Source organism: Wohlfahrtiimonas chitiniclastica, from assembly GCF_002252325.1.
Classification (GTDB): domain Bacteria; phylum Pseudomonadota; class Gammaproteobacteria; order Cardiobacteriales; family Wohlfahrtiimonadaceae; genus Wohlfahrtiimonas; species Wohlfahrtiimonas chitiniclastica.
The window spans coordinates 1-115343 of sequence record NZ_NEFL01000003.1; the positions used below are offsets into that span (position 1 = coordinate 1).

Here is a 115343-nt window from a genome sequence, read left to right on the forward strand (position 1 = left end):
CTGGAGACAATAGCGCTATGGAACCACCTGATCCCATTCCGAACTCAGAAGTGAAACGTAGCTGCGCCGATGATAGTGTGGGGCCTCCCCATGTGAAAGTAGGTCATCTCCAGGGCCTAACATGAATAGCCCTCTTCAAGCGAAGAGGGCTTTTTCATTTGTCTGAAAAAAAATAGCATCATCATATGTATCTATTTGAAGTACGCAAGATTAGATTACCTTGAAGTTAATAAATAGCAGGCGATAACTCGCTCGGCTATACTATAATAATTAAATCAAACGATTAAATATAACTTTAGGAAAATACTATGCAGAAAATGACGCGTACATTATTAGGTTTAGGTGCACTGTTTATTGCCCTTGTTGTGGTGCTTTATTTAGTGGCCCATCAACAAAAAGAGTTTGTGCTTCAAGGTGAAGTTGAGGCAAATCGTGTGGATATTTCAGTGCGTGTGCAAGGCCGTGCGAAAGAGGTTTTTTATGATCTTGGGGATAATGTTAAAGAAGGCGATACGCTTGTCATTTTAGAAAATCCTGCAATGATTGCCCAGCAAATTACAGCCGAAGCACAATATAATGTGGCCAAAGCGAATCGTGATGTGGCATACAGTACGCGCCCTGAACAAATTGAAATCCAAAAAGCATTGTTAGCTTCTGCAGAAGATGGCGTGACGTTGGCTAAACAGAGTTTTGATCGTGTGCAAAAAGCGATTCAAAAGGGCGGGGTTTCTCAACAAGTGTTTGATGAGGCAAAAACCTCTTATGAAGTGGCATTGAAAGATAAATTGGCGGCTGAAGCGAGTTTACAATTGGCAGAAAATGGCGCGAGCATTGAAACCAAGCATTTAGCTGATGCGCAAGTTGCCCAAGCAAAAGCTGCATTGAACCAAGTCAATACAGATGTGGATACTTTAATTGTTAAAGCCACTGCCAATGGTCAAGTGACGGCTAAAGTTGCAGAAGTGGGTCAGTTATATAATCCAGGCACGCCACTGTATTCATTGATTGATTTAACGGATATGTGGGTGACGTTTAACATTCGTGAAGATTTTTTACGTGCTGCGAAAATTGGTGATGTGTTTGAAGTGGAAATTCCTGCCCTTAAAGAAACTGTGGAAGTGAAAATCACAGCACTCAATGCCTTGGGGCAATATGCCAACTGGCGCGCAACGAAAGCAACTGGTGAATTTGACCTACGCACCTTTGAAGTGCGTGCGAAACCCATTAAAAATATTGAGGCATTGCGTCCTGGTATGAGTGTGATTGCGAAGTGGAACACACGCAAAGCTCAATAGGGCGGATATTATGAAAACTCCAATCACTAAAACACAGGCTCAAAATAGCTTTTTCTTTGGCTTTTGGCGCGAATGGAAGATCATTGGTCGCTCAAAGCCCCTGTTTGCCTCTGTGTTTCTTTATCCGCTGATTGTTATTTTTGGCATGATGTACATGTTCAATGCCGAGGTCATTAATCGGGTGCCCATTACGGTGGTGGATCTTGACAATACATCAACCTCACGCAGTCTCATTCAACATGTGTCCGCATCTCCATCGATTTCGGTTGCGATGCGCAATGACAATTTAAGCGATGCAAAAACGGCACTTCTTAAAGGTGATATTTTTGGGATTTTGTTGATCCCGAATGATTTTGAAAAACGCATGCTCGGCAACCTTCAGCCAGAGATTACGGGCTTTTCGAATCTGCAATATATGGCACTTGGCAATGTGTTAAAAGTGGGTTTTACGCAAGCTTTTGGTTCAAGTTTAATGACGATGCAGGCTGAGCGCTTGACCACGCAAGGGGTGACAGCTCAATTGGCGATGAAGGAATTGTCGCCGGTTGCAGCAGATTTGCACCCTGTGTTTAATCCAACGCTCAACTATGTTTATACATTGGTCAATGGTATTGTGCCCACGATTTTACAAATCATTGTGATGCTCTCCATTGCTTATACCACGGTGCAAGATAAATATGGGCAGCTTGGCGTGCTGGGTATTTTGCGCATGAATAACAACAGTGTCTTTCAATTTGTGGTCAATAAAATTGCGCCGTATACGTTGGTCTTTTTGATGTCGCTCTTTACGTTAGACATTGGGCTGATGTTCTTTTTTGAACTGCCGCTACGGGGTTCATTATTGTGGGAGATGTTGGCATCATTCACCTTCATCACCAGTGCATCATTGTGCGCGATTGTGCTGACGTTATGGCTGCCACAGCGTTCATTAAACTATGGCTCGGTGAGTATTTTTGCATCCCCAGCCTTCGGGTTTACGGGACTCTTTTATCCTCGTATGTCGATGGATCTCTTTGCCCAAATTTGGGGCGCGATTTTACCGATCACTTGGTACATTGAGGCGCGTTTAGATCAAACTTTACGAGATGCAGGATTGCTCACCTCTTTAAAATCCATCATTGCGATGATGCTCATTGGCATTGTGGCCTATGGTTTGATTGTGCTGCGCGTTGCATTATTGAAAAAAGCGGAGGCAAAACATGCTTAAGTTGATATTTGCTGTCATGATCAATGAGCTCAAGCGGTTGCTGCGCGTTAAAGAGGTCTCCTCTGTTTTGATCATTGGCTTGGTGACTTACTTTTTCTTCTATCCATTGCCTTACAACAACGAAGAGGTGCGCGATGTGCCGATTGCTGTGATGGATCAGAACAAAACCACCATGAGCCGTGAATTATTGCGCATGCTAGATGCCACTGATTCATTGAAAATTGTGGATCATGTGGAGAATTTAGGCGAAGCAAAAGAGCTCCTCAAACAACGTAAAATCTATGGCATTGTGGTGATTCCCTTTGAATTTGAGCAAAATATTCTCAAAGGGCGCCGTGATGCTGTGGTGTTTTATGGGGATGCCAGCTACGTGATGATTTACAATGGTGCGGCAAATGCGGTCTCTTCTGTGGTGATGGCAACGAATAAAAAGATTCTCGTGGATAAGCAAATTGCCATGGGTGTTGATCCTGCCATTGCCCAAGGCAACAGTGCGCCTTTTAATCCTGTGACGGTGGATTTATTTAACCCACAATCAGGTTATGCCACATACATCATTCCGCCGGCGTATGTATTGATTTTGAATCAAAGCATGTGGATTGGCATTATGTTGGCGTGCATTTTGAGCCGCCGTTCTAAATTTGATTTGGCGTTTGTCAGCACACCGCAGCGCTCGACGGCACAATTGGCATTTGCAGCGCTGGCCGGCCGCTATTTAGCGTATCTATTTTACGCTTATTTTGGTTATTGGATCTTTATGCTCTTTGCGCCATATTGGTATCAATTGCCACGTTTGAGCGACATTTTCTCACTGGCGATTTTTGGCATGTTTTTCTTAAGTGCCATCATTTTCTTAGCGCTTGCGATGTCGAGCATTTTTAAGAAAATGGACAATGTATTTCTATTGATGCTGCCATTTAGTATGATTTTCTTCTTCTTTTCAGGGATTTCATGGCCACAATATTTAATGCCAGATCTCTTTTTAGGCATTGCGCGCATCTTGCCCTCAACATCTGCAATTGAAGGCTTAGTGCACATGAATCAGATGGGCGCATCTTTACAAGAAGTGGAATTTCAGCTCATGAACTTAGCCATTTTGATTGTGATTTATGGCTTATTGGCATATGGCGTCTTTTATCGCTATGTGTTGAAATTAAAAGCACAGCCATCGGCATAAGATTGTTAAAATTAAGAAAATATTGCGCTCTTGGTGGATCATCAAGAGCGTTTTTTATTTTTTCAGGTATAATATTTGCCCTTTGGCTATAAGCCGTGATCCCCTGTAAGGATGAGACACATGACACAAAGACAAGTTGAATTATTAGCGCCTGCGGGCACCTTTGAAAACCTACGTTACGCCTTTGCCTATGGTGCAGATGCTGTGTACGCAGGTTTGCCACGTTATAGTTTACGTGTGCGCAACAATGACTTTAAAAACGAAGAACGCATGAAAATGGGGATCGATTATGCCCATGAACATGGTAAAAAATTGTTTGTGGCATTAAATACCATGCCCCATGGCGCAAAGCTCAAAACATTCGTGGATGATTTAGCCCCCATCATTGATTTAGGTCCTGATGCGTTGATCATGGCGGATCCAGGTTTAATCATGATGGTGCGTGAACGCTGGCCTGACATGGACATTCACTTGTCTGTACAATCAAATGCTGTGAACAGCGCAACAGTGAAATTCTGGCAAAAACAGGGTTTAACGCGCGTGATTTTATCTCGTGAACTCTCTTTAAATGAGATTCATGAAATCCGCCAAGAATGCCCAGACATGGAATTAGAAGTGTTTGTGCATGGCGCATTGTGTATTGCGTACTCTGGCCGCTGCTTATTGTCGGGTTACTTTAACCATCGTGATGCCAACCAAGGCACCTGCACGAATGCTTGTCGCTGGAATTATGGTTTAACGGATGCAAAAGAGACACCTGAAGGTGAACTCATTCCAAAAAATGCAGATTTGGTGAACATTTACACCTCCGCCAGTGGCCATGTGCAACCAAAAACGGATGATCCAATGAAATATCTTCAAGATGAATTGAACCGCTCTGCGTTTGATGCGCCAGAAGGTTACAATCCTCATCCAGAAGCGGATCGCTCTTATCTCATTCAAGAGAACAATCAGCGTAAAGGCGAATGGATGGAGATCAGCGAAGATGAAAATGGCACATACATTATGAACTCCCGTGATTTACGTGCGATTCATCATGTACAGCGTTTGATTGAAATTGGCGTGGATTCTTTGAAAATCGAAGGGCGCACAAAATCTCATTATTATGTGGCACGTACTGCACAGTTGTATCGTCAAGCCATTAATGATGCGATTGCTGGCCGTGAATTTAACCCAGAATTGTATGGCAAATTAGATGGCTTAGCGAACCGTGGTTATACCGAAGGTTTCTTACAACGTCACATGCCGCACGCTTACCAAAACTACTTAACCGGCAACAGTATTCACTCGCGTCAGCAATATGTGGCAGAAGTGAAATCCTATGATCCTGAAACAGGCATTGCGGTGTTAGAAGCGAAGAACAAATTTGGTACAGGCGATCGCGTTGAGATCATCAATCAACATGGCAACCGTGAAGTGGTGATCGGTGAGATGAAAAATGATAAAGGCGAAGTGATCGAAGTGGCCAAAGGTTCTGGTTACATTGTGCATGTGAACATTGGCCCTGTGGATGACATGACGATGATTGCCCGTTATCTTTATGAATAATCCATCCGATTGATGCAATAGAGATGCAAAAACCTTGGTGAAAACCAAGGTTTTTTTATGTGCGACGCAATAATGTATCTAATTTGTAGCTTAAGTGTTGCATGCAACATATCACTGTGCTATAAATTATTGAAGAGAAAGCATGGGCGGTTAAATGACTTATTTATGAATCCATGAAAACTGACTCAAAAGATCAGGATCTAACCAATCATCTCTCTTTTTCGCTTCTTGTGTGATTAACATATTAGCGGTGTTGATAATGTGACGTTTCATCGCCCGTTCTGCGGCATCGGCATCTTGATTTAAGATCGCTTGATGAATCTCTTCATGGTCAGCTAATGCTTCCATACAAGTTCGAGAATGAGGAATGGTGCTAGGGCCAGTCAAAAGAACAGAGTTGCGAGTATTTTCAATAATCATTAAAGCACGATCAATGTGCGCAGCTTCTAATAAGGCAGAGTGATAATCCTTATCTGCTTTCAATGTCTCTTTGGCATCATCTTTTTGAGCAGCAGCGGCAAAATTATCATACGCGGCGATGATCTTTTTAAGATCTTCATCTGTGCGTGATAACGCAGCTTTACGAATGAGGGGAACTTCAAGCATCAAACGGATCTGGAATGATTCAATGAGCTCTTGAAGGGAGGTTGGCAAAATGCGAATCCCACGATTGCGTTCAACGCGCACAAGGCCAATGGCGGCCAATTGTTGTGCAGCTTCACGCACAGGGGTTCGAGAAGCGCCAATCCATTCTCCAATTTCTGTTGCTGAATACAGTTTTCCGGGCTCAAGAACGCCATTGAGAATGGCGTCACGAAGAAGATCAAATGCTTGGTCAGAAAGATTCTCTATTTTTTTTAGTTTTTTCATGTTGTATAACGCATAGTAAAAAGGAGATTGATGTGTCTGTTGTCAAGTATACAGTAATTGGGGGGGGAATTAATGGATTGGCCGTTGCAAGACAATTATTGCTCGATCATCCGGATGCCAAAGTGACACTGTTTGAAAAAGAAGCGAGCGTAGCTCAGCATCAAACCAGCCATAATTCCGGTGTGGTACACGCAGGATTATACTATGCAAAGGGCAGTTTGAAGGCAAGATTATGCCGCCGCGGTGTGCATTTAATTCGCGAATACTGCAAAACACACAATTTACCTTACGATGAGTGCGGCAAAGTTGTGGTTGCCCTCAATGCTGTCGAAGAAGAGCGTTTACAGCGTTTATACAAAATTGCGTTAGACAACGAAGTGCCCGATGTGCGCATGCTTTATGGGGATGAAATTAAAGAAGTTGAGCCAAACTGTATTGGCGTTGCGGCGCTGCATTCCCCAACCACCGCCATTGTGAGTTATGAAGCCATCGCTAAAAAAATCGCCGAAGAGATTGAATCTTTAGGGGGCACCATTCATTTAAGCTCAGAAGTGGAAGCCCTTAAAAATGAAGCTGGCGGCATTCGCGTCATTTTAAAAGGCGGTAAAGTTTATGATGACACCTTTGATTATGCAGTGAGCTGCTCAGGTCTACAATCAGATCGCTTAGCGATCAATTCAGGTGATGAAGCCTCACCTAAAATCGTGCCATTTTTTGGGCAATACTTTGTGCTAGATGATGAATTTACCCATGATGTGAAAGGGTTAATTTATCCTGTGCCAGATCCGAAATATCCATTCTTAGGGGTGCATTTTACTAAACGCATCGATGGCAAAATGACCATTGGCCCGAATGCCTTTTTATCCTTTGGCCGTGAAAATTACACCGGTAAAAACTTCAATGCGAAAGACATTTTTGATTATTTAACTTATCCAGGTTTCTGGAAATTCTCCCTTCGCAATTTACCTGCGGCGGTGCGTGAGTCAAAAACGGTGCTCAGCAAACAAAGCTTCATTGATGAAGCCACAAAATATGTGCCATCTCTTTCTAAAATGACTGTACAGCCTGCAACGCGTGGCATTCGTGCCCAAGCCATGAATAAAGATGGCAGCTTAGTGGATGACTTTGTGGTGCGTAAAGAGGGTAACATTACGCACATTCGCAATGCGCCTTCACCGGGTGCAACGTCATCAATGGCGATTGCTGAATACATCGTCCGTGAAGTGATGCCACAGCCACAAGCTTAACTGATTTGATAGCATTAAGGTTACACAAGAATCCATAGTCGTCGTGTTGCTGAATGCAGGATTGGCACAATACAATCCTCATTCAGCTTTTTTTTGTGCGTATTTTTTTATCCCCCTCATCAATCAAACATGCATAAAAAAAGAGCGGCTTTGCCGCTCTTTGAATCATGTCATCAATTATAGCTGACCGATGGAGAGATATTTTGTTTCCAAATAAGGCTCAATCCCTTCAATGCCGCCTTCACGACCAAGGCCGCTCTCTTTAAAGCCGCCAAATGGCACTTGTGCCAATGTGGGTAAGCCATCGTTCCAGCCTACAATACCGAAATCTAAATGATCTTGTAGATAGATGCCGCGTTTGTAGTTGTCAGTAAAGAAGTAAGCCGCTAAACCAAAAGGCGTACCATTGGCGATCTTAATGGCTTCATCAAGATCATTGTAAGCAATGATGGGCGCAACAGGGCCAAAGGTTTCTTCAGACATGATGTCCATATCAAGCGTAACATTGCCAAGGACGGTTGGCGTGACAAAGTATGTGCCTTTTGCCTCATCGGCTAAACCTTCACCGCCCGCGAGGATGGTGGCGCCTTTTGCTTTGGCATCGTTGATCTGTTCGATCACTTTGTCATAGCCCTTTTTATTGATGAGCGGACCAACATCCGTTGTTTCATCCATACCGTTGCCCACTTTAAGGGCTTTGGCGGCAGCTGTGAATTTCTCAGTAAATTCATCAATCACTGCTTCATGCACGATGAAACGGTTGGCACAAATACAGGTTTGCCCTGCATTACGGAATTTAGAGGCAATCGCTTGGGTGATCACAAAATCGATGTCCGCATCTTCACACACGATGAAAGGTGCATGGCCCCCTAATTCCATTGACATGTGTTTCACTGTCGCGGCGCTTTCACTGATGAGGCGTTTGCCCACAGGCGTTGAACCTGTGAATGTGATTTTGCGCACATATTCACTGGCGGTAAACACAGGACCCACCGCAGAACCTGTGCCAATCACACACTGCACCACATCTTGTGGGAAGCCTGCTTCATGGGCCAGTTCCACCAAGCGGATCATGGTTAATGGCGTGTCTTCAGCAGGCTTTACGATGAACGTACAGCCTGCCGCGAGCGCTGGACCTGCTTTACGTGTCATCATGGCTGCAGGGAAGTTCCAAGGCGTAATGGCTGCCACTTGGCCAATCGCTTGGCGCGTCACCAATAAGCGCTTATTGGTGGTGGAGGCTGGAATGGTGCGGCCATAAATGCGTTTAGCCTCTTCTGCATACCAAGTTAAGTAGCTCACCGCATTGACCAACTCACCAATCGATTCACGTAAGGGCTTACCATTTTCTTCAGTCATGATTTTTGCCACGTCTTCCTTATTGGCTAAAATCAATTCTGCCCAACGATTTAAAAGTGCCGCGCGCTCATACACAGACGTGCTTTTCCATGTTTGAAATGCCGCATGCCCTGCTTTTAATTTTGCTTCAATGTCTGATGTTGTATCCATTGGCAAGGTGGCCAATAGATCACCCGTTGCTGGGTTAAAAACTTTTAATTCACTCATGAATCCCGATCCTTTTATTGATTGGCAGCTTTTAAAGCATCGCTTAAAATCGCTAAACCTTTCGTTAATTCTTCATCTGTAATGGTCAAAGGTGCTAAGAAACGCACAACGTTGCTGTTGATGCCCGCAGAAATCAACAATAAACCGTTGCTGTTGGCATAATCTGTGATGGCAGAAGTTCTTGCTGCATCTGGTTCACGTGTTGTAGGATCTTTCACGATTTCAGCCGCAACCATTGCACCTAAGCGGCGAATGTCACCGATGAATGGATATTGTTTTTGCTGTTCTGTTAAATATGCTTCTAATTTTGCTCCCATGATTTCAGCTTTTTCGTTGAGGTTTTCTTCTTCCACAACATCCATCACAGCAAGCGCTGCCGCACATGCCAATGGGCTGCCTGAGAATGTACCGCCTAATTCACCTGGGCTTGGCGCATTGACAATTTCTGCACGGCCAACCACCGCACTTAAAGGCACGCCAGCGGCTAAGGATTTTGATGTGGTCATCAAATCAGGCACGATGCCAAAATGTTCCATGGCAAAAAGTTTACCGGTACGAGAGAAACCTGCTTGGATTTCATCGGCCACAAATACGATGCCATATTTTTGACAGAAGTTATACACGTGCTCAACAAAGCGTTGTGGTGGAACAATGAAGCCACCTTCACCTTGAACCGGTTCCATCACTAAACAAGCAATGGTTTCTGGCGCTGCGGTTGCTTTAAAGAACTCATCAAAACGGCCAATGGTGTAATCGATGTATTCATCTTCTGTCATGTGTGCAGGGCGCTGATAAGCATATGGATACGGCGCTTGATAGATGTCAGAGGCAAAAGGACCAAAACCCACTTTATAAGGTTTAACTTTACTCGTCATGCCCATCGTTAAGTTTGTGCGGCCATGGAATGCACGGTAGAAAGAGACAACGCCCGGACGACCTGTGAATTTACGCGCGATTTTAACGGCATTTTCAACAGCTTCTGCCCCTGTGTTGAATAAGATGGCTTTTTTCTCATGATCACCATCAGTGATTTCACACAAACGCTTACACACTTGTAAATAGCTTTCATACATGATGACGTTAAAGCCAGGATGTGTGAAGTTATCTAATTGTGCTTTGATGGCTGCAACCACTTTCGGGTGGCTATGACCCACGTTCATCACACCAATGGCGCCTGCAAAATCGATGAACTCTTCACCTTTCTCTGTGGTGATTGTTGCGTTCACAGCTTTTGTTGCAATGTTTAAGTTACCGTTACCTACGCCACGCGCCACATATTTTTGACGCATTGCTTGAAGTTGTTCAGTAGTGTATGACATGTCAATTCCTCTTTTCAGTGACTATTATTTTGATGATTCGTAATACGTTTGTATTATCGCCGTTTGCCCATCGCTCATTTAAATTTGGCGATGGGCGTTTAAAATTATTTTGTTTCTAAGCTAGCATTGTTTAACTCAAATGTCTTCACTGGGCTTTTGCTTTTGTGCATGAACAAGAAGTAAGCACCGATGAAGTACCAGCCAAACACTAAGCTCCATTCAATTGGGAAGCTCAATTCTGCTGGCATGCCTGGTAAATAGAGTGATAAGAAGCCGATGCTGAACAATACTGCCAACCAACCAATGGTTTTTGGCCATTTCACAGCATATGGGCGCTCTAAATCTGGCTCAATTTTGCGAAGTTGTAAGAATGCTAACGTCACAATGAGATAACCCAATACAACGCCGATGCTGCCTGCGTTCACTAACCAGTTCAATGCTTGGCGACCCAATAATGGTGCCAAAAATGCCAATGCCGTTAAGAAAATGATCGCGTTTGCGGGCGTGTGATATTTTGGATGTAATTTTGCAAACCATGCAGGCAACATGCCACGAAGCGCCATTGCATACATAATGCGGCTGCCACCAATCACGAATGCGTTCCAGCTTGTGATGATCCCTGCAATACCGCCAACGACCAATACTTGACCCAATACTTTGCTGTTAAATAAGTTGGTCATCGCATCAGCAGTTGCCAATTTTGAGGTCAATAATTCTGAATGTGGCAAACCAATTGATACGCCATAGATGATCAATACATAAAAGAGAAGGGCAGATAAAATGGAGATCACCAACATTTTACCGATGGATTTTGTGGCTTTTACTTCAGATGCGATTTGTGGAATCACGTCAAAGCCAACAAACATAAAGGGCACCATGATGAGCACTTGCATCATGCCATCAAAACCACCGCTGAAATAAGGTTTTAAGTTTTCGCTGTCGCCGTAGTAGCCTGCGCCAAAGATCAATAAAATGCCAACGCTCACAATGGCAATCGTGAACACTGTTTGGAAAATGGTGGCAGAACGAATGCCGCGATAGTTCAATGCACCCAAGAAAAGTGCGCCCACTGAACCAATCAATGCCCAGGTTAAGTAAACATCAGAGCCTGCAATGTTCCATAAATGCACTTGGTGTTTAAGGGGAGAGATGTAGTCAATCACCGTTGGCAATGCAACGGCTTCAAACGCGATTACAGACATGTAACCAAACAATACAGACCAACCTGCTAAGAAGGCTAATGGTGTGTTATAAGCGCGTTGAACGAAGGCAACGCCGCCGCCTGTTTCTGGAATGGCAGTGGCCAATTCAGCATAGGTTAAGCCGATGAGGATGATCAATAAGCCGCCGCCTGCGAAGGCGATTGTTGCCCCTAGGAAACCTGCGGTTGCCACCCATTCGCCGGAGAGAATCACCCAGCCCCAGCCAAGCATCGCCCCCATTGCTAAAAACAGCACATCCATCGATGATATCTTTTTATTCATAATTCCTCCTATACGGTTTGTAGTCATTGGCAAATTCATTGCGGTGTTTGCTACAAAGTGGTGATTAGGTTGTTCTGTGTTATATGAAGCCATTTCTATGAATGGCTAACATGTTGCATGCAACATAGCTCACCATATTTATACATAAGTAAAATGAATTTGCAACAAATTGACTACTTTATTGTGCGTAATTTTTGGGAGGAAAGGCCATTTTTCGGGCATAGATGCGGCATAAAATTTTATGGCATGTATGATTTTTGTAATTTTTCCGGGCATAAAAAAACCTTGGTCAAGTGACCAAGGCTTTGTCGTTGAAATGGTTAGGGGTGCATTACATCATGCCCATGCCGCCCATACCACCCATGCCGCCCATGTCAGGCATTGCAGGTTCTGCTTTAGGAATTTCAGCAACCATGCATTCAGTGGTGATGATTAAAGAAGAAACAGATGCAGCGTGTTGCAAGGCTGAACGTGTCACTTTAGTTGGATCTAAGATACCCATTTCAACCATGTCACCATATTCACCAGTGGCAGCGTTGTAACCAAATGCGCCTTGGCCTTCACGCACTGCGTTCAATACAACGTCAGCAGGTTCGCCAGCATTTGTTACGATTTGACGTAATGGCTCTTCCATTGCGCGTAATGCCACACGGATACCTGCTTCTTGTTCTGCGTTGTCACCTTTCAAATCTTTGATGGATGCCAATACGCGAACTAAAGCCACACCACCGCCAGGGACAACGCCTTCTTCAACGGCTGCGCGTGTTGCGTGCAATGCATCTTCTACGCGTGCTTTTTTCTCTTTCATTTCAACTTCAGTGGCTGCACCAACTTTGATCACAGCAACACCGCCAGCGAGTTTTGCAACGCGCTCTTGTAATTTTTCACGATCATAATCTGACGTTGCTTCGTCCATTTGGATGCGAATTTGATCAACGCGTGCTTTGATCGCATCAACAGCGCCAGCGCCATCGATGATGGTTGTGTCTTCTTTAGAAACCACAACGCGTTTTGCACTGCCTAAATCTTCTAAAGATGCTTTTTCAAGTGACATGCCGATTTCTTCAGAAATCACAGTACCACCTGTTAAGATTGCGATGTCTTGTAACATTGCTTTACGACGATCACCAAAGCCAGGCGCTTTAACCGCTGCAACTTTTACGATGCCGCGCATATTGTTGATCACCAATGTTGCCAATGCTTCGCCTTCAACATCTTCAGCCACGATCAATAAAGGACGACCCGTTTTAGCCACAGCTTCTAATACGCCCAACATTTCACGGATGTTAGAGATTTTTTTATCACACAACAAAATTAATGGGTTGTCTAATTCAGCCGCCATTGATTGTTGGTTGTTGATGAAGTAAGGCGATAAGTAACCACGGTCAAACTGCATACCATCAACCGTTGTTAAGTCGTTTTCTAAACCTGAACCTTCTTCAACAGTGATCACGCCTTCTTTGCCCACTTTTGCCATCGCGTCTGCGATGATGCGGCCGATGTCTTCATCAGAGTTTGCAGAGATTGTGCCCACTTGTGCGATGGATTTGTCATCAGAACAAGGTTTAGAGATGTTTTTGAGTTCAGCCACAGCTGCTGCAACGGCTTTATCAATACCACGTTTGATGTCCATAGGGTTCATGCCGGCAGAAACAGCTTTCATGCCTTCGCGAACGATGGCTTGAGCCAATACAGTTGCCGTTGTTGTACCGTCACCTGCGATGTCAGAAGTTTTAGAAGAAACTTCTTTCACCATTTGTGCGCCCATGTTTTCGAATTTGTCTTCTAAGATGATCTCTTTAGCCACAGACACACCATCTTTAGTGATGGTTGGCGCGCCAAAGCTTTTTTCTAAAACAACGTTACGACCTTTAGGACCTAATGTCACTTTCACAGCGTTTGCTAATGTGTTAACGCCTTTTACCATGCGTGAACGTGCATCATCGCCAAAACGTACTTCTTTTGCTGACATACTTAAATACCTCTAAAAGTTAAAATTCTGAATATTAATGAAGGGTGATTGATTATGCTTCAATCACAGCCATGATTTCGTCTTCGCGCATTACGATGAAATCTTCATCACCGAATTTGACTTCAGAACCGGAATATTTACCGAATAAGACTTCGTCGCCAACTTTAACATCAACCGCTTTCACTTGGCCGTTGTCTAAAGTTTTGCCTGTACCGACAGCAATCACTTTACCGCGAGAAGGTTTTTCAGTGGCAGAACCAGGTAATACGATACCGCCCGCAGATGTTGTCTCTTCTTCAACACGTTTGATGATTACGCGATCGTGTAATGGACGTAATTTCATAATGATTCCCTCTAAAAAATAAATTAACAATACGATTTCGATTCGCAAAGATGCAATATCTCAGAAAATGAATCGCACTAAAATCTTTGCAGCTTCAACTATGGGGATCGAGAATGTCATTTCAAGAGCCCGTGATGAATTTTTACACAAAAAAGTGCGATGCATCATAATTTATTGAATTTCTTTTACTTTCAGCAATCTCAATGCATTGAGTACCACTAAAAATGTGGTGCCCACATCGGCAATGACCGCCATCCACATTTCTGCTAAGCCAAAGAGGGCTAGAAGGAAGAAAAAGAGTTTGACCACAATGGCAAAGGTGATGTTCTGACGAATGATGCCGATGGTACGCTCAGAGATGTGAAAGAAATTGGGCACTTTCATTAAATCATCATCCATGATGGCAACATCGGCCGTTTCAATCGCGGTATCACTGCCCATGCCGCCCATGGCAAAGCCAATGTCTGCTTTAGCAAGTGCAGGGGCATCATTGATGCCATCGCCAATCATGGCAATTGCCCCGTGATTTTTCTGAAAATCATCAATGAAGGCGAGTTTATCTTCTGGCAATTGCTCACCGCGCGCTGCATCTAAATGGAGGGCAGCCGCCACATTTTTGACGGTGCGTTCACGATCCCCCGATAATATGGTTAAAGAGAGCCCGAGGCGATGCAGGGCATCAATCGCTTTACGAGTGGTGGGTTTAATGGCATCTTCTAGCACAAAGATTGCCAAGAGTTTGGCATCATCGGCTAAAAAGAGCAGGGAGCCTGTGTGATCATTTAAGCGTGCTAAATGTGTATCGGCACCGCTGACATCAATGTGATATGCATGCATCAATTTAAGATTGCCAAGATAGTAATGTGCGCCCTCAATGCTTGCACAAGTGCCTTGGCCTAAAATGGCGGTGAACGCATGAAGGGTCAGCGGTGCATTCAATGCAGATTGATAGTGTGCAGCCACTGCTTTTGACATCGGATGATCAGAGCGCGCCGCTAAATGCGCTGCAATGCTTGGAATGTGTGTGGAATGAACCAAGGTGATCACCTCTGTCACCGTCGGTTGTCCTTCTGTGAGCGTGCCTGTTTTATCTAAGGCTAAACCTTTAATGTGGCGTGCAGTCTCTAAATAGCTGCCACCTTTAATCAGAATCCCTTGGCGTGCAGCGGTCGTTAATCCACTGACAATGGCAACAGGTGTGGAGATCACAAGGGCACACGGACAAGCAATGATGAGCATCACCAATGCATTATAAATGCTTTGAATGACAGGTACGCCAAAGAGCGGCGAGATCAGCGCCACTAAAATGGCAATCGCAAACACAATGGGCGTATAAATGGCTGCAAATTGATCCACAAAACGCTCCACAGGTGCACGCTGACTTTGAGCTTCTTCAATGGTGCGGGCAATTTTGCTCAATGTAGAATTGTCTGAAGTCGTGGTGGTGAAAAACTCAATTTCGCGTTCAAAGTTGATGCTGCCAGCATAAACAGCATCGCCCACGGTTTTATCAATCGGTAAGCTTTCCCCTGTGATGGGTGACTCATCAATGCTTGAGCTGCCTTTTGTGATGGTGCCATCTAACGGAATGCGTGCACCCGGCATCACGCGGATGGTGCTGCCTTTAGCAATGGTTTCAACAGGGCGCATGCTGGCTGTACCATGATCTAGCACCAGGGCTTCATCAGGCGTTAGGCTCATTAAGCCAGCGATGGCATTGCGTGCACGGTCTAAAGAACGCGCTTCTAACATTTCAGAGAGATTAAAGAGCACCATCACCATGGCGGCTTCAGGTAATTCGCCAATGAGGACAGCGCCCGTCACCGCTACGCTCATGAGTGCATTGATGTTGAGTTTACGATTTTTAAGGGAGATCCAACCTTTGATGTAGGTCTCTTTGCCACATAAAACAATGGCAAGGATCGCAAAGAAGCCAACGATGATGAAATGCACATCAAATAAACTCAAAATCTCAGCAGCCGCGGCTGATAACGCTGCGATGATGAATGATCCCGTGAAAGCTTTTTTAGGTGGCGTTGGCGCACTTGCTGCCATCTCAGAGATGGCTTCCATGCCAAGCTCTGCAATGGCATCGATGATGTATTGCGTGGTTGTGTTGTGCACCACCGTCAATTTACGCTGAATGAGGTTAAAGGAGAGTTGATCAATCAGTGGATCATTGGCAAAGTGACGGCGAATGAGCCCTTCTTCAGTGGGGCAATCCATCGCTTCAATGATAAAAACATCACGATGATGTCCTTTAGGGATGTCCGTAATCGGCGTTTCTTTCGGTGCTGAATCATGGCTGCATGAACAGGTGCTGCAAGATTCTAAATGGTGTGCGCTCATAAAAACCCCTTTGAATGAAAATCATATGGATATGCTATAGTAAACACCTTAAAGCTACTATAAGGTCAAGCCCTAGGAGGTGAAGATGAAGATCGGGCAACTGTCTGAATTAACAGGTGTATCCACAGAAACCATCCGCTATTATGAGAAACAGAAATTATTGCCCATGCCAACGCGCCTTGCCAATAATTATCGCTCGTATGATCAATCCCATGTTGAGCGTTTAACATTTATTAAAAATTGTCGCGCCTTTGACATGACGCATGAAGAGATTCATCAAATTTTAGATGAGGTCAATGCGCCATCAACATCCGATTGCCGCCCCATTAATCACATCATTCAGCAGCATTTATTGCATTTAGAGGCGCGCATTGAGGAGTTGATGGATCTTAAAGACCGTTTGACGGCGATTGAGCAGCGTTGCCGGCGTGTCCATACGGCGGATCAATGCACCATCATTGAGGACATTTCTAAACTCGATGCCATGCCAACACGCACCACGCACGTGGGTTAAGGCAGATAAAAAAAGGAGCCGAAGCTCCTTCCTTAATTCTTTAGATGAGTTAGTGATAAAAGCGACCACGTTGGCGGAGCAACTCACGATTTAACTCAGGGTGTTTTTCAAAAGGTGCACGGCCATGGAGCCAGAACTCATTGTTCAACACCACTAAACTGCCCACTGGCAATGCCAATTCGATCACGTGTTTGTCACTTTCCATGGATTGCGACAGCGCTTTTAAGAATTTAGCCTCTTCAATGCTTTCAGGATACGCAAACTGATCAATGAAGCAGATGCATGGGCGATTGTTTTTCAAGAAGAACAATTGACGATGGACGATTTCTTGCACATTTTTGCTCGGTGGCGCGATGTATTGGAATTTATGTTGGCCTAAAGAGTTTGCGCTGAATTTTTCTAACTCTTCCCAATCATCTAAGTGCAATAAACGACTTTCGCCGCCTTTGGCATTCTCTTCCACCATTTTCATCATGAGCAACCAATCTGTGGCTTCGCTCACGAATGTACCATCGGTGTGAAGTGTGAATAAGCGATACGCTTGGCGTAAGTAAGAGTCGCTGCTGTCGGTGTCTTTAACTGTAAAGCGCGCATAGTATTTGCCCGTCATGGAGTCAAAGTTAGAGATGCCCACTAAATGCGCGATGGCGGTGGAGAAAATTACATATTCATCAGTGCATTTAGACACGCCTTCTAAGCCAATTGTAAAACCACCGGTTGCTCGATCATTAACGATGTCACGTAAAATGTTGCCAAAGTTGTGCCCTGCGATCTCTTCTAAATATGCGGCGATCACTTGGCGCTCATATGGCGTGTATTCTAAATGCTGAATATTGATGCCTTCATCTTTGATTTTCTGTAAAAACTGCTCGATCACAGCTTTAGATAAAGTAATGTTTAAGATGCGTTTAGATTGAGCATTTTCTTCAATGGAAAATTGATCATTTTTTTGAATGAATTGTGACATGGTATCCTCCAGGATCAAGCTTTGAGTGGTAATAAAAATTTTTCAAAAAAAAACCAGCAACACCCTCTACACTCTAAAATAAAGCGCAAAAAGCATTACTGGTGTCATCTGTTCTCTTACGTCATCATGGGGGATGATCTCAAACAGATGGGCAGTTCATTAACGTGACTCATGAGAAAGAAAGGGGATCAATCATGTAGGTTGATTGTAGGCTCTCTTTTCTGGTTGAGTTTTGTAGAATGTAGCATGCAACTTTTAGAAAGGCAACTTTTTTATCATCCTTTGTGCATCGAATGATATTGATGATCTAAATCCCTTAATGCGGCGATTAAAGCGCTTGTGGCCTTACCTTTATAACTTTGATGAACCGCGTCAATCAGCCCTTCAATGCCATCATTGAGGCTGTAGCCTCTGAGTAATTGGCGAATGAAATTTTTCCCCAATTCTGTAATCAATGTGCAATCTGCCGCTAAAATGACGCCATATTTTGGCTCAATTTCAGCCGTGATGGTCATTGATTCAAACATATGTTTTGCCGCCATGCCTTGAGGCAAACGTGCATAACCTGCAATAAAAACTGTTTTTGTGACACCCATATTCTCTCCATACGCGATGATGCAAGCCTGCATCTTGCTTATCAAAAGCCATTCTACCAATATTGTCAAGCGCCTGACTGTCGTCACAGTGTCACAATGGATGATTAAGATGAGCAACAAAAAAGCTATTTTTAGTGGAGAGAGCATGAAAATTGTGACACGCGTTGTCCTCACCTTGATCTTCATCAGCGCAGCAGTGATGGGGCTCATCTATTTTTATTTAAACACTCAGAAAGTGGATGTGCGGGCGAGCGCTAAAATCATTGATGAGGTCAATGGCATTGTGCATGAATCTTCTCGTTGGGATGTTGCCATTTTGCAGATGAATGCTGGCATGTTGCTAGAGGATGCGGCGATGACAGCGCCAGAAGATGCCATCACAACTTTGATCGCACGCTTAAGTCATGAGCCGATCATACATACATCATTAGCTGCATTGGCGAAAACCATTGATGAGAAGCGCGAATGGGTGATGCAATTTCAGGCAGAGATTCCCGTGCTTGAAAGCGCTTTGCAAGCGTTGCCTAAATTGTATGAGCAGATTTTAGCGAATGATGACATTGTCGCCTCTGAATTTGATGAACTCTTTTTGAGATTGTTTACAACTGTAGTCAAATATAATCTCAACAGCTCAGACACATCAAAAAATGCCATTCGTGCTCAAATGCGAGTGATTGAAACTTTGCTTGTGACTACGGATTTACCTTTTACCACGCAAGATATTTTGTATGATTTTCTCGGGCAAGTGGGCATTGTGATGGAAACGCGCCCAGACATTGATCATATTTTGCAGTCGATTGCCGCGCTGCCGGTGGTTCAGGATGCTGATGTTATTAAAGCAGATATTCGCCATTCAGTCAGTGAAGCATTGGCAGCACAGGCGCGCCATCAAACAGAGTTGATGATTTATGCTGCGGGATTGCTTGGTATTTTGACGCTGCTGGCCATTCGTTTATTCATTAACTATGTGCGGTTAGAACAGCGCGTTGCTGAGCGCACGGCAGATTTGCAAAAAGCGCTGCATGATTTACAAGAATCAGAAATGATTTTGGTGCAAACCGAGAAAATGAGCGCCCTTGGGCAGATGGTTGCCGGCGTAGTGCATGAGGTCAATACGCCCTTGGCTTATACGAAAAACGCATTGGAATTAACGGCGAATCATTTTACGGCATTTAATTTACCGCGCCTTGTGGGATTGGCGGAATCAGTGATTGCATTGGTCAATCAACCGAAAGCATTAGACCTTGCAAATCGTAAAGCGCACATTGTGTATGAAGTCAAAGCCATCACGACAAATTTACAAGTGGAAGGCGTGGATGATGTGCCTTTAAGCGAAGTGATAGCAGAGATTCAAGCCCTCATTGAGGATGGTTTAACAGGCATCGAGCAGATCAGTGGTTTAATTCACAATTTGCGTAATTTTAGCCGCTTAGATCGTGGGCACATTGCGCGCCAATCGTTAAAAGATGCAGTGGATAGCACCTTAATGCTCCTGAAATATGAGCTTAAAAATAAGCGCGTGGTGGTGACGATTGAGGAAGATTGCATCGTTGAGTGCATGCCATCACAAATCAATCAGGTGCTGCTGAACATCATTGGCAATGCCAATCAAGCCACAGATGCAGAAGGCGTAATAGAAATCACAGTGGCACGAGCTGATGAGCACTTTGCCAAAATCACCATCGCAGACAATGGCTCGGGCATTGAGGAAAGCGCCTTACAACAAATTTTCAATCCCTTTTTCACCACGAAAAAAGTGGGGCAAGGCACCGGCCTTGGCCTATCCATCAGTCATAAAATCATCAAAGAGCATGGCGGCACGATTGAAGTCACGTCCATTGTGGGTGAAGGCACAATATTTACGCTGTTATTGCCATTTTTGATTGAGTTGCAATCTTAAGGAGTCTGTATGTTAAAGTCTAAAATGACGGTGTTGTGTGTGGATGATGAAGTCTTGATTTTAAATGCGCTCAAAGCATTGCTGCGCCTTCGATATCATGTGATCACCACGACTGATCCCTTTGAAGCCATCGAGATTTTAAAAACCACTAAAGTTGCCGTCATCATCAGCGATCAACGGATGCCGGAGATGCTTGGCACTGAGTTATTGAGCCAAGCCAAAATATTATCGCCCCGTACCACGCGTATTTTATTGACAGGCTTTTCTGACCTCAGCGCCATCATCAGCACGGTGAATGACAGCGAAGTGTACCGATTTTTAACCAAGCCGTGGAGCAATCAAGAAGTGCTAGAGATTGTGGCCGATGCCGTCAATGTTTCTAAGGCCATTGCCGCAGCGCCAGTTAAAGTGCCCGAAAAAACTTATGCACAACCGCAAACACCTGCCTATGTCATTTATAAGAGCAGCGCGGCAGGTTTGCGAGAGTTGGACATTCATGCAGAATTGCCTGAACACACGCATGCCTTAGTCGCCCACAGCAACGAGGAAGTCATCGCATTATTGCAGCAATATCCTGTGACATTGATCATTGTCTATTTTCAATTGGCCAATGAAGCGGACATTGAGCTGTTGAAATATCTCAAGCGAGAATTGCCAGAATTGTTGAGCATTGGGCTTGTGAAACATGCGGATTATCAGGACATCATTATGCTCATTAATGAAGCTAAATTGTATCGTTATGTGATGATGCCATCGCGCCCGCGGCAGATTGCTTTTTTTGTCAAGTCCGCCATTGAGATGTTTGAGCAATTTAAAGCATCGCCAAGTTTATTGACGCAGCAGCAAGTGATGAGCAAAACGCCCATTAAATCATCATTGCTTGGGCTTCTAAGTGGCGTGAAGCGCTTTTTTACCAAATGATTCATTGCACTGTATAATAAAGCCTCAATTGTAGGAGGCGGTATGTTAAAAACAGTGAGTCTATGGTCGATTTTAACGGCATCTTTAGTGGTGCCAAGCTTGGCAAATGAAGCTTTTGTGGTGAGGTATTTCAATGATCTGACATCATTGCAGGCGGATTTTGAACAGACGGTGACGCAACAAAAAAATAAAGAGATCTCCGATGGTATTTTGCAAATTCGTAAAAAAAATGGCCGCGATGCCACGGCAGGTTTTTATTTTAATTACACATCGCCTTTTGAACAAAAGATCATCAGCAATGGGCAAAAGCTTTGGCATTATGATGTGGATTTAGAGCAAGTGGTGATTAAAAACTTGGCCATTTTTGAGCAAGATTCCCCAATGTTCATGATCTTTAATGATCAACCGTTAAATGCACAATTTGCCATTAAAACCCTTAAAAATGAGCAAAAATACCGCCTAACGCCTAAGAAAAAAGGTGATGTTGAATTCATCGAAATTGAATTTAAGCGCGGCAATATCAGCAATGTGTATGCAAAACAAGCCAACGGTACATTGAGTTTGACGCTCTCTGATGTGGTGATCAATCAAACCATCAATCCGAATGTGTTCACATTAAAGGTGCCAAAAGGCGTGGATGTGATCGATGAGACAAAATGATCTTTTCAGTGCACAAGGTGATGATTTTGCGCCTTTAGCCGATCGCTTACGTCCGCAATCTTTAGAAGATGTGGTGGGGCAGCGCCATTTGATTGGGAAAGATAAACCGCTGACTTTAGCCCTCAATGCCACAAAACCCCATTCCATGATCTTTTGGGGGCCGCCCGGCGTTGGCAAAACCACATTGGCGCGCTTATTGGCGCATGCTTATGATTGCCAATTCATTGCATTATCTGCGGTGTTTTCAGGCGTCAAAGAGATTCGGGAAGCCATCGAAACGGCGAAAAATTATCAGTTGCAAGGCAAACAAACGATTTTATTCATCGATGAGATTCATCGCTTTAATAAAAGTCAGCAGGATGCCTTATTGCCTTACATTGAATCTGGTTTGGTGGTGTTTGTGGGGGCAACCACAGAAAACCCCTCCTTTGAGATCAATCGTGCCTTATTATCACGCGCCACGGTTTATCCCTTAAAACCGATCGATGCAGAGGCATTAACTTTACTCGTTGAGCGCGTATTAACGCAGCATTATCCACACATTCAATTGGCAGAAGATGCTGCGGTGCAGCTTGTCACCTATGCAGATGGAGATGCACGCCGTTTACTCAATCGTTTAGAGCAGGTGCTCAATATCGCCGAATCAGAAGGCGTTCATCAGGTGACGACAGCGTTTTTGGGTAAAGTGCTCACCGTACAGCCAAAAGCTATGGATAAAGGCGGCGATCAGTTTTATGATTTGATTTCAGCGCTCCATAAATCGGTGCGTGGCTCTGATCCGGATGCCGCATTGTATTGGTTCATGCGCATGTTAGAAGGTGGCGCAGATCCTCGTTATTTAGCGCGCAGGATTGTGCGCATCGCTTGGGAAGACATCGGCATTGCCGATCCACGGGCGATGCAAATTGCCAATGATGCAGCCACAACATATGAGCGCTTAGGTTCGCCAGAAGGGGAGCTCGCCCTTGGCACGGCGCTTGTGTATTTAGCCTGTGCCGCTAAGTCAAATGCTGCTTACAATGCCTTTAATCAAGCGCGCGCCTTTGTGCGTCAAGATCAATCCCGTGAAGTGCCGCTGCATTTACGCAATGCACCCACACAATTGATGGCGGATATGGATTATGGCAAAGCGTATCGTTATGCGCACAATGAGCCTTATGCCTATGCAGCGGGGGAGAAATATTTCCCAGATGATCTACCAGATCAACAATGGTATCAACCCACAGATCGCGGCTTAGAGCGAAAAATCCAAGAGAAATTGGCATTTTTAGCAGAGCTTGATCAATCCGCACGGACTGAATAAACTAAATTTGCCAATTCAATGGGCATTCTCTATACTTTCTCCATTCCACTAGAGGTGCTGTTGTGAACAGCTGAGATTGAAGTAAACTTCGGGACTCTTATGACCTGATCTAGTTAATACTAGCGGAGGCAAGTGATTTGGGCACAGCACAACTCCGCAATGGAGAAATATGTTTCAAATTCATGCTGTGACAGCGAATCAAGCGCAATCCATTGAGCAATTAAGCGAGCACATTGTGGCGCTCTTGCCCTATGTGGATTATGTACAGATTCGTGAAAAATCTCGATCCCCCAAAGCGATTGTCGCTTTGATCGATCGGATTGCTCAGCATGCGTCAACGCATCAACTCATCCTCAATGATCGCACAGACATTGCTTTGGCAATGGGCATCGAACGCGTGCATTTAACAGAATCTAGCTTACCGTTAGCGGTGTTAAAAAATGCATTTCCGTCGGTGCAATTTGGGCGATCCTTTCACAATGGCGCGCAAATTCGTGCGCAATTGCCTGAGTATGCGTATGGATACATTGGACACATTTTTCAAACGCGCTTAAAAACAGATCCGCCCCTTGGCTTAGCAGGCTTAACCGCCATCGCAAAAGAAAAGCGGGCAGGCACATTGATCGCCATTGGCGGCATTGATGAGGCAAACATTGCAAGCATCGCACCGATTGTGGATGGCGTTGCTGTGATGTCAGGATTGTTTGAGCGTTCCATTGCACAAAGCATTGCCCATGCAAAATCCCTCAAATTGTTGGCAGAGCAGGCCATTATTGACGCAAGGAGAACCTGTGGAAATTAGTGTGAATGGTGAAGTGATGACAGTGCCCGCGGACGTGACAACAGTGGCTACGTTGATCGATCGATTGGACATTGCACATCGTAAATATTTTATTATAGAAAAAAATCGCGAAGTGGTGATGAAAGAGGACTATGCCACAGAACCCGTCCGCGCGAATGACTGCTTTGAGATTGTCCATTTTGTTGGTGGAGGCTAACGATGACATTAAAAATTGGGGATTTTGAATTCCAATCACGCCTATTTTTAGGCACAGGGAAATATCGCACATTTGAAGAACAAAAAGGTGCAGTTGAAGCGAGTGACACAGAAGTCTTAACCTTTGCGGTGCGCCGCATGGATATTTTTGATGCCAATCAGCCCAATTTATTGGAGCAATTGGATTTAACCAAATATAAATTATTGCCAAATACGGCAGGTGCAAGCACCGCAGAAGAGGCAGTGCGCACCGCTAAATTGGCAAAAGCCTCTGGCTTATGCGACATGATTAAAGTTGAGATCATCGGTTGCCCAAAAACATTGTTGCCTGATCCTGTGGAAACCCTCAAAGCCACAGAAATGTTGTTAGAAGAGGGCATGACGGTGTTGGTGTATACATCGGATGATGTGGTGCTTGCCCGTAAACTTCAGGAACTGGGTTGCCATGCCATCATGCCGGGTGCATCCCCCATTGGCACAGGTTTAGGCATTGTGAACCCATATAATTTAAGTTACATCATTGAGGATGCCAAAGTGCCCGTGATTGTGGATGCAGGCTTAGGCTCACCGCGTGATGTGGCAATGGCGATGGAATTGGGCGCAGATGGTGTATTACTCAACAGCGCCGTTGCTTATGCCCAAGATCCGATTAAAATGAGCCGCGCGATGAGCATGGCATGTGTGGCAGGTCGCTTAGGTTTTGAAGCAAAACGCATGCCGAAAAAACTCACCGCGACAGCGAGTAGCCCATTGACAGGATTGATCGGCTAATGAGCATTGATCCCCGATATCACCGCCTTGCACGCTTTGCGCGCATTCAAACAGCGGGCGTTGAGCGCCTCAATCAAGCAACGGTTGTCATCATCGGTTGCGGTGCTTTAGGTGCGCAGCATGCTGAAACATTAACGCGAAGCGGCATCGGGCATGTGATATTGGTGGATCGCGACTTTGTCGAATTGAGCAATTTGCAGCGTCAAACCCTCTTTACAGAGGCGGACGCTGCAGCTGCTTTACCGAAAGTGGTGGCATTAAAACAGCATTTGACGGCCATTAACCACACAACACGCATCACCACGCATTTGGTGGATGTGTCGAGCGACAATATTGTTGATCTGATTAAAGGCGCGGATTTGGTGCTTGATGGCACGGACAATTTGGCGCTTCGCATGATCATCAATGATGCGTGTTATCAGCAAAACATTCCGTGGATTTTTGGTTCAGCACTCGAAAGCTATGGCATGAGCCACAATTTTAATGTGCCTCATCGACAGGATTTACCATGCCTTCGCTGCATTTTAGGCGCGATTCCTTTAGAAAGTGGCGATACATGTAGCTCTGTGGGCGTCATTCAGCCGATTTTACAATTGATTTCCAGCATTCAAACCACAGAAGCCATTAAATTCTTTGTCGAGCCTAGCGCCATGCGTGAAACTTTATGGACGATGGATCTATGGTCATCACATTCTCAAGCAATTAATCTTACAAAATTCAAACAAAAACAGTGCCCAACCTGTGGTGAAAACCCAACCTATCCAGCTTTAATGCATGTTCAACGTGAGGCGCAGCGCTTGTGTGGTGATGGCTCTGTGATGATCCGTGAAATGCAGCCCTTAGATTTAGCTGCCCTAGAAAAAATATTAATCAAGCAGGGCATTGCTCATCGATTTAACGAGTATTTTTTAAACATCGAAGGGGACAATCGCATCATTCTTTTTAAGGATGGGCGCGCAATTGTCTATGGTACGCATGATGTGGATGAAGCTTTAGCGCGATATCAAAATCTCATCAATTTAATCTAGTCATTGATTGATTTCATCAACCCTTTACAAGCTGAGTGTATCTGTTATGGTGATGCCTAATCAGGCAGCATTTGGCCCTTTTTTGAGGCGGATCATTCGATGAGTGATCCCATTTGTCAGAGAGGGCTGAGCCATGATATGAATAATTCTATCATCAAAAAAAGAAGGGATGACTATGAAGAATACTCAGCTAGCCCCCATAAAACCGATACCAGCTCTGGTTGCGGTTGCTTTAACATTAATCATTTGGTTCATCATTCCAACGCCTGAAGGCGTCAGTGAGAATGCATGGCAATTGTTGGCGCTCTTTGTGGGGACGATTGCAGCCATCATTGGCAAAGCATTGCCCATTGGTGCGATCTCCATCATCTCCATCAGTTTGGTGGCGATTACAGGTGTCACCAATCCCGGCAACCCCAAAGCTGCGCTTGGCGATGCGTTAAGCGGCTTTTCTAATGAGCTGATCTGGTTGATCGGGATCTCCATCATGATCTCTATGAGCTTAACGAAAACGGGCTTAGGTGCACGCATTGGTTACTTCTTAATTTCGTTATTTGGTAAGCGCACCGTGGGGATTGCGTATGCCCTTGCGTTTGCAGAGACGATTTTAGCACCAGTGACACCAAGTAATACAGCGCGAGGCGGTGGCATTATTCACCCCATCATGCGCTCGATTGCCACAAGCTTTGGCTCAAAGCCTGAGCGTGGTTCTACTGAAAAAATTGGGCGTTATTTAGCACTTGTGAACTATAACACCAACCCGATTACATCCGCGATGTTCATCACGGCAACGGCGCCAAACCCCTTAATTGTGGCGTTGATTTATGAAGGCACTGATCCTAGTTTTCATTTAACGTGGGGCATGTGGGCGGTGGCTGCATTTGTACCGGGCATTATTTCCCTTTTGGTGATGCCGTGGGTGGTGTATCTCATCTGTCCGCCAGAAATTAAGAAAACGCCTGATGCGCCAAACTTTGCGAAAGAACAATTGAAAGAGTTGGGGCCATTATCATTGCCTGAAAAAATTACGTTGGGCGTGTTTGGTCTTTTACTTTTCATGTGGGCAGGCGTGCCAGCCATGATCTTTGGGGCAGCATTTACCATCAGCCCAACAACTGCGGCATTCATCGGCTTATCCATTTTATTGATCACGGGCGTATTAGAGTGGAATGAAGTGCTCGGCAATAAAGGTGCATGGGATACGGTTGTGTGGTTCTCTGCTTTGGTGATGATGGCAGGCTTCTTAGGTAAATTGGGCTTAGTCTCGTGGTTAGCGGTGACGGTTGGTAATGGCATTGATGACTTTGGCTTTAACTGGATTCTTGGCATGCTGATTTTAGTGTTGGTGTATGTTTACTCACACTACTTCTTTGCGAGCACAACCGCGCACATCACTGCGATGTTTGCAGCTTTCTTAGCAGCAGGGATTGCCCTTGGCGCGCCACAAATGTTATTGGCATTAACTTTGGCATTCTCATCATCTTTAATGATGTCTTTAACTCACTATGGTACAGGCACCGCACCCATCATTTATGGTTCAGGTTATACAACCTTGGGCGAATGGTGGAAAGTGGGCTTTGCCACCAGTGTGGTGAACTTAGCGATTTGGTTCTACATTGGTGGGCTTTGGTGGAAAATGTTGGGTTATTGGTAATCGAGCGAATCAAAAAGCAGCCTCTGGGCTGCTTTTTTATGCATGATTGTTAAGGGCTTTCATCTTACGCCATAAGGTGGTGCGGCTGATGCCAAGGTAATTGGCCACGGCCTGTTTATCGCCTTTAAAGTATTTTAATAAGGCGGCAAGATCCGGCTCTTCGCTGATTAAGGGTGGATCTGTGAGAATACTTGGCTCATCATAATGAATGTGGCGCTCATCTGAGAGATCAAGAATCATGCGATTGTTCGGCACTTGATTGGGGTTGGCTTTTAGGTAGAGGGCAATGCGCTCGGTGATGTTGCGCAGCTCGCGGATATTGCCCGGCCAATGATAATTGAGGAGCGCTTCGTCACACTTTGGCAATGCGGCCAAATATTCATGACGAATGGGTAAATTCAACGAAGTGAGCGCCTGTTTTAATAGAGTTTCTGCCAATAAAATGATGTCGCGCCCACGTTTACGAAGGGGTGGATTGAAGATTCTGAGCACACTTAAACGATAAAAGAGATCTAGCCTAAATTTCCCTGCTTTAACCCATTCATCGAGCTTAGCGTGCGTGGCGGCGATGATTTTGACATCCACAGGAATCGGGTGATAACCGCCGACGCGCACAATGCTCTTTTCTTCCAATACGCGCAACAGGCGATTTTGTAGCGATAATGGCATTTCTCCAATTTCATCTAAAAAGAGTGTGCCATTGTTGGCCACTTCAAATACACCGGCTTTTCCACCGCGAAGTGAGCCCGTAAAAGCGCCTTCCTCATAACCAAAGAGCTCGGACTCTAAAAGGGATTCAGGAATGGCGCTACAGTTAATCGCCACAAAGGGGCGCTTTTGCTGCCCAGTTTTATGCTGAAAGTGCGCGGTATATTCATGGTGAATGGCATGGGCAATGAGCTCTTTACCTGTGCCGCTTTCACCTTGAATGAGGGTGGGGGCTTTGGTTTTTGAGTAGAGCAAAACCGCTGCGCGCACGCGCTCAATCTCGGGAGAAAATCCTTTGATGTCTCCCACATGATATTTGGCATCTAACGATAATTTCGTTTCATTGAGTCTGTTTTTGCGTAGATGAATCGACTGCTTGGCAATTTTGATGGCATGGCGAAAGGCTTCGCGGATGGTTTCTGTGGAATAGAGAAAAACGGAGGGAATGCCAGCGGCATTTGCCATTTCCGTGATTAAGCCTGCGCCCACAATGACGCCAATGCCTTTGCGTTTAAGCTCATTGATGGCAGCTTTGGCATCATCGCGTGTGATGTAGATGCGCTCTTCGATCAGGATATTAAACGCTTGTTTGAATTTTTCTAACGCAGGTAAGGGTTTACGATAATTGATGATGCCAATCTTTGGGCTGATTTCTCGCGCTGTCGCTAGGGCATGCATCACATCAAATCCACTTTCGCGCACATTGATGACGGGAATCGATAGGCGATCTTTTAAATAAGCGCCATTAGAACCTGCGGAAATAATGGCATCACAGTGATGCTCTTTTGTAGCGGATCTGATGTATTGTACAGCTTCTTCAAAGCTTTGTTTTATTGGGGTTATTTCAGCAATTTCAGAAAATTCATTGCTCATTTCTTGGAAAGTTTCATACAAATGTGTGATGGAAACCGTCCAAATAATCGGTTTTTCAGTGGTGGTTTTGGTAGGCATGGTCATTTGTTCCAATATTGTTTCATTTTATTCATTTGTTGCATAGAAATGATAAAAATGCAACATTTTGAAATGCATGAATTATTTTCATGACCTCAGTTTTTAAAATTTAACCTTAGCATAAACAGATAGATAGGAAAAATAATTACAAAAAGACTACAAAAAATAAAAGTTGGCACGCTAATTGCTCTATCACTGATAGCGGTTGCATCAATACAGTTATCAAATAAAGGAGTGAAGTATGGCAGTCAATTCTCAAGGCAAACGTTTTAAAGAGGCGTTAGCGGTGGAATCACCATTACAGTTGGTGGGCGTGATCAATGCGAATCATGCACTATTGGCACAGCAATCTGGCTTTAAAAGCATTTATTTATCCGGTGGCGGCGTATCGGCGGGTTCACTGGGCGTACCGGATTTAGGGATTGCCACTTTGCACGATTTTTTAGTGGACATCGAGCGCATCACAAATGTGTGTGATCTCCCTTTAATTGCAGACGCTGACAGCGGTCTTGGCACCACAGCATTAAACATTGCGCGTACAGTCAAATCGTTCATTAAAGCAGGTGCCGCCGGTCTTCATTTAGAAGATCAAGTGACCGCAAAACGCTGTGGCCATCGTCCGAATAAAGAGATCGTCTCAACTTCGGAAATGGTTGATCGCATCAAAGCTGCAGTTGATGCAAAGACTGATCCTGATTTTGTGATCATCGCAAGAACCGATGCATTAGCGGTGGAAGGTTTAGAGAATACTTTAGAGCGCGCCCATGCCTACATTGAAGCTGGGGCCGATGTGCTCTTTCCAGAGGCGGTGACTGAGTTGTCAATGTACAAGCAATTTGTGGATAAAACCCGCGTACCGGTGCTTGCGAACTTAACGGAATTCGGTAAAACGCCACTGTTTACATTAGATGAATTACGCAGTGTAGAGGTTGCGATTGCTCTTTATCCATTGTCGGCATTTCGTGCCATGAATAAAGCTGCATTGAACGTCTATCAAACACTTCGTGAGAAGGGCACGCAACAAAGCGTGGTGGACACCATGCAAACGCGTGAAGAGTTATATCAGAGCATTAATTATTACCAATATGAAGATTATTTAGATTCGTTGTTCTCATCGCAGAAAAAATAAAGAGCGCGATGTTCAATCTTAGGAGGAGAATATCATGAGTAAAGTATTAGAGGTTATTGCACCAAGTTTTAGGCCCAAAAAATCCGTTGCCTTATCTGGCATGATCGCCGGTTCCACAGGATTGTGCACCGTCGGCATCAACGGCAATGAATTGCATTACCGCGGATATGACATTTTGGATTTAGCCGAACATTGTGAGTTTGAAGAGGTCGCTTATCTTCTCATTCATGGTAAGTTACCCACACAAAATGAACTCAATTTATATAAAAAGAAATTGAAGGCATTGCGTGGTTTACCAAAGGCTGTGCAAAAAGCCTTAGAAACTTTACCTGCCTCCTCCCATCCGATGGATGTATTAAGAACGGGCGTCTCTTTGATGGGCTGCATTTTGCCAGAGAAGGATAATCAAGATTGCGCTGCGGCGAAAGACATTGCCGATCGCTTAATGGCGTCGCTCGGTTCAATGTTGGTGTATTGGTATCACTATAGCCACAATGGTGTGCGCATTGAGCTTGAAACAGATGAAGATTCATTAGGTGGCCATTTCTTGTATTTATTGCATGGTCACAAGCCTTCGCCTGAACATGTCAAAGCGATGCACATCTCATTGATTTTATATGCAGAGCATGAGTTCAATGCATCGACCTTCACAAGCCGCGTGATCGCAGGGACGGGATCGGATATGTATTCTGCGATCTCTGGCGCCATCGGTGCTTTACGTGGGCCAAAACATGGTGGGGCGAATGAAGTTTCTTTTGAAATTCAGCAGCGCTATGACTCACCCGATGAAGCAGAAGCTGACATCGCTGCCCGCGTCGCACGCAAAGAGATCATCATTGGCTTTGGTCATCCTGTGTACACGATTGCAGATCCTCGCAACATCGTGATCAAAAAAGTGGCGCATGATTTATCGATGGAAGCAGGTTCTATGAAGATGTTCAACATTGCTGAACGTTTAGAAGAGTTCATGCAGCGTGAGAAAAATATGTTCCCGAACTTAGACTGGTTCTCTGCGGTGTCTTATCACATGATGGGCGTGCCAACGGCGATGTTTACGCCATTGTTTGCCATTGCGCGTTCTGCAGGCTGGGCAGCACACATCATTGAGCAACGCAAAGATAACAAAATTATTCGTCCATCTGCCCATTACAACGGCCCTGAGCCGATGGAGTTTGTATTCATTAACGAGCGTTAAGGGCATGCAAACATTCATTCACACAAAATTTAGAAAATAGGGAAGTACAATGCAAAAATTTGATCAAGTTTTAGTGGACATCGTCGATTACGTCACCAATTATGAAATTCAATCGCCCTTGGCGTATCAAACGGCTCATTACTGTTTGTTAGATACTTTAGGCTGTGGATTAGAGGCATTAGATTATCCGGCATGTACAAAATTGATGGGGCCCATTGTTCCAGGCACTGTGGTGCCAAATGGTGCAAAAGTACCGGGCACACAATTTCAGTTAGATCCTGTGCAAGCGGCGTTTAACATTGGCGCCATGATCCGCTGGCTCGATTTTAATGACACATGGTTAGCGGCAGAATGGGGTCATCCTTCTGATAACTTAGGCGGTATTTTAGCAGTGGCCGATTGGCTCTCTCGCGTAGCAATTGCCAATGGTAAAGCGCCTTTAACCATGAAAGCAGTCTTAACGGGCATGATCAAAGCACACGAAATTCAAGGCTGCATTGCCCTTGAAAACTCCTTTAACAAAGTGGGCTTAGATCACGTGATTTTAGTGAAAGTGGCATCCACCGCAGTGGTTGCACAAATGCTGGATTTAACCCGTGAAGAGATTTTAAATGCAGTGTCCTTAGCATGGGTTGATGGGCAATCCTTAAGAACATATCGCCATGCGCCAAATACAGGTTCTCGTAAATCATGGGCAGCCGGTGACGCAACATCTCGCGCCGTTCGCTTAGCATTGATGGCGAAAAAAGGCGAAATGGGTTATCCCTCTGTATTGACGGCGAAAACTTGGGGCTTTTATGATGTCTCGTTTAAAGGTCAAGCATTCAAATTCCAGCGCCCTTATGGCAGCTATGTGATGGAAAATGTGCTCTTTAAGATCTCATTCCCAGCGGAATTCCACTCACAAACGGCTGTAGAAGCTGCGATGACCTTAAAAGGCACATTAGATGCCATGGGCAAAACCTATGAGGACATCGAGAAAATCACCATTCGCACACATGAAGCATGCATTCGCATCATTGATAAGAAAGGTCCATTGAATAACCCAGCGGATCGTGATCACTGCATTCAATACATGGTGGCAGTGCCATTGATTTATGGTCGCTTAACGGCTGCGGATTATGAAGACATAATTGCGAAAAATCCTGCCATTGATGCTTTACGTGACAAAATGGAATGTGTGGAAGATCCGCAATTTACCGCAGATTACCATGATCCTGAAAAGCGCTCGATCGCCAATGCTTTGACCGTTACTTTCAAAGATGGCACGGTGTTAGATGAAGTGGTGGTGGAATACCCCATTGGCCACAAGCGCCGCAGAACCGATGGCATTCCATTGCTCATCGAAAAATTCAAAGTGAATTTAGCGCGCCGCTTCCCTGAGAAACAACAAAACACCATTCTTGATGCATCGCTTGATTTAGATAAAATCTTAGAGATTCCTGTCAATGAATATGTGGATCTTTATGTAATCTAATCTCTCCATAACAATAAATTTGATTCCAGTCCTTTGCCCGCGCTATGCGGGCTTTTTTTCTGTAAAATGGCGGGATAATTTCATAACAGAAGGATAAACCATGATCACAGAAACATTATTAATGAAATATGCTGTGGGGGGCGGGATCATTTGCGTGGGCTTAGTGGCCTATTTGATCAGTGCATTTTGTGGCCGCCGCTTTAAAGACAGTAAAAAAGGGATCATCTCTCGTTTATTACAATCGGCAATTTTATGCGGCGTGGTGCTGATCATCTCTCAATATGTGCAATTTGCGCTCGTGGATTTTAAATTACATTTCATTTCGGCAGCGACTGTACAGTTGATCGCTGTTTTTTGGCTGGTGTTGATCATCACCAATCGTTTATTTAAAGTGATGAACCGCTTAGAAAAAGCCCAAGTGCGTAAACATGGTGATCCAACTTCTGCCCGTATCATTAATCGCGTGTTAAAAATCATCATTTTCGGCATCATCGTGTTGATGTTTGGTGAGCATTTTGGCTTAAGTTTATCAGGCTTATTGGCATTTGGTGGGATCGGTGGGATCGCCATTGGTATGGCGGGTAAAGACATTTTAAGTAACTTCTTTTCCGGCATCATGCTCTATTTTGATCGTCCCTTTAATATTGGTGATTGGGTGAGCTCGCCGGATCGTCAGATCGAAGGCACCGTGGTGGAAGTGGGTTGGCGCATCACTAAAATCATGACGTTTGATCACCGTCCTTTGTATGTCCCAAATGCTGTATTTTCCGCCATCAGTGTGGAAAACCCTGGGCGCATGACCAATCGACGCATCAAAACTGAGCTTGGTTTGCGTTATGATGATGCCGATAAGGTGGGCGACATTGTCAATGACATTCGCACCATGTTGCAGCAGCATCCTAAAATTGATGCCACACAAACATTATTGGTGTATTTCAATGAGTTTGCGGACTCTTCGTTAAACATCATGATTTATTGCTTTACTAAAACCACTGTATGGGCGGAGTGGTTAGAAGCGCAGCAAGAAGTCTATTTAGAGATGATCAGCATCGTGCATAAACATGGTGCAGATTTTGCCTTCCCAACACAAACGTTGTACATGCAAAAATCTGCATAAATTTGATGACTGTATTTTTAATCCTGCCTTCTGGCGGGATTTTTTATGGTTCAATTGTTTTATGTATTAAACAATTTTTAATAAGATATTATCTTGAATTTTATATATTAAATGTTAGAGTATTTTTCCAAGCGATTTTGCTTATCTTTTATGCATTTTGGAGGAGATCATGTTGGAGTGGATGAAGCGAAAAGGGGTGCTATGGTCTGCGCGCACTTATTTCGTGGATGCCTTGAGTTATATGGCGCTGGGTCTGTTTTCATCGTTGTTGATTGGGCTCATCATTAAAACGATTGGCACGCAGCTTGGCATTGACTTATTTGTAGAGCTTGGCACTTTTGCGATGGATGGTAAAGTTGTGGGTGCGGCGATTGGCGTTGCGGTGGCCTATGCACTTAAAGCGCCACCATTATTGTTGTTCAGTGCCATTTTTGTGGGGGCAATGGGCAATCAAGTGGGCGGTGTGGCGGGCAGCTATTTTGCAGTTTTGGTGACCGTTGAGTTCGTTAAACTTCTTTATCAAACCACTAAACTGGATATCTTAGTGGTGCCGTTTAGCATGATTTTGATGGGCTATGGCAGTGCACAATTGATCGGCTTACCCATTCAAGAATTGATGAGTTATTTAGGCGACACCATCAATTGGGCAACGATGCAGCATCCACTCATCATGTCCATGATTGTGGCCACCATTATGGGGCTTGCGCTCACGGCGCCCATTTCAAGTGCTGCACTCTCATTTATGCTTGGGTTAGAAGGCGTTGCTGCTGGTGCTGCAGTGATTGGTTGCTCTGCACAAATGGTGGGCTTTGCTGCCATCAGTTATCGGGAAAATGGTTTTTCGGGGGCGGTTGCGCAAGGTATTGGCACCTCGATGTTGCAAATTGGCAACATTGTGAAAAACCCATGGATTTTAGTACCGCCAACGCTTGCAGGGCTCATTTGTGCGCCGATTGCCATTGTGGGCTTTGAGATGCTGAACAACAAAGCAGGCGCGGGCATGGGCACCAGCGGCTTTGTGGGGCAATTCATGGCATTTGAAACCATGGGATTTTCTGTACACACCGCAAGTTTAGTGTTGGTGTTTCACATCATTTTGCCTGTTGTATTGAGCCTTGGCATCGCGATGTTGATGCGTCAAAAAGGACTCATCAACACAGGGGATTTAACCCTTACTTTGCGTTAATTGTTTAGACAGCCATTGGCCAATTTGTTGAATTTCAGCTTCTGAAGCTTCATGGCGCATCGGGTAGGTGTGCCATGCGGCATTGACGCCAAGATTTTCCAGTCCATCTTTGGCCGCTTTCCCATATTCAATCGGAACCACAGGATCGAGCGTGCCATGCAGATGAATGCTCGGAATATTTTTCTGAATCTCGGTTAAGGGTTGATCAGAACTTGTGGGGAAGTAGGTGGACAGTGCTAAAACGCCGCCAAGGGGTAAATTCTCATGCACATAAGCTGTGTGTAAAACGACAGCACCTCCTTGGGAAAATCCTGCCAAAAAGATGCGATCCATGGCAATGCCTTGATTGACTGCTTCATCAATCAGTGCACGAATTGTACGTGCAGCTGCATCGAGCTCTTCAACTTTGACGGTGCGTGGATGCGTTAAATCAATCAAGTCATACCAAGCGGGCATGACATAGCCGTCGTTGAGTGTCACCGGTAAATCCGGTGCTTGGGGCAAAATGTAACGGGTTGAAGGTGTATAACGATCTTGCAAATAATGGGCAACCGGTGCAAAGTCCTGTTGAGAGGCGCCAAGACCGTGGAGCCAGATCACTGCTGAGTCAGCAGTGATGGGCGAATCAATGATTAATGGGGCTTTTGCCATGGTGAATGCTCCTAGAGGAATCATACAAAAAAAGAGGATGATGCGGCGATAGAATCTCATGGCATCAGACCATTAGTCTACACGCATGCTCATTTGTGTGAAGACGATGTTCATGCGGCGAATGTTTTCTGCGGTGGGTTCTGCGCCATATTGTGTGCGCCATGAATTCACAATGCTAGGGAGGGATAATAAATACTGCACGCGACCTGAAAAAGGCAATGCCATTGAGCCGTGCGCTTGTTCTGAGGTTAATTTGATGTTAAAGGCTTCGAAGAGTTCAACGAGGATGTTCATCATTTCAGTGTATTTATGGTTCACATTTTCACCTTGATGGTTGATGGCAGTTGTGCTGCTAAGAGTGTGTTGCATTGAGGCTTCCTGAGTAATCTCGCATAGATGATAGAGAGTGTTGATAATAAGATCAAAGGGTTGAATTGACCGTCAACGGTTATAATGATAGTACAAAAATGAAAAAGTGGCGATTTTTTATCAAAAAATGATAGTGCGTGCGAAATGTGCCGCATCATTATATGATGCAGAATCACCATAAAAATTAGGAGGATTCTATGTTTGCTGAATACATTTTCCCACCCCACAGCGTGGTGGCTTTACCCATTAAAAAATATCAATTAACGATGCCCATTCATCGCATTTTTTGTGTGGGGCGCAATTATCTTGCCCATGCCAATGAGATGGGCAGCTCTGTGGATAAAGCGACACAAGAGCCCTTTTATTTTCTAAAGCATCCAAGCCATTATGCGCCAAGCGGCAGCACGATTCCTTATCCATCGCGCACACAGAATTTTCATCATGAGATGGAACTTGCCGTCATCATCGGGAAAGAGGGCGCGAACATTCCTGTCGAAGAGGCAAAACATTATATTTTTGGTTATGCATGTGCGCTAGATATGACGCGCCGTGATCTACAAGCACAAATGAAAGAGCGCCGCCTCTCTTGGGACATTGCCAAGGATTTTGAAAATGGCGCCATTATCTCAGAAGTGGTGCCAATTGCTGAGTGCGGTGAATTGACAAGCGGCAAGATTGAGTTGTCCGTCAATGGTGAGGTGAAGCAATCTTCTGATTTAGCACAAATGATCTGGTCAGTGGATGAGATCATTGCCCATTTATCCACGCTTTATACGTTAATGCCGGGCGATGTTATTATGACTGGCACGCCAGAAGGTGTGGGCGCTGTGGTGGCTGGAGATGAATTGACAGGGCACATTGATGGCATTGGCGACATTACGCTGAAAATTGCGGAATGATATTTGAGTGATGAGTAAAAAGGCAGAACATTTGTTCTGCCTTTTCTTTTGATGAGGGTGAGATTAATCTGCCGAATGCATCGCGCGTAGATACTCTTCTTCATTGAGGCAGCCTTTTTTCGTCACGGCAAAACGATCAAAGTTTAAAATGCCCATGTCTTTTGCCTCAGCACGATCTAAACAGCCATCGCCGTTTTTATCTGCTTGCGCAAAAGTGTCGATTTGAAAATTTGGCTCCACTGTTCTGTACTGTACATCAATCACTTCTGTGCCGTCTTTGGTGTCTTTGACGGTAAAAATGGTTTCCACAGATTGGGCGTGCGCAATTGCAGATGCCATCAATAAGGTTAAGCTCAATAGGATGGTTTTTTTCATTCAATGCCTCCTTAAAATTTTCTAATGGATCTTTAATGTAAACGATTTTTGGGTGTAAACCAAGATGGGCATGATCACAAGCTTTGCCGAACCATCTATTTAGTTTTTGTCATATCACTTTCCATACTCACGCCTTCGTTATACATATCCCCTTAATCAATAAGTTTTTAATCAAAAAGAAAAGCTTTTAAATCCTCTTCATTCTTCAAAATTTTGTGTTCTTTGACGCCATGCGCTCTCGCAAGATTAATACTGCTCTCCACTAAATTGATATTACTGCGTAAATCAAATGCGATTTTTCTTAAATCTTTAATATGATCAAACTCTGCCGTTATCTTATTAACCAGTGCATGATATTTTTGATCAATATCTGACAGAAACACCTGCATTGATTCCTCCATCTGTTTTGCTAATTTCGGATCTTCCCCTAACAAGATGTTACAAACCAATTTTCCTGCCAGAGAGCCAATCACTGCACCCACAACAGGGATAGGCATTAAAGTTTGTCCCATTAATGCTGCTAGTCCAACACCTGCACTATCAGCACATAAATAGATTGCATTCATCTGAAACTCAGCAAAAGTAAGATGACCATGATGTAAATCTTGTACTAAAGAACTGACACCTTTCACAGCTGTAACAAAAGCACCTGCAATGGGCGCAGATAAACCAACACAATTGGTTAAAGCATAAACAGCAGATCCAGTAATCCCAGCGGCGATGGCTGTTTGTCCTGTATTTAAGCCAATCTCTTGCCAATCTTCAGCGGATAACTCACCTTTAAAAATATTCTTTCCATCTTTATATTTGAGATATAAAGATGTGCCTAGCGCGAGTGCACCGCCTACAGCTGCGGCCACACCTGCTGCTTTTAAGCCTTCACTTAAACTCGCTGAATGGTTCTCATGTATCTTTTGTTTGAGCTCTTCATTTTGTTGTTTAAGTTCTTGCTCATGTCGATCTAATGTTTGTGTGACAGTGCCTTGTTGAACTTCAGCATATTTAGAAATGCCAGGTTGCACAACATCAGTAAAAGATCGCCCACTTTGAGTCTCGATCTCACTAATTTTATGGTGAATTGCGTTGATTGTTTTTTGGCTCAATCCCTCAACATTTTCACCGTGATAAATTTTAAGAATGGTTTCAAAATGGTCTTTAGGTATGTGATAAAAACTTCCATCTCGACCAAAATGACTATATTTATTCATATGCTCAAGCACATGATTTAAGTTATTGTTTAAACCATTAATGAATTTTGATTGTACAGCGATGTCATTGATTAAATAATCTTCTGGTGCCGTTCTTCCAACACCCTCAAAAGTTGCACTAAAATCTCTATTGTGAAGCGCATCTTGCGCCCTTCTAATGCCAACTTCAACTTGTTCTGCGATTTCGCCATGTTTTGTTGCAGGACTGCCTAGAATTTTTGATGGATCACCAATAAAATCACGAACCTTATCAACTTCACTGATGGCCTTGATATAAGATGTATCTTGCAGATTCAATTGAGAGATTTCATCTTGTATCCGTGTCACATTAAAATTATGAACGATCGCACTGCTGATTTGGTCTTGGATGGATGTTGTTTTCATGCTTTAGCCTTAATCATCGCATTTTGACCTATAGTTCTACTTTCTTTTTTAATAACATGGCTAAGCTTTCAACATGATTTTTAATTGCGATCATCAGGTTTTTCTGTTGATGATTAAATTGCTCATAATCTAAAGTATTTAATGATGTATCTAAAACATCCATGAAATTTTTAATACCAATAATATGCGCTTGAGTTTCATCGCTCAAATGGGATATTTCTTTTAATGCAGCAGAAAATTGTCTATTTAACACTTCAATTTCTTGACGTTTTTCATCTGCTTCTCGTGCAATTTTCGCATTTTTACTACGCGCAAATAATCCACTACCCACTAATGCAAGACCACCAATCGTCCAGCCTAGTGGGCCTGACAATGCTAATAATGCACTACCGCCAGCCATACCGCTACCACCCGCTGCGAGAGCGCCACCACCTAGCCAAGCCAATGCTGCATTCGTCGCAGCGGCACCACTCAAAGCTGAGATTGCTGTGCCCGTAGATGCTGTCCCAAAGGTTGTGGCGATCGCCATTGCTGCTGTGGGTGCAAATGCTGCGATGCCGGCACCTGCTGCGATGCCAGCGCCTGCTGTGCCGCCTGCTTGTAGATCTATTTTGCGAGCATTATCTTGTATTTCATTCAAGACATTGTTGAAAACTTTATATTCTGTTTTATAGATTGAAAAGGTTTTATCAAATTCTTTGGGTTTATTGGCAATCGCACTGAACAAACCTTCTGCACGTTTAATGATAGAATTGGCCTTTTCTTTACGTAGATCCATCAAAACAGTCGATGCATCACGCACCTCTTGCCCAAGCTTTTCATATTGTTGTTTTGCATTTTTAAAATTAGCAATTGCTTGTTTTTTTAGATCGCCATTTAACATAGAATCATCCTTATTATGCGTTATTAAAATTTTTTCGAAGTATAGCTTTTATTCTTAGGATGTATCAAGGCTTATCCCTATTTTACCACAACAGAAGTCAATGAATGCTTAGGTTAAGATTGGCATGAGCAGATTGAGCAATTGATCAACATTTTCTTTTGTATTAAATCGCCCAAAACAGATGCGCACGGCGCTTTTTAAATGTGCTTCACTGAGATTCATGGCCTTGAGCACATATGAGTCTTGAATCACGCCCGAATTACAGGCAGAACCTGTGGAAATGGCAACGTGAGGCTGTAGTTTTTGCACCAACATATTGTTGTCATGCCCAATCAATGAAATGTTTAGATTGCCCGGATGGCGCTCAGTCATTGAGCCATTGATTGTATAATCAATATGATGCTGATCTAATTGCTGTAAAAAATCATGCCTCAATTCGCGTAAATGCTGGGCTTCTTCTAATTGTACTTGATGCATTTTTGTGACGGCTAAACTCATGGCATGGGCTAAAAAGGGTGAAATGGTACCAGAGCGATAGGGCGCTTGCTGTAATCCGCCATGAATGATGGGCAGCGGTTTAATGGTGCACATTGAATCCACAATCAATGCACCCACGCCAATGGGTGCATAAATTTTATGTCCTGATAGGCTCAGTAAATCAATGTTTGCTGCGATCATATCAATGGATTCATAACCCGCTTGTGCACCATCGACATGGAAAATAATGCCGTATTGTTTACACAGTTTGCCAATTTCTTGAATCGGTTGCACGGTGCCGACTTCATTATTGACTGCCATGACAGAGACTAACAGCACATCATCTGAAAGATGTGCGACAAGTGCTTCCATATCAATGATGCCATCGGTACTGACAGGAATCGAAATGAGTGTGTATCCCATTGAGTCACAAGCAAATTTAGCAGCATTTAACACACATTTATGCTCAATGCTTGAGACGATGATTTTTTTACGCGGATCATTTGCAAGGTGTGCCGCTTGCGCCACGCCAATGATCGCTTGATTGTTCGCCTCACTTGCCCCTGATGTAATGACAACATCATCCGGCAATGCATTATAAAAGTGTGCAATATTTTCCAGAGCATCTTCATACATTGCGTGCGCCTTCCAACCAAAGGCATGATTCGATGAGGGATTGCCCATCGATTCATCCATTAAAATATCGGTGATTGCCTTTGCAATGTCAGGATCACAGGGCGTTGTCGCATTATTATCGAGATAGATCATAAGTTATGAAAATGTTATATTTAAAGTGAAATGAGCAAGATTGTCGGTACAATTACCATTTTACGTGCTAGAATCAGCAAGACTATAATCCTGGAACACTGTTCCAAAGATCAAAATTTATTTTAACATACGCTGAGTTGAATCATACATTATGCTGACAAAACCTCAACAAGATATGAAACGCCCGATCTTTTCAGGGCATGAAACATTCCCGCTTCGCTACGGATGGTTAAAAAAAAGTTATAATGCCGTTCTGCATGCAACGATGCAAGGGTTTGATGCGAAAGATGTATTTTCAAACGAAGCGGCGATTTCTGAGTTTGGCGTGGGTAAAAACATGGTGAGCTCAATGCGTCATTGGTGCAACATGACGGGCATTTTAGAAGAGAATCAATTGACAGATTTTGCGCATGCAGTCTTTGCAGATGAGGGCTTTGATCCGTGGATGGAGCATCCGATGACCTTATGGATTTTGCATTATCATTTGAGCTCAAATCCGCAATTGGTGACATATTATTGGTATTTCAACATCAATAACAATTTGAATTTAGACAGAAAAACCTTTCACAATGAAGTGATGGAGTATTGCTTAAAAGAGGGTTTAAAACCGCCATCACCCACCACTTTAAAACGTGACATCGAGTGTTTGATCCGTTTGTATATGTTTAAAACAACACAAAACAATGATGATGCCATTGAGTCGCCATTAACTGAATTAGAGTTGATCACGCCTTTGCATAAGCAAGGCTATTTTGCGGCCAATCGTGGGGCAAAGCCTACGTTGCCAACGCCTCTATTTTGGGAAGCAGTGTTTAGATTTTGGGCAAGCGTTGCTGAATCACAAAAAACATTATCCCTTGGCATGCTTGCTTATCAAGCATTGAGCCCGGGGCGCTTATTTTTATTGGATGAAAACAGCTTAATCGAGCGCATTTATGATTCTGTGGCATCTTTTAAAGGGCAAGTGGAGTGGTCAGAAACCGCAGGTCTTAAGCAATTAGAATTAAAAGGACAAACCACGCTTGAAGCATTGATTCAAATGTGTGAAGCACAAGTACAGGATGTTTATCGTCATGAAATTTAAAGAACGTGTCACCCTCAATGAGAATTTCAAAAAATCCACCAACCTTGTGCTTGACCATGGCAATGTCGGATTCTTAAAAGATTATATTTTATCGATCTCCAATCAAAATAATTTAGCGCAGATCATTGCCAGTGCAAAAGGCACACAAGCAGCATTTACATTTACAGGACCTTATGGCTCAGGTAAATCGAGTTTTGCCCTCTTTTTAAGTAATTTATTGGTGCCCTCTGAATCCTTAGAAGGGCATCGCATTTGTTTGGATAAAATTGAGGATGCAGCACTTAAAAATGATGCCTTTTTATCCAAGAAAAAATCACGCACATTGATTTCAATTGTCGCAGCGCCTGTATCGCCTTTAGAGTTGCTCGGGCAAGCCTTGGCCTGTGAAGTAAAGAGCGAAACCATTTTAAAAACCATCGAAACAAAGATGGCACAGAAAGATGGCTTGGTCATCATCATTGATGAAATGGGTAAATTGCTGGAAAAAACCGCACAAACCCACATGAGTGACATTTATATATTGCAGCAAATTGCAGAGCTTGCCAATAACAGCGAAGGGCGCTTGATTTTCATCGGGATTTTGCATCAAAGCTTTGCAGAATATGCGGTGGGGCTCAATAAAACGGCGCAAGATGAGTGGTATAAAATTCATGGTCGCTTTACCGATTTAGTGATCGACACATCAAATGAAGAGAAGCTGGATTTAATTGGGCGCACCATTGTCTCGAAGGATAAGCCCACCAAAGCCGATGCCTTGATTGATGCAAGCATTAAAGTCATCTGTAAAAATCGCCGCGTTGATCCGCAAAATTATGAGATTTTATTAAAACAGTGCTGGCCTTTAAATCCGATTGTGGCACTGTTGCTTGGGCCTTTGTCTTTAAAACATTTCGGGCAAAATCAGCGCAGTATTTTCTCCTTTTTAAATTCAAGTGAGCCCGCGAGTTTTCAAAACTTCTTAGAAGAGACCGATTATGATGCAAAAACGCGTTATTCAATTGATCGCTTCTGGGATTATGTGAAGAGTAACTTTGATTTCATTTTGTCCCGTTCACAAGATGCGCGCCGCTGGATTTTAGCACAAGAAGTGCTTGATAAATTGTACGCACAATCGACGGTCAAAGAGATCGATGTGGCAATGGCGGCAACCCTTTTAAAGCTCATCAGTTTATTGGAGATTTTTAAAGGCAATACAGGTTTAGAGGCAAGCTGCGAATTATTGTATGCACTTTTTGAGGCAAAGCCACAAGCAATCGAGCAGACGCTCAATGCATTGTGTGACATGTCATTGATCCGTGAAGCCCATAATAAATCGGGCTTTGTGTTGTTTGATGGCAGTGACTTTGACATCGACAGTGAATTAGACAATGCCTTGCAACAAGTGGTGGATGTGGATTATGTGCGCTTAAATGCCATTGCATCCTTTCAGCCGATTGTGGCAAAACGCAATTATCACAGAACGGGCACCATTCGCTGGATGAGCATCTCTATCATGCCTTATAAAGTGTGGAAAGATGAAGGCATTGATGCCATTGCCCCTTTTAATAACAGTTTGTTTGGAACGTTTTTAATTCTCGTGCCAAGCGATGTGACGGAATATGAAGCTGCGCAGGTAGCATTGAAACGGCGTGAGGATTATTCACATCAAAAACCTGTGGTGCTCGGTGTGACGGATCAATACGCCGAGATTAATGGCTTAGCTCGTGAGTTATTGGCATTAGAATGGTTAGAGAAAAATACCGCGAGTTTAATGGGTGATCGCATTGCGCGCCATGAGATTGATAATCGTAAAAGCCATGTGAGCCATGCCATCAATCAATTGATCAATCAAGCGAAGCAAGATTTATCATGGTTCTTAGATGAGGAAAAAGGTCAGCTCAACGCTGTGCAATTTAACCAGTTGTGTTCACGTTTAGCCGATCGTGTGTTTGAAAAATGCCCTGTTTTAAAAACAGAGATGCTCAATAACAATAAACCTTCTGCAAATGCCAATGGCGCTGTTAATGCATTGCTGCGCCGCATGATCAGTGGGCGCGGGGAAGCGCGCTTGGGCATTGATGAGAATTTTTATCCACCTGAGCGTGGTTTGTTTAAGATTTTGCATGAAGATACGGGAATGTATGCGCAAAACGCGCAGGGACAATATCTTTTTGTCCTCCCAACGCGTGAAGATTCTGGCTTGCCCACGCTTTGGCGCGACACCGATGCATTTTTGCAGCAACAGCGTGATAAATGTTCATTAAAAGCGTTGTATCAATTTTGGAGCAGTGCGCCGTATGGCTTGAAAAAAGGGCTGCATTCTGTGCTCTTTTTAACGTATCTATTGTCTAAAGAGGGCAACATTGCCGCATATTTACAAGGCATGTATTTGCCAGAAATTACAGATATCTTTGTGGATTATTTGATCAAAGAGTCGAGCGAAATCGAGATTAAATACATCGAGATGAGCACTGAGCGCACAGAATATGTTGCGGCATTGCATCAAACGCTTGGGCAATCTTTTAAAGCATTTAAATATGCAAAACCCAATATTTTGGACATTTCCCGAAAATTGGTGTCATTCATCCATAATCTGAATCCTTGGGTGATGCGCACAAAAACATTGAGCCATAAAACTGCGCGTTTTCGTGACACATTAAAAGTCGCCAGTGATCCGAATCAGTTGATTTTTGAAGATATGGTGCGATTGTTTAACATTCCGGTGGATCGTTTACAGCCTGAGGATTTACAAGGTGTGATTGATGCATTGACTGAATTAGATCAAGCATATACGCAAATGATCGAAACCCTTGGGCGCGTATTGTTCAGTGCCCTTCAGATCAATCCATTGAATGTGGATTTAGATGCGCTCCATAAACGCGCGGAGATTGTCAATCATGGCAGCGGCGATTTTAGAATTGATGCGCTCGCCTCACGTTTACAGACGTTAGATCCAAGTGATGATAAAGACATCGCAGGCATTGCAAGTTTAGCGGCGAATAAACCGATTCATGATTGGATTGATTTAGATGTGGAACGCGCTAAGATTGAGATTGGCGCTTTGTGTGATGGCTTTAAAAAAGCAGAATTATATGCCCATTTAAAAGGGCAGAAGAGTAATCGTAAATCGTTTGTGTTGCTCTCTTCTGTGAATGGTCAAGATGTGCAGCAAAATCTTGATGCCTCATTGCCAGAGCATGAAGTTCAAGCCATCGATCGCTTAAAACAAGAGCTGCAAGCAAAAGTGATGGAAATGGATGTCAGCAATTCCGCATTATTAAAAATTGCGTTGATTGAGCTTGGCATAGAATTAACCGATGAATCATTAGGATCGTAATGATGGAAAAAGTAAAACACGTATTGGGGATTTCAGGCGGAAAGGACAGTGCCGCGCTTGCGGTATACATGCGTGACAATTATCCTGAGGTTGAGATTGATTATTTCTTTACAGACACTGGTAAAGAGTTGCCAGAAGTGTATGAATACTTAAGTAAATTAGAAGGTTATTTAGGTAAACCCATTTTGCGCATCAATCCTGATCGTGATTTTGACTTTTGGCTCATGCAGCACAATGATTATTTACCATCGCCTCAAGCGCGATGGTGCACCATTAAAATGAAACTCAAGCCTTTTGAAGATTGGGTCAAACCATTTTTAGAAGAGGGTTATACCGTTTATTCATATGTGGCGATCCGCAGTGATGAGGATTATCGCGAAGGCTATCAATCAAACAATGATCAGCTCATCATTAAATTACCATTTCGTGAAGATGGTATTGATAAGCAAGATGTGATCAATATCCTTGAGTATTCCGGGCTTGGCATGCCTGAGTATTATCAATGGCGCTCGCGCAGTGGTTGTACGTTTTGTTTTTTCCAAAGAAAGATTGAGTGGGTGGGTTTATTAGAACGCCACCCTGAAGCTTTTGAGGAGGCCAAAGCCTATGAGAAACAGGCTTTAGAGCATCAATCACCGTTTACATGGTCTGAACGTGAATCGCTCGAGGAATTATCGCAACCTGAGCGCATTGCCCAGATCAAAGCGGATTATGAAAAACGCCTAGAGCGGGCAAAGGCACGACGCATTGCCAATCCGCTCCAAGATAATGAAGTCATCGATTTAGATGAGCTTTATGGCAAATCTAAGGTTTGCTTGGCGTGTCATAAGTAATGATTATGCGTGAACAATCTGCTTGAAGTAACGAATTAATGCTTCTTTGCGTCGTGTGAAGAATTCTAAAGGTGTCATTTCTTTGTTTTGTACAGCGCTGACTAAGATTTGTAACTCATCGATCAAAAAGTGCTTTGTTAATCCTGAGGCTTCATAAAATTTAAAGGATTGCTCTAATGGACAATCAGATTTTTTGATGTTCTCTTTTTTAGGCAATGGCATCATATTGCCAAGACCATTGATGAATGCATCGCGCTCATCATGTTCAAAAACAAAAACACTGCTGTCACCAGATTTACGTGCCACCAAATGATCTAATTCCATGCCTTTGATGGCACTTGAATTGATGGTCATGATGACGGGGGTTTGAGTCAATTGGTCATCAACGTAGTTAAAACGCAATAATTTGGCAAAGAGGGTCTTAATTTTAAAGGATGAATCTTTGTCATAATTCCAATGATGTAGCCAATCGTTAAAACTCTCGTCGAGTTGTTTTTGTTGAGAAGATTCATGAATTCTTAACGTTTTGCCATGTGCTGAATGTAAATGATGTTCTGCAATGATTTGTTTGGCGAGCTCTCTTGGTAAACTTGCATTGGCCGCCATCATTGAGGTGGTCCATAATGCTTTAGCTTGTATTTGCACATCATCCATCAACTTTTTCAGATAATTTAAATGTTCTGTGGAGGCTTGAGGATAGTAACGCTTGATGTCGTCAGTGGTCACACCAGTTTTGAGCATGAGCTGCGAAATGGGGCGAATATATTCAGGATTGAGTTGAGTGACCACCAAATTCATCGATTTGAGATAAAAATTAATCAATCCACTGATGACGCCATCTTGTTTTTGAGCATTGAGGAAATAGATGGCTTTTTTAAAATCACTGGCATCTGGCATATATTCCACTAACAATGATTCATTTTCTCTTTTCTGTAAGGGTAAAGAGAGATTGATTAACAGATCAAAACAGATTTGAAACACATTAAAATCGCGCTGGATATCTTCAAAGGTATAATGCGCTTGCTTTGACAAATACGCCTCTAGGAATGTGCGGTATTTTTCATTTTTATTGTTGGTGGCATCTTCATTGCCTGTTAAAAACACGGTGCTGAAATATGTGACCAATTTTTTATATTGCACGCCCATTTTCGGATGATTGAAAATGACATCGCCCCATTGTTTATCTAAAGCTTGAATTTTTTGGTCGACTTCTTGTTCTGTGAGAAATGAAATCTTCTGAGCTGGGTGGGCTTCTGCTTGTTCTTTGAGGGCTTGGTTACTGAGGACAAATTTTTTGAAGAATTGATTTTTGATTAAATCTAAATCATCAAGTTCGAGCGCTCTGTCATTCATGACCTCAAAAAGGGTGTAAGCATCATCCGTCGCACCGGTTTGAATGACACAGACTTTCACCTCATCAAGCAATTGTGTTAGGGTTTGATGCAAGTTGTGCATATAGGTATAAAACACACCCTCTTGTGACACAATGGATTTTAATGTTGTGATGATGGCTTTCATGGACGTTGCATAGACTTTTTCATTGTCTGAGAGATAGATCTCATCAATGATCTCCTCTTTAAGCGTCATGGTGTTACCGCTAAAAATGAGATACAGGCTCGATAATACTTTGGCAAGACTGTCATTAAAACTGGCGCGATCATAATGCAAATTTAAGGAATCGGGTGTGATTTTTTGACTCAGCATGTCCGATACAGCTTTTTTATAGCACTCTTCTGTCGGATACTCCTCAATAGTATATTGAGGAATCCATAAAAGATTATAATATTCACGCATTTGATTAAAGTGATCATCTGTTTCGTGCAATTCGTCCATTTTATCATCGTCGGATAATAATTTAATGTGCTCAGTGGCCGCCTTAAAGTGTGCAAGAATGGTCGAATCACGAAAAATAAAGTGTACAGAGCGATTTAAAGCATCACTATAGCTTAAGATTTTACCGCAACGCTTTCGTTCAATTTCTGACAAAATCAAATTGCGCAGTAACGAGAAGTTAATGAAATTGGCTAAAAAAAGTGTGGTGATTCGTTGCTGCCCATCAATCAATGAATGGATGCCGGAGTCTCCTTCAGCAACGGTCACCACAGCACCTGCAAAATACTCTTTATTCTCAGACTCTTTTGTTGTGCTGCGATTGTCATGCCAGTCTTCGATGAGTCTAGACACACGATCAGCATCCCATTTATATGGGCGCTGATAATGTGGGATCTTGAGTGAAAAAAATTTTTCCGGTGTCGGTTCAGTGACCAATGTCCCAACGGTATAAAAATTTCTTAAAATGGCACCTTTTAAATCCATACTATATTCCTTCTTGTGAATTTATCGAATATTGTCTTCGATAGTATCTAATACATTAAATAGAGGTTTACCTTCATCCATATCATTGAGAATTTGTAGGACATAAGGAATCCCTGCATTAGCTAAATCACTGACAGCTGTAAACATATCTCGCGGCTCATTCAAAGCTTCTATATCTAGATGTTTTGATAAATACCACATTTGGATATGAATAATATGATGATCGGTCAATATACTCGCAGCTATAATGTTAGACATATCAGCTCCAGAAATATGCTCAGGTTGTAATTTCTCTTTAACAGCATATAAGAATGCAAAATACCATAAGTCTACTTGGCGATTAAATGGTACATACTCTTCATTTTTAGCATCAGTATTGTTTTGTTTGCAGAATTTCTTAATTTCATCTGAATATTTTTTAGGAACAGTAATTTGGTAAGTACTAAAAGGGTTATGAATTGCCATTATCTGACTCCTTCTTGATATTCATTTCTTTCACAAGTATCACAATAATCTTTATGACCACAGTCGCATCTTAAAATTCGAGCATCTACAGTGTTGGGTTTATGCTTTAACATACGTGGATAATGGGCAGGGTTGGTCAATGTATAAGTACAATCTGCATATTGATCAATAATTCTCTCTACACCATTAATTTCATCATGCGTTAGAAATAGAATGATCTGATTACCTTCACGAATCATCTGATTCAGTACAGATTGTTTAACATAACCAGACATCATTCCTAATGGTGTGTCAATAACATTAGGCGCTTCGACTTCAGATACCTTGGTTAGTGCTAAGATAAATGCCAATGTAATTGCACGCCTTGAAGCACCATTAAGATCTTGATCCGGGTTTAGCAATTTACCGCTATTGCCATAAACTAAAATGTCATAATTAGCACTAAGCTCTGCTTTGGTAATGGAGGCAAAATCATTAGCATCTGGCGCTGACCCTATCATTTCAATAAATATTCTGTTCATTTCATTACTAACTTTATGAATTTCATCAGTCTTTAATTTATTCAGAATTTTTTTGAATCCAACTTTTAGCGCTTTTGCTAAATAAGCTTTTTGCACACCCTTATCATTGATATTGTGTTTTTTAGAAATCTTTTCTTTATCTTCATTAAGTTCTTTGAGCTTAATATTAGCTTCTTCCATTTGTGCTTGTTTTCGATGTATTTTAGCGAGTACATTCCCCAGTTCTTGATCATATTTTTTAAGTTTAATTCTATAACCTTCTAGGGCATCATCTTGAATATTATTAATTGATTCTTGGATATCTTTAAGTTTTTGATGTTTATCTCTAAGCATTCTATCAAAGTTGAGATAAGCACTCATTTGTTGTTCATAATGGGTCATCCATTTTTTTTTACTTTCAAAAGGTTCATAATTTTTTGCATCAAAATGCAACTCTGTTGCTAAAGCAATCTTGTGATCCGCATCTGCACTATCCTTAATTGTAGATTGTATATGTTGAATATTCTGTTGTCCTTCGGTTGTATTAGGAGATAAACTTGATCCACAGAAGCAAATGTTTTTTGTTAAAAGTTCTTCTAAGATTGGAATACTCAATTTAGGTAATTGTTTTTTATCTTTTAACGAATTAAGGAAATTTTTTGCAATGGAAAATTGTTCTGATAAAAAGATAGATGACACATCTTTATCTTGAACTAGGTCGCGTAAAGACTTTAAAATTTGTTTTTGGCTTGCTTCTAAGCGAGTTAAATCTTGTTCATGACTATTTTTTTCTCTAATCAGAGCTTGTTTATCACCTTGTTTTAAAATTTCCTCAATACGCTCATTGGCCTGCCTTTTATTATCAGATAAATTATGCTTTTCTGGCTCTAACTCTTGTAGTTCTTTTTGCAAATCATCAATAGTCTCTTGTTGAAATTCCATTTTCTTATTAAGAGCAATTAATTCTGCTGCGTAATCCTTGTCATCTATTTCAGATTCAAATTTTTTTTCTACATTATCTAGATGTCTAATAGATGATTCTAACTCTTCTAATGCAAGGAGTGATTTAATGGCATCACTCACACGACGTCTTTTAATATAATCTTGCGTGCCTGACTCAATAAATGATAAGGCACGGTCACCATCTGTAAAGTAGATATCTTTTAAGCTTAATGGTAGCAATGAATTAATTAAAAGTTTGGCATTCGAAGCAGATAAATCTTTTGCTCCATTTGCTGTAATTTCAAAAATGGTGATATTTTCGAAAGGACGTTCTTCTCTTCTTTGAGTTAAAGATCGAATCAACCGATAATGAGCTGTCAGTTGGTTCTCTAACGATGGACCATAAAATTCAATTTCAACCACGGTTGTAATTTCTTTTGGATTTTGAGCAGTGATATCTGCTGGAAAAACAATAAAATCACTGTATTTTTTAGAAGGTAAAGCTTCTTCACCCCACAGCCCCCACATTAATGCATATTCACAGGTAGTTTTGCCCGATTCATTAGCCGCGCGAATAACTGTCAGTGGTTTATTAGAATTTGTTGAAAAATCTAAGATAATATCTTTTAATAATCTAAAATTATTTATTTTTGCTCTGATTAATTTCATTTTTATAATTCTCTAATTATTTCGAAACTATGAATTCGTTAGCTCTAATTGATAACTTGCTCCTGATTTCATCAATTCTTTGTTTGTCAGATCCACCCTCATATCCTGATTCAATCGCATAAACATCTTTTGCTAAGCGAATTAAGAGTTCCTCATTATCTTTGGAAGATGAAAATTCATCTAAAATCATTTGATGGATTTTCTTTGTTGAAATAGACACGTCTTTATCCCTTTAATCATTATTAATGTTCAATCATATTTAATATGTTTGTTAATGTACTTAAGCTACCATATCTTTCAGTGCCATTATTCGCATGTTGTATAAAAAACTGTAATCTCTTAGCCTCAGACTTGAGTAAATTTAAAAAATCTTCATCTAAAACATCATCATTCATGGTGGGCAAAACTATAAAATCATGAACTTCTGCATATTCTTTCCCAGGCGCTTTTCTCAGCACTCGTCCTAAGCGTTGTGCCCACTGTTTTTCAGTAGTGTTATTGGCCAGAATATATGCTGTTTTTGTCTGTGGCACATTAAATCCTTCATCTAATACTCGTTTAGATGTTAGAACTTGTAATATTCCAGAATTATAATTTTCAATTAGTTGATTTAATAAGTTTATATCTGTCGTTTCTTCTCCTGTGATTTGGTGATAATTAATGTGATATTGGTTCAGCAGTTGATTCACTTGTTTAAGTTGTTCAGGATTTTTATCACTACAAAAAATAAGGGTATATGATAAATGCTCATGTTCTTTATATAAGCAACTTTTCAGCTTTAAAATTTTATTTTCTGCTGTTTCAATAATACGTCGTCGTTGTATACAATAATTTGACCATAGTTTAAATTCATCGCTACTCTGATCCATCGTGGCTGCATATGATAATTTTTTAATTTTTTCTGTAATTTCTGAAAATGCCTCTGTTTCATCTATTGTCAGATATAGAGGATGAGTATAATAATTATATGGCACAAGACAATTACCAATAGCCTTTTCTAAAGGAAAATCATAAACCACAGGGCCAAAATATTGGAATAAAAAATCTGTGCCATCTGTATCATATTGTCTAACAGGCGTGGCAGATAATCCTAATTTGTAGGTAAAAAATGTTGGGGATTGTTCTATAAAGCCAATGCTACCTAAATTGTGTACCTCATCGGCAATCAGCATTATTTGTATGTGCTGAGATAAGCTTTCTAAAGCCTGCATGAGATCTGATTTTAGTGCATCATGTGAAATAATGATGACTTCTACTTTTGATGTATGAAAGCGCAGCCGTTTACCAGCATCTTTGATGGCTATAATTTTGTGTTGTTTTGTAGTGTAATGATTAAGATTAATGGCAGTGACATTAAATAATGCAACTTCTTTGGTCCACTGTTCCATCAGTGCCTTAGTTGGAACAGCGATGACTAAAAATAAAGAGGATAGAGTTTCACTGAGTAACGTTGCTGCAGTTAATGCTGTCAATGTTTTACCGCCTCCCGTTGCAATTGATAATATACCTATGTGATTGTTGGAAAACCAAGCATCAATGGCTTCTCCTTGATGTTTATAATCCCCATTTCTATAATCAAGCCAAGTCGGGAGCTTCAATTGAGCAATCTTGTAATTACTGATGGTATCAGCGAGCTCATAAAAATATTCCATAGATGGTGTGTGCATTTCTTCATTTTTGAGCGTGTTAGCTAATGTTTGCATAATCTTATGTTTAGATTGCGTACTAATTTTTTCATGATATTCATTTAATAAAAATTCAATCGTTGCAGGTGTTAATTGCCCACAGATGATGCCATCAAATTGATTATGCCAGATGTTCTCAAAATCATGAGCAATGCGCTCACAAATCATGGCTTCAGCAATGCTATGACCAGAGTTTTCTGAGACAAGATATTCAAAATTTTTAGATAAACCACTGCCTGTATGATTCCCAGAGCCATGCAAAACAATCGTATTATCATCTTTTTGTTTAAGTATCCAACATTTGACGTGAAATAAGCCTGTTTTTGGTACAGCAATTCGAAGCTCTAATAGATGATGTTTAATTAAATAGGCTAGGGCTGTTAAAGTATGATTTTTAAGTGTATTTTCTGTGATTTTAAAGCCATCAAATAAATAGTCTAAGCTGGCATGATTTTCATAGAGTGATTGTAGTGTTAATAAATCTTCTTTAGATAAATGTGGGCTAATGATTATCCGCATTTTATGAGTTGATTCCCAATTAAGATAATGTATGAGTGATTTTGCTAATATTTTAAAGGATGTGCTGTCAAAATATCCCATCATACAATCGTATGAAACTGCATTTTCAAGTGCAGGCATAAATAACTGCTCATCAATGTCTTCTGTGAAAGGATTGCTAATGATTCTAGATGTTTGCATAGATATTGTCATGATGAGTTGTAAGAATTATTTTTAGTTTAAATGCATTTTAAGATCAATTATATTCATTTCTCTTTCAAATATGAAGAGAAGATAGTTTTTATTATTGGGTACATCTCCAATAATACAGTGATTTGATCATCTTGACATATATAATACAAAGTTAAAGGTAGGATTTCTTATAAATTTTTTTATTATATTAGTAGAAAAATATTGTATGATATTTGACACCTAATTATTATGAATATTATAAATTATTTTACAATTGATAAGGTTATATGGCATATGAACCATAAAAATTTAAGAAATACCTTAATTGGTGCAGGCTCATTAGAAAATATACAAAGATATGGTGAGGGTGGTGCTGAGTTTCTAAAAGCGCTGCGTGGCATTGATTATGAAACAGGGAAAATTTTTGACCGCAGCTTAAAGAAAATTAGTGAAGGTAAGTTAAATCCTAATTATGTTGAGCAGAATATTAAACAACAAGCTGGTTTTTCTGCTGAAGTAGCTTCAGTTGCACGTAAAAATTCCAAGGCCATCATTGATGGAGATACTAAAAGATATATACGAAGTGAAGATTATACCGGCTATGGTAAAAATCATAATGCGGTGGATATTTTAGAGATTGATGGACCCATTATCAAAACAGAATCACAACAAAAATTTGTCACAGACACTGATGCTTTATTAAAAAAGATAGCTAAAGGTGATACTTCAGGTGGAAAAAATGATTTATCTCGTTATATGGCTGTTGATAAATTAGATGTGCCAACAGAACAAGTTGAATTAATGAAACAAACTTGTCGAGATGAATCTAAAAAATTGGCTGAGCAAGCACAACGTGCACAAAAAGATGGAAATGCTGAGTTATCAAAAAAATTACAAAAACAATCAGATAATTATAAGCAATTGGAAGAAAAGATTAGCGATTCGGGTTTAACTACTGAAGAAGCAATCGCATATCGCAAGAATCCTGAATTAATGATTGCGAAAGATATTTTAAATACAAGTCATCAAGCAGGTATTGCTGGGGCTCAGTTAGGTGCTGCAATTGGAGGAGGTGTTTCGATTATCACGAATATTTTTGCAATTGCATCAGGTGATAAGGAGTTAGGTGATGCAGCTGCTGATATTGCAAAAGATACTTTGGTCTCAGCAGGTGTAGGTTATGGTACGAGCTTTACAGGTGCAGCCATGAAAACTTATATGCAGCAATCGGCGAATACAAGTATGCGAACATTATCTAAAACAGGTTTGCCAGCCATGGTTGTATCCACTTGTTTAGCAATGAAAAGCTCGATTATAAAGTTTGCTAAAGGTGAAATTTCTAGTACAGGGCTCTTGCAAGAAATGACAGTGACATCATCTGGATTAATGTCTTCATCAATGTTCACAATAGCGGGTCAAATCGCAATACCTATTCCCGTATTAGGAGGACTGATCGGCGGTTTAATTGGTTATACATTGACAAATACGTTTTATCAGAGTTTTTTCTCAGTATTAAATGATGCCAAATTAGCGAAAGAGAGGCGTCAAATAGTAGAAATGCAATGCGAAGCATCTATTGCGATTGCTAATCAATATAAAGCTGCGATTGATGAATTGTTTGAACATAAAATTAAACAATTAGATCAATCTAGTAAGCGAGTATTTTATATTTTAGATTCAGTGAATGTAACACCTGATGAATTTTGTGAGCAACTGAACCAGTTTGCTGAGTTATTAGGTAAGAAGTTAACGATTAATAATATGGCAGAGTTAGAAGAAGTGATGCTTTCAGATGATAAGTTGATTATTTAGTTATAGGGATAATGAAAATGTTTACAGTTGAATTAGAAGAAGAGCAGGTCAGTTTTATTTTGAGCATATGTATGTATGCTCAATGGCCTTTAGTAATGGAGAGTACTCTTGGTGTTATTGATTCGCGAGAATTTGATGAAACACAAATGGAAGCATTATTCAAAGATAGAGTAAACGCAATATTGAGTGGTCAAATAGAGCTAGATGTAACACCATTTGATTTAGATGATGATTTTGATGTTTCAATAAAAGAATATATAAAAACTCAAGAAGGTAAAAAACTGGTATTTGAGTATGCCATTGATAATGATTTGGATTTAGCATTATTAGATGATGAGTTATATGTTCAGGCAATTTTTGCTTCACCTAAGGCTAGGGAGGAAGTTTGGTTATCAAGTATTCAGAAAACCATTAAAAGATATGTGGATCAGGATACTTCAGACTTAAAATTACGAAAAGCTATTTTATTCGCATTGTTAAATTTAGAGAATTTACTTGAAGATAATAGTATGAAACACTTAATTAAGTATGCAGTTCGTGAATATCAAAGACAAGTGAATATAGATGAAGAGTACTTAGAAGAGTTATCGAATTTATCGAAAAAGTACATAAAGCTTAGAAGTGAAATATTAGAAGTTATTACAGAATAAAGGGGAAATCAAAATGGCAATTCCAATAATTATTGGTGTAGCGGCAGCAGCAATTGGAGCCTATAAGGGCGGAAAGGCAATTTCAGATAATAGTAAAGCAAAAGAACTGAATGAAAGTGCAGAGCGTATTGCAAAAAATGCAGAGAGAATGGTAGAGCGTTCTCGTGAAAATTGCGAAACAGCTTTAACGGATTTAGGACAAGCGAAAGTTGATGTACTGGATAAAAATGTTCAAAATTTCTTAGAAGTTTTTAATCAAATTAAAAATGTAGATTTTGAACATGATGGTGATTTTGGTAATTTGCATTTGAATGGTTTTGATCAGTCATCTTTAGCTGCTTTACAAGCACAAGCATCTTTTATTGCAACATCAGGTTTAGGTGCTGCAGGTGGTGCAGTTTCAGGGGCTTTAGTTGCATATGGCGCTTATAGTGGCACTATGATGTTTGCAGCGGCAAGTACAGGCACAGCAATTAGTACATTGAGTGGTGCGGCTGCAACAAATGCAACATTGGCATGGTTAGGCGGTGGATCATTAGCAGCAGGCGGTGGTGGAATTGCTGCAGGTACTTTGGCACTAGGCGCATTGGCGGCTGGTCCAGCGATTTTGGTTGCTGGTTGGTACATGGGTTCTAAAGCGAGTAAAAATTTAGATGATGCTCATAGTAATAAAGCGGAAGCTAGACGATTTGAAGCGGATATGGAAAAAGCAGCATCATTAACCAATGGTATTACAGATATTGCTAATAAACTAGCAGAAGTGATTTCTAATTTAAGAAAATTTTCTCGTCGTAATGTGAATAAATTACAGGATATTATCGATTCTACGGGAAATGATTTTAGGCAATATAGTGATGATGAAAGAATGATTGTCATGAAAAATTTGAAGATTATGCAGCTCATTAAAGTCGCGATCGATACGCCAATTTTAGGTGAAGATGGATCATTATTAGGCGATGCTGAATCTAATATTTTAAGTATTGGGCAACAAATTGAATCAATCCATTAATCATTCAATGCACTTTCCATGTACTTCGTGTGGAAAGTGCTGTCGTTTAGTAGGAAATAGCTCATTAACTGATTTCTTAAATCGAGGAGATGGCATTTGTCAGTATTTAGATGAATCTACAAATTTATGTACGATTTATGAAAACCGTCCTTTGGTATGTAATATTAAAGAATATTATTTATTGAATTTGCAAGAAGAATTTTCATGGCAAGAATTTGTGAAGCTAAACCTAGCAGTTTGTGAAAAGCTATAAAGCACCCATAGGGTGCTTTTTTATTGTTATTTATGAGACATAAATAGATGTGATCAAAAACTACGCACTTTTCTGAACAGTTTTCTGAACAATTGAACCTACAGACGCAAAAAAGCCCGCTGTTTAGCGGGCTCTAGAGCTTTTATTTGGTACCGAAGGAGAGTTTATAGGCTGTATTTCAGATAACTCTACAATATCAAATCCATTGATATGGCTATATTTAGAGTAATTTAGGATATAGCCAAATAAGGATTAGTTGGGACTGTTTTTGAACACAATGAAAATTTATGCAATACAGCTTTTAAAGTTAATTAACTCGGATATATTTGATGTATCAGGATTATAAACCCATTCTTTATCAAAAAGTGTTTGTAGCGTTTTATTTAAAAATTCAGGGCCAATAACTAATGAATAAAAATGATTTTTAGCATGACGCTGTAGTTCAATTCTGTTGAGAATATCTTTGGGTAAACTTGCCATGACAAAATCAGATATCATTAATAAATCAGCTTTTTTATAGTCATTGGTTTTCATTATCTCTAGAGCATGTTGTAATGCAGGAACAGCATCTGTGCCACCATGAAATGACATTTTTAAAAATTGAATTAATTTTGATAGAGAAGTGTTGTTTGATAAATCAATAACATCAATATGAGTAGAAAAATTAATTAAGTAGCAAGGCCGCGATTTTTCTTTAGCTTTCATTGCCATATATAACGTCATAGCTTTGGCAATGGTTTCTGGTATTCCACTCATTGATCCGCTTGTATCTATACAGATGATCATTGGACCTTGTTCTTCTTCCAAAATAGTTTGCTCTTTAATGCTCTCTTTCTGATCTTCGATTAATTGAAGACCTTGCATGTCAAAACACATTAATCTATTTTCAATTAATTTAAGATCAAATAGTATGGATAGTTCAGGATCAGATAATAAGCCTTTTTCCGTAGGTAAAATATGTTCCAATTCTTGCCCAAGCCGAATACCAACTATTTCTTCTCTTGAATTTATATCAGGTAAATATTTTTGATATGTTGTTTCATAGATAACTTGCTCTATTTTTTCAGATTGTTCTAGCTGTTGCATTCTTCCCATTAGTTCGCAAATTTTTTGAACTTCTTTATCCTCTGCTAAATATGTCGCCCAATTTTGGATTGCTTGAATGTCTTTTTCAGATAAGTTTCCATCACTAAAATCTAAGAACATACCTGGATCTAAACCTAAATTAGCTATTTGCTGAAATAACTTTTGTAATAGCTCTAATTGTTTTTGTAACTCTTGTAAAAACCTCTCTTTTATTACTTGAATAAGTTTTAATGCCCAAACACTATAAAGTTGGTCTAGATTTTTTTGCCATTCTTGAATCAGTAAAGAGCTTACAGTTGAAAGCTTTTTATTTTTTTGTTTATTACTTTGTTGAACATCTTGAATTTTCTCATCCCAAAATTTAGCATTTAATGGGATTTTCCAAGACTTACAGAAAGATAAAAAATTTACTTTGGCATCTTCTAAATGCTTTAAATTTAGATCATTAGATGGAATTTTTTTAAAGTTTTGGAGTTGTTCTTGTGAATCTATGATGGGGTTTTCGGAATTAAGTGTATGTTTTAATTCAAAAGCCCACCGATCTAATTTCTCTTCAGAATAAGATCGAATAGAATCATAAGATTGAAGTTGTTTAAATTGAGAAAAAATAGCATCATTCATTGCTATTTTTTCTTGTGGAATATCAAATATCTCTATTGGCATAATGCTTCCAAACGTTCACAATCAGCAATACGTAAGTCAATTTGTTCACTCTGTTTTAAAATAGCGTTTAAAGCTAAATTAATATCATTCTGCGTAATGAATGGAGAAATTAATTGTTCTTGATAGTGCTCTCTTTTCTGCTCTAATACATGTTTGGTAGTAATCAATTTTTGCTTCATTTCATCAAGAGCATCTTTTAGTGATTTAATTAATCGTATATTTATATCTGATTTTCTATCACCTTTATAAAACTCTGGTTTTGGGATAAACGTAAAATCGCGATAGCTAGAACCATAACCATAATTGTCATCATATTTAATCGTGCAAGAACCTTGTCCATCAAATTTATATGAAATTTGGGATATTGTATTACCACTGAGATCACATGGTCGTAATCGGTCAGTTGATTTCATATCTATGAACGGAATATATATGGTGATACTTTTACTGTAACTAGAGTTGCGAGGATGTTCAAAATTACAATTAATTTCAAAGTATTGCTTTTGATTGATTAATTTAGTTTTCCAAATATCTTTGGAATAAAACAATTCTTTATGAATTTCTTTATCTAATAGTTCTTTTTCTCGATCTAAGTCGGCAAGATTAATATCAGTATCAAAACCAACATCAATAATTGCTTGTTCTATGATGTTAATAACATCATCTTTATTATCTTCTGTTGTCCAAATGCAATGTTTCAAGAGTGCGATATCACTGTGATTAGTTTCTGTTCTATCATTAAAGAAAGCGGAAGCTTTCATTAATAATGCAGCACGTTGCCATCTGCGGTCAGATACATATATTTCTAAATCATCTGATTGTTCTGCAAGCTCATTTCTAATGATATGTACTACATCTAAAGTTTCTTTCGATAATTCTATTTGATGAAAATAAGTTCGCCAAGTTTCCCACTCATCCTTTGTGATTAATAATTCTTCAGGTATTTGTGGTTTAGGAGACGAAGGTTTTGAATTTAATAATTTATCAAAATTATTAGTTGCCTGAATTGGTTCTACTAACATTCTTATGATGAATCTATCATACAATGCATCTAATCCTTGATTTTCTTGAGGTATTTCATTGGATGCAGCAATCAATGCTTTCATTGGAGATTCTTCAATAGTATCTCCATTTTTAAAAATATGTTCATTAATTAGTGTTAATAATGTATTTAAAATAGCAGGGCTAGACTTCCAAATTTCATCTAAGAAAGCAAATTCAGCTGTAGGTAAGTATTGTTCTGTTTTACGAGTATAGGTATCTTCTTTTAATGCTTTGATAGATACAGGCCCAAAAACCTCGTCAGGCGTACTGAATCTATTCATTAAATATTCAAAATATGTAGGATTAACAAATGCACTAGCAAGTCGTCTAGAAATTAAGCTTTTAGCTGTTCCTGGTGGGCCTAATAGAAAAGTATTTTGTCCTGATAGTGCGCCTAATAAGGCAACTGCAATAATCTCTTCTCGTTCATACATATCAGCAGTAATATGGTTGATTAGATTTGTAATTCTATTTTGTATCTCAGACATTTTATTAGCCCATAAACTATATTTAAAAATTTTATGAGAGCATAGCATATGGGTTAGGATTATCACAAACAGTTTAAAATATGTTGCACTTCATATTGGAATCTAAGCAATAAATCATTCATGCCTTGTTCTATAAACACCCTCTAAATTCTTCGATACTTATTTTTAGTTATACTTAAATACACAAAAACCCAGTCAAAGACTGGGTTTTCATATCCGTGGTACCGAAGGAGAGTTTGTGGGCTGTATTTCAGATAACTCTACAATATCAAATCCATTGATATGGCTATATTTAAAGTAATTTAGAATATAACCATATAAGGATTGATTGGTACTATTTTTGAACCTATACAACTTAAAGTTGTCTATTTTCCCCCTCTAACTTCTAACAATACTGCAACGGTTCTTGAAATCTCTTCTTTTAAATCAGAAATGTTACTAGATATATCTTGAATTAGACGATTATGTCCTTGTTCACATAATGTTGCAATGCGGACATGCAAAATATTATTGATATCAAATTCTGGGATATATACGTTTTTAATTAGATGCGCAGATATTTGTGTACTAACCATTTTGGATTCAATATAAGTTGATATCTGTTGAGAACTCAAATACCCGCATACAAAAAAAGCCTCCATCGCACTATTGCAAGGAATTATCATTAACTTTTCTTGTGGTATACATGCCTTAATAGAACCATCTGGCAATTCTGCAGGTGTAATAACGGCACAAGTATAGTTAGTATGAATATAACGCCAAGCAACTTTATACTCTGCAAACGTATATTCTCCAATCCTAAGAATATTATAAAATCCTTTAGCCGAAAAAACTCTATCCATTGCAGTTAAACCTTTTCTTTCAACTAGAAACTGTCGCGCTGAATCAAAATAATTATAAGTATATGGATATGTTTCCTTCATCACTGACAACTCTATAGGTTCCATTTTAGATTCTGGAGTATGCGGTATAATAATAGCTCTACATGGCTGATAATCAACATGCCACTCTTGTAGATCTCTCCCTCTAATAAAAGGATAAACTAGAGACTTCTCTAAAGTCATTTCTTTTTGAGGAAAAGCCCTCTTAGCTCGTTCGACAACATTCTTAGTTATATATCGTTCATCATCATAACTCAGTATCTCTTGGTAATACACAGCATTGGCTCCTCCTGTAAAAACACCAGCCCTTGCTTGATATGCTGGAATCCCCTGCACTATATCTATATCATTATTTTCTTTTGGCAAAATACTCCATGTACTACTTACATCATCAATAATACTAGGCTTTGCTAAATATTTAGATACAGCAATGGAAATTTCTTGTGTACTATCTTTTACTTTTATTTTGTGTTTCTCATAATCAATGGGAAATTTAGTACTCCTTCCTTTATTTAAAGTCAAAAATATTGTTTTAGTAGTAACTCCATCAAAAATCTTTGACTTATCAAAATCCTTAATATTTAAAACCTTAAGTGAAATATCATTATTTTGTAAATAAAATCTACGAAAACCTTTGGAATTAGAATACGATTGCAATAAACTTTGTGGTAGAAAGAAGCCTAACTTCCCATTATTTTTTAAATAATAATCCATTACAGTATATGTAATTAGTGATGCTATATTTTCCTTACTGAAGGCTATTTTAGTTTTATTATTTGAGAATAATCCCAATAAAGGCCAAATAAATTCAATACGCGCTTTATATTCTTTGTTTAGAAATTCCCAATTAATCCATGGTGGATTACCTAAAATATAATCAATTTTATTTATATACATATTAGAGTATGTTGTTTGAATATATTCTTTATACAATGAGTAAACATGACTACTAGAACGGAATAGATTAGATAAAAAATCATAAATCAACATACTCTGCTGCGTATTTTTGACTTCGGCAATGCTTGATAAAGCTATATCTTTCTCAATTGCTTCAAATAAAATATTATTTACCAAAACATTCTCAATATCTGAAATATCCATTAAAAATACATTTTCAGCAATAGATATTGGTATATCGCATTTTAACAAATTTTGTACTTGTTTATGATAATAAAACTCATTAATACAATCAGCAAAATATACCATCAACTCTTTGGTTAACACCTTCTTTTTCTGGTCTATAAAGTATAAAAGCCATTCCTTAATAATGCGTGTTGTTAATACACTTAAAGGGTTTTTATCAAAACATAAAACATTGCCTTTAATAAAATTAAAAATACAATCATTACTAGCGTTATCATTACTCTGTTTAATATATTTGAATATGGCAATCAAAAAAGATCCTGCGCCACAATTTGGCTCCAATATTTTTTTATTGAGCGACAAACCATCACTAAAGTAATCTTTTAATACATATTCCGCAGCCCAAGTTGGGGTAAAAAATGCCCCCGTTCTATGACGCAAGGTTTTAGGAAAAATTATTTCATACAGATCTTTAAAAAAATATTGAATTGATGTGGTATCTATAGAATTACCTAAATACTCTCGTTGAATAATTTTAAGAAAGTCATCATTCTTCAAAACCCATGAAAAAATACCTAATAGGTTTTCATTATTATTACCAGGCCTATTTTGACATGCAATATATGCATACAAACTTTCTAAACAAAAAACTAATACATAAATATCGTCATCTGAAGACAATTCTAAATTGTATTCAATACTTAGTTCTAATGGTGAGAATTTTCCTTTAGATATATCCCCATTCAAACTAATCCATAGCTTTTGCCAAGCAGTATATTCTATTAATAAAGACGGCTCTGTGTATGTGTTTTTAAAAAATAAAAATAAAGACCTAACTGCGGAATATCGAAAATCACACATACACTATTTTTCCTTGAAATTGATAATCTCGCATTATGGGCTATTTAGAGTTGAATTTGAAGAGGCTGCTCTAAAAACGTGACTCATAGTCCGTAGACTTATTGTCTGCAAAATATTTTCATATTGGATCGATACACAGCTATAAGAATTAATATGAAACAAGATATACAATCTATTTTTGGCCGTAGAATCAAACAAATACGTGAGTCTCAGAATCTATCTCAAGAAAAGCTTGCTGAACTCTCTGACTTAGATCGAACATACATAAGTTCTATTGAAAGAGGCAAACGCAATATCTCATTAAACGGTATATACGCTTTATCAAAAGCACTCAATGTATCTCTATCAGAAATATTTCAAAATATGGAGATACCAAATGAATAATATTGATCAATTAGAGCAAGAATTTTGGTATCACGTCTCAACACAAGAAGATTTACCTCTAGCAGCTCTAAAAACTAAAGATCCACAACAAAATAAAATTGATGAAATATGTCAAAATACTCCTAAAGACATACTAAAAATTCCTGAGTTTTTAACTAAAATCATTCAAAATGATCCCAATGTTATATCTCAATTAAGAATGCTAGCATCCATTTCAGATAAAAGATTTTATTTAGAGATGAGCTATATTTTTAGCAGAGTCTTTGTAGAAATAGATGACAATCTTCAAACTTTATGTGGATGCCCTCCAGAAGAATTAACTAAACACAGTACACAATTCTTTATTAATCTAATAAAAAAAGATTCTCCTTTAAAGTCTAAAGCAGCTACCGATCTCATCACTAAATATTTATGTAAACATGGACTAGATAAGATTCTTCTTCTTTATGCAAATTTAACTGCATCGGAGAGAACAATTATTATGGAAACATTGATTTTCCCCAAAGAAATTCAACAGCAAGAAGCTAAGTTGCGAGGTCATGGTGCAGAAAAAGTTTTAGCTGAACTCCTTGTGCATCTTGGGGTTTCTTTTTTTCCAGAAAATAAAGCTGACCAGCCTATGGCCAAGCATGATCCAAATATTGATAATACCACAATGATTATTACTGATAGAAATAAGGATAATACCTTTTCATCAGATCTTGTAATCCTTAATAATTCTAGCGAACCTATCATCAGTATCGTTGGGTTGATACATTCTTCCGACCCTGGGCAATTTGGTGTAGATAAAGCTAATACTGTAAAAGATATTAGAAATTTAATTGATCTATTCAATAACAAGGCGACTAATAGAAGAATGCAGATTTGGGGATTAGTGGATGGTGTTGGATATTCAGAAAATAAAAAAGGGACAATAAATGCTATGCTCCCTCATTTCCACCAATTCATACAAGTCAAAACTTTATGGAAAGCCGCATTAGCATTACATACGGCAGGACTATGTAATATTAAAGGAATCATGCTAGATAAAAAATTTTATATTGACCCCAAAATAATTAGTCATATGATTAGCTATATTCCAAAAGATATTCAAATTTACCAATATGATGAGCATCGATATAAAAAAGGAATCCCTGCAGGTACGGCATCACTATATCTTTGATATGAATTAATACTTCTATCATATGTAAAGGCTCACAATGAGCCTTTTCTTTATCCCAATCTATCCGCCAATTCTGCAATTGTTGGATTGTAATAGATCATTAATGACTTTGTATCACGATGCCCAATCATTTTAGCTAAATCCAATACAGCTAATTTTTGGGCTAATCGTGTGCATGCTTCATGGCGTGAATCATGGAATGTTAAATCAATAATATTGCAATCTTTCACTGCTTTTCTAAAAGTCGTACAAACCGTATCAGCTGTAATATTAAATATATTGCCATGACTTTTAGGATTCATTAATTCAAATAGTTCTCGTGCTCTTGAAGATAAAGGCACTTGCCTTCTATCACCGTTCTTTGTGGCTAATAACGTCACTGATCGCTCTCTTAATGACACTTGTGACCAATCTAATGTTGCTATTTCAGATTGGCGCATTGCTGTTTCTAAAGCCAATAAAAATATCAATGCAACTTTATGCTTTTGCATCGTTGGTGGTTGATCAGCAAACTCTAAGTTTTCCAATAGCAATTTGATTTCAAAATCAGATATCCGTCTATTTCGTGGCGGTGGTGGCGTTAATCGCTTTAGATCACGAGTAGGATTTTTCTCCATCCAGTTCCATTCAATTCTAGCCACTTCAAATACCGCACTTAACAATGAAATTTCACGATTCTTAGATGAATTAGAAATATTACGGCTGTTACGCCATGTTGCAATATCTCTTGTAATCAGTGTATGCAATGGCACCTCTGATGGAAATGATTTCATTCTTAGAAAGTAATTTAACCGATTAATCTCATATTCCTTGCTTTTCTTAGTCGGCGAAACCTCATCACGATAACGGATCACAGCATCCTTAACCTTCTTAGTTGTGTCTATGGCTTGGCTTTTGCCCAAGCGTAAAGATTTTTCTGTTTTTTCCATCCACATTAAGGCATCTAAGTGACTATTAAAAGTCCTACTTTTAGTTTCTTTAATATAATTTCTTGTATATTGAGCTCTGGCTAGATATCTTTTACCACGCTTAGTAATACTGCCCATATCCTCTCCTAATATGAGTTGTTTCGCTGATTTTCAATGAATGCATCAATATCTGCTTCAATCCATCGTGGGTCACCTCTATGACTAAAACGGATAGGATCAGGGAATCCTTCTAACTTAATAATTTGCTGTTTAATGTGGCCAACTGAAAATTTGAATTTTTCAGCTAAATCAGAGATCGTTAATAGATTTTTACTCATGGTTATCCTCACTTTTTAAATACATAACAACGCATTGGCTTAGATGTAACTAAACTACGAACGGTTTTCACTTCAATAAATGGGTGTCTAACTGACTTTTCAATCAGTTTTTTAACTAATTTGATATCTTCTAGGGCTTGATTATTGATCTTTGCATGAGCAGCAAACTCGTTGAGATTAATAGCAATTTCATTATCTTTAGGAGAATGATTGAGCCTATAAGGATCATTAGTCTTGGATAAGCTTTCAAAATACTCATAAACATCCCAAAATTGGTCTAATGCGGGATGGTCGCTCACAAGATCCCTCTCACGTTCAATAGCAATCTGATCAATGAAATGCATTACCTTTTGTTTAGTATTATCAGTAATGGGTAGAATCTCAGATAAAGCCTGTAAACCTGATAGCATCAAACCATGAGTAGATCCTATGCGTTCCATTTTGACATTTGGCAATGCCATAATATGATCACGATTACTTTGAAAAGTCCGATCAACAATATCCATAATGAGTTGTTCATTCTTCAATACATAGAATAAAAACCCTGAAACTTCTTCAACTGATAAACGTGCTAAATAACTAGCAGCCTCTCGTGATTGTGCATTGTGCTGCGAACGATCAAAGTGCAAATAAATCAAGCGAGATAAAATGGCTTCTGACCCTGATATTTTCTGATTTTGAGAAATCACTACAGAACCTTTAAACGGTTCATCATCTGTAATGTTGGTATGATCTTTTACTGCTTTAACACGAGGTGATCGACCATTAAATAATGGTTTCAATTCTTCAAAGCTAAAAGCCTTCTGTTTATGATTTGGACTATTTGGATCATTGATGTCACCTTCAATGAAAACAACAGGTAAATTTGATACTTGTGCTAATGTTCGAGATCGACCAACTCTAGTGGAAGTTGTTGGATTGATGCCCTCATAGCTTGATCGGCCAACTAATAACCAAAGAAATTCAATTAATAAAGATTTACCTGCACCTGCTTCACCCGTAGCTTCTAAAAAAGGGAACATGCCATATTTAGCGCGTATTTGCTCTGCAAATAGAGACAATGCCCAATATGTTAATGCGACTAGTCCCTTATCACCAAAGACTACAATAAAGTCACAAAGCCAATCATTTTGATACTCAGTATTTGGAGTGAAATTAGATAATTCAAACGTACTCTTAACATAGCAATGAGGCAATACAAAAAAGTCATCTGTATTTTTTTGATAGATTTTGCCTTCATAAATCGCATGATCACCATAAACATAAGCATTCATCTCAGAAAAATAACCAATATAAGGAATAGTTTTAACGATCTTGGCTTGTGGTGCCTGATCTAGAAAGATGCTATTCAATTGCTCCGTATTACCTAGATAAATGGCACCTGAGAGTGTAGCCATAACTTTCTGTTTAAAATCTGACTTGCCTGATAGTTGTTTTGAAGTAAAAGCACTCTTGGCTTTTTTAGTCTTTGATTGAGCTATTTCTAAATAATAAATACATTCTTCTGTGCCTGCTTCCACCTGAGAATATAAGATTGTAATAGCAAAATTAGCTATTTCAGCTAGTGAAATATACTTAGTAAAAGCAGTAAGCTTAACAGCTGATCTATCAATGGTGTCACCCTGCTTAAGTTTCAATTCATCAACTACACACCAATAGGTTTTATAGTGATCTTCAACATAAAAAGCTAAACTAGAATCTTTCATCTGCCACTGTTTAAAGCATTGTTGAACCAATGCCTCATTTTTTAACAGCTCTGGATCAGAACCTATGTTATGCCGTCCTTTTCTCTCTGACATGAGTTTTCCTATATTTCAGGCAAAAGAATCCCGTAATCACTAAAACCAAAGTTTCAGTAATTGATTAATAAAATTTAGATAAGACAATCCCCTAACTAATTAAAGCTATTCAGTTGTCTAAATATTAAAAAGATTAAATTTCTTGGTTATATCGCTCTAACTCATCTTTTATGAGCAAATAACAAAACGTAGATAAAGCAATACCTCTAGCCTGAGCTCTCTCTCGCAATATTTCAGCATCTGCTGGTAATACTCTAATATTGATAACTTCTGATCTCTTAATTGGCACAGTCTCTTCTTTCATATAAACTTATCTCACTTTCTTAAAGTTACACATGACACTCTACAGTTGTGTGTGTGGTAAATATTAACACGCAATTGGACTATTATCAAAGGAATTTAAACGCAAATGTCAGATTTTCCAACTAGATTAAAAATAGTTAGAGAAAACACAGGGCTGAGCCAAGCTACATTTGGGGCTATGGGCGGTGTTTTGCAACAAGCCCAATATAAGTATGAAAAAGGCACGAGAAAGCCTGATATTGAGTATTTAATGTCATTAGCAGAGCATGGCATTGATGTTCAATACCTAATTACTGGTAGCGTATCTTCTCATCAATTATCAAATATTGATAATGAACTCATTAGCTTATTTAAGAAAGCTGATCCTACAATTCAAAAAGCAATTTTCAAATTACTAGGTCATGAGTCAGAGAACCCCAACAAATAGTTAGAGAAAAGCATATGAAAAATATTGAAAACTCAGAAGATAAGTTACAAAAAAAATTTGAAGAAACATTAGACCGCACAGCTATTAAGCCTTTAAGTATTACGATTGGTGCACTCTCATGTTTATTAATTTACCTAATCTTTTTTACTACACTTGATAAGACTGACAAACTTATTACTGGTCTGATATTGGTGGGATTAAGCGCTTATCTATTTTTAATGGCCTCAAAATTAAAACAACAGAATCAGAAATCATTGCAAGAATATATGCAATATAAATCAACCAAAAAGAATCAAAATCGTTAGATTTTTTTTCTTAAGGGTCTTAGGGAATTTTCCCTAAGCACAGGCGACAAAATCAGAATGCAACGCATTTTGTATACGGTCGCTATCGTGCCTTCCTTAAAATAGAGTGATTGCACTCTCTCTATATACCCATCAAATAATAGACAAATAGAGGACAAATAACCTTCAGATAATTGACAGAATATATCTCCATCAATCAAAACTCTCAAAAAATTGACAAAAAAACTTCAGATAATTGTTAAAATAGAAGGCAACAATAATATTTGAGGGGACACCAATGCAAGATGATCAAAATTATTTAAAAATCAGAAATACTTTAATGAATACCCTAAAGAATGGAAAAGTAAAATATTCTTATTTGGTGAGATCTTCTTTAAAGGAGTTGGATGCTTTAACTAAAATATTTCATCTCAGTGAAATTAGTGAAGCTCTGCAAAAAGATACTGGATTAAATCTTAACTATAATTCACTTTGGCAAGCCTATAGCCGCTTTAAAACATCTACCCGAAAGGGAGTGCTAAATGTCATTATAGAAACACCAGAACCATTAAAAGAATCTTCACCTGTTTCAGAAACGGTCGCACTTTCTTCGACACAGGCTTCGAATAACTATGAATGGTTAGAAAATATTTCAATGAATAAAAAATTAAAAGAAATACTCATACAGAGTAATATGAGTGAAGCTGATTTTGTAGATGCACATATCAATCTTCATAATCCTGTGCGAGCTACCAAGCAAATCATGGAGTATATGTACGATAAAAAACGTAGTAAAAAAAGTGCCGAATTTTTCAGTAAATAAAAATTAAATTAGCCCTTCGGAAACTCGTTACAACATAACACTTAGCAAAAACTCTATATAACTAATTGTAATTTATAAATATATCTTGTTATAAAAATCTATTACATGGCGTTACAAATATTACATATTTCATTACATCATTGATTTTAAATCAAAAATAATCAGTTTTGTGTTATCTCAATTTCATTACAATGTAACGAGTTGTAACAAAATTTTATAACAGAAAAAAATTATAATAATTAATAGGTTATATAGTAAAAACCATCTTTGTAACGATGTAATGACTTTCCGAAGCATATTAGATATTTTTCAATTGATTTCTTTGGTTTAAAAACGGTTTTAAATCAGAAACAAACCATCAAAATCAGAGAATGATCAAAAAGTAGTCATTTTATTGAACAGTTTATTGAACAACTGAACTTCCAGATGCAAAAAAAGCCCGCTGTTTAGCGGGCTCTAGAGCTTTTATTTGGTACCGAAGGAGAGACTCGAACTCTCACGCTTTTAAAGGCAGAGGATTTTGAATCCTCCGTGTCTACCATTCCACCACTCCGGCAAGTGAGAAGCTATTTTAAGATCTTCTCAGAGATTGTCAATGATTTTTTATCAAATCGCGATATTTTTTCCACCAATGTACACGGCTATGGGCTTAATTGTATGAATTTCTTTAGGTTCTAGGGTCAATGGATTTTGATTCAGGATGACAAAATCAGCAAATTTATCCACTTCTAATGAACCTATGATGGATTCACTGTCGAGCATATATGCAGCATCAATCGTGACAGAGCGCAAGACCTCAAGAATGGAGAGATCACGATCATTGTCATGTTTAAAATCATCGTCTAATAAAGTGCGTGTCATCCCCACTTGAAAATGTCCCCATAAATCGAGTGGATCAATCGGCCAATCGCTGCCATATGCCACCCGAATGCCATGATCATACAATTGACCGGCGCATTCAAAGCCTTGCATGCGCTTAGCGCCAAGGAGCTTAGTGAAGCTCTCATGCGTTGCTTGATCCATGCCCGCCCATTGTAGCGATTGCGCCGCGATGACATTTAAGTCACGGTAGCGCGCATACTGATCGGGTGCAGTTAATTCATTGTGTGCAAAGGCAGGGCGCACCGCAGGATTAGGTGCTGCCGTGTGGGCGCTTTCAATGACATCTAACGCAAAATCAATGCCGGCATCACCCACGGTGTGCATGTGTGGATGCCAGCCGAGCGGATAAGTGGCGGTTAATAATGCGCTGAGTAAGGTGTGATCATAATAACAATCCCCATGATGATCATTGGCATCAATCTGATAAGGTTCACGCAATAATGCCGTATGCAGTGGCGCTTGCATCACGCCATCAATGAAAAATTTAATGTGCGTGACTGTGGTGGTGGGTGCAGTTGCCGTTTGGGGAAGGGAAAAGGTTGCCATAAAGTGTGAAACGTCCTCAATGGCCTTTGGAATGTCATCCACTGTTGGAAAATTTTTCGCAGGGATTTCGCGGGCACCAAAAACACGCAGCGTTAATTCATTGCTATGCATCAATGCCTTAAAAGCTTTGAGAGAAACTTCATCGACGCGTGCATCCATGACAGTGGTGACGCCTTGGGCGTTAAGGAGTTTTTGCGCGCGCCTTGCCACCGTGAGGGCATAATCTTCAGAATATCGCGTCACTTCATCAAATGCTTGCATGGCAGGGCCATCTTCTAAAATACCGTGATCATATGCATTGCTTGGCAATGTCACGGTTTTAAAAGCAGAGAGCGCGCAACCATTGCACACTAAAATATGGCAATCATTGGAAAAGACGATGATGGGCACATCATTGGCAATGGCATCTAAGTCCGCTCGCGTCAATTCACTGCCAATCGGCAGCATGTCTGGTTGCATCCAGCCGCGCACAATGATCCAGCCGTCACCATGTTCAGTAAGATAATCTTGTGTATAAGTTTTGATGCGGGTTAATACTTCATCCTTCGTTAAAATCAGATGTTTTAAGTCACAGCTTAAGGATTGCGAAGCGCCCCAAAAAGGATGCAAATGCGCATCAATGAGTCCTGGCATCACAAATTGCCCATGCAAATTAATGATGTCTGTTGTTTGGCCGGCTAGGGCAAGGATGGTGGCATCATCTCCAATGGCGACAATGCAGCCTTCACTCATCGCCATTGCACTGTAGATGGCGTTGTCAGCATCTGCACTGAAAATGGTGCCATTGTGGACAATTAAGTCAGCAATCATAGAAGGCTCCTCTTTGTTTTAATAATGGGCTAAATTTGGTTAGTATATAGCGATGATGACAATAACGGAATTTAACCATGGCAAAATCAGCGCCTCAACGAGTTTTAACCATTCAATCCCATGTCACCTTTGGGCATGTGGGGAATGACGCCGCCGTCTTTACTTTGCAGCGTCTTGGCATTGAAGCGATGCCCATTCATACGGTGCAATTTTCTAATCACACAGGTTATGAGATTTTTACGGGTGAAGTGTTTGGGGCGGATCATATTGAAGCGGTGATGGATGGTTTGGTACAAAATGATTTATTAAATGGTGTGGATGCCGTATTGTCTGGCTATTTAGGCAGCGTTGCCATAGGGCAAGTGATTCATCGGGCGCTGGACATTGTGCGCAGCCACAATCCCCAGGCCATTTATGTGTGCGATCCTGTCATGGGGGATAAAGATGATGTGGGCGGTTTTTTTGTGGATGACACCATTCCGCCCTTTATGCAAAAAACATTGGCAAAAGCTTCGATCATTACGCCGAATCATTTTGAATTTGAAGTGTTGTGTGGCCGCTTGATCAATACATTGGCAGATGCTGTCACAGCGGCGCGGGCTTTGATGGCTCAACATGATGCACTGCATACCGTGCTCATCACCAGTTTTAGGGAAGATGACGCAGTCGATGAATTGATGACTTTAGCAATTACACCATCAGAGGCTTGGTGTGTCACAACGCCACGCTGTGATTATCTTCCAATGCCCAGCGGCATGGGCGATACATTTTCTGCCTTATATTTAGGCCATATTTTAAATGGTCGATCCATTGAATATGCCATTCGTTATACAACATCTGCTCTGTATGCGTTTGTGATGGATACAGACAATGGCGCGCGTGATCTCTCCATCATTCGTGAGCAAGCCCAGATGATCGAGCCACTGGTCTTATTTGATGCACTGCCGATTGTATAAAAACTCAATCAACTCATGAAGTGTTGTGACATCGCAATCAGTGGGTGCAAAACCATATTCTGCATGCCATGCTTGTGCAATGGCGGCAGAGAATAATAAAGCCTCGATGTGTGCACGAGAACCTAAGGGCAGGGCAGTGTCATACAAGGTTGATAAATTCAGGGGAAGATTAAAGGTGATGAAGGTTGTCATCACAGCATCTGTCATGGGGCAAAAAGTATGTGCCTGCATGGCCGTATTCCAATGAGTGAGCTGTGTTGTGATGAGGGTTGAGCGTTCCATAATGATCCTTGGTGAGGGTTATAATTGTTAGGTTCACTATAAAAAAGAAATGTGACAATGATATGAAGCCATAAAAAAAGCCCTCAATTGAGGGCTTTGATCATCATAGGATGTAGACTAAATTATTTAGCTGCTAAGAAACGACGGTTCACTTCGTTCCAGTTCACAACGTTCCAGAATGCTTTGATGTAGTCAGGACGCACGTTGCTGAATTTTTTGTAGTAAGCGTGTTCCCAAACGTCGATTGTCAATACAGGTGTTTTACCAATCGTTAATGGAGAATCTTGGTTAGAGGTTGACATGACTTCTAAGTCGCCATCTTTGTTCACAACCAACCATGCCCAACCTGAACCGAATTGGCCAGTGGCTGCTGCTGCGAATTTTTCTTTGAATGCATCAAAGCTACCGAATGCTTTTTCGATCGCGGCTTTGATTTCGCCCGTCGGTTCGCCACCTGCGTTAGGTGCCATGATTTCCCAGAACAATGTGTGGTTTGCGTGACCGCCACCGTTGTTACGCACAGCGTTACGGATCTCTTCAGGCACAACATCGTTTAATTTTGCGATTAACTCATCGATTGGCAATTGAGCCAATTCAGGATGATTTGCAATCGCATTGTTTAAGTTGTTCACGTAAGTATTGTGATGCTTATCGTGATGCAAATGCATGGTTTCTGTATCGATGTGTGGTTCTAAAGCATCGTGTGCATAAGGTAAATCAGGTAATGTATAAGCCATAATTAATCTCCGTTTAATGAATGAATTGATGGTCATTTCAACTGCTCTAGTGTATCAGTTTCTAGAGCAGATACAAAATCACGCATGGCGTGCATCCGTGATTATTTTTTGGTTTTTGGCAACTGCACCACACGTGTTTGTGTCCATAGATCATAGAACGTGGTGCGATTTTTAAAAAATGCCATGCCTAAGCCATAAAGGGCAAGGAGGGCAGAGGCCATAGGAATCATGGCTGCCGTTGTCCATTGTACGCCGATGGCATAATTGATGCCAAAAAAGGCAATGGCAATGGCAAGCACAAATAAAACGGCGCGCGTTGCACTGATTTTTGGGGAGAGAGTTTCACCGTGCGTTGTGACAACACGTAAACGCCAGCTGCGCATGCCTAGGGTTTGACCACCTTTGTGCCAAAAATAAGTATAGAAAACAATCGGTGTAAAAATGGTGCACGTTGTGATCATTAATGGATACAATGCATGACCCGGTTCAATGGCCACACCATGATTAAACGGTAACCAAATTAAGGTCATCAGCATCATTAAAGGGATGATCAAAAACAGATCGTAGACAAAGGCCAACATTCTTTTAAGCGCAGTCGCTTTTGGTATCGATTGTGGTGACATTGTAAATAACCGCTATACTATAAAATTAAATGGATCGTATAATAACATGCTTCTTTGTGGGGCTAACTTTTTAGATTGTGGACAGTTATGAAAAAAACAATATTATTCTGTGTATTAGCTTTAACATCACCCATTGTGCTTGCCAACTCAAATGTGGGGCAAGAGCCTGTGTTGTCACAATCTGTGGTTAAAAGTTTAACACAACAAAATAAGGCGCAATTGCGCGCAAATAAAGGCAATGTAGAGCAGTTTTATCAAAGCTTTTATGCGGCTCATCCTGATGCGAGCTTTGTGTGGTTAGATCAAGGCAAAATGACACCACGCGCTGAAAAAGCATTAGAAATATTGCGTGCAAGTCACCATAAAGGTCTATTTCCTGCGCGTTATCACGTTGCGGCGATTGATGCATTGCTCGCATCAGATTTAACGGATGTGAACAATCAACAAACCTTAGATTTACTCATGACGGATGCAATGCTCAGTTACTTGCGTGACATCTCTGTCGGGCAGCCTGAACTGATTGCCATTGAAACCAAAAATTGGTTATTGCCACGTGATCCATTTGATGCAGTTGCGGCATTAAAATTGGTGTTAGCCTCTGATGATATGGCATCAGAAGTGGCGCTCTTTGAACCGAATCACACGCAATATCAGCAATTGGTGAAAAGTTTAGGGCAATTGCTCGACAATACTGATTTTTCCGCGCCAGAAACGCAAGTTAAAGTGGGCGGTAAGCTCTCTTTAAATGACAGCGGCGCAAATGTTGTGGCGCTCAATAATCGCTTGATTGAGCTTGGCTTTTTAGCAGAAAATCATCATGATCAAAAAACATTTGATGCAAAAACAAAAGCAGCCGTGCAAGCCTTTCAGCGTGCCCATTTATTAGAGCCTGATGGCGTTGTGGGGCGTAGAACGCAGCTTGAACTCAATAAAACGAATCGTGATCGCGTCACGCAATTGATGACAAACATTGAAAGATGGCGCTGGATGCCAAAAGATTTGGGACAACACTATTTAGTGGTGGACATTCCAAGCTTTGAATATTATGTCGTGAAAGATGGACAAGAAACGGTGCGCGCTAAAACCATCGTGGGTAAAGCACAGCGTTCCACACCTGTATTTATGGCGCCCATGAATCACATCGTGTTTGCACCTTATTGGCATGTGCCACGTTCGATGGCGGTGAAAGATCAATTGCCGAAATTAAAGCAAGATCCTGAGCGTTTAGCGCGTTCTAAAATTCGCATTTATGACAAAGCAGGCAATGAAATTGATCCAACAATGGTGGATTGGTCACAATACAATACGAGTAACTTCCCGTATCAATTGCGCCAAGATCCCGGCAATTACAATGCGCTGGGTAAGGTGAAATTCATGTTCCCGAATAAACACGCGATTTATTTGCACGATACGCCACAAAAAAGCCTTTTTGGTAAAACAGAGCGCACCTTTAGTTCGGGCTGTATCCGCATTGAAAATCCTGTGGAGCTTGCAGAATACTTCTTAAAAGATCAGGATTGGAAAGTGGATCAAGTGAAAAAAGCGTACGATGGTGATAAAGAGCGCACTGTGCGTTTAAAAGAAGACATGCGTTTTCCGGTGTATACAATCTATATGACAGCGGCTGTCAATCCTGATGGACAGACGGTTTATCGCTCAGATATTTATGATCGTGATCCGGCAATGCAAAAGGCGATTGATAAATTAATAGGCAATCTCTAAAAAAAAATTGACATAAAAGAAATGTTGCCTATAATGGCAACTCTCTCGGGTGGGATACTCAAGCGGTCAACGAGGGCAGACTGTAAATCTGCTGGCTAAGCCTTCGAAGGTTCGAATCCTTCTCCCACCACCAAATTATAAGATTGAAAAAAGCGGGTGTAGTTCAATGGTAGAACCTCAGCCTTCCAAGCTGATTGTGAGGGTTCGATTCCCTTCACCCGCTCCATTCGTTTAAGCGCTCATATAGCTCAGTTGGTAGAGCACACCCTTGGTAAGGGTGAGGTCGCCAGTTCGATTCCGGCTATGAGCACCATTACTTCCCTTTTTAACATAGAGTGATTTGAGTATGTCAAAGGAAAAATTTAGTCGTAGTAAACCACACGTAAACGTGGGTACAATTGGTCACGTTGATCACGGTAAAACAACCTTAACAGCTGCGTTGACTAAAGTAGGTGCTGACCGTTTCGGTGGCGCTTCTCAAGCTTATGACCAAATCGACAAGGCTCCAGAAGAAAGGGCACGTGGTATCACGATCTCTACTTCACACGTTGAGTACGAATCAGAAGGTCGTCACTACGCGCACGTTGACTGCCCTGGACATGCTGACTATGTTAAAAACATGATCACAGGTGCTGCCCAAATGGATGGCGCTATCTTAGTATGTTCTGCAGCGGATGGCCCTATGCCACAAACGCGCGAACACATCTTATTGTCTCGTCAAGTAGGTGTTCCATACATCGTTGTATTCTTGAACAAAGCAGACATGGTAGATGACGCTGAGTTGATCGAATTGGTTGAAATGGAAGTTCGCGACTTATTGAGCACTTATGATTTCCCAGGTGATGATACACCAATCATCGTTGGTTCTGCATTGAAAGCTTTAGAAGGCGATGAATCAGAAATCGGCGTACCTGCAATCATTAAATTAGTAGAAGCATTAGACACTTACATTCCTGAGCCAGTACGTGAAATCGACAAACCATTCTTGATGCCTATCGAAGATGTGTTCTCTATTTCTGGTCGTGGTACAGTAATCACTGGTCGTATCGAATCTGGTATCGTTAAAGTGGGTGAAGAGTTGGAAATCGTTGGTATTACACCAACTATGAAAACAACTTGTACTGGTGTTGAAATGTTCCGTAAATTATTGGATCAAGGTCAAGCTGGTGATAACGTGGGCGTTCTTTTACGTGGTACAAAACGTGAAGAAGTACAACGTGGTCAAGTATTAGCTAAACCAGGTTCAATCAAGCCTCACACTAAATTCGAAGCTGAAGTATACGTATTGTCTAAAGATGAAGGCGGCCGTCATACTCCATTCTTCAAAGGTTACCGTCCACAGTTCTACTTCCGTACAACTGACGTAACTGGCGCTGTTGAATTACCAGAAGGCGTAGAAATGGTTATGCCTGGTGACAACATCAAGATGGTTGTTGAGTTGATCAACCCAATCGCAATGGATGAAGGTTTACGTTTCGCAATTCGCGAAGGTGGCCGTACTGTTGGTGCTGGTGTTGTAGCTAAGATCATCGCGTAAGAAAAAGATTAAGGGTTGGTAGTTCAATTGGTAGAGCAACGGTTTCCAAAACCGTAAGTTGAGGGTTCGAGTCCTTCCCAGCCCGCCATCATTTAAGAAAGCAGCACTACGCTGCTTTTTTAATTTGAGAAAAATATGTATAATGGGTAATTTGTTTCCGAGAAATGACTATGAGTAAAAAAGAAAATCAGGTTGTGGCCAAGGAAAAGGCTGAAAAAGGCAAGTTGCAGGTATGGTTGTCTGTCATTCTGTTATTGGCTGGCATTTTTGGATACTATTACTTGATGGATACGAAGTTGGCATTGGCCTTTGTGTCATTAGGTGTTGGCGTCGTACTTTTTTTGGCAACTTTTTTAACATCAGTGACCGGGAAGAATTTGATCCTATTCTTTAAAGAGTCTCGCATTGAGCTTCGCCGTGTTGTATGGCCAAGCTGGGATGAGACCAAAAAGATGACATTGATGGTTTTAGTTGTGATGGCGCTTTTCTTGATTTTCTTACTCCTATCCGACTGGATTTTAGGTGGAATCGTGTCATTCTTGTTAGCACGCTTTGGGGGTTAATCATGCGTTGGTATGTTATTCAGGCTTACTCTGGTTATGAAAATCAGGTAATGAAAGCGCTGAAGGAATACGTTGCTCGTGCAGGTTTGGATGAGTTTTTTGGCGAAATTATTGTGCCTTCGGAAGAAGTGGTCGATGTTCGCGATGGTAAAAAACGTAAAAGTGAGCGTAAATTCTTCCCAGGTTATGTATTGGTTCAAATGGATATGAACGACGATACATGGCATTTGGTGAAAAATACGCCAAAAGTGATCGGTTTCATTGGTGGCACAGGCGATCGTCCGATGCCCATCACTGAGAAAGAAGCCAGCCACATTCTAAACAGAATGGCAGAGGCGGAAGAAGGTCCTAAATTAAAAGTATTGTTTGAAGTGGGTGAGTCTGTTCGTGTGACAGATGGTCCATTTGCAGAATTCAATGGTGTTGTGGAAGAAGTCTTGGCAGATAAAGGTCGTTTGATCGTATCTGTAATGATCTTTGGTCGTGCAACGCCAGTGGAATTAGAATTTTTCCAAGTCGAAAAAAGCTAATTCATAAAATATCTATTGTGGTTTGGGATTATATTATGTATAATTTCAAACCTTTTGTTATTGGGGAGCAAATTTTTGCGCTGACCCATTTTTAGGAGATAATCATGGCCAAGAAAGTAACGGCTTATATCAAATTGCAGGTTCCAGCTGGTAAAGCTAACCCTGCGCCACCAATTGGTCCAGCATTGGGTCAACACGGTGTAAACATCATGGAATTCTGTAAAGCTTTCAATGCTGAAACTCAGCAAATGGAAGTTGGCATGCCATTGCCAGTTGTGATTACAGTTTACAACGACCGTTCATTCACTTTCATCAAGAAAACCCCTCCAGCGGCTTACTTGTTGAAAAAAGCTGCAGGTTTAAAATCTGGTAGCTCAAACCCTAACACTAAGAAAGTGGGTAAAGTGACGCGTCAGCAATTAGAAGAAATCGCTGAAACTAAAGGCGCTGACCTTTCTGGTGCAACAATGGAAGCGAAAGTACGCACATTAGCAGGCAGTGCTCGCTCAATGGGTATTGAAGTGGAGGGTCTATAATGGCTAAGCAATTAACTAAACGCGCAAAAGCAATCAATGAAATGGTTGATGCACAGAAAATCTATTCTGCAGACGAAGCGTTCAAATTATTGTCTGAAATTCCACGTGCAAAATTCTTAGAATCAGTAGACGTTGCGTTGAACTTAGGCGTTGATCCACGTAAAAGTGATCAAGTTGTCCGCGGTGCAACAGTAATGCCAAACGGTACAGGTAAAACTGTACGCGTTGCAGTATTCGCTCAAGGCGCAAACGCAGAAGCTGCTAAAGCAGCTGGCGCTGACGTTGTGGGTTTTGAAGATTTAGCAGAAAGCATCAAAGCAGGTAACTTAGACTTTGACGTTGTGATCGCATCTCCTGATGCAATGCGCATCGTGGGTCAATTAGGTCAAGTATTAGGCCCACGTGGTTTAATGCCTAACCCTAAAGTTGGTACAGTAACACCTGATGTTGCTGGCGCTGTAAACAATGCTAAATCTGGTCAAGTTCGTTTCAGAACTGACAAAAACGGTATCATTCATTGTTCAATCGGTAAAGTAGATTTCGACGCAGCTAAATTGCAAGAAAACTTAAAAGCATTGATCACTGAAGTGAATCGTTTGAAGCCTTCTTCAGCGAAAGGTATCTATTTGAAGCGTGTGACTGTATCTTCAACGATGGGTCCAGGCTTATTGGTTGACGTAGCGTCAATCTAATCAGATTAGAACTTCCTGCTTCGGCAGGAAGTGTCTGAGACCGTAGAGGCTAAAAGGCTTAATATTCTACGTAGACGGTGACCTAACTATAGTGATCCGTAAGGCCCCTTGAAAAAGGGATGTTTAATAACTACTTATGGTGACGTATGTTAACTTTACAAGAGAAACAAGCAGTTGTTGCTGAAGTTTCTGAAATTGCAAGTCGTGCGCATTCATTAGTTGCAGCTGAATACCGTGGTTTAACAGTAGCTCAATTGACAGCTTTACGTGAAAAAGCTCGTGCAGGTGATGTATACTTACGCGTTATTAAAAACAGCTTAGCTAAGCGTGCGTTAGCAAATAGCAATTTTGAAAGCATTAATGATCATCTTGTTGGCCCGATTATTCTTGCATTCTCTATGGATGAAGAAGATCCAGTTTCAGGCGTTCGTGCAATTCACGAATTCTTGAAAGATAAAGCTAATGAGAAAATGGCTGTTAAAGCAATCGTTCATGATGGTGCCCTCTATGAAGGCAGTGAATTAGAACGCATCGCTTCACTACCAACAAAAGACCAAGCCATCTCTATGTTCTTGGCTGTGCTCAAAGCGCCTGTACAAAAATTGGCAGCAACTTTGGCAGCAGTTCGCGATCAGAAAGAAGCGGCTTAAGCTTAACGCTATTTGTTTTATATAGAAGATTATTTATAAATTTTTTAGGAGTCTAAAATGTCTGTGTCTAAAGATGATATTTTAAATGCAATTGAAGAAATGAAAACTGCTGAAATCATGGAATTGATCTCTGCAATCGAAGAAAAATTCGGCGTAACTGCTGCTGTTGCTGTAGCGGCTGGTCCTGCTGCTGGCGCTGCTGCTGCTGAAGAAAAAACTGACTTTGACGTTGTAATGACAAGCTTTGGTTCTAACAAAGTAAACGTAATCAAAGTTGTTCGCGCAATCACTGGCTTAGGCTTAGGTGAAGCGAAAGCAATGGTTGAAGGCGTACCTGCAACTGTTAAAGAAGGCGTTGAAAAAGCTGAAGCTGAAGAAGTTAAGAAACAACTTGAAGAAGCTGGTGCAACAGTTGAATTGAAATAATTACAATTTCTTTGAACGAGCTGAATTATTCAGTAAACCTGTTTAGGAAATTTGTAATTTGAAGATCTATATTTAGATATAATTTTTAACCAAAGGCTAGTGGTGAACCACTGGCCTTTAGTAGCTTGTTGATCTGTAAGCTAGAAAAAGTGGATTATGATCAATGATGTTCTTTTTCTAGTTTGCCTTTTAACTAAGTAAGCCTTGAGGATTTGATAATGTATTCTTTTACAGAAAAAAAGCGTATCCGTAAAGATTTTGGGAAGCAGTCGAGCGTTTTAGACGTCCCATATCTTTTATCGATTCAATTAGATTCATACGAAAACTTCCTACAACAAGGTGAAAATCGTAAGAAGCGTAAAAACCAAGGCTTACAAGCTGCCTTTGAATCTATTTTCCCCATCACAACAACGAAGGCAAAAACGCCAACGGCTCCAGGTTATACTTTAAGCCTTGAGTATATGGATTATCACTTAGGTGAGCCTGAATTTGATGTGCGCGAATGCCAGTTGCGTGGTGTCACGTATTCTGCGCCTTTACGTGTGGGTATGCGCTTACGTATTTCTGATGCTGATACAAACGCGATCAAAGAAGTTCGCGAAGCAGCCATCGACCGTTTTGGCCGTGGTGGTGTGTATTTAGGTGAGTTACCCCTCATGACCGAAAATGGTACATTTGTGATCAACGGGACTGAGCGTGTTGTGGTTTCTCAGTTGCACCGTTCACCAGGTGTATTCTTTGATCATGACAAAGGTAAAAGCCATTCTTCAGGCAAATTATTATTCTCAGCACGTGTCATCCCTTACCGTGGCTCTTGGTTAGACTTTGAATTTGACGTGAAAGATTTATTGTACGTGCGTATTGACCGTCGTCGTAAATTACACGCAACTGTATTGTTACGCGCATTAGGCTTGAGCGATACAGAAATCTTAGACACTTTCTTCGATAAAAATACATTCCTCTTCGAAGATGGCAAAATTTACTTAGAATTAATCGCAGATCGTTTACGTGGTGAAATCGCTGCCTTTGATATCGTGGTGAACGATCAGTTAATCGCTGAACGTGGCCGTCGTATCACAGCAAAACACATCCGTGAATTGACCAAAGCAGGCGTTGAAAAATTAGAAGTACCGGTTGAATACTTAATTGGTAAAGTGATCGCTGAAGACATCTTTGATGAAGATACAGGCGAAGTATTGTTGCTAGCTAATGAAGTATTGACGTACGACTTAATCGTTGAGCGCTTAGCACAGAAAAATATTAAACGCATCAATGTATTGTATACAAATGATGTGGATCGTGGTTCTTATATCTCTGACACATTGCGTGCAGACATCACGAAAACTCAGTTAGAAGCGCAAGTAGAAATCTACCGCATGATGCGCCCTGGTGAACCACCTGCGAAAGAAGTGGCTGAAACATTGTTCCACAGCTTATTCTTTGACATTGATCGTTATGACTTATCTGCCGTTGGCCGCATGAAGTTCAACCGTCGTTTAAACCGCGGTACGGATGTGGGTGAAGGTACGTTGTCTAACCAAGACATCATTGATGTGATCAAAACATTGGTGGACATCCGTAATGGTAACGGCAATGTAGATGACGTGGATCACTTAGGTAACCGTCGCGTACGTTGTGTGGGCGAAATGGCTGAAAACGTATTCCGCATTGGTTTGGTGCGCATTGAACGTGCAGTGAAAGAGCGCTTATTGCTTGCAGAAGCAGAAGGCTTAACACCACACGAGCTCATCAATGCTAAACCTGTGGCAGCGGCAATGAAAGAATTCTTTGGTTCTTCTCAGTTGTCTCAGTTCATGGATCAGAACAACCCATTGTCAGAAATCACGCATAAACGTCGTATCTCTGCATTAGGTCCTGGTGGTTTGACGCGCGAACGCGCAGGCTTCGAAGTTCGAGACGTTCACACCACTCACTATGGTCGTGTGTGCCCAATCGAAACACCTGAAGGTCCAAACATCGGTTTGATCAACTCATTGGCATGTTATGCACGTACAAACGAATATGGCTTCTTAGAAACGCCTTATCGTAAAGTGGTGGATGGCCATGTGACCAATGAAATCGAATACTTGTCTGCTTATGAAGAGATGGAATTTGGTATTGCTCAGGCAAACGCACGTTTGACAGAAACTGGCGAATTTAAAGATGATTTAATTGCCTCTCACGTGAATGGTGAGTTCATCCTCTTGACGCGTGATCAAATCCAATACATGGACGTATCACCTCGCCAAATCGTATCTGTGGCTGCAGCCTTGATTCCATTCCTTGAGCACGACGATGCTAACCGTGCCTTGATGGGATCGAACATGCAACGACAAGCCGTTCCAACTTTGCGTTCAGACAAACCTTTAGTGGGTACTGGTATTGAAAGCACTGTGGCACGTGACTCTGGCGTATGTATCGTGGCTAAACGTGGTGGTATTGTTGATTATGTGGATGCCACGCGCATCGTTGTTCGTGTGAACGAAGACGAAACCAAGCCAGGTGAAGCGGGCGTTGACATTTATAACTTAACGAAATACATGCGTTCTAACCAAAGTACATGTATCAACCAACGTACATTGGTGCGTGTGGGTGATCGTGTCTCTGCCAAAGACGTGATGGCGGATGGTCCTTCCACTGACTTAGGTGAATTGGCATTGGGTCAAAACATCTTAGTGGCGTTCATGCCATGGAATGGTTATAACTACGAAGATTCCATCTTAATCTCTGAGCGTGTGGTGCGTGAAGATCGTTTCACAACCATTCACATTGAAGAATTAACATGTGTGGCACGTGATACGAAGTTAGGTCCTGAAGAGATCACCTCTGACATTCCAAACGTATCAGAAGCTGCATTAACAAAATTAGATGAAGCTGGTATGGCGTTCATCGGTGCTGAAGTGAAAGCCGGTGACATCTTAGTGGGTAAAGTTTCGCCAAAAGGTGAAACACAATTAACCCCTGAAGAAAAATTATTGCGCGCAATCTTTGGTGATAAAGCGTCAGATGTTAAAGATACCTCTTTACGTGTGCCAACAGGTATGGATGGTACCGTGATTGACGTTCGCGTATTTACTCGTGATGGCATCGAAAAAGATAGCCGTACACGTGAAATCGAAGCGGCTGAATTAAAACGCATCCGTAAAGATTTGAACGATCAATTGCGCATCTTAGAAGATGACTTATTTGACCGTGCACAGCGCTTATTGATGGCCAATGCTGCCGCTTCTGGCAACAAAGGTTTCAAAGCCGGTGCAAACTTCACAGAAGACTACTTAATGAGTTTAGATCGTGAAGATTGGTTGAACTTAGCATTGAAAGAAGAAGATGCTGCCAATGATTTAGCGCAATTGAAAGAATTGTTATCACAACAACGCAAAGAGTTTGATAAGCAATTTGAAGAGAAACGCGAAAAATTAACGCAAAGCGATGAATTAGCACCGGGCGTATTGAAAATGGTTAAAGTTTACTTAGCCGTTAAACGTCGCATTCAACCAGGTGATAAAATGGCCGGCCGTCATGGTAACAAAGGTGTTGTGTCCATGATCGTTCCTGAAGAAGACATGCCATACATGGAAGATGGTACACCTGTGGACATCTGTTTGAACCCACTTGGCGTTCCGTCACGTATGAACATCGGTCAGATTTTAGAAACTCACTTAGGTTGGGCAGCAAAAGGCTTAGGTAACAAGATTCAACGCATGTTGGAAGAAAAATCAGCGATGAGTGATCTTCGCAGCTTTGTGGACGAAATCTATAACAAAGATGAAAGTGCACAAAAAGTTGATTTAGCTGAATTCTCTGACAATGAGTTCTTAGAGTTGTGTCACAACTTGAAGAAAGGTGTGCCAATGGCAACACCAGTATTTGATGGTGCCTCTGAAGAAGAGATGCGTCGTATGCTTCGTTTAGCGGACTTGCCAGAATCTGGTCAAATCACGCTTTACGATGGTCGCACAGGTGATGCGTTTGACCGTCCGGTAACCATCGGTTACATGTACATGCTCAAATTGAACCACTTAGTGGATGACAAAATGCATGCGCGTTCAACAGGTCCTTACTCATTAGTGACGCAACAACCATTGGGTGGTAAAGCACAATTTGGTGGTCAGCGCTTTGGTGAGATGGAGGTGTGGGCACTGGAAGCTTATGGTGCATCCTATACACTTCAAGAAATGTTGACAGTGAAATCGGATGACGTTGTCGGTCGTACGGAAGTTTATAAGAGTATTGTGAATGGAGAGCATCGAATGGATACAGGAATGCCAGAATCATTCAACGTTCTCGTCAAAGAGATCCGTTCTCTTGGTATCAATGTAGAGTTAGATGGTGAGTAATTGTCGATTACTAACAACTACTTCTCTCTAAACATAGGAACTATTGAACAATGAAAGATTTAATGAATTTATTTAAAAATTCGGACAACGTTAAGAACTTTGATGCGATTAAAATCGGCTTAGCGTCTCCTGAAATGATCCGTTCATGGTCATTTGGTGAAGTGAAAAAGCCAGAGACCATCAACTACCGTACATTCAGACCAGAACGTGATGGTCTGTTCTGTGCTCGTATCTTCGGGCCAGTGAAGGATTATGAATGCTTATGCGGTAAGTATAAGCGTTTGAAACACCGCGGCGTGGTGTGTGAAAAATGTGGCGTAGAAGTGACAGTGGCTAAAGTGCGTCGTGAGCGCATGGGTCACATCGAATTGGCTTCACCTGTGGCGCACATTTGGTATTTGAAATCATTGCCAAGCCGCATCGGTTTGTTATTAGACATGACATTGCGTGACATCGAAAAGATTCTCTACTTTGAATCTTTCGTGGTGACCGATCCAGGGATGACGCCTTTAGAACAAGGTCAAATCTTAACGGATGAAGAATACTTAGACATCATCGAAGAACACGGTGATGAATTCGACGCTAAAATGGGTGCAGAAGCCATTTTAGAGTTGTTAAGAGCCCTTGATTTAGAACAAGAAGTGTCACGTTTACGTGAAGAATTGGCAGAAACAGGTTCTGAAACTAAATTTAAACGTTTATCTAAGCGTTTAAAATTGATCGAATCTTTCATTCAGTCTGGCAATAAACCAGAGTGGATGATCCTCACAGTATTGCCTGTGTTGCCACCAGATTTACGTCCATTGGTTGCATTGGATGGCGGCCGCTTTGCAACGTCTGACTTAAATGATTTGTATCGTCGCGTTATTAACCGTAACAACCGTTTAAGACGTTTGTTAGAGTTAAGCGCACCTGACATCATCGTACGTAACGAAAAACGTATGTTGCAAGAAGCTGTGGATTCATTGTTAGACAACGGTCGTCGCGGTCGCGCGATCACTGGCACGAACAAGCGTCCATTGAAATCTTTAGCAGACATGATCAAAGGTAAACAAGGTCGTTTCCGTCAGAACTTATTAGGTAAGCGTGTTGACTACTCTGGTCGTTCTGTGATCGTGGTTGGACCAACATTGCGTTTACACCAATGTGGTTTGCCGAAGAAAATGGCTTTAGAACTCTTCAAACCATTCATTTTCTCTAAATTGATCTCTCGCGGCATCGCTGTGAAAATCAAAGCAGCGAAGAAAATGGTTGAGCGTGAAGCGCCTGAAGTTTGGGACGTTTTAGAAGAGGTGATCTCTGAGCATCCAGTATTATTGAACCGTGCACCGACATTGCATAGATTGGGTATTCAAGCATTTGAACCGATCTTGATTGAAGGTAAAGCGATTCAGTTGCATCCACTCGTATGTACAGCGTTCAACGCCGACTTCGATGGTGACCAAATGGCGGTACACGTTCCATTGTCCATCGAAGCGCAATTAGAAGCGCGTGCATTGATGATGTCTTCAAACAACATCTTGTCACCTGCAAATGGTGAGCCAATCATCGTACCATCTCAGGACGTTGTATTAGGCTTGTACTACATGACGCGTGATCGTGCACGTGCGAAAGGTGAAGGCATGATCTTCGCTGATTACGCTGAAGTGCTTCGTGCGTATTTGAACAAAGAAGTGGGCGTACATGCGCGCATTCAAGTGCGCTTACCTGCGCACATGTTCGAAGACATGAAAGAAGGCGAAGTATTGCGCCGCGTAGAAACAACTGTTGGCCGTGTCTTGTTGTCTGACATCTTGCCAAAAGGCTTCCCATTTGCGTTCATTGATCGTGCTTTGACGAAAAAAGCGATTTCTAACTTGATCAACCAATCTTATCGTCGTTTAGGCTTGAAAGACACCGTGATCTTTGCCGATCGCTTGATGTATACAGGCTTCTACTACGCGATGCGTTCTGGTTCTTCTGTGGGTTATGAAGACATGGTGATCCCTGCTGAAAAAGCTGGCATCATTCATGCTGCAGAAGCAGAAGTGAAAGAAGTTCAAGAACAATACGCGCAAGGTTTGGTGACAAACGGTGAGCGTTACAACAAAGTCATCGATATTTGGTCTCGTACAAACGAAGAAGTGGCCAAAGTGATGATGAAAAACTTGAGTAAAGATCGTCACATTGATGAGAATGGCAATGAAATCTTAGAAGATTCATTCAACTCAATCTTTATGATGGCCGACTCCGGTGCTCGTGGTAGTGCCGCACAGATTCGTCAGTTAGCGGGTATGCGTGGTTTGATGGCAAAACCAGATGGTTCGATCATCGAAACGCCAATCACAGCGAACTTCCGTGAAGGTCTAGACGTTCTTCAATACTTCGTATCCACGCATGGTGCTCGTAAAGGTTTGGCGGATACGGCGTTGAAAACAGCGAACTCAGGTTACTTAACCCGTCGTTTAGTAGACGTTGCACAAGACTTAGTGGTCATCAATGAAGATTGTGGCACAACAGACGGCTTACTCATGACACCAACCGTTGAAGGTGGTGATGTGATCGAGCGTTTAAGTGAACGCGTATTAGGTTTAGTGACTGCGCAAGATGTATTCATTCCAGGCAGCGATGAAGTATTGTTCCCAGCGGGTACATTGATCGATGAAGCCGCCGCTGAAATCCTCGATGAAAAAGGTGTGGATGAAATGATCGTTCGCTCTGCCATCACATGTGAAAACTTACATGGCTTGTGTGCGAAATGTTACGGTCGCGATCTTGGTCGTGGTCACTTGGTCAATCCTGGTGAGTCTGTGGGCGTTATCGCTGCACAATCCATCGGTGAGCCAGGTACACAGTTAACAATGCGTACGTTCCACATCGGTGGTACGGCATCGAGTACAGCCGCAGTTTCAAGCGTACAAGTGAAAACCAAAGGTTTGCTCAAACTTGTGAAAATGAAAACTGTGAAGAACAAGGATAACCAATTGGTATCTACGTCACGTTCTGGTGAAATCATCATCACGGATGAATTCGGCCGTAACCGTGAGCGCTATAAAGTACCATATGGTGCGATCTTGTCTGTGGGTGAAGGCGAGCAAGTGAACGTGGGTGACATCGTTGCCACATGGGATCCGCATACTTACCCTGTCATTGTTGAGGTGACTGGTTTCGCGAAATTTGAAGACTTCGATGAAGGCATCAACGTTCAGAAACAAACAGATGAAATTACAGGTTTAACGCATTTGATCGTGTTAGATTCTAAATCTCGTGGCTCTTCTGGTAAAGATAAGCGTCCTGCGATTCATGTTGTGGATGCCAATGGTGATCCATTAACATTGCCAGGTACGGACATTGCTGCAATCTACACATTGCCAGCGGGTGCGATCATCTCCTTGTCTGACAATGCACCGGTATCATTAGGTGACGTATTAGCACGTATTCCACAAGAATCTTCAAAAACACGCGACATCACGGGTGGTTTGCCACGCGTTGCTGACTTATTTGAAGCGCGTCGTCCGAAAGAAGCTGCAATCCTTGCAGAAATCTCAGGCATCGTGAGCTTTGGTAAGGAAACTAAAGGTAAGCAGCGTTTAATCATCACGGATCGTGAAGGTCAGACGTATGAAGCCTTGATTCCTAAATGGCGTCACATCAACGTATTCGAAGGTGAAAGCGTTGAGAAAGGTGAAATCATCGTCGATGGTGAAATGAGTTCACACGACATTTTACGCCTCTTAGGTGTGAAAGAGTTGGCAGCTTACTTAGTGAAAGAAATCCAAGACGTTTACCGTTTACAAGGTGTTAAGATCTCTGATAAACACATTGAAGTGATCGTGCGTCAAATGCTTCGTAAAGTGGAAATCGTGGAAGCGAACGATTCTGAGTTCATCAAAGGTGAACAAGTTGAGAAAACTCAATTGCTTCGTGAAAATGCACGCTTGATCAAAGAAGGCAAAGTGCCAGCGACTTATGAACCTGTATTATTAGGTATCACAAAAGCATCATTGGCAACTGAAAGCTTCATTTCAGCGGCATCGTTCCAAGAAACCACACGCGTATTGACAGAAGCATCTGTTCGCGGTTTACGTGATGAATTACGTGGCTTGAAAGAGAACGTTATTGTGGGTCGTTTGATCCCTGCTGGTACAGGTTTAGCCTATCATGATGAGCGTCGCTTAGAGAAAGAACGCGAACATGAAGGCACCGAACTCTTCATCAGTGCAGAGTAATTCTTAAATTAATAATGTTTAATAAAAGCATCTATTCATAGATGCTTTTATTGTTTATGAGGAAATAGTATGTCAAATAAACGTGAATTTGAGCGCATGATGTGGGCAAGACGCTTTGCATTACAAGGCTTATATGAATGGCAAGTGTCGCAAACGCAGGTTGATCAAATCGAGCGCAGCTTTGCAGAAAACCCTGAATTTGTGAAAGCAAATACAGAAGCATTCTCTAACTTGTTGCGCGGCTCGATTCGCACACAAGGCCAAGTGAATGAACTCATCACACCATTACTCGATCGCCCGATTGAACAATTAGATTTAGTTGAGCGCGCGGTATTGTGGTTAGGTGGCTTTGAATTGTTAGAGCACCCTGAAATTCCTTACAAAGTGGTGATCAATGAATCGGTGAATTTAGCGAAAAAATTTGGTGCAAACCAAAGCTATAAATTCATCAATGGCATCTTAGATAAAGTCGCTGAAAAAGTGAGAATCGATTATCATTAATCGATCATAACAACATAAGAGATGAGAGAGTAATCATGGATATTTCGCCTTTTCTGCGCTTTATGGTGCAAAAGAATGGTTCGGATTTATTTATGTATCCGAATGCCCCAGTGTGCGTCAAACTCAGTGGTGTGGTGCACCCGTTAAGCCGTGATGTGTTGTCGGCTGAAACGGTTAAAGCAGCCATTTTTGGTCTGCTCAGTGAGGCACAAGCTGAAGAGTTCGTACATCAATTAGAGTTGAACTTTGCCATTAAGTTAGAAGATGGGTCACGTTTTCGTGTCAATATCTTCAAGCAGCGCGGCGAATATGGCATGGTGATTCGTTACATCAAATCTGTGATTCCGAAAATGGAAGATCTGCGTGTGCCTGAGGTCTTTAAACAGATCATCATGGAAAAACGCGGTTTGGTGTTGGTGGTGGGCTCAACGGGGAGTGGTAAATCCACAAGCTTAGCCTCCATGATTGATTATCGTGCGTCTCATTCACCCGGGCACATCTTAACGGTGGAAGATCCGATTGAATTTGTGTATCAACACAAAAAATCCATCATTGGGCAGCGTGAAGTGGGTTTAGATACCCACAGTTACGAAAATGCGTTGCAATCTGCGATGCGTGAAGCGCCCGATGTGATTTTAGTGGGGGAAGTGCGCAGCACTGAGATCATGAAAGCGGTGATCAACTTCTCCATTACCGGTCACTTATGTTTAACCACATTGCATGCGAACAATGCTGTGGGTGCGCTTGACCGTATCGTGAACTTTTTCCCTGAATCTGCCCGCGCGCAGTTATTGGTGGATCTGTCGTTAAACATTAAAGCGATTGTTTCTCAGCGTTTGGTCAAAGGTTTAGATGGCAAATTGGTGCCCGCCGTTGAAGTGATGCTTAATACGCCTTATGTGCAAGAGCTCATCATGAAAGGGAAGTTAGACACTGTGCCAGAAGCCATGGAAAATGGCGGTACAACGGGCATGCGTACTTTTGATCAGGCATTGTATGAGTTGTATCGAGAGGGATTGATCTCGGCGGAAGAAGCGATCAACAACGCTGACTCGAAAAATAACGTTTCTCTTCGCATTCGTATGGGTGAAAATCGAGCGGTGACGCGCGATGACATTCGCGGCGAGGCGAAGTTTGAGTTAAAACAGTATTAGTGCAAATCAATGAATCAAAGCACTAATTGAGTTAGTGCTTTTTTTATGGGGACAATTTAACCGTGGATTTAGAGCGTCGTTTTTCAGGATTAGATCGTTTATATCAAACCGATGCCATGGCGCAATTGGCTCAGTGTCATGTGGTGGTCATTGGCGTTGGCGGTGTCGGCTCTTGGTGCGTGGAAGCATTGGCACGCTCAGGGATTGGGCATTTGACATTGATTGATTTAGATGTGGTGGCAGAAAGCAACATCAATCGACAATTGCCGGCGATGAGCTCAACCCTTGGCGAATCAAAAATTGGTGTGATGGCCGATCGCATTTTAGAAATCAATCGAAATTGCAACGTGACGTTGATCGATGATTTTTTATCTGAAGAAAATATGGATGCACTGCTTGGGCATTTGACGACAGAACGCACATGGATTGTGGATGCCATTGACAGCGTAAAAGTCAAAGCAGCGCTGATTGCCTGGGCAAAGCGCCGTAAATTGAAGATCATTGTCAGTGGTGCTGCCGGTGGTAAAATCGATGCGCAATCGTTTATGATTGATGATTTATCAAAAACGTATCATGATCCTTTGTGTGCAAGTTTAAAGGCGAACCTTAAAAAGCAGCATGGACTTGGGAAAAATGGTGCAAAATTTGGTGTGCCAGTGGTGTTTTCCACAGAAAACATGCAGGGCAGCCACAAAGGCAGCGGTGGTTTAAATTGTGCCGGTTACGGATCGATTGTGACGATGACAGCCACAATGGGCATGATGATGGCAGGTTATGTCATCAATAAATTACTGAAGGCATAAAAAAACCTGATCAAGGTTGATCAGGTTTTCTTAAAGCAGATTGAAAATTATTTAGATTGTTCTAATAAATCATCATAAGCTGCAGTGAAGCCTTTTAATGGCACTTGTGCTTTGATGTGCGCAGGGCTGTTTTTATCAGCATTAGAATCAAAAGTGAAGTTCACAAAAAGATTGGTACCTTTTTGGAATTTGCTCATCAATTTACCGCTCACATCCACATCCATCGGTAAGGCTGCGATACAACCAAACGTAGAGCAGCGCTCAAAGTTGATTTGTGCGATGTCTGTATCGATGTCTTTCGCTTTACCTGCGTCATCTTGACCTTTGACTGTGATGAAGATTTTGCCATCGTTGTTGTTGCTGTTTAAACGCAATTGTAAACCTTCGCTCAATTGAACGTCTAAAGGTGCAGCAAAGATCATCACAGGTTGTTTGTCAAACAATGTCACAGATGTTCTTAAAATCGGCACTTGGCGTTGTTGATCTTTGGGTAATTTTGCGTCCGCAGGTGCCACCATGGTGATTTGTTGAAACATTTGGCACTCTTTTGCATTGTTAGGTGCCGCAAAGCATTCAACTGTCCAATCTTGATGTTTCTTTTTATAGATGGAGTCGGGACCTTGTTGAGCATTTGCTGCCACTAGAAGTGATGATGTTAATAATGATGCAGCCAGTACTTTTTTAAACATAAAATCCTCATTGAATATGAAGTTGACAATATTGTGCTTTGTTTATTTTACGCAGATTTAGGCCGAAATCAAGGTGAATCCGTGGCAACTTGTATGTATAACAGTGTTTTAATCAGACAAAGGAAAGGTAAATTTTGTATAATGACACCCCCTTAAAAGACAAATAAAAGTGAGTGAAAAAAATGTGTGAGCGCGAAAAGTTTTTGGGCAATCTCTATGTTATTTCGTCGCCATCGGGTGGCGGTAAAACAACATTGGTGAGCCAATTACTTGAATGTACACCTGATATTTGTCGTGTTGTGACCCATACCACTCGTGCAGCAAGACCGAACGAAAAAGATGGGATGCATTACCACTTTGTGACCGATGAAGCCTTTGAAGCCTTAAAAGCAGAAGGCGGCTTTGTGGAAACAGCGCGTGTGTTCAATGCACAATACGGCACTTCTTGGAAAGAGGTGAAAAGCAAACTCAGACACGGTATGGATGTGGTGCTCGTGATCGATTGGCAAGGCGCTGAGCAAGTGCGCATCAGCCATCCGGAAGCGATCAGCATTTTCATTTTGCCGCCGTCTTTAGAAACGCTGCGCGCCCGTTTATTTGCTCGCAATGAAGACAGCATTGCAGTGGTGGAAAATCGCATGAAGGATGCGAGCAATCAGATCAGTCACTATAAAGATTTTGATTATTTAGTGGTGAATGATGACTTTGATCTCGCATTGGCAAATTTACGTTCTATCATTATGGCAGAGCGTTTAAAAACAGCCCCACAAAAAGAGCGTCACAAATTATTGATTAGCTCTTTGCTTGAGCAATAAGATTTCAGTACGCTGAACCGATATTTTGGTTATTATTGATGTAGTTATTTTTGTAAGAATATTAGGAGTTTTAGTTTATGGCACGTGTGACCGTAGAAGATTGTTTAGACAAAGTAGAAAACCGTTTCCAATTGGTGTTGTTAGCCTCTCGTCGCGCGCATCAGTTAGCGTTAGGTGCAGAAACAAAATTGCCACCTTCCACTGAAAAAGTGACGGTTCAAGCGTTGCGTGAAATTGCCGAAGAACTCATTACGATTGATGAGATTAAAAAATTGAATGTGAAGCCAAAACCCGTCATCGTTGAAAGCTTCAAACCAGAAACAGCATTCGAATTTTAATTGAATGTGGATGTGAACATGGAACCGATTAAGCTACCTGAAGAAATGGCACTTTGGAACGAGGCATTTTTTGCCAAAGTTGCAGAGTTAGAGTTATGCGTTAGCCGTTATATGACTAAAGCAGAAGTCGCTTTGGTTAAAGAGGCTTGCTTTTTCGGTGCGTGGGCGCATCAAGGACAATCGAGGAGTTCTGGCGAACCCTATATTTTCCATCCCATCGAAGTTGCACTGATCTTAACATTGGTGCAACTTGATGTGGACTCCATCGTGGGCGCTGTGCTGCACGATGTGATTGAAGATACGGACATCACGTTTGAAGAGATCGCGCAAAAGTTTGGCCGCGAAACGGCCATCATTGTTGATGGCGTCAGTAAATTAACGAAGATCCGTTTCAGCTCAAAGTTAGAAGCAAAAGCTGAAAACTTCCGCAAAATGATTTTAGCGATGACCAAAGACCTTCGCGTCATTATGGTTAAATTGGCCGATCGCTTGCATAATATGCGCACCCTTGGGGCTTTAGCACCTTATAAAAAGCGTCGCATTGCAAAAGATACCTTAGACATTTACACGCCGATTGCGGCACGCTTAGGGATGTTTGCCTTACAAACGGAGCTTGAAAACCTCTGTTTTGAGAACATCTATCCGATGCGCCATCGTGTGTTGTTAGAGTTTGTGAATAAAAAACGCATCTCGCAAGGCCCAACATTACAAGCCATTCGTGATGCCATTCAGGAAAAAGTCTCAAGCGTTGGTATTTCTGCCCGCATTGCAATCCGTGAAAAGCATGCATGGAGCTTGTATCGTAAACTCAAAAAACGCGGCTCATTGTCGCAACTGTCGGACATCTTCTCCATTCGCGTCATCGTCAATAGTGTGGATGAATGTTATCGCGTGTTAGGGATTGTTCACAGCCTCAATAAACCCATCATTGGTCGCTTTAAAGATTTCATTGCCATCCCTAAGGTCAATGGTTATCAAAGCTTACACACCGTGGTGTTTGGGGCAAATATGTTGCCTGTTGAAGTACAGATTCGCACCAAAGAGATGCACATCATCGCAGAGGCGGGCGCCGCTGCCCATTGGCGTTATGGTGAAGTGTATCGCGAGCAAAATTACACGAAAAATAAAACGCGCGAATGGTTAGATTCTGTCACAGAATTACAAAACAGCATGCTCTCCTCTGAGGAGTTCATGGCGTCGATGAAGGAAGATCTCTTCCCATCAGAAATTTATGTCTTCACCCCAAATGGTCGCATCATTGAATTGCCAAAAGGCAGTACAGCGGTGGACTTTGCCTATGCCATTCACTCGGACATTGGCAATCACTGCATCTCGACAAAAATTGATGCGAAATTTGCACCGGTTGCACAAGTTTTGGTGACAGGGCAAACGGTGGAGATTCAAACCTCCCAAAGTGCACAGCCTAATCCTATGTGGTTAGAGTTCGTGCGCACAGCTAAAGCACGTTCTGCCATTCGCAGTTACTTGAGTAAATTGAGTTATGAAGATGCCGTGGTGATCGGGGAAAATCTTCTTGAAAACGCCATGAAGCAGAAAAATATACCGGTGGCGAAACTCTCTGAAGAGATTCTCAATAAGTTGGCCAAAGAGCTACGCATTGAGTCTGTGCAAGACATGTATGCTGAAATTGGTTCAGGCAAACGTCCTGCATCATTTATCATCAATCGCTTAGAAGCGCATGGCTTAGATGTGACGCAAGAGTATCGACACTCGCATCACACCACAGACAATGCGCAAACCATCGAAGGGGCGCAAGGGAAGAAAACAGTCTTTGCAGAGTGTTGTTACCCAATTCCTGGCGACAACATTGTGGGCTATTGGCAGCCCCGTTTAGGAGAGTTAGAGGTGCACCGCATTGAGTGCCGAAATGCCATTGAGGCGGCCACTAAACATCCGGAACGCTGTTATCCATTGGCATGGAAGCATCAAGAAAAAGGCATTTTCCCTGTTCAACTCTCTTTCATCATTCGTAACCGCCGCGGTGTGATCGCCCAGATCACCAATGAATTGATGAATATGGAGATCAATATCAATGATCTGCGTTCGCAAACCATCAATGAAGGTTACAGCCGTTTATGGATGGTGATTCATGTGTCGGATCGTCAATTTTTAGCCAATGTTTTCCGTAACCTGAAAAAACTTGAAAACGTTGTGCGCATCGGTCGACAAAATGATGAGGCCCAAATCGTTGGTTAATGGCCAAAATGGCCAAACCACAGGGCGATTTAGACTGATCATCATCGCCGTCATTTTGATGCTCTCAATGACGGGGATGTTTTTCTTTTTTAAATCCTCCGCCGTCACCAGTAATTTATCGTATTCACTCTACGACTATTTCATCGATAAAAAATCACAAGCTCTGAGTACAGAGAGTGACATTGTGATGATTGTCATCGATGATAAAAGCATTCGCACGCTTGAAAAAATTTGGCCATGGCCAAGGGCATATCATGCCGGGCTCATTCGTGAGCTCACCAAAATGGGTGCAAAAGTGATCGCCTATGATATTTTGTTCACCGAAAGCAGTTCAGGCGATGCCTTGCTATCTAAAGCCATTGAGCAGCATGGGGCAGTGGTGTTGCCAAAGCCGCTGTTTTTATCCTCAGATGGCGTGATTCCTTTTAACGATGTGGCGCACTTTGGGCATGTGGATGTCAATATTGATGGCGATGGGATTGTGCGGTCGATTGATCCCTATTTAGATGGGATGCGAAGTTTCTCATTTGCCATTTTAGATGTTTTGGCACAAAAAGATGATCGCTTGCCCACCGCACAACATCTTTATCGTGATGAATTAGAAGATCCCATCCGTTTTGTCTATTCATTGGATCGCAATTATCCGATCTACTCATTTTCTGATGTATTTATGGGGAAAATTGCGCCGTCTGAATTTAAAGATAAAGTGGTGTTTGTGGGGGTCAGTGCCTCTGGCATTGGCGAGCGCATGCGCAGTTCATCGTTAAAAAACAGTACATTTAAAACAGGGGTTGAGATTCAGGCCTCAATTTTTGAGGCACTTCGCACCCATGCGGTGACGGAATATGCTGGCACAGCGTTTAATACCTTGGCAATGGTGAGCTCTGTTGTGGGCATGACGATTGTGTCGATTTTTGCAACGCCCGTGATGACGGTGGCGCTGTTACTGCTGTACATCGGTTTTTTAACCGCTGTGACTTTCTTGCTGTTTTATTTTTATGATTATTGGTATTCACCGATTGCGCTCTCATTTGCCATGATCAGTGTGATTTTTGTCTACACCATTGTGCGCATTCATTTGAGCTTAAAAGAGGCAAACCGTACGCTGAACTTAAACGTTGCTGACCGCACCAAAAAATTGGTGATCTCAAACCTACGTTTAGCCCAAGAGATGAATGAGAAAGAGAAAATTTGGGCGGATTTGCGTAACAGTGAAGAGCAGCTCAAAGCTTTGCTCGATGGTTTACAAATTGGCATTGTTTCCACAGATCAACATGGTGAGCTCATCACCGCGAATGTGACGGCGCTGGATTTTTTTGATTTAGACAGCGTTGAGAATGCAAAAAGCTTGGATCAATACTTTCAGTTCGACATTGCCCATGGTGGCGGTAAAATCAGCACGCGAGAGCTGTTTAAAACCCTAATGGATGTCAATGATTCGACGCAGGTCGAATGTGTGTTAGCATCAAGCAATCCGCGCTTTAATGGCATTCCGACGTCGCTTTTATTGTCCCGTTTGAGCGCATCTTCTGAGCGTGAGGTGAATTTTGCCTGCATCATTCGTGACATCAGTGATCAAAAACGTGCAGAATTCATCACTCAAGAGTTTGTGGCAACGGTGTCGCATGAGCTTCGCACACCGATCACCTCTATTAAAGGTTCATTAGGTTTAATGAACAGTGGGATTGCCGGTGAGATTCCTCAAAAGGCTCAAAAATTATTGGAATTGGCATCGCGCAACAGTGACCGGTTATTGAGTCTGGTCAATGATATCTTAGACATTCAGAAGATTCAGCTCGGTACCCTTGATTTTCATCTCAAAACCATCGATATTGTGAGCGTAGTGCGCCAATCGATTGAGGTCAATGAGTTGTATGCACAAAATTTAGGGGTGACGATTGTTGGGCACTTGCCCTCGTATCCCATTTATGTGATGGGCGATTCAGATCGCTTAGCACAGATCATGAGTAACCTTTTATCGAATGCCGCGAAATTCTCAAAGCCAGACAGCCGTGTTGATGTGCGTGTGATGCTAGATGGCAAACGCGTGCGAGTGGATGTTGAGGATTATGGCGTCGGGATTCCTGACAGTTTTTCAGATAAAGTCTTTATGAAGTTTGCCCAAGCCGATGATGCAAAGCATCGTTCAAAAGGAACCGGGCTAGGCTTAAGCATTTCTAAAGCATTCATTGAGCGCATGCGCGGCACGATTCATTATGAGTCGCAAGAGAATGTCGGCACGCTCTTTTATTTCTATTTGCCACTTGCTTCGATGGAAGAGGTGAACAATTATATTTCGGATCAGAAAGCGAAAAAGGATATGTTTTTATGATGAAGGCAAATAAGCCCGTCCGTTTTTTAGGCGGACTCACAATTGAGCAATTTTTAGCAGAATATTGGCAAAAAAAACCATTGTTTGTGAAAAATGCATTTCAAGATTTTATGGACCCAATGACGGCTGATGAAGTGGCCGGTTTAAGCTGTGAAGAGGGCGTACCCTCGCGCTTTGTGTTTGAAGAGCGCAACTGGGAATTAAAATGTGGCCCGTTTGCAGAAAAAGATTTTGCCAATTTACCGGATACAAAATGGGTATTGCTCGTCAATGATGTGGAAAAATTTATGCCACAAATGCGTGTCTTGAGTGACCCATTTAAATTCATTCCTGAATGGCGTTTAGATGACGTTCAAGTGAGCTATGCGGTGGATCAAGGCACGGTGGGCGCGCATTGGGATGATTATGATGTGTTTTTAATCCAAGGGATGGGTAAAAAACGCTGGCAGATCAGTTATGATGAAGTGTCTGAAAACGACTTTGTGGAAGGTTTACCCATTCGTTTGATTGAAAACTTTAACGTCAGCGAAGAGTGGATTGTTGAACCTGGCGATTTATTGTATTTGCCGCCACGCATCGGTCACTTTGGTGTGGCGATTGGCGAGAGCATGACATGGTCCGTGGGTTTTCGTGCGCCTAAACACCGTGAAATGATCCATGATTTTGTGGAAGACATCGTACAATTTACAGCAGCAGATGCCCGTTATTCTGATCCTGATTTAGCACCGCGTGAATTCTCAGCGGAGCTCAATGATGATGACATTGATCGCGTGATGAAAGTGATCGAAGAGGGTTTGCATCACAATCGTGATCTAGTGGCTGATTGGTTTGGGCGCTTTATGAGCGAGAGCAAAGAAGGGCAGGAGCCTGAAATACTTGAAGAAGAATTCAGCGCAGATGAAGTGTTAGGCTTATTAGAAGATGGTGCAGACATTGAGCGCGTGCCAAGTGTTGCCTTTTATTTCCGTGAAACATTGGATGATGTGGTGCTCTATGCCAATGGCGAGTGCTTTGCATTGGATAAAAAATACACCAAATTGGTGCAATTCTTATGTGAAAACCGTCAATACAGCCCCGGCAAAATGAAGCAATTCTTGCGTGATGAAGTGGCGGCAGAATTCATTGTGGATTTAGTGAATCAAGGTTTACTCGCTTTCTTTGATGGTGATGATCACGACCATGATTGTGATGATGAGTGCGATCATGATCACTAAGCGTATCTTTAAAACGGTGATGCCATTGCTTGGGGCAATGGCATTGCTGCCAAGCGCGATGGCACAAAGTTTTTGGCAGCCGCTCGATGAAGTGCATCCGCAATCGCACTTAGCATTGGCAACCGTCACCATCAATGATCAGCCCATTCGTGTGGAATTGGCAACAAAGCCGCGCGCCCAGGCGTATGGCTTGATGCATCGCTATATTCTTCCGGAAAATCAAGGGATGCTGTTTGTGTTTGATAAAATGCAGCCGTTGAGCTTTTGGATGAAGAACACAAAAATCCCTTTAGACATTCTCTATTTTGACAATGAAGGCGTGCTCGTCGATTATGCTGAAGCCGTTCCGTGTCTTGAGGATCCTTGTCCCTCTTATCCATCAAAAGCCCCTGGGCAATATGTTTTAGAGATCGGGAAAGGCGAGCGCGCACGATTGGGGATTAACATCGGGGATCGCCTGAAAAAAGTAGATTAAACTTTTGTTTTGGTAAATTTCTCGGTATAATCACCCACAATTATGCTGTCATCGCCATTGACAACAATTAATTTTATTTGGAGTTTTATTTTTTATGTTAACAACTGAAAAAAAAGCAGCCATTGTTGCTGAATTTGCTCGCGGCGAAAACGATACAGGTTCTCCTGAAGTACAAGTTGCGCTTTTAACAAACAACATCAATGCGCTTCGTGCTCACTTTGATGAACACAAAAAAGATCATCACTCACGTCGTGGTTTATTACAAATGGTTAACCAACGTCGTAAGTTGTTAGACTACTTAAAACGTAAAGATTTAGCGCGTTATCAAACTTTGATTGAGCGTTTACAATTACGTCGTTAATCAGCACACACATGATGCAGATGATTATGTAGTTTAGCGAGCCCTTGCAGTTGTGCTGTGAGGGCTTTTGTCATTGGTAAAAGTGTTTTGAAGGGTTCTGATAAAGCGTTTTAGTGAAAATGTTTTGTCAGCTCCCTTGGATCAAAAGCTTTTACCGCAAATGTTTAATTTTGAGGTAATTATGGAATTAAAAGCAATTCAAAAAGAATTTATGTATGGCAACCAAAAGGTTGTATTAGAAGTTGGCGAAATGGCTCGTCAAGCAAATGCGGCGGTTAAAGTCGATGTTGAGGGCACGGTTGTGTTTGTCACATGTGTGGCATCCACTAAGTTTGATCCATCGCGTGACTTTTTCCCACTCACTGTGAACTACCAAGAACGTACGTATGCCGCGGGTAAAATCCCGGGCGGCTTCTTCCGCCGCGAAGGTCGTCCTTCCGAAGGTGAAACATTGATCGCACGTTTGATCGACCGTCCACTTCGTCCTTTATTTGCTGAAGGTTTTACGAACGAAACACAAGTGATCGCAACGGTTGTTTCCATCAACCCTGAAGTGAATCCTGACATCCCTGCGATGATCGGTGCTTCTGCTGCGGTTTCTTTGGCAGGTTTACCATTTGCAGGTCCATTAGGTGCTGCACGTGTTGGCTATGAAAATGGCGAATACCTCTTAAACCCATCGAAAGAACAATTGGCAACATCTAAATTAGATTTAGTGGTTGCAGGTACGAAAGATGCTGTATTGATGGTTGAATCAGAAGCAGAATTGTTGAGCGAAGATGTGATGCTTGGCGCTGTAATGTTCGGTCACGATGCAATGCAAGTGGTGATTGAAAACATCAACGCATTGTGTGCAGAAGTGGGCGTGACAACATTTGAATATCAAACGGTTGAAAAAGACGCTGAATTAGAAGCAGCAGTGAAAGCATTTGCAGCTGATAAATTAGAAGCAGCTTACAGCATCTCTGTGAAAGCAGATCGCTATGCTGCAATCGATGCATTGAAAGCAGAAGCTGTTGAAACTTTGATCACAGAAGACAATGGCTACACAAAAGATGCCATCAATGCTGTGATTGATGAAATGAGCTATCGTTTAGTGCGTGACCACATCTTAGATGGTAAACCACGCATTGATGGCCGTGATACTACAACGGTTCGCCCAATCAATTCACGCGTTGGCGTTTTACCACGCACACATGGTTCTGCATTGTTCACACGTGGTGAAACACAAGCATTGGTTGTGACCACATTAGGCACAGACCGCGATGCGCAAATCATCGATGCATTAGATGGCGAATACAAAGATAAATTCTTGTTCCATTACAACTTCCCTCCATATTCTGTGGGCGAAACGGGTATGGTTGGTTCACCTAAGCGTCGTGAAATTGGTCATGGTCGTTTAGCAAAACGTGGCGTACAAGCGGTATTGCCAAGCATGGATGAATATCCATACACAGTGCGTGTTGTGTCAGAAATCACTGAATCAAACGGTTCAAGCTCTATGGCTTCTGTGTGCGGTGCATCTTTATCCTTGATGGATGCCGGTGTTCCTTTAAAAGCGCCAGTGGCAGGTATTGCAATGGGTTTGATCAAAGAAGGTGAACGCTTTGCTGTCTTAACAGACATCTTAGGTGATGAAGATCACTTAGGTGACATGGACTTTAAAGTGGCAGGTACAACGGATGGTATTTCTGCCCTTCAAATGGACATCAAAATCACAGGTATTACGAAAGAAATCATGGAACAAGCATTGGCACAAGCCAAAGTTGCGCGTTTACACATCATTGATGAAATGAGTGCAACGTTGAACACTGCGCGTCCTGAAATCTCTGAATTTGCGCCACGCTTCACAGTGTTCCGCATCAACCCAGATAAAATCCGTGATGTCATTGGTAAAGGTGGCGTAACGATTCGTGGCATCACTGAAGAAACAGGCGCTGTGATTGAAATCGAAGATGATGGTACCATCAAAATTGCAGCATCAAATGCGGATCAAGCAGCAGAAGCAAGAAAACGCATTGAAGAAATTACCGCTGACATCGAAGTCGGTACAGTGTATGAAGCACCTGTTGTGCGCATCATGGACTTTGGTGCATTTGTCAACTTGATGCCAGGCCGCGATGGTATGGTTCACGTGTCACAAATCCCTTCTGAAGAGCGCATTCAAAACGTTTCTGATTACGTTCAAGTTGGTCAAGTGGTTCGCGTTAAGGTCTTGGAAATTGATAAACAAGGCCGCATTCGCTTAACCATGAAAGACGTAGATGCAGCTGCTGAATAATCCATTCAATTGAATGAGTTAAAAAAGCCGAAGTGATTTCGGCTTTTTTATTGCGTGCTGAAAATTTTAGAGCGCGTATAATCTATTTTTTCTAATCATTTGAGTGATCGAGGCAAGCGATGAAAAAATGTCATACGTGTGAGAAAGAGTTGATGGAAGCTTACTTTAATGCGCAATCAGGAGATGATTGCATTTTTTGTGCCAATGATCGCATCACGATCGAAAGCACAAAAAAACATGCATATGAAGAAGTGGAAGATAAAGGCTGCGCAGGCGGCGCCTGCACCTTGTAAGCTTGATCAAACGATGTCAAAAAGCCCTGAGTATTGATCAGGGCTTTTTTATTAGCGGGATAAATCCACCACAAGGCGGCCTGTGATTTTCCCATCGATGAGTTCATGCGCAGCATCTATGACGTCATCAAGACTGATGAGGGTGCGAATGTGCTCAAGGGCACCGGGCTGAATCAATGTCGCTAAGTGATCCCAGGCTTCAATGCGATCGGGCAATGGACGCATGACGCTGTCAATGCCGCGAAGGGTGACATTGCGAAGAATAAAAGGCATCACTGTTCCAGGGAGATCATAGCCTTGGGCTAAGCCGCACGCGGCAACGCAGCCGCCATATTCTGTACCGGCAAGCACATTGACCAATGTATGGCTGCCCACAGTATCAACAGCACCCATCCAACGCATTTTTTGAAGGGGTTTACCGGGCTCACTGAGCTCTGAACGTGCAATCATTTCTTTTGCGCCAAGGGCATATAAATAATCATGCGCACGCTCTTTACCCGTCACTGCAATGACGTGATAACCCAATTTTGCCAATAAATAGACGGCAAAGCTGCCAACGCCACCGGTTGCGCCGGTCACCAAAATTTTCCCAGATTCAGGTTTAATGCCATGTTGTTCAAGTGCAATGATGGAGAGCATGGCGGTATAGCCTGCGGTGCCAATCGTCATGGCATCAATGGCACTGAATTTAGCCGGTAAGGGAATGAGCCATTCAGACTTTAAAACGGCTTTTTCTGAAAATCCGCCTGAATACAATTCGCCCACGCCAAAGCCATTGAGCAAGACTAAATCACCTGATTGAAAACGGCTTGAGTGGCTGGTTGTCACTTTACCCACTAAATCAATGCCAGGTGCTAAAGGAAATGTACGCACCACCGGGCTACGATTGGTGATGGCTAGGGCATCTTTATAATTGAGGGTCGATGCCAATACATCCACTGCCACATCGCCTTCTGGCAAGGCATCATCCTCTAATGTCATGAGTGTGGCGGTATAATCAGGGTTTTTATCAATCACAATGGCGCGATGAGTCATGGTCACTCCTTATATTTTATGGTTGAAGCTGAATGGATACAGTGTAGCAATATTGCAGGCAAGGGCATATAAAAAAACCCATGCATTGCATAGGTTTAGTGATCAAATTAGCTTCTGCTTCTCATGCGAAAGAGAGAGCGGCGAACGCGTTGCTTCGGTCGAAACTCTGAACGCTTCTCATACAGAGGCTTTTCAGGAATCGGCATGCCTTTAAAGAGCGCGGGCGCTAACTCAACGAGGGCACGATTGTAAACTTTACGCTTAAAATAAATGACTTCATTGATGGGGTGCCAATATTCCACCCATTTCCAATGGTCAAACTCTGGCGTGTCAAAAAATGCCAAATCAATGGCATCTTCATCCGCCGTCAGTTCTAACAGAAACCAGATCTGTTTTTGTCCAATACAGCGCGGAGAGTTATTTTTGCGAATCAGTCGTTGTGGTAAACGGTACCTTAACCAGCTTTTAGTTTTTCCTAAAATTTTTACATCATCAGAAGAGAGACCTACCTCTTCCTTCAATTCTCGATACATTGCCTCTTCGGGAGTTTCGTTATCATCGATCCCACCTTGAGGAAATTGCCATGAATCTAAATGCCCTATTCTATGACCCCAAAAAAGTTTTTTGTCCCGATTACACAAGATGATGCCAACGTTCGCGCGGTAGCCGTCATTGTCAATCATAATGTAAACCTTGAATAAATTTAATGGCTCTATTGTTCCACAAAGGCTACGTAAAACCAAATTTATTTGACGAAATCGCGGCGATATTTTTCAACCCATTGTAAGGTGCCACCACAAACCGCAGCCGGCATGATGAAGAGATTGATGATGGGAATCATGGTCACTAAATTCACCAACGCGCCAAAGATGAAATTATCCGTGCGATCCTGCATTAAGCGGGCGCGCATGGTGGGAAAACTCACTTTGTTGTTGTCAAAGCTGTAATCATTATATTGAATCGCCATCATCCATGCGTTAAAGGCAAACAGCACAATCGGCGCGATGAAGGTGCCAATCACAGGCACTAAAAAGAGCAATAAAATGCCAATCAGGCGCGGCAGATAATAAGCCAAGTTTTGCATCTCGCGTTGAAGGGATCGCCCGACATCTTTGGCTAAACTCATCCATGAATCATCGCTTGGCGTATGTCCTGTGAGCATGATCTCAACTTTCGCCGCAAGCATTGAGTTAAAGGGGGCTGCAATGATGTTCGCAAGGGTGCTAAAGAAGTAACCAAAAAACACCACAATCGACAATAGAGCAATCGGCCAAATGAGGTAGCTCAGCCATTGTAGCCAACTTGGGACATAACTCATGATCCCGTTCATCCAGCTGCTCAATTGCGTATAGATGCCATAGAATGCGCCACCAATGATGAGGATATTCACCAAAATGGGCAAAAAGACATAGCGCTTTAATCCAGGATGGAGCATTAAGCGCCAACCTTCCGTAAAGTAGTGTAAACCGCTGCGATTGTGTGTGTTGTTTTGATTTTCATTCATGATCAACAATTAAAAGTTATAGTTAATGCCAAGGGCGAAGCTAGAGAGGGCAGAGCGATTGGTCATGGGGCTATTTTTGACTTCACTGGGTAAGAATTTCACCTGCACGCCACCAAAAAGATGGAGATTGTCTGTCGCATCAATCACCGTGCCAACACCCACATAAGGTGTAAAGCTGCTGTCAGGATTGTATTCAGTGACGCCCGAACGCGCGGATTCTTCACGGGAGACGCCATAATAATAATCATTGTGCTTTTTACTTGACCAAATGCCACCCACTTTCGGAATCACTTTAAAGTGATCATTAAAATTATGGATGATCCCACCGCCTGCATCAATATTGACGCCTTTGCTGCGCCCTAAAATATCTGCATCAATGTCTGCACTCACGAAAAATTGGCTAGGGAAAATGTGCATTGCGCCCACACCGAGCTCAATGGTGGATTTACGGCGATTGAGATCACGCAATGCACCTTCTGAATCTTTTGGCTTAAAGTTTAGGGATTGATAACGTAAATGGGTGTCCACTTTCGTTGTGGGCGTATCCACAATGAATAAACCTGCCTTTAATCCTTTGATGAAAAAGCGGCCATTTTGATATTCAAAGTGGGGCACAGGTACCCAGCTTGAATTGTCACCCACATACGGTTTTTGTTGATAGCCCACACCTAAGCCAAGGCTGTATTGTTCTTGCGCCATCGCGCTCATTGGCGTTAGGCATAAAAGGGCGAGAGCAAGTTTTTTCATGGATCAATCCTCAAAATGATGTGATGGATGCCATTATTGTAGCTCAATTGTTGATCATTGTGTGTGGCGCGGCGCTTGATATTTAAAGCACTCACTGACGTGATCATTGACCATGCCCATCGCTTGCATGAAAGCATAAATCGTCACACTGCCCACAAATTTAAAGCCCATTTTTTTAAGATCACGGCTGATTTGATCAGATAATGGCGTACTCACTGGTACATCTGTCAGCATTGCATAGCCATTAAGCTGCGGTTGATGATCCACATATCGCCAAAGCCAATCGCTAAAGCTGCCATGTTGTTCAACTAAGTTTAGATAACATTGCGCATTGTGAATGATGGCACGCATTTTGAGTTTATTTTTAATCAACTCAGGATTTTGCATGAGCGATTCATATTTTGCGTCATCATATGCGGCGATGGTTTTTGCATCAAATTGATCGAGCGCCATGCGATAAGCTTCACGTTTATTGAGCACAGTGATCCAAGATAAGCCGGCTTGCAATGTCTCTAAAATAAAGAGCTCAAAGAGGGCATGTTCATCATAGAGCGGCTCGCCCCATTCATGGTCATGATAGTCTTGATATAATTGTGTTTTTCCGCACCAGCCGCATCGCGTTGTCATCAGAATGATCCTAATTAAATAGACCATTTATAGGTTAAAGTTACGCATTTGTATAGCGAAAAAAAACGCCGCAGTGCGGCGCTTTTATGCTCATCATTAAATGATGGATTGATGATATTTTTCTGAGCCTAATTCAGCGAGGAGCTCTTGTTGTGTTTCAAGGTAATCGATGTACTCTTCGCTCTCTTCAAGCAAATGCTCTAACAAATCACGAGAGACATAATCTTCTTTCTCTTCACACAATTTGATGGCATCGACAAGCACTGTGCGCTTATTGTATTCACAGGCTAAATCGCTGTTTAATACTTCTGGCACATCTTCGCCGATGAGGATTTTGCCAAGATCTTGAAGATTTGGTAAACCTTCAAGGAGCAAAATGCGCTCGATCAAATCATCCGACTCTTTCATGTCTTCGATGGATTTTTTATAGATGGTTTTGCCCAATGACTCAAAGCCCCAATTCTTTAAAATGCGACCATGCAAAAAGTATTGGTTGATGGAAATTAAGTATTGGCCAAGCACTTTGTTTAAGTGTTGAATCACCACGCGGTCAACTTTCATAGCGCCTCCTTAACCGTTCAATTGATCTTGAAGATAGTTCGGTAAAGAGATCGTTTTAATGAGGCGAAGTTGTTTTTCAAGCCAATGAGCATGATCTTCTTCGGTGTCTTTCAATTGCACCACAAGCATGTCACGCGTTACGTAATCTTGCTCTTCTTCGCACAATTTGATGCCTTTTTTGAGGGCGTCACGCACGCTGAGTTCAAGATCTAAATCGCTTTGTAACATGGTTTCAACGGTGGAACCAATGTTGATTTTTTCAGGCACCATGTTTGGCGTGGCTTCTAACAACAATAAACGTGCAATGATCAATTGCGCATGTTCGGTTTCATCTTGCATTTCGTGATGAATGCGCTCATACAATTTTTTATAACCCCATTCTTCATACATCGATGAGTGAATAAAGTATTGATCACGCGCGGCCAATTCACCGGCTAATAATACGTTTAAGTAATCAATGACTTTTTGGCTTCCTTTCATGAGTATTCTCCTTAGGTTTTATTTAATTCACACAATAATTATACATGATTGCAAGAAAATTGATAGCGTACTTTTTGTATAAGTGATTGATAATATTATTACTTATTTGCGTATGATTATCGTCTAGTAATGATGATTACTCGCATTTTATGTTTGATTCCGCCAAATCGCTTGCCCATTCTTAATGACATCAATGAGAAACAACTCTCATTCTCAAATTAATGTGGCGCATGGTGGGTAAATTTTGGGCAAAAAAAAGCCGAAAACTGAATTTCGGCAAAATAACCACCAAAGGAGGATATGGAGGAGAACATCCAGAATTTCTAGATGTCGAGTGATATATTATCAGGATATGCATAAATGTCAATTTTTTATTGTGAGAAATGTTAATAAATGTATTTTTTTAAACATTTTCTGAGGTCAAATCACACATAATTGGTCTGTTAAATTTATTAAACATTTGAAATTAAATAAAATTGCCGCCTTTACTTAAAAACTTGACCATAATTTTGTATTTAAAATGTAGTCAATTAATGGGTAATCATGACGGCAATCATTTTAGAGTAATATCCATAAAAATAATAAATATCAATGATTTATTTTTTATTTTGTAAAGAGAGCATCACAAGTTTAGCTTGCTCATCCCCGCGATCTGCTGCAATTTTGAACAATTTTGCGGCTTTTTCGAGGTCAATTTCAGTGCCTTCGCCCTTCACATGCATGATCGCTAAGTTTACTAGCGCCTTCGTATGCCCAAGCTCAGCGGCTTTCTCAAAATACTTCAATGCTTTAGCGGGATTTTTGGGTGCGCCATCACCATATAAATACATGGAGCCTAAAATGAAGGCAGCATCCGGCTGACCGAGCTCTGTCGCTTGCATTAAATGATGGCGTGCCGCTGCTGAATCTTTAGGCGTGCCTTTGCCTTCTTTGTTCATCATCGCGATCAGCATTAAAGCATCCGGTTGTTCTTGGGCCGCAGCTTTAGAAAGGTTACGATACGCTTTTTTCACATCCCCTTGTTCGAGCTGAATTTGACCTAAAAAGAGTTGTGCGCTGCTGTTATTTTGTTTCAATGCTTCATTGAGGTAATACATTAGCGCAGGATTTTTTGGATCATTTTCATAATAATGCACCGCAAGATTGTATTGCGCAGCTGCTAAGCCCATGTCCGCTGCGGCTTTGTAATAATTTAACGCACGCACTTTATTCTGTTTGACGGCAATGCCTTGATCATACATCACCCCAAGGGCATTATTTGCCTCAGCTGAACCTTTCTCGCTGGCGGCTTCAAAATAGGCTTTAGCGCGTTTTGGATTCACATCACGATTGATGGGAGAAAGCGCTTGCATCCCTTTATGATAGAGGCGATCTGCGGTTTCATCGGTTAGTTCGTGGCTGGGAATGGATTGGCAGCCCGCGAGGAGCACTGCGCAAACAATCGGTAAAAGTAATTTTTTCATGGATGTGACCCGTCTTGGTGAGTTGTCCCTAGTATTATAGATGATCTCCAAAAAATAAAGCCATTCAGAGAATGGCTTAGCGATTAAATTAAAGATTAATAACGGGCATCTTTGGGTTTTTTACCATTTGGCCAGTCATTGACCTTGCCTGCAAAGTCAGGGCGCGGTTGATGGGTGAAGAATTCAGCCACATCCACAGCTTCTTGGTCGGTCAATGTACCGCCATTGCCTTGTCCCCAATCGCCGTGCGTGCTCACGCCCATTGGCATATTGTATTTCACAAAAGCGGCGGCTTTATAAGTGCGCGCCATCCCTGCGCCGATGTTGAAGGATTCATCGCCCCAAAGTGGTGGGAAAATGATGTTGCCGCGTTTATCTTTTAAGCCTTCGCCATCATTGCCATGACAAGAAGCACAATGTTCAGCATAGATGCGTGCGCCATTGACAGGATCAGGCACTAAAGATTCATCAATCGGCCCTGCATTCATGATCTCAACTTTTGCACCTTCTGGTTGAGAAGCGCTGAGCCATGTCATGTAAGCCACCATGGCTTTCATCTCTTTCGATTCAGGATCTAGCGGTTTACCATTCATAGAGCGCTGGAAACAACCATTGATGCGCCCTTCGATGGTGACCAATTTACCTGCACGTGGCATCACTTTAGGATACTGATGCACCGTAGTTAAGTAAGGCGCGCCATATTCTGCTTTACCTTCATCAATGTGGCAGCTGTTACAGTTCATCATGGCGCCAACATTGTCAGGCAATAAGCGTTTTGTTGCGTTTAAGAGCTCTTTACCATAAAAGATTTGATCAGCATTTGGCTCTTTTTCAATGTCTAAATCGGATGGCACCACATAATCGGGTAAAGGTTGACCTTCTGCATTCACCATTGGATATTTTTGTGGATCAGCGGGCGTTAGTGTATACGCAGATGCTGAAGCAGTCGCAACGAAGAGGGCAAGGGTGCTGAGTGATAAAATGAGTTGTTTTTTCATTATTTATCCTCCTTCACTGAGGAAATGTTTGGGGCTTTATTGGCAAGGAAATGACGAATCTCAGCCACATCTTGTGGGCTCACTTCAGGGGATACGTTGTTCCATGAGTTGCGGATGAAGTTGATGACAGTTGCCACTTCTTCATCGCTTAAGTGTGCAAATGAGGGCATGCCAAATGCCATGCGATCTGCCGGTGTTGCTGGCATCACGCCGCCTTCTAAGGTGATTTGAATGACCGATTGTGCATTTTGTGCCGTGATGGCAGTGTTTTGGTTCAACGCAGGGAAAATGCGTGGCACACCTTCACCATCAACGCGGTGACAAATTGTACAATGTTCCATATACAATACGGCGCCCGGCGCTCTGAATGTATCGGTTAAGAGAAGGTCAGTGGTGGTATCGGGTTGAGTTTTTAACTCTAAGGATTTACCCGGCGCTGGGGACAATGTTTTCAAGTAGCTGGCCACAGCATTTAAATCTTGTTCTGTCCAATATTGCGAGCTGTGTTCAACCACATCGCCCATTGCACCAAAGGCAGCCACTTTATCTGTGCGCCCTGTTTTTAAGAATTCCACGATTTCATCTTCAGACCAAATTTTTAAGCCTTGACCTTCACCGCGTAAACTTTTTGCACGCCAACCATCAATGAGTGCACCGGATAAGAAGAGATCACTTGAATCATTCGTGAGGGCTTTTTCTTGGTACGCAATGCCGCGTGGCGTATGACAAGCGCCGCAGTGCCCCGGACCTTCGACAATGTATGCCCCATGATTTTCAATGCCACTTAATGCGCTGTTGCCTTTAAATTCACGGATGGGTGCAAAAAGCATCTGCCAATAAGCCACCGGCCAACGCATGCTCATGATGGCAGGGAAAGTTGTGGGCGCATTTTCTTGCTTCACAGCAGGCACCGCATTCATAAAGTATTCGTACATCGCCACCATGTCAGAGTCGGGCATGATGGTGTAAGAGGCATAAGGCATCGCAGGATAGAGCGGCGCACCATCTTTACGCACACCATGTTTGACAGCATTGGCGAACTCTTGCAATGTGTAATTGCCAATCCCTGTCTCTTTATCTGGCGTGATATTGGTGGAATAGATGGCGCCAAATGGCGTTTGCATCGCTAAACCGCCGGCATATTCTGTGCCACCTGGCACTGTGTGACACGCCGCGCAGTCGGATAACCGTGCAATGTATTCACCCTGAGCGATTAAAGCTTGTTGTTGTTCTGGGCTCGTGGCTTGTGTGGATGTGTCAATGTCATGGGTGCGGCTTTTAATGATCATAAAAGAGCCAGCCACCGCAGCGGTGACGCCGACAGCACCAAGAATCGCCAATCGGATGAGTAATTTTTTCATAGTTATCCTCATGTTTTTTGTTATCGAAATCAGCTATATGTATACCTTAGTTTACAAAATTAATGGCAAATATTTACAACTTTTGACCTTTTATCCATCAAAAGTTGATGCTTGTCAAAATCCGTTGCTATTACCGGTCTCATGCGGTGTTGGGGACCATTTTTGTCCCCTTTGAAACAATGCTTAATAAATAATTTAAAAGAGAATCATAAAATATTATTGACAATCACTAATAAATACTAATAATAAGCAAATAGGAATTAATATCATTTGGTATTCACTTTTAGTTACATTGAAGGAAAGTCATGCATCAGCGCACCATTTTGTTCACTGTTTTAATGTCATTGATCGGCACTGCCGCCGCAGAATCCTCAACCCCAAAAGATGTGGGCACCACGCGTGTTGTGGTGGCTGCCCTGAAAGATGAGCGCGTTGCCGAAGAAGCCGCAACGAGTTTATCTCAAGTGGACAGTGAAACAATGGAGCGCGTGGGTGCGACGAATTTAAGCAATGCATTGCGTTATGAAGCAGGCGTGAATGTGGACATGACCTCTACAGGGCGCATGGACAATGTGCGCATTCGCGGCGTGGGTGATGATCGCGTGATGATCGCCATTGATGGTGCACCGATTCCGATGGCATTTAAATTTGGCGGTGGTTATACAGACATTGGGCAAGGTTATTTTGATGTGGATGCCATGAAGCGCATTGACATCATTAAAGGCCCTGTTTCAATGTTATATGGCAGCAGTGCTTTAGCGGGCGGCATCTTTATGGAAACGAAAGATCCGAGCGATTTTATTCGTGAAGGGCAGCGCTATGGTGGTGAAGTTAAATTTGGCTATGGCACGGCAGATCGTGATCAATTGGTGACGGCAACGGCCGCGGCAAAAATCACCGATACTTTATCTGCATTTGTGCGCGCCTCATTGCGTAAACATTACGAGCGCCGCAACTATGAAGGCAAAGCCTATAGCGAAAATTTATTGGGCGCAGGTCGCACGCATCCAAATCCTGCAGAAGCGAATGTTAAAAATATTTTATCTAAAGTGGTGTTTGAGCCAAGTGATGCGCATCGCTTTGCTTTAAGTTATGAGTATTTTAACAGTCACGCGTGGGATGATGCCGCCAATAAAATAGGTGAAAAGCCTATGGCGTTTCCTGGCATGCCAACCTTTTCTGCGCACCATACAAATATGCTCAACATTCGTCAGCAAGTGAATTTACGTTATGACTTTAATGTAGAAACACCAATGTTTGATCGTGGGCATGTGATGGGATATTACCAATCTACCAAAGCGCGTCAATCGGTGACGGAAGCGCGTGAACATACAGCGCGCGGCGTTTTTACCGAGGATCGCTTCAGACAATCTCACTTTAAAAATGAGCAAGTGGGCTTTAATACAGAGTTCTATAAAGCCTTGGAAACAGGTTCAATCTCCCATGAATTGAGCTATGGCGCAAATTATAAACACACGAAAGTGAAGACTTTGCGTTTAGGTCACTCTTTTAATCGTCAAACAGGTGCATCCACAGAAACGCAAACCTTCCCGAATAAAAGCTTCCCAGATTCTAAAATTCATGAATATGGTTTATTTGCACAAGATCGCATCGGCTTTTTAGACAATCGTTTAGAGGTGATTTTAGGGTTGCGTTATGATCATTATTCTTTAAAAGTTCAGCAAGGCGGGCCATTTTTAGAGGCCAATCCGGGTGTATTGGCACCTGTTGGCTTAAATAAAGGGCATTTATCAAAGCGTTTAGCGGTGCTGTATTATCCTCATGATCATCACACCATCTATGCAAACTATGCAGAAGGCTTTAAAGCCCCGAGTTTTAATGCGGTCAATGTTGGATTCTCGAACCTTGCTCATGGTTATACGGCGATCTCGAATCCTGATTTAAAACCCGAAACGAGCAAAACTTTTGAGCTCGGTTGGAACTTTAATGATGAGATCAATTCAGCATCTGTTGCGGCGTTTTATACCAAATATGACAACTTCATTGAAGAGCTTAAAGTGGTGGGGCATCGAAACGGCGTGCGTTTACATCAATCCGTGAATTTAGATAAAAGCCACATTTATGGCTTAGAAGGTAAAGCGAGCATTCGTGTGCTGGAATTACAAAACAATGATGCTGAGTTGCGCTTAAATCTCAATGCCGCTTATGCAAAAGGCAAAGATAATCAAACCAAAGAGCCGATTGACAGCGTCGAGCCTTTAACAGGCATCATCGGCATGAGTTATGGCTACAGTGATAGAGCATTTGTGGGGCTCAATTTAAAGCTTGTGGCACCGAAAAAGGCTAAAGATATTTCAACTGCGTTGCGTGACAATGGCGTCACCAAAATGCCCGGCTACGGAACGCTTGATTTAGTGGGCGAATATCGCCCGAATGATAACATCCGCATCAATGCGGGGATTTATAACTTATTGGATAAAAAGCATTGGAACTGGGGCAATCGCATGAATCAAACCACACCGCGTGATGTGGTGCGTGGGACTGAGCCTGGCATCAATGCAGGATTATCCGTCACCATCAGTTTTTAAGTGCAGAGATTACCCATGATTAAGACAATGACTCTTGCGGCTGCGTGTGCAGCGGCAATGCTCACCTCAAGTTTTGCCAATGAACGCATCATCACAACATCAGCCTACATTACACAAGTGGTGGAAGCGTTAGGCAAAGCGCCAGAATTGGTGGGCGCAGACACCACAAGCCGTTACAACGATGATTTAAAAGCCTTGCCAGATGTGGGCTATCGCATCGCCCTTTCCACAGAAGGGATGCTCTCTTTAAAACCCACATGGGTGTTGTGGTCATCGGATTCAGGA

The 115343-nt window shown here is 41.5% G+C and carries 101 protein-coding genes, 5 tRNA genes, 1 rRNA gene and 1 riboswitch (1 of these 108 running past the window's edge); of the genes, 63 read left to right on the forward strand and 44 right to left on the reverse strand.

The genetic code is table 11. The features are described 5' to 3' along the window. The 5 genes from rrf to trhP all read left to right on the forward strand — a co-directional run bounded on the left by rrf (position 1) and on the right by trhP (position 5227). A 5S ribosomal RNA gene (gene rrf / locus B9T10_RS07645) occupies positions 1 to 115 on the forward strand. A gap of 193 nt (positions 116 to 308) precedes the next feature. After that, on the forward strand, positions 309 to 1295 hold the full coding sequence (locus B9T10_RS07650; protein ID WP_008316600.1) for an HlyD family secretion protein: 987 nt from the start codon (positions 309 to 311) through the stop codon (positions 1293 to 1295). Positions 1296 to 1305: 10 nt separating this feature from the next. Further along, positions 1306 to 2502 carry an ABC transporter permease gene (locus B9T10_RS07655; protein WP_063455370.1) on the forward strand — a complete coding sequence of 399 codons (1197 nt, stop codon included), beginning with the start codon at positions 1306 to 1308 and terminating at the stop codon, positions 2500 to 2502. Then, on the forward strand, positions 2495 to 3679 hold the full coding sequence (locus tag B9T10_RS07660) for an ABC transporter permease (protein WP_094538203.1): 1185 nt from the start codon (positions 2495 to 2497) through the stop codon (positions 3677 to 3679). The genes B9T10_RS07655 and B9T10_RS07660 overlap by 8 nt, the downstream gene beginning before the upstream one ends. A 120-nt stretch (positions 3680 to 3799) precedes the next feature. Beyond that, complete coding sequence (gene trhP / locus B9T10_RS07665) at positions 3800 to 5227, forward strand: prephenate-dependent tRNA uridine(34) hydroxylase TrhP (protein WP_008316605.1); 1428 nt, start codon at positions 3800 to 3802, stop codon at positions 5225 to 5227. A gap of 159 nt (positions 5228 to 5386) precedes the next feature. Here trhP and B9T10_RS07670 read toward each other — a convergent pair whose 3' ends face one another. Further along, the gene (locus B9T10_RS07670) at positions 5387 to 6097 is read right to left on the reverse strand and encodes a GntR family transcriptional regulator (protein WP_008316607.1); all 711 of its coding nucleotides are present in this window, start codon (positions 6095 to 6097) and stop codon (positions 5387 to 5389) included. A 32-nt stretch (positions 6098 to 6129) separates the two neighbouring features. On the opposite strand from B9T10_RS07670, the gene lhgO reads away from it, so the two are divergent. Beyond that, positions 6130 to 7344 (forward strand): L-2-hydroxyglutarate oxidase, encoded by a 1215-nt coding sequence (gene lhgO / locus B9T10_RS07675; protein WP_018122876.1) that lies wholly within the window; start codon positions 6130 to 6132, stop codon positions 7342 to 7344. 177 nt (positions 7345 to 7521) lie between these two features. Here lhgO and B9T10_RS07680 read toward each other — a convergent pair whose 3' ends face one another. The 6 genes from B9T10_RS07680 to B9T10_RS07705 form a co-directional block, all read right to left on the reverse strand. Further along, complete coding sequence (locus tag B9T10_RS07680) at positions 7522 to 8910, reverse strand: NAD-dependent succinate-semialdehyde dehydrogenase (RefSeq protein WP_094538204.1); 1389 nt, start codon at positions 8908 to 8910, stop codon at positions 7522 to 7524. A gap of 14 nt (positions 8911 to 8924) precedes the next feature. Continuing rightward, positions 8925 to 10229: a 4-aminobutyrate--2-oxoglutarate transaminase gene (gene gabT / locus B9T10_RS07685; protein ID WP_008316610.1), complete on the reverse strand. Its 1305-nt coding sequence runs from the start codon at positions 10227 to 10229 to the stop codon at positions 8925 to 8927. 104 nt (positions 10230 to 10333) lie between these two features. Further along, positions 10334 to 11692 carry an APC family permease gene (locus B9T10_RS07690; RefSeq protein WP_063455367.1) on the reverse strand — a complete coding sequence of 453 codons (1359 nt, stop codon included), beginning with the start codon at positions 11690 to 11692 and terminating at the stop codon, positions 10334 to 10336. Positions 11693 to 12044: 352 nt separating this feature from the next. Next, positions 12045 to 13685, reverse strand: coding sequence for a chaperonin GroEL (groL, locus tag B9T10_RS07695; RefSeq protein WP_018122872.1), 1641 nt, complete (start codon positions 13683 to 13685; stop codon positions 12045 to 12047). Between the two features lie 52 nt (positions 13686 to 13737). Further along, positions 13738 to 14028, reverse strand: a complete 291-nt coding sequence (gene groES, locus B9T10_RS07700) for a co-chaperone GroES (protein ID WP_008316614.1) — start codon at positions 14026 to 14028, stop codon at positions 13738 to 13740. Positions 14029 to 14199: 171 nt separating this feature from the next. Beyond that, positions 14200 to 16377, reverse strand: coding sequence for a heavy metal translocating P-type ATPase (locus tag B9T10_RS07705; protein WP_094538205.1), 2178 nt, complete (start codon positions 16375 to 16377; stop codon positions 14200 to 14202). 85 nt (positions 16378 to 16462) lie between these two features. On the opposite strand from B9T10_RS07705, the gene B9T10_RS07710 reads away from it, so the two are divergent. Next, positions 16463 to 16891 carry a MerR family transcriptional regulator gene (locus B9T10_RS07710; RefSeq protein WP_094491691.1) on the forward strand — a complete coding sequence of 143 codons (429 nt, stop codon included), beginning with the start codon at positions 16463 to 16465 and terminating at the stop codon, positions 16889 to 16891. A 49-nt stretch (positions 16892 to 16940) separates the two neighbouring features. Here B9T10_RS07710 and glaH read toward each other — a convergent pair whose 3' ends face one another. Both glaH and B9T10_RS07720 read right to left on the reverse strand, forming a co-directional pair. Beyond that, positions 16941 to 17858 (reverse strand): glutarate dioxygenase GlaH, encoded by a 918-nt coding sequence (gene glaH / locus B9T10_RS07715; RefSeq protein ID WP_063503142.1) that lies wholly within the window; start codon positions 17856 to 17858, stop codon positions 16941 to 16943. Positions 17859 to 18133: 275 nt separating this feature from the next. Continuing rightward, complete coding sequence (locus B9T10_RS07720; RefSeq protein ID WP_008316621.1) at positions 18134 to 18454, reverse strand: DUF3870 domain-containing protein; 321 nt, start codon at positions 18452 to 18454, stop codon at positions 18134 to 18136. 145 nt (positions 18455 to 18599) lie between these two features. Between B9T10_RS07720 and B9T10_RS07725 the strand changes: the two genes are divergently transcribed. The 9 genes from B9T10_RS07725 (at position 18600) to B9T10_RS07765 (ending at position 27688) form a co-directional block, all read left to right on the forward strand. Beyond that, entirely contained in the window at positions 18600 to 20354 is a 1755-nt protein-coding gene (locus B9T10_RS07725; protein WP_179220637.1) for an ATP-binding protein, read from the forward strand. 9 nt (positions 20355 to 20363) lie between these two features. Beyond that, positions 20364 to 21275 (forward strand): response regulator, encoded by a 912-nt coding sequence (locus B9T10_RS07730; protein WP_094538207.1) that lies wholly within the window; start codon positions 20364 to 20366, stop codon positions 21273 to 21275. Positions 21276 to 21317: 42 nt separating this feature from the next. Then, positions 21318 to 21935: an outer membrane lipoprotein periplasmic chaperone LolA gene (lolA, locus tag B9T10_RS07735; RefSeq protein WP_094538208.1), complete on the forward strand. Its 618-nt coding sequence runs from the start codon at positions 21318 to 21320 to the stop codon at positions 21933 to 21935. After that, positions 21922 to 23238 carry a replication-associated recombination protein A gene (locus B9T10_RS07740; RefSeq protein ID WP_094538209.1) on the forward strand — a complete coding sequence of 439 codons (1317 nt, stop codon included), beginning with the start codon at positions 21922 to 21924 and terminating at the stop codon, positions 23236 to 23238. Before lolA ends, B9T10_RS07740 begins: the two co-directional genes overlap by 14 nt. 40 nt (positions 23239 to 23278) lie before the next feature. Then, a riboswitch (TPP riboswitch) is annotated at positions 23279 to 23386 on the forward strand. A 21-nt stretch (positions 23387 to 23407) separates the two neighbouring features. Beyond that, positions 23408 to 24040, forward strand: coding sequence for a thiamine phosphate synthase (locus B9T10_RS07745; RefSeq protein ID WP_094538210.1), 633 nt, complete (start codon positions 23408 to 23410; stop codon positions 24038 to 24040). Further along, positions 24030 to 24236 carry a sulfur carrier protein ThiS gene (thiS, locus tag B9T10_RS07750; protein WP_094538211.1) on the forward strand — a complete coding sequence of 69 codons (207 nt, stop codon included), beginning with the start codon at positions 24030 to 24032 and terminating at the stop codon, positions 24234 to 24236. Before B9T10_RS07745 ends, thiS begins: the two co-directional genes overlap by 11 nt. A 2-nt stretch (positions 24237 to 24238) precedes the next feature. Further along, a complete protein-coding gene (locus B9T10_RS07755) occupies positions 24239 to 25006 on the forward strand; it encodes a thiazole synthase (RefSeq protein WP_018122865.1) in 768 nt (255 codons plus the stop codon). Further along, positions 25006 to 26034 (forward strand): ThiF family adenylyltransferase, encoded by a 1029-nt coding sequence (locus B9T10_RS07760; protein ID WP_094538212.1) that lies wholly within the window; start codon positions 25006 to 25008, stop codon positions 26032 to 26034. Before B9T10_RS07755 ends, B9T10_RS07760 begins: the two co-directional genes overlap by 1 nt. Positions 26035 to 26209: 175 nt before the next feature. Beyond that, positions 26210 to 27688 (forward strand): DASS family sodium-coupled anion symporter, encoded by a 1479-nt coding sequence (locus B9T10_RS07765; protein ID WP_008316631.1) that lies wholly within the window; start codon positions 26210 to 26212, stop codon positions 27686 to 27688. A 36-nt stretch (positions 27689 to 27724) separates the two neighbouring features. On the opposite strand, the gene prpR is transcribed toward B9T10_RS07765, so the two are convergent. Then, a complete protein-coding gene (prpR, locus tag B9T10_RS07770; protein WP_094538213.1) occupies positions 27725 to 29353 on the reverse strand; it encodes a propionate catabolism operon regulatory protein PrpR in 1629 nt (542 codons plus the stop codon). Positions 29354 to 29588: 235 nt separating this feature from the next. On the opposite strand from prpR, the gene prpB reads away from it, so the two are divergent. From prpB to B9T10_RS07795, 5 genes are all read left to right on the forward strand, one after another. Then, positions 29589 to 30476 (forward strand): methylisocitrate lyase, encoded by an 888-nt coding sequence (gene prpB, locus B9T10_RS07775; RefSeq protein WP_094538214.1) that lies wholly within the window; start codon positions 29589 to 29591, stop codon positions 30474 to 30476. Positions 30477 to 30510: 34 nt separating this feature from the next. After that, positions 30511 to 31671: a bifunctional 2-methylcitrate synthase/citrate synthase gene (gene prpC, locus B9T10_RS07780; protein ID WP_008316637.1), complete on the forward strand. Its 1161-nt coding sequence runs from the start codon at positions 30511 to 30513 to the stop codon at positions 31669 to 31671. A 49-nt stretch (positions 31672 to 31720) separates the two neighbouring features. Then, positions 31721 to 33148: a bifunctional 2-methylcitrate dehydratase/aconitate hydratase gene (locus B9T10_RS07785; RefSeq protein WP_094538215.1), complete on the forward strand. Its 1428-nt coding sequence runs from the start codon at positions 31721 to 31723 to the stop codon at positions 33146 to 33148. 100 nt (positions 33149 to 33248) lie between these two features. Next, positions 33249 to 34265 carry a mechanosensitive ion channel family protein gene (locus B9T10_RS07790; protein WP_008316639.1) on the forward strand — a complete coding sequence of 339 codons (1017 nt, stop codon included), beginning with the start codon at positions 33249 to 33251 and terminating at the stop codon, positions 34263 to 34265. Positions 34266 to 34434: 169 nt separating this feature from the next. Beyond that, complete coding sequence (locus B9T10_RS07795; protein WP_094538216.1) at positions 34435 to 35451, forward strand: PTS sugar transporter subunit IIC; 1017 nt, start codon at positions 34435 to 34437, stop codon at positions 35449 to 35451. On the opposite strand, the gene B9T10_RS07800 is transcribed toward B9T10_RS07795, so the two are convergent. Further along, positions 35431 to 36102 (reverse strand): alpha/beta hydrolase, encoded by a 672-nt coding sequence (locus B9T10_RS07800; RefSeq protein WP_094538217.1) that lies wholly within the window; start codon positions 36100 to 36102, stop codon positions 35431 to 35433. The genes B9T10_RS07795 and B9T10_RS07800 overlap by 21 nt on opposite strands. 72 nt (positions 36103 to 36174) lie before the next feature. Then, a complete protein-coding gene (locus B9T10_RS07805; RefSeq protein ID WP_063503152.1) occupies positions 36175 to 36471 on the reverse strand; it encodes an HAD family hydrolase in 297 nt (98 codons plus the stop codon). A 197-nt stretch (positions 36472 to 36668) separates the two neighbouring features. Here B9T10_RS07805 and B9T10_RS07810 point away from each other — a divergent pair, with 197 nt between their 5' ends. Continuing rightward, positions 36669 to 37370, forward strand: coding sequence for a fumarylacetoacetate hydrolase family protein (locus B9T10_RS07810; RefSeq protein ID WP_094538218.1), 702 nt, complete (start codon positions 36669 to 36671; stop codon positions 37368 to 37370). A gap of 63 nt (positions 37371 to 37433) precedes the next feature. Here B9T10_RS07810 and B9T10_RS07815 read toward each other — a convergent pair whose 3' ends face one another. From B9T10_RS07815 to B9T10_RS07830, 4 genes are all read right to left on the reverse strand, one after another. Next, complete coding sequence (locus B9T10_RS07815; RefSeq protein WP_008316645.1) at positions 37434 to 37745, reverse strand: hypothetical protein; 312 nt, start codon at positions 37743 to 37745, stop codon at positions 37434 to 37436. A gap of 167 nt (positions 37746 to 37912) precedes the next feature. Continuing rightward, complete coding sequence (locus B9T10_RS07820) at positions 37913 to 39337, reverse strand: hypothetical protein (RefSeq protein ID WP_094538219.1); 1425 nt, start codon at positions 39335 to 39337, stop codon at positions 37913 to 37915. Between the two features lie 28 nt (positions 39338 to 39365). After that, complete coding sequence (locus tag B9T10_RS07825; RefSeq protein WP_094538220.1) at positions 39366 to 40220, reverse strand: hypothetical protein; 855 nt, start codon at positions 40218 to 40220, stop codon at positions 39366 to 39368. A 108-nt stretch (positions 40221 to 40328) separates the two neighbouring features. After that, a complete protein-coding gene (locus B9T10_RS07830) occupies positions 40329 to 41465 on the reverse strand; it encodes a cysteine desulfurase family protein (protein ID WP_094538221.1) in 1137 nt (378 codons plus the stop codon). A 151-nt stretch (positions 41466 to 41616) separates the two neighbouring features. Here B9T10_RS07830 and B9T10_RS07835 point away from each other — a divergent pair, with 151 nt between their 5' ends. The 3 genes from B9T10_RS07835 to B9T10_RS07845 are packed head-to-tail and all read left to right on the forward strand — an operon-like array spanning position 41617 to position 46698. Then, positions 41617 to 42549: a DUF4007 family protein gene (locus B9T10_RS07835; protein WP_008316652.1), complete on the forward strand. Its 933-nt coding sequence runs from the start codon at positions 41617 to 41619 to the stop codon at positions 42547 to 42549. Further along, positions 42539 to 45865 carry a P-loop NTPase family protein gene (locus B9T10_RS07840; protein WP_094538222.1) on the forward strand — a complete coding sequence of 1109 codons (3327 nt, stop codon included), beginning with the start codon at positions 42539 to 42541 and terminating at the stop codon, positions 45863 to 45865. Before B9T10_RS07835 ends, B9T10_RS07840 begins: the two co-directional genes overlap by 11 nt. After that, positions 45865 to 46698 (forward strand): phosphoadenosine phosphosulfate reductase family protein, encoded by an 834-nt coding sequence (locus tag B9T10_RS07845; RefSeq protein ID WP_008316654.1) that lies wholly within the window; start codon positions 45865 to 45867, stop codon positions 46696 to 46698. Before B9T10_RS07840 ends, B9T10_RS07845 begins: the two co-directional genes overlap by 1 nt. A gap of 3 nt (positions 46699 to 46701) precedes the next feature. On the opposite strand, the gene B9T10_RS07850 is transcribed toward B9T10_RS07845, so the two are convergent. From B9T10_RS07850 to B9T10_RS07870, 5 genes are read right to left on the reverse strand one after another with little or no spacing between them, the layout of a single operon-like run. Continuing rightward, entirely contained in the window at positions 46702 to 49014 is a 2313-nt protein-coding gene (locus tag B9T10_RS07850) for a DUF262 domain-containing protein (protein ID WP_094538223.1), read from the reverse strand. Positions 49015 to 49035: 21 nt separating this feature from the next. After that, a complete protein-coding gene (locus B9T10_RS07855; RefSeq protein WP_094538224.1) occupies positions 49036 to 49479 on the reverse strand; it encodes a hypothetical protein in 444 nt (147 codons plus the stop codon). Then, on the reverse strand, positions 49479 to 51590 hold the full coding sequence (locus B9T10_RS07860) for an AAA family ATPase (protein WP_094538225.1): 2112 nt from the start codon (positions 51588 to 51590) through the stop codon (positions 49479 to 49481). The genes B9T10_RS07855 and B9T10_RS07860 overlap by 1 nt, the downstream gene beginning before the upstream one ends. Before the next feature lie 16 nt (positions 51591 to 51606). Further along, a complete protein-coding gene (locus B9T10_RS07865) occupies positions 51607 to 51810 on the reverse strand; it encodes a hypothetical protein (protein WP_094538226.1) in 204 nt (67 codons plus the stop codon). Positions 51811 to 51832: 22 nt separating this feature from the next. Then, on the reverse strand, positions 51833 to 53974 hold the full coding sequence (locus B9T10_RS07870) for a DEAD/DEAH box helicase family protein (protein WP_179220638.1): 2142 nt from the start codon (positions 53972 to 53974) through the stop codon (positions 51833 to 51835). A 285-nt stretch (positions 53975 to 54259) separates the two neighbouring features. Between B9T10_RS07870 and B9T10_RS07875 the strand changes: the two genes are divergently transcribed. Genes B9T10_RS07875 through B9T10_RS10365 form a run of 4 tightly spaced genes read left to right on the forward strand, consistent with a single transcriptional unit; the run spans position 54260 to position 57689 of the window. Continuing rightward, positions 54260 to 55777, forward strand: coding sequence for a hypothetical protein (locus tag B9T10_RS07875; RefSeq protein ID WP_094491711.1), 1518 nt, complete (start codon positions 54260 to 54262; stop codon positions 55775 to 55777). 17 nt (positions 55778 to 55794) lie between these two features. Beyond that, positions 55795 to 56427: a hypothetical protein gene (locus tag B9T10_RS07880; RefSeq protein WP_094538228.1), complete on the forward strand. Its 633-nt coding sequence runs from the start codon at positions 55795 to 55797 to the stop codon at positions 56425 to 56427. A gap of 13 nt (positions 56428 to 56440) precedes the next feature. Next, complete coding sequence (locus B9T10_RS07885; protein ID WP_094538229.1) at positions 56441 to 57436, forward strand: hypothetical protein; 996 nt, start codon at positions 56441 to 56443, stop codon at positions 57434 to 57436. A 7-nt stretch (positions 57437 to 57443) separates the two neighbouring features. After that, positions 57444 to 57689, forward strand: a complete 246-nt coding sequence (locus tag B9T10_RS10365; protein ID WP_082818420.1) for a YkgJ family cysteine cluster protein — start codon at positions 57444 to 57446, stop codon at positions 57687 to 57689. 285 nt (positions 57690 to 57974) lie between these two features. Here the strand turns inward: B9T10_RS10365 and B9T10_RS07895 are convergent, their stop codons facing one another. The 3 genes from B9T10_RS07895 to B9T10_RS07905 all read right to left on the reverse strand — a co-directional run bounded on the left by B9T10_RS07895 (position 57975) and on the right by B9T10_RS07905 (position 63795). Next, complete coding sequence (locus B9T10_RS07895; RefSeq protein WP_094538230.1) at positions 57975 to 59438, reverse strand: VWA domain-containing protein; 1464 nt, start codon at positions 59436 to 59438, stop codon at positions 57975 to 57977. Then, positions 59429 to 60970, reverse strand: a complete 1542-nt coding sequence (locus B9T10_RS07900) for an AAA family ATPase (protein ID WP_094538231.1) — start codon at positions 60968 to 60970, stop codon at positions 59429 to 59431. Before B9T10_RS07900 ends, B9T10_RS07895 begins: the two co-directional genes overlap by 10 nt. A gap of 365 nt (positions 60971 to 61335) precedes the next feature. Beyond that, positions 61336 to 63795 (reverse strand): N-6 DNA methylase, encoded by a 2460-nt coding sequence (locus B9T10_RS07905; RefSeq protein ID WP_094538232.1) that lies wholly within the window; start codon positions 63793 to 63795, stop codon positions 61336 to 61338. A 153-nt stretch (positions 63796 to 63948) separates the two neighbouring features. Between B9T10_RS07905 and B9T10_RS07910 the strand changes: the two genes are divergently transcribed. Further along, on the forward strand, positions 63949 to 64179 hold the full coding sequence (locus B9T10_RS07910) for a helix-turn-helix domain-containing protein (protein WP_094538233.1): 231 nt from the start codon (positions 63949 to 63951) through the stop codon (positions 64177 to 64179). Then, entirely contained in the window at positions 64172 to 65341 is a 1170-nt protein-coding gene (locus B9T10_RS07915) for a hypothetical protein (protein ID WP_094538234.1), read from the forward strand. Before B9T10_RS07910 ends, B9T10_RS07915 begins: the two co-directional genes overlap by 8 nt. Before the next feature lie 50 nt (positions 65342 to 65391). Here the strand turns inward: B9T10_RS07915 and B9T10_RS07920 are convergent, their stop codons facing one another. The 4 genes from B9T10_RS07920 to B9T10_RS10205 form a co-directional block, all read right to left on the reverse strand. Then, the gene (locus B9T10_RS07920) at positions 65392 to 66387 is read right to left on the reverse strand and encodes a tyrosine-type recombinase/integrase (protein WP_094538235.1); all 996 of its coding nucleotides are present in this window, start codon (positions 66385 to 66387) and stop codon (positions 65392 to 65394) included. A gap of 8 nt (positions 66388 to 66395) precedes the next feature. Beyond that, positions 66396 to 66587 carry a helix-turn-helix transcriptional regulator gene (locus B9T10_RS07925; RefSeq protein ID WP_094489023.1) on the reverse strand — a complete coding sequence of 64 codons (192 nt, stop codon included), beginning with the start codon at positions 66585 to 66587 and terminating at the stop codon, positions 66396 to 66398. An 8-nt stretch (positions 66588 to 66595) separates the two neighbouring features. Continuing rightward, positions 66596 to 68386, reverse strand: a complete 1791-nt coding sequence (locus tag B9T10_RS07930) for a hypothetical protein (RefSeq protein WP_094538236.1) — start codon at positions 68384 to 68386, stop codon at positions 66596 to 66598. A 133-nt stretch (positions 68387 to 68519) separates the two neighbouring features. Further along, positions 68520 to 68690, reverse strand: coding sequence for a plasmid mobilization protein (locus tag B9T10_RS10205; RefSeq protein ID WP_179220639.1), 171 nt, complete (start codon positions 68688 to 68690; stop codon positions 68520 to 68522). A 105-nt stretch (positions 68691 to 68795) separates the two neighbouring features. On the opposite strand from B9T10_RS10205, the gene B9T10_RS07935 reads away from it, so the two are divergent. From B9T10_RS07935 to B9T10_RS07945, 3 genes are all read left to right on the forward strand, one after another. After that, positions 68796 to 69116 carry a helix-turn-helix domain-containing protein gene (locus B9T10_RS07935; RefSeq protein ID WP_094489025.1) on the forward strand — a complete coding sequence of 107 codons (321 nt, stop codon included), beginning with the start codon at positions 68796 to 68798 and terminating at the stop codon, positions 69114 to 69116. Positions 69117 to 69130: 14 nt separating this feature from the next. Continuing rightward, positions 69131 to 69421 (forward strand): hypothetical protein, encoded by a 291-nt coding sequence (locus B9T10_RS07940; protein ID WP_094489026.1) that lies wholly within the window; start codon positions 69131 to 69133, stop codon positions 69419 to 69421. A gap of 277 nt (positions 69422 to 69698) precedes the next feature. Then, positions 69699 to 70223 carry a hypothetical protein gene (locus tag B9T10_RS07945; protein ID WP_094538237.1) on the forward strand — a complete coding sequence of 175 codons (525 nt, stop codon included), beginning with the start codon at positions 69699 to 69701 and terminating at the stop codon, positions 70221 to 70223. 470 nt (positions 70224 to 70693) lie between these two features. On the opposite strand, the gene B9T10_RS07950 is transcribed toward B9T10_RS07945, so the two are convergent. Both B9T10_RS07950 and B9T10_RS07955 read right to left on the reverse strand, forming a co-directional pair. Then, positions 70694 to 70779: transfer RNA gene (locus B9T10_RS07950), tRNA-Leu, on the reverse strand. A 50-nt stretch (positions 70780 to 70829) separates the two neighbouring features. Further along, positions 70830 to 72461, reverse strand: coding sequence for an amidohydrolase (locus B9T10_RS07955; protein ID WP_094538238.1), 1632 nt, complete (start codon positions 72459 to 72461; stop codon positions 70830 to 70832). A 77-nt stretch (positions 72462 to 72538) separates the two neighbouring features. Here B9T10_RS07955 and pdxY point away from each other — a divergent pair, with 77 nt between their 5' ends. Continuing rightward, entirely contained in the window at positions 72539 to 73417 is an 879-nt protein-coding gene (gene pdxY / locus B9T10_RS07960; RefSeq protein ID WP_008316680.1) for a pyridoxal kinase, read from the forward strand. Here the strand turns inward: pdxY and B9T10_RS07965 are convergent. From B9T10_RS07965 to B9T10_RS07975, 3 genes are all read right to left on the reverse strand, one after another. Continuing rightward, positions 73391 to 73699 carry a hypothetical protein gene (locus B9T10_RS07965; RefSeq protein WP_094538239.1) on the reverse strand — a complete coding sequence of 103 codons (309 nt, stop codon included), beginning with the start codon at positions 73697 to 73699 and terminating at the stop codon, positions 73391 to 73393. The two genes, pdxY and B9T10_RS07965, sit on opposite strands and share 27 nt — an antisense overlap. A gap of 122 nt (positions 73700 to 73821) precedes the next feature. Next, positions 73822 to 74436 (reverse strand): superoxide dismutase, encoded by a 615-nt coding sequence (locus tag B9T10_RS07970; protein WP_008316682.1) that lies wholly within the window; start codon positions 74434 to 74436, stop codon positions 73822 to 73824. A 101-nt stretch (positions 74437 to 74537) separates the two neighbouring features. Beyond that, the gene (locus tag B9T10_RS07975) at positions 74538 to 75059 is read right to left on the reverse strand and encodes an RDD family protein (RefSeq protein WP_094538240.1); all 522 of its coding nucleotides are present in this window, start codon (positions 75057 to 75059) and stop codon (positions 74538 to 74540) included. 87 nt (positions 75060 to 75146) lie between these two features. On the opposite strand from B9T10_RS07975, the gene B9T10_RS07980 reads away from it, so the two are divergent. From B9T10_RS07980 to B9T10_RS08060, 17 genes are all read left to right on the forward strand, one after another. After that, positions 75147 to 76781, forward strand: coding sequence for a L,D-transpeptidase family protein (locus B9T10_RS07980; protein ID WP_094538241.1), 1635 nt, complete (start codon positions 75147 to 75149; stop codon positions 76779 to 76781). 48 nt (positions 76782 to 76829) lie between these two features. Continuing rightward, positions 76830 to 76914, forward strand: a tRNA-Tyr gene (locus B9T10_RS07985). A 19-nt stretch (positions 76915 to 76933) separates the two neighbouring features. Beyond that, a tRNA-Gly gene (locus B9T10_RS07990) sits at positions 76934 to 77007 on the forward strand. An 11-nt stretch (positions 77008 to 77018) separates the two neighbouring features. Then, positions 77019 to 77094, forward strand: a tRNA-Thr gene (locus B9T10_RS07995). A 33-nt stretch (positions 77095 to 77127) separates the two neighbouring features. After that, on the forward strand, positions 77128 to 78318 hold the full coding sequence (tuf, locus tag B9T10_RS08000; protein WP_026165770.1) for an elongation factor Tu: 1191 nt from the start codon (positions 77128 to 77130) through the stop codon (positions 78316 to 78318). A gap of 12 nt (positions 78319 to 78330) precedes the next feature. Further along, positions 78331 to 78406 (forward strand) — tRNA-Trp (locus tag B9T10_RS08005). Between the two features lie 82 nt (positions 78407 to 78488). Further along, positions 78489 to 78881: a preprotein translocase subunit SecE gene (gene secE, locus B9T10_RS08010; protein ID WP_094538242.1), complete on the forward strand. Its 393-nt coding sequence runs from the start codon at positions 78489 to 78491 to the stop codon at positions 78879 to 78881. 2 nt (positions 78882 to 78883) lie between these two features. Further along, the gene (nusG, locus tag B9T10_RS08015) at positions 78884 to 79411 is read left to right on the forward strand and encodes a transcription termination/antitermination protein NusG (RefSeq protein ID WP_008315633.1); all 528 of its coding nucleotides are present in this window, start codon (positions 78884 to 78886) and stop codon (positions 79409 to 79411) included. 104 nt (positions 79412 to 79515) lie between these two features. Then, the gene (gene rplK, locus B9T10_RS08020) at positions 79516 to 79947 is read left to right on the forward strand and encodes a 50S ribosomal protein L11 (protein WP_008315632.1); all 432 of its coding nucleotides are present in this window, start codon (positions 79516 to 79518) and stop codon (positions 79945 to 79947) included. After that, entirely contained in the window at positions 79947 to 80639 is a 693-nt protein-coding gene (gene rplA, locus B9T10_RS08025) for a 50S ribosomal protein L1 (protein ID WP_008315631.1), read from the forward strand. Before rplK ends, rplA begins: the two co-directional genes overlap by 1 nt. Positions 80640 to 80785: 146 nt before the next feature. Further along, complete coding sequence (gene rplJ, locus B9T10_RS08030) at positions 80786 to 81289, forward strand: 50S ribosomal protein L10 (protein WP_008315630.1); 504 nt, start codon at positions 80786 to 80788, stop codon at positions 81287 to 81289. A gap of 57 nt (positions 81290 to 81346) precedes the next feature. Beyond that, on the forward strand, positions 81347 to 81715 hold the full coding sequence (rplL, locus tag B9T10_RS08035) for a 50S ribosomal protein L7/L12 (protein WP_008315629.1): 369 nt from the start codon (positions 81347 to 81349) through the stop codon (positions 81713 to 81715). A gap of 215 nt (positions 81716 to 81930) precedes the next feature. Beyond that, positions 81931 to 86052: a DNA-directed RNA polymerase subunit beta gene (gene rpoB / locus B9T10_RS08040; protein WP_026165769.1), complete on the forward strand. Its 4122-nt coding sequence runs from the start codon at positions 81931 to 81933 to the stop codon at positions 86050 to 86052. Positions 86053 to 86102: 50 nt separating this feature from the next. Further along, entirely contained in the window at positions 86103 to 90260 is a 4158-nt protein-coding gene (rpoC, locus tag B9T10_RS08045) for a DNA-directed RNA polymerase subunit beta' (RefSeq protein WP_008315625.1), read from the forward strand. A 69-nt stretch (positions 90261 to 90329) separates the two neighbouring features. Continuing rightward, positions 90330 to 90761, forward strand: a complete 432-nt coding sequence (gene nusB / locus B9T10_RS08050; RefSeq protein ID WP_008315623.1) for a transcription antitermination factor NusB — start codon at positions 90330 to 90332, stop codon at positions 90759 to 90761. Between the two features lie 35 nt (positions 90762 to 90796). Further along, a complete protein-coding gene (locus B9T10_RS08055) occupies positions 90797 to 91915 on the forward strand; it encodes a PilT/PilU family type 4a pilus ATPase (protein WP_018122845.1) in 1119 nt (372 codons plus the stop codon). Positions 91916 to 91977: 62 nt separating this feature from the next. Continuing rightward, positions 91978 to 92718: a tRNA threonylcarbamoyladenosine dehydratase gene (locus B9T10_RS08060; RefSeq protein WP_008315620.1), complete on the forward strand. Its 741-nt coding sequence runs from the start codon at positions 91978 to 91980 to the stop codon at positions 92716 to 92718. A gap of 47 nt (positions 92719 to 92765) precedes the next feature. On the opposite strand, the gene B9T10_RS08065 is transcribed toward B9T10_RS08060, so the two are convergent. Further along, on the reverse strand, positions 92766 to 93407 hold the full coding sequence (locus B9T10_RS08065; protein ID WP_008315619.1) for an invasion associated locus B family protein: 642 nt from the start codon (positions 93405 to 93407) through the stop codon (positions 92766 to 92768). A gap of 182 nt (positions 93408 to 93589) precedes the next feature. Between B9T10_RS08065 and gmk the strand changes: the two genes are divergently transcribed. The 9 genes from gmk to B9T10_RS10210 all read left to right on the forward strand — a co-directional run bounded on the left by gmk (position 93590) and on the right by B9T10_RS10210 (position 103733). Next, on the forward strand, positions 93590 to 94222 hold the full coding sequence (gene gmk, locus B9T10_RS08070; RefSeq protein WP_008315618.1) for a guanylate kinase: 633 nt from the start codon (positions 93590 to 93592) through the stop codon (positions 94220 to 94222). A 77-nt stretch (positions 94223 to 94299) separates the two neighbouring features. Further along, complete coding sequence (gene rpoZ, locus B9T10_RS08075; RefSeq protein ID WP_008315617.1) at positions 94300 to 94560, forward strand: DNA-directed RNA polymerase subunit omega; 261 nt, start codon at positions 94300 to 94302, stop codon at positions 94558 to 94560. Between the two features lie 18 nt (positions 94561 to 94578). Further along, positions 94579 to 96777 carry a RelA/SpoT family protein gene (locus B9T10_RS08080; protein ID WP_008315616.1) on the forward strand — a complete coding sequence of 733 codons (2199 nt, stop codon included), beginning with the start codon at positions 94579 to 94581 and terminating at the stop codon, positions 96775 to 96777. After that, a complete protein-coding gene (locus B9T10_RS08085) occupies positions 96752 to 99109 on the forward strand; it encodes a CHASE2 domain-containing protein (RefSeq protein ID WP_246782180.1) in 2358 nt (785 codons plus the stop codon). Before B9T10_RS08080 ends, B9T10_RS08085 begins: the two co-directional genes overlap by 26 nt. After that, positions 99106 to 100323, forward strand: a complete 1218-nt coding sequence (locus B9T10_RS08090; RefSeq protein WP_094538244.1) for a ribosomal protein uL16 3-hydroxylase — start codon at positions 99106 to 99108, stop codon at positions 100321 to 100323. Before B9T10_RS08085 ends, B9T10_RS08090 begins: the two co-directional genes overlap by 4 nt. Further along, complete coding sequence (locus B9T10_RS08095) at positions 100313 to 100798, forward strand: DUF192 domain-containing protein (RefSeq protein ID WP_246781924.1); 486 nt, start codon at positions 100313 to 100315, stop codon at positions 100796 to 100798. Before B9T10_RS08090 ends, B9T10_RS08095 begins: the two co-directional genes overlap by 11 nt. Before the next feature lie 94 nt (positions 100799 to 100892). Beyond that, the gene (gene rpsO, locus B9T10_RS08100; protein WP_008315610.1) at positions 100893 to 101159 is read left to right on the forward strand and encodes a 30S ribosomal protein S15; all 267 of its coding nucleotides are present in this window, start codon (positions 100893 to 100895) and stop codon (positions 101157 to 101159) included. A gap of 181 nt (positions 101160 to 101340) precedes the next feature. Then, positions 101341 to 103440: a polyribonucleotide nucleotidyltransferase gene (pnp, locus tag B9T10_RS08105; RefSeq protein WP_008315609.1), complete on the forward strand. Its 2100-nt coding sequence runs from the start codon at positions 101341 to 101343 to the stop codon at positions 103438 to 103440. A 119-nt stretch (positions 103441 to 103559) separates the two neighbouring features. Then, positions 103560 to 103733, forward strand: a complete 174-nt coding sequence (locus B9T10_RS10210) for a hypothetical protein (RefSeq protein WP_018122839.1) — start codon at positions 103560 to 103562, stop codon at positions 103731 to 103733. 51 nt (positions 103734 to 103784) lie between these two features. Here the strand turns inward: B9T10_RS10210 and acuI are convergent, their stop codons facing one another. The 10 genes from acuI to B9T10_RS08155 all read right to left on the reverse strand — a co-directional run bounded on the left by acuI (position 103785) and on the right by B9T10_RS08155 (position 112509). Continuing rightward, positions 103785 to 104768, reverse strand: coding sequence for an acrylyl-CoA reductase (NADPH) (gene acuI / locus B9T10_RS08110; RefSeq protein ID WP_094538245.1), 984 nt, complete (start codon positions 104766 to 104768; stop codon positions 103785 to 103787). 107 nt (positions 104769 to 104875) lie between these two features. Next, on the reverse strand, positions 104876 to 105451 hold the full coding sequence (locus B9T10_RS08115) for an RNA pyrophosphohydrolase (protein WP_018122837.1): 576 nt from the start codon (positions 105449 to 105451) through the stop codon (positions 104876 to 104878). A 62-nt stretch (positions 105452 to 105513) separates the two neighbouring features. Next, the gene (gene cysZ, locus B9T10_RS08120) at positions 105514 to 106272 is read right to left on the reverse strand and encodes a sulfate transporter CysZ (RefSeq protein WP_094538246.1); all 759 of its coding nucleotides are present in this window, start codon (positions 106270 to 106272) and stop codon (positions 105514 to 105516) included. A gap of 9 nt (positions 106273 to 106281) precedes the next feature. After that, positions 106282 to 107019, reverse strand: coding sequence for a MipA/OmpV family protein (locus B9T10_RS08125; protein WP_063455339.1), 738 nt, complete (start codon positions 107017 to 107019; stop codon positions 106282 to 106284). A gap of 54 nt (positions 107020 to 107073) precedes the next feature. After that, on the reverse strand, positions 107074 to 107646 hold the full coding sequence (locus B9T10_RS08130; RefSeq protein WP_179220640.1) for a DNA-3-methyladenine glycosylase I: 573 nt from the start codon (positions 107644 to 107646) through the stop codon (positions 107074 to 107076). A 96-nt stretch (positions 107647 to 107742) separates the two neighbouring features. Beyond that, the gene (gene bfr, locus B9T10_RS08135; RefSeq protein ID WP_008315601.1) at positions 107743 to 108207 is read right to left on the reverse strand and encodes a bacterioferritin; all 465 of its coding nucleotides are present in this window, start codon (positions 108205 to 108207) and stop codon (positions 107743 to 107745) included. A gap of 9 nt (positions 108208 to 108216) precedes the next feature. Beyond that, complete coding sequence (bfr, locus tag B9T10_RS08140) at positions 108217 to 108687, reverse strand: bacterioferritin (RefSeq protein WP_008315599.1); 471 nt, start codon at positions 108685 to 108687, stop codon at positions 108217 to 108219. Between the two features lie 596 nt (positions 108688 to 109283). Then, complete coding sequence (locus B9T10_RS08145; RefSeq protein WP_008315597.1) at positions 109284 to 110150, reverse strand: tetratricopeptide repeat protein; 867 nt, start codon at positions 110148 to 110150, stop codon at positions 109284 to 109286. A 95-nt stretch (positions 110151 to 110245) separates the two neighbouring features. Next, entirely contained in the window at positions 110246 to 111148 is a 903-nt protein-coding gene (locus B9T10_RS08150) for a c-type cytochrome (RefSeq protein ID WP_008315596.1), read from the reverse strand. Beyond that, a complete protein-coding gene (locus tag B9T10_RS08155; RefSeq protein ID WP_094538247.1) occupies positions 111148 to 112509 on the reverse strand; it encodes a c-type cytochrome in 1362 nt (453 codons plus the stop codon). Before B9T10_RS08155 ends, B9T10_RS08150 begins: the two co-directional genes overlap by 1 nt. Positions 112510 to 112814: 305 nt before the next feature. Here B9T10_RS08155 and B9T10_RS08160 point away from each other — a divergent pair, with 305 nt between their 5' ends. Together B9T10_RS08160 and B9T10_RS08165 are read left to right on the forward strand one after the other, a co-directional pair. Then, positions 112815 to 115058, forward strand: a complete 2244-nt coding sequence (locus B9T10_RS08160; protein WP_094538248.1) for a TonB-dependent hemoglobin/transferrin/lactoferrin family receptor — start codon at positions 112815 to 112817, stop codon at positions 115056 to 115058. A gap of 15 nt (positions 115059 to 115073) precedes the next feature. Next, positions 115074 to 115343 carry the 5' end (the start) of a heme/hemin ABC transporter substrate-binding protein gene (locus tag B9T10_RS08165; protein ID WP_246782181.1) on the forward strand. The gene runs 597 nt beyond the window's last position, so only the first 270 of its 867 coding nucleotides appear in the window; the start codon lies at positions 115074 to 115076; the stop codon falls past the right edge of the window.

Excerpts from the sequence above, each read along its gene's own strand:
- B9T10_RS07650 (WP_008316600.1), top strand. The coding sequence starts at position 309 with ATGCAGAAAATGACGCGTACATTATTAGGTTTAGGTGCACTGTTTATT.
- B9T10_RS07655 (WP_063455370.1), top strand. The coding sequence starts at position 1,306 with ATGAAAACTCCAATCACTAAAACACAGGCTCAAAATAGCTTTTTCTTT.
- B9T10_RS07660 (WP_094538203.1), top strand. The coding sequence starts at position 2,495 with ATGCTTAAGTTGATATTTGCTGTCATGATCAATGAGCTCAAGCGGTTG.
- trhP (WP_008316605.1), top strand. The coding sequence starts at position 3,800 with ATGACACAAAGACAAGTTGAATTATTAGCGCCTGCGGGCACCTTTGAA.
- B9T10_RS07670 (WP_008316607.1), bottom strand. The coding sequence starts at position 6,097 with ATGAAAAAACTAAAAAAAATAGAGAATCTTTCTGACCAAGCATTTGAT.
- B9T10_RS07680 (WP_094538204.1), bottom strand. The coding sequence starts at position 8,910 with ATGAGTGAATTAAAAGTTTTTAACCCAGCAACGGGTGATCTATTGGCC.
- gabT (WP_008316610.1), bottom strand. The coding sequence starts at position 10,229 with ATGTCATACACTACTGAACAACTTCAAGCAATGCGTCAAAAATATGTG.
- B9T10_RS07690 (WP_063455367.1), bottom strand. The coding sequence starts at position 11,692 with ATGGATGTGCTGTTTTTAGCAATGGGGGCGATGCTTGGCTGGGGCTGG.
- groL (WP_018122872.1), bottom strand. The coding sequence starts at position 13,685 with ATGTCAGCAAAAGAAGTACGTTTTGGCGATGATGCACGTTCACGCATG.
- groES (WP_008316614.1), bottom strand. The coding sequence starts at position 14,028 with ATGAAATTACGTCCATTACACGATCGCGTAATCATCAAACGTGTTGAA.
- B9T10_RS07705 (WP_094538205.1), bottom strand. The coding sequence starts at position 16,377 with ATGAGCGCACACCATTTAGAATCTTGCAGCACCTGTTCATGCAGCCAT.
- B9T10_RS07710 (WP_094491691.1), top strand. The coding sequence starts at position 16,463 with ATGAAGATCGGGCAACTGTCTGAATTAACAGGTGTATCCACAGAAACC.
- glaH (WP_063503142.1), bottom strand. The coding sequence starts at position 17,858 with ATGTCACAATTCATTCAAAAAAATGATCAATTTTCCATTGAAGAAAAT.
- B9T10_RS07720 (WP_008316621.1), bottom strand. The coding sequence starts at position 18,454 with ATGGGTGTCACAAAAACAGTTTTTATTGCAGGTTATGCACGTTTGCCT.
- B9T10_RS07725 (WP_179220637.1), top strand. The coding sequence starts at position 18,600 with ATGAAAATTGTGACACGCGTTGTCCTCACCTTGATCTTCATCAGCGCA.
- B9T10_RS07730 (WP_094538207.1), top strand. The coding sequence starts at position 20,364 with ATGTTAAAGTCTAAAATGACGGTGTTGTGTGTGGATGATGAAGTCTTG.
- lolA (WP_094538208.1), top strand. The coding sequence starts at position 21,318 with ATGTTAAAAACAGTGAGTCTATGGTCGATTTTAACGGCATCTTTAGTG.
- B9T10_RS07740 (WP_094538209.1), top strand. The coding sequence starts at position 21,922 with ATGAGACAAAATGATCTTTTCAGTGCACAAGGTGATGATTTTGCGCCT.
- B9T10_RS07745 (WP_094538210.1), top strand. The coding sequence starts at position 23,408 with ATGTTTCAAATTCATGCTGTGACAGCGAATCAAGCGCAATCCATTGAG.
- B9T10_RS07755 (WP_018122865.1), top strand. The coding sequence starts at position 24,239 with ATGACATTAAAAATTGGGGATTTTGAATTCCAATCACGCCTATTTTTA.
- B9T10_RS07760 (WP_094538212.1), top strand. The coding sequence starts at position 25,006 with ATGAGCATTGATCCCCGATATCACCGCCTTGCACGCTTTGCGCGCATT.
- B9T10_RS07765 (WP_008316631.1), top strand. The coding sequence starts at position 26,210 with ATGAAGAATACTCAGCTAGCCCCCATAAAACCGATACCAGCTCTGGTT.
- prpR (WP_094538213.1), bottom strand. The coding sequence starts at position 29,353 with ATGACCATGCCTACCAAAACCACCACTGAAAAACCGATTATTTGGACG.
- prpB (WP_094538214.1), top strand. The coding sequence starts at position 29,589 with ATGGCAGTCAATTCTCAAGGCAAACGTTTTAAAGAGGCGTTAGCGGTG.
- prpC (WP_008316637.1), top strand. The coding sequence starts at position 30,511 with ATGAGTAAAGTATTAGAGGTTATTGCACCAAGTTTTAGGCCCAAAAAA.
- B9T10_RS07785 (WP_094538215.1), top strand. The coding sequence starts at position 31,721 with ATGCAAAAATTTGATCAAGTTTTAGTGGACATCGTCGATTACGTCACC.
- B9T10_RS07790 (WP_008316639.1), top strand. The coding sequence starts at position 33,249 with ATGATCACAGAAACATTATTAATGAAATATGCTGTGGGGGGCGGGATC.
- B9T10_RS07795 (WP_094538216.1), top strand. The coding sequence starts at position 34,435 with ATGTTGGAGTGGATGAAGCGAAAAGGGGTGCTATGGTCTGCGCGCACT.
- B9T10_RS07800 (WP_094538217.1), bottom strand. The coding sequence starts at position 36,102 with ATGGCAAAAGCCCCATTAATCATTGATTCGCCCATCACTGCTGACTCA.
- B9T10_RS07805 (WP_063503152.1), bottom strand. The coding sequence starts at position 36,471 with ATGCAACACACTCTTAGCAGCACAACTGCCATCAACCATCAAGGTGAA.
- B9T10_RS07810 (WP_094538218.1), top strand. The coding sequence starts at position 36,669 with ATGTTTGCTGAATACATTTTCCCACCCCACAGCGTGGTGGCTTTACCC.
- B9T10_RS07815 (WP_008316645.1), bottom strand. The coding sequence starts at position 37,745 with ATGAAAAAAACCATCCTATTGAGCTTAACCTTATTGATGGCATCTGCA.
- B9T10_RS07820 (WP_094538219.1), bottom strand. The coding sequence starts at position 39,337 with ATGAAAACAACATCCATCCAAGACCAAATCAGCAGTGCGATCGTTCAT.
- B9T10_RS07825 (WP_094538220.1), bottom strand. The coding sequence starts at position 40,220 with ATGTTAAATGGCGATCTAAAAAAACAAGCAATTGCTAATTTTAAAAAT.
- B9T10_RS07830 (WP_094538221.1), bottom strand. The coding sequence starts at position 41,465 with ATGATCTATCTCGATAATAATGCGACAACGCCCTGTGATCCTGACATT.
- B9T10_RS07835 (WP_008316652.1), top strand. The coding sequence starts at position 41,617 with ATGCTGACAAAACCTCAACAAGATATGAAACGCCCGATCTTTTCAGGG.
- B9T10_RS07840 (WP_094538222.1), top strand. The coding sequence starts at position 42,539 with ATGAAATTTAAAGAACGTGTCACCCTCAATGAGAATTTCAAAAAATCC.
- B9T10_RS07845 (WP_008316654.1), top strand. The coding sequence starts at position 45,865 with ATGATGGAAAAAGTAAAACACGTATTGGGGATTTCAGGCGGAAAGGAC.
- B9T10_RS07850 (WP_094538223.1), bottom strand. The coding sequence starts at position 49,014 with ATGGATTTAAAAGGTGCCATTTTAAGAAATTTTTATACCGTTGGGACA.
- B9T10_RS07855 (WP_094538224.1), bottom strand. The coding sequence starts at position 49,479 with ATGGCAATTCATAACCCTTTTAGTACTTACCAAATTACTGTTCCTAAA.
- B9T10_RS07860 (WP_094538225.1), bottom strand. The coding sequence starts at position 51,590 with ATGAAATTAATCAGAGCAAAAATAAATAATTTTAGATTATTAAAAGAT.
- B9T10_RS07870 (WP_179220638.1), bottom strand. The coding sequence starts at position 53,974 with ATGCAAACATCTAGAATCATTAGCAATCCTTTCACAGAAGACATTGAT.
- B9T10_RS07875 (WP_094491711.1), top strand. The coding sequence starts at position 54,260 with ATGAACCATAAAAATTTAAGAAATACCTTAATTGGTGCAGGCTCATTA.
- B9T10_RS07880 (WP_094538228.1), top strand. The coding sequence starts at position 55,795 with ATGTTTACAGTTGAATTAGAAGAAGAGCAGGTCAGTTTTATTTTGAGC.
- B9T10_RS07885 (WP_094538229.1), top strand. The coding sequence starts at position 56,441 with ATGGCAATTCCAATAATTATTGGTGTAGCGGCAGCAGCAATTGGAGCC.
- B9T10_RS10365 (WP_082818420.1), top strand. The coding sequence starts at position 57,444 with ATGCACTTTCCATGTACTTCGTGTGGAAAGTGCTGTCGTTTAGTAGGA.
- B9T10_RS07895 (WP_094538230.1), bottom strand. The coding sequence starts at position 59,438 with ATGCCAATAGAGATATTTGATATTCCACAAGAAAAAATAGCAATGAAT.
- B9T10_RS07900 (WP_094538231.1), bottom strand. The coding sequence starts at position 60,970 with ATGTCTGAGATACAAAATAGAATTACAAATCTAATCAACCATATTACT.
- B9T10_RS07905 (WP_094538232.1), bottom strand. The coding sequence starts at position 63,795 with ATGTGTGATTTTCGATATTCCGCAGTTAGGTCTTTATTTTTATTTTTT.
- B9T10_RS07910 (WP_094538233.1), top strand. The coding sequence starts at position 63,949 with ATGAAACAAGATATACAATCTATTTTTGGCCGTAGAATCAAACAAATA.
- B9T10_RS07915 (WP_094538234.1), top strand. The coding sequence starts at position 64,172 with ATGAATAATATTGATCAATTAGAGCAAGAATTTTGGTATCACGTCTCA.
- B9T10_RS07920 (WP_094538235.1), bottom strand. The coding sequence starts at position 66,387 with ATGGGCAGTATTACTAAGCGTGGTAAAAGATATCTAGCCAGAGCTCAA.
- B9T10_RS07925 (WP_094489023.1), bottom strand. The coding sequence starts at position 66,587 with ATGAGTAAAAATCTATTAACGATCTCTGATTTAGCTGAAAAATTCAAA.
- B9T10_RS07930 (WP_094538236.1), bottom strand. The coding sequence starts at position 68,386 with ATGTCAGAGAGAAAAGGACGGCATAACATAGGTTCTGATCCAGAGCTG.
- B9T10_RS10205 (WP_179220639.1), bottom strand. The coding sequence starts at position 68,690 with ATGAAAGAAGAGACTGTGCCAATTAAGAGATCAGAAGTTATCAATATT.
- B9T10_RS07935 (WP_094489025.1), top strand. The coding sequence starts at position 68,796 with ATGTCAGATTTTCCAACTAGATTAAAAATAGTTAGAGAAAACACAGGG.
- B9T10_RS07940 (WP_094489026.1), top strand. The coding sequence starts at position 69,131 with ATGAAAAATATTGAAAACTCAGAAGATAAGTTACAAAAAAAATTTGAA.
- B9T10_RS07945 (WP_094538237.1), top strand. The coding sequence starts at position 69,699 with ATGCAAGATGATCAAAATTATTTAAAAATCAGAAATACTTTAATGAAT.
- B9T10_RS07955 (WP_094538238.1), bottom strand. The coding sequence starts at position 72,461 with ATGATTGCTGACTTAATTGTCCACAATGGCACCATTTTCAGTGCAGAT.
- pdxY (WP_008316680.1), top strand. The coding sequence starts at position 72,539 with ATGGCAAAATCAGCGCCTCAACGAGTTTTAACCATTCAATCCCATGTC.
- B9T10_RS07965 (WP_094538239.1), bottom strand. The coding sequence starts at position 73,699 with ATGGAACGCTCAACCCTCATCACAACACAGCTCACTCATTGGAATACG.
- B9T10_RS07970 (WP_008316682.1), bottom strand. The coding sequence starts at position 74,436 with ATGGCTTATACATTACCTGATTTACCTTATGCACACGATGCTTTAGAA.
- B9T10_RS07975 (WP_094538240.1), bottom strand. The coding sequence starts at position 75,059 with ATGTCACCACAATCGATACCAAAAGCGACTGCGCTTAAAAGAATGTTG.
- B9T10_RS07980 (WP_094538241.1), top strand. The coding sequence starts at position 75,147 with ATGAAAAAAACAATATTATTCTGTGTATTAGCTTTAACATCACCCATT.
- tuf (WP_026165770.1), top strand. The coding sequence starts at position 77,128 with ATGTCAAAGGAAAAATTTAGTCGTAGTAAACCACACGTAAACGTGGGT.
- secE (WP_094538242.1), top strand. The coding sequence starts at position 78,489 with ATGAGTAAAAAAGAAAATCAGGTTGTGGCCAAGGAAAAGGCTGAAAAA.
- nusG (WP_008315633.1), top strand. The coding sequence starts at position 78,884 with ATGCGTTGGTATGTTATTCAGGCTTACTCTGGTTATGAAAATCAGGTA.
- rplK (WP_008315632.1), top strand. The coding sequence starts at position 79,516 with ATGGCCAAGAAAGTAACGGCTTATATCAAATTGCAGGTTCCAGCTGGT.
- rplA (WP_008315631.1), top strand. The coding sequence starts at position 79,947 with ATGGCTAAGCAATTAACTAAACGCGCAAAAGCAATCAATGAAATGGTT.
- rplJ (WP_008315630.1), top strand. The coding sequence starts at position 80,786 with ATGTTAACTTTACAAGAGAAACAAGCAGTTGTTGCTGAAGTTTCTGAA.
- rplL (WP_008315629.1), top strand. The coding sequence starts at position 81,347 with ATGTCTGTGTCTAAAGATGATATTTTAAATGCAATTGAAGAAATGAAA.
- rpoC (WP_008315625.1), top strand. The coding sequence starts at position 86,103 with ATGAAAGATTTAATGAATTTATTTAAAAATTCGGACAACGTTAAGAAC.
- nusB (WP_008315623.1), top strand. The coding sequence starts at position 90,330 with ATGTCAAATAAACGTGAATTTGAGCGCATGATGTGGGCAAGACGCTTT.
- B9T10_RS08055 (WP_018122845.1), top strand. The coding sequence starts at position 90,797 with ATGGATATTTCGCCTTTTCTGCGCTTTATGGTGCAAAAGAATGGTTCG.
- B9T10_RS08065 (WP_008315619.1), bottom strand. The coding sequence starts at position 93,407 with ATGTTTAAAAAAGTACTGGCTGCATCATTATTAACATCATCACTTCTA.
- gmk (WP_008315618.1), top strand. The coding sequence starts at position 93,590 with ATGTGTGAGCGCGAAAAGTTTTTGGGCAATCTCTATGTTATTTCGTCG.
- rpoZ (WP_008315617.1), top strand. The coding sequence starts at position 94,300 with ATGGCACGTGTGACCGTAGAAGATTGTTTAGACAAAGTAGAAAACCGT.
- B9T10_RS08080 (WP_008315616.1), top strand. The coding sequence starts at position 94,579 with ATGGAACCGATTAAGCTACCTGAAGAAATGGCACTTTGGAACGAGGCA.
- B9T10_RS08085 (WP_246782180.1), top strand. The coding sequence starts at position 96,752 with ATGATGAGGCCCAAATCGTTGGTTAATGGCCAAAATGGCCAAACCACA.
- B9T10_RS08090 (WP_094538244.1), top strand. The coding sequence starts at position 99,106 with ATGATGAAGGCAAATAAGCCCGTCCGTTTTTTAGGCGGACTCACAATT.
- B9T10_RS08095 (WP_246781924.1), top strand. The coding sequence starts at position 100,313 with ATGATCACTAAGCGTATCTTTAAAACGGTGATGCCATTGCTTGGGGCA.
- rpsO (WP_008315610.1), top strand. The coding sequence starts at position 100,893 with ATGTTAACAACTGAAAAAAAAGCAGCCATTGTTGCTGAATTTGCTCGC.
- pnp (WP_008315609.1), top strand. The coding sequence starts at position 101,341 with ATGGAATTAAAAGCAATTCAAAAAGAATTTATGTATGGCAACCAAAAG.
- B9T10_RS10210 (WP_018122839.1), top strand. The coding sequence starts at position 103,560 with ATGAAAAAATGTCATACGTGTGAGAAAGAGTTGATGGAAGCTTACTTT.
- acuI (WP_094538245.1), bottom strand. The coding sequence starts at position 104,768 with ATGACTCATCGCGCCATTGTGATTGATAAAAACCCTGATTATACCGCC.
- B9T10_RS08115 (WP_018122837.1), bottom strand. The coding sequence starts at position 105,451 with ATGATTGACAATGACGGCTACCGCGCGAACGTTGGCATCATCTTGTGT.
- cysZ (WP_094538246.1), bottom strand. The coding sequence starts at position 106,272 with ATGAATGAAAATCAAAACAACACACACAATCGCAGCGGTTTACACTAC.
- B9T10_RS08125 (WP_063455339.1), bottom strand. The coding sequence starts at position 107,019 with ATGAAAAAACTTGCTCTCGCCCTTTTATGCCTAACGCCAATGAGCGCG.
- B9T10_RS08130 (WP_179220640.1), bottom strand. The coding sequence starts at position 107,646 with ATGACAACGCGATGCGGCTGGTGCGGAAAAACACAATTATATCAAGAC.
- bfr (WP_008315601.1), bottom strand. The coding sequence starts at position 108,207 with ATGAAAGTTGACCGCGTGGTGATTCAACACTTAAACAAAGTGCTTGGC.
- bfr (WP_008315599.1), bottom strand. The coding sequence starts at position 108,687 with ATGAAAGGAAGCCAAAAAGTCATTGATTACTTAAACGTATTATTAGCC.
- B9T10_RS08145 (WP_008315597.1), bottom strand. The coding sequence starts at position 110,150 with ATGAAAAAATTACTTTTACCGATTGTTTGCGCAGTGCTCCTCGCGGGC.
- B9T10_RS08150 (WP_008315596.1), bottom strand. The coding sequence starts at position 111,148 with ATGAAAAAACAACTCATTTTATCACTCAGCACCCTTGCCCTCTTCGTT.
- B9T10_RS08155 (WP_094538247.1), bottom strand. The coding sequence starts at position 112,509 with ATGAAAAAATTACTCATCCGATTGGCGATTCTTGGTGCTGTCGGCGTC.
- B9T10_RS08160 (WP_094538248.1), top strand. The coding sequence starts at position 112,815 with ATGCATCAGCGCACCATTTTGTTCACTGTTTTAATGTCATTGATCGGC.